The organism is Streptomyces sp. NPDC041108, assembly GCF_055592645.1.
The window spans coordinates 416,217-521,719 of record NZ_JBVIYK010000006.1 but is presented as its reverse complement, the minus strand read 5'-3'; the positions used below and the strand labels follow the sequence as shown (position 1 = coordinate 521,719).

The window sequence follows — 105,503 nt, the reverse complement described above, 5'->3', positions numbered from 1 at the left end:
TCTGGCGTTGATTTTTGGCACGCTGTTGAGTTCTCAAGGAACGGACGCTTCCTTTGTACTCACCCGAGAACTTCTTCTCGAGCTTTCCTCCGGGCAGTTTCCCTTCGGTCTTGCGTTTCCGACTCTATCAGACCGTTTTCCGATCCGATTCCCAGTCGGGAGGTTTGCCTTTCGGCTGTCTTTTGGCCTCTCGGTTTCCCTTGCGGCCTTTCGACATTCACTACGTTAGCCGATTCCCTCGGCAACTCATAATTGAGTTCCGCGGGCTGGGATCAGGGCATGCCTGATTCGCCCCCGCTGAGGGGATGTCGTAGGTAGTGGGTTGGCCGCTCTCGGCTGCTGGCTGATCGCCGTAACCGGTTCAAGCGGCTCGGGCTACGTTACGGACCCCCTGGGGGCGAGTCAAGTTGAGCGTCGGCGAGGGGCATGTGCCCGGCAGGGGTGACCGTCGGGTCACCGGCGATCCAGAACCGCCGGGGGTGGACTCCCCCGTCGCCGGCGGCACCGGTGCGAGGGCCGTTGAGTACCTGGTCAGGACCGACGGGGGTGCCGGTCAGGATGGTTATGGGCGAAGCACCCGATGCACAGGCATCCGTACCGTCGAGGGCCCGGTCCACATCCAGGGCCGTGGCCAGACGAGCGGGTCCTTTGGCCAGTTCTTTGTCATCTCGGGCTGAGATTCGACGTTTACGGGCGAGGTCGACACCCTGGATGATCTCGCCCGCACGCAAGAGAACCCGCTCGCCCGCCCCTCCGGACCGCACGAGGTTCATGCAGTGCCACATGCATGAGTCACTGACCAAGCATGTACGCCGTTGGGCCCGACATCATCGGCAAGGCGACGACAAGCAGTGGCATCGGCAGGTGCGACGCCGGCCTGACCGAGATCCGGGCCGAGCCGGCAGACCTGGCGGCGAAGCGCGTGCGCCTCGACCTGGGCGACGTCGAGTACCTGTGGGAGGAGCTGGACTACGAGGACCCCGACCGCATCGACTACGCGCGGCCCGTCGTCATGCGGGTCTGCGAGCGAGTCGAGCCGCCGCGCGGTCGAGGGGGCCGAGCCTTCAAGGCCGAGCACTGCCGGATCACGTTCCGGACCCCGTCGGGGTGGACCGTGCCCGGTGGGCGCGGACTCTCTTCACAGGGGGACGCCCGAGCCTTCGGGTCTGGACTCGGTCGTGCGGTCGGGAGCGACGGCGGCGACCTGGCCGAGGGGTCGTACACGAAGGAGAAGGGCCCTGTTCAGCTGATGTAGCCGGCCATCCCCCACTGTGACCGAGCGCTCAGCCCGAGGCGCCCTCAAGCGGGAGGCGGTCTCGGAAGTACTGCGACTCCAGCCACTCCTCCTTGACGAAAAGTGGACGTGTGAGGCGCGCTCCACCGACCCGCTGCGAACGCAGAAGAAGCCCGAGATCGGTCAGGGAAAGCGACTCGTCAGGGGTGTAAAGGATCCAGTTCCCATGCTCCGCGGCGTGGTCCAGCAGAAACTGATGACCCTGCACCGGATCGCTCCCTGCCAGCGGGAAGCCGGCCAGGTGGACCTGCGGACCGGTGACCGCATCCAGCGCGACGCATGCGAGCTCGCCCGCGTCGTAGAACGCCTTCACCCCGTCCGGGAAGTCTTCCTGCTCGTACGGACCGCCGACCCGTACCAGAGGCCCGGAGACCAGCAGTGCGTCGGCGACCTCAGCTGGAGACATCCCGAACTTCAGCGGCCCCACGCCTTCTCCGGATCGCAGCTCCCAGCGCTCCCGCTCCCGCTCCACATCTGCGCTCATCCACCCACCCCTACGTCTGACCGACCCACATCTGTGTCTGTTGCTTTGGTTCGCATGCACCAGGCAGGGACGACATCCCGACTCAGCTGCTCACATGCCAACTGGAGTGCTCAGTCACGCCTGGCTCTCGGGCTCAGTCGGTAAGCCGAGACCGTTGGATCACCGGCGAGGTAGAACCGGTGTTGCCAGTCGTGGGCCTTGCTCACTCCTACCCGAGGGCCGACCCGGATGAGCGCGGCAGGCACCGGCTCGCCCTCGGACAACATGACCGAGGTACCCGTCAGGAGGTCTGCGCCGTTGTGCTCTCCCGTGATGCCGAGCGCCTGGCAGAAGTTCCCCGGACCACGGGCAAGACGGGGGCTCTCGACCCCCTCCCCTCGCCGCTCGCGTGCCAGGTCTTCCCCCTCGATGACCCTGCCTGCCCGGACGAGGACAGCTGAGGCGATGCCATCCGTCCCGGTGACGATGTTGGCGCACCAGTGGAGACCGTGGGACCGGTAGACATACAGGTGTCCTGCGGGTCCGAACATGACGGCGTTACGGGGTGTCCGGCCTCGGTAGGCATGGGAAGCTGGGTCTGCCGTACCGGAGTACGCCTCGGTCTCGGTGATGGCGATGCTCACGGTTCCCGCGGGGGTCTTGCAGGTGAGTACGCTCCCGAGCAGCTTGGGGGCGACCTCTTCAGCAGGATGGGCGAGGAGGTCAACGTTCATGCCGGCCGCCTTGACATGCCGTAGGTGAAGTAGACGTACACATGCCCGGGCGGACCGAACATCACGTCGTTGCGGGCTGTGCGGCCCCGATGGACGAGGACGCGCCCCAGGAGGTCCGGCGCCACCTCCGGTACGGGGCGGTCGAAGAACTCGCGGGCCAGGGGCGTACGGTCGGTGCTCGCGATCATGGCGTCCGAGCGTAGTCCAGACGGGTGCGGGCCGATGAGTGGCGAGAGGGCGTCCTCCTTGGAAGGGTGTGGAGCTGGAGGACGCGGAACCGGTCGACGTCGGTTCGCGTTGGTAGGGATCAAGGATCCACGCCATGCCGAGCGATCCACACCACAAGACACAGCAGAACCACACAGATATGCAGGCATTGCCTGACGGGAGGAACAGACATGGGGTTCAAGCGGCTGCTCGCGAGCCTGGGAGCCGGTGGGGCTTCGGTCGAGACGGTGCTGACCGAGGTCAATGTCGTACCGGGCGGCGTCGTCCAGGGTGAGGTGCGGATCCAGGGCGGTTCCGTGGACCAGCAGATCGAGGCGCTGTCCGTCGGTCTGCAGGCCCGGGTCGAGGTGGAGGGCCAGGACGCGGAGTACAAGCAGGACATGGTGTTCACCAAGCAGCGGCTCGGTGGTTCCTTCGAGCTGAAGGCCGGAGCGGTCCACGTGGTCCCGTTCGGGCTGGAGATCCCGTGGGAGACGCCGGTCACGACCATCCAGGGGCAGACCCTGCCGGGCATGAACATCGGTGTGACCACCGAGTTGGAGATCGCGCGCGCGGTCGACTCCGGTGACCTGGACCCGATCAACGTGCACCCGCTGCCGGCGCAGCAGGCCATCCTGGACGCCTTCATCCAGCTGGGCTTCCGCTTCAAGAACGCGGACCTGGAGCGCGGGCACATCCGGGGCACCCGGCAGAAGCTGCCCTTCTACCAGGAGGTCGAGTTCTACCCGCCGCAGCAGTACCACGGTCTGAACCAGGTCGAGTTGAGCTTCGTCGCCGACGACCGCGAGATGGACGTCGTGCTGGAGATGGACAAGAAGCCGGGGCTGTTCAGCGAGGGCAGCGACTCCTTCCGTTCGTTCCGGGTGGGGCTGCACGACTACCAGGGCACGGACTGGGCCGCGTATCTGAACCAGTGGCTGTCGGAGGTCGGCAGCAAGCGCAGCTGGTTCTAGGCTCTGAGCACACCCACCCCGGATCCATCAGGAGGTATTGAGGTGACCGAGCCGAAGAGGCCGCCGCTCCCCCACGATTTCCACCCGGTCGTGCCGTCCTTCACGGTCGCGAGCGAGGACGTCGAGGCGGGTGCGACGCTCAAGGACGCTCAGGTCCACGCGGAGGGGAACACCTCGCCGCAGCTGAGCTGGGAGGGCTTCCCGCCCGAGACCCGGAGTTTCGCCGTGACCTGCTACGACCCGGACGCCCCCACGGGCAGCGGGTTCTGGCACTGGGTGGTGTTCGACATCCCGGCGTCGGTGACGGAGTTGCCGACGGGCGCGGGCTCGGGGAAGTTCGAGGGGCTGCCCGAGGGCGCCGTCCAGGTGCGCAACGACTACGGGACGAAGGACTTCGGTGGGGCCGCGCCGCCGCCCGGGGATCCCGCGCACCGCTATGTGTTCACGGTGTACGCCGTGGATCAGGAGAAGCTCGGTCCGGACTCGGACGCCTCACCCGCCGTCGTCGGCTTCAACCTGCGGTTCCACACCTTGGCTCGTGCTCACCTCATCGGCGAGTACGCCGCTGAGGTGGAAAAGTAGCGAAGCCGGACGTTCATTGAACGTTTGCCCGTCTCTGGTCTTGGAAGTGATCAGAGACGGGCATTTTTTATTGCGTTGTCCATCTCGGCGTGCCCGGCCAGAGTTGATCCAAGCCCGCCGGGGGGTGGGCTGGCACAGGAGGTGGGCTGGGATGCGGGACACGCTGGTACTGAACGCGAGCTTCGAGCCGCTGTCGACGGTGACGCTCAACCGCGCCGTCGTTCTGGTGCTCCAGGCCAAGGCCGTCGTCGAGCAGACCCACCCCGAACTGCGCATGCGCGGAGCCGCGGTCGACATACCGGCGCCCCGGGTGATCAGACTCTGCAGGTATGTCAGGGTGCCGTTCCGAAGACAAGCGCCATGGTCCAGGCGGGGTGTCCTGGTACGGGACAGACACAGGTGCGCGTACTGCGGGAGGCGGGCGACGACCGTGGACCACGTGGTGCCGCGCTCGCGGGGCGGTGGCGACACCTGGCTGAACACGGTCGCCTCGTGCGCCGAGGACAATCACCGCAAGGCCGACCGGACTCCGGAGCAGGCGGGTATGCCGCTGCTGCGGCAGCCGTTCGAGCCGACACCGGCCGACGCCATGCTGCTGTCCCTGGGGCACGACGACTTCGACGCGCTTCCGGCTTGGCTCTCGCAAGGAGCCGCGTAACGCCGTGGTGATCGGTGCGGTTCGCGGGCTGGGGGTCCGTGGTGGCTGATCGCGTGGTTCCCCCTCCCCTCGGGAGCAAGGACACGGGGCCCGCCCTCTTCGCAGAGAGCGGGCCCCGTGTCGTATGTGCTCTAGTCGATCGCCGGCTTCTCGCGGCGTTCGCCGTTGCCGTCCGCGGGCCTCGGGACCGTCGGGCCGCCGCCCAGGTTGCCGAAGTTGCCCATGGCGCCCGAGAGGCCCTTGAGGGCGTCTCCGATCTCGCTGGGGACGATCCAGAGCTTGTTGGCGTCGCCCTCGGCGATCTTCGGGAGCATCTGGAGGTACTGGTAGGACAGGAGCTTCTGGTCCGGGTCGCCGGCGTGGATGGCCTCGAAGACCGTACGGACGGCCTGGGCCTCGCCCTCGGCGCGCAGGGCGGCGGCCTTGGCCTCGCCCTCGGCGCGCAGGATCTGGGACTGCTTCTCACCCTCGGCGGTGAGGATGGCCGCCTGGCGCGTACCTTCGGCGGTGAGGATCGCGGCGCGCTTGTCGCGGTCGGCGCGCATCTGCTTCTCCATCGAGTCCTGGATGGAGGTGGGCGGCTCGATCGCCTTCAGTTCGACGCGGTTGACGCGGATGCCCCACTTGCCGGTGGCCTCGTCGAGGACGCCGCGCAGCGCCGCGTTGATCTCCTCGCGGGAGGTCAGGGTGCGCTCCAGGTCCATGCCACCGATGATGTTGCGCAGTGTGGTGACGGTGAGCTGCTCGATCGCCTGGATGTAGCTGGCGACCTCGTAGGTGGCGGCGCGGGCGTCGGTCACCTGGTAGTAGATGACGGTGTCGATGTTCACGACCAGGTTGTCCTGGGTGATCACCGGCTGGGGCGGGAACGGCACGACCTGTTCGCGCAGGTCGATGCGGTTGCGGATCGAGTCGATGAACGGGACGACGATGTTGAGGCCCGCGTTGAGTGTGCGGGTGTAGCGGCCGAACCGCTCGACGATGGCCGCGCTGGCCTGTGGGATCACCTGGATGGTCTTGATCAGGGCGATGAAGACCAACACCACCAGAATGATCAGGACGATGATGATCGGTTCCATCGTTGCTCCCCGTGCCCTTCTCCGCCGTGGCGCTTCCGGAAGATCTTATGCCTGTTCGGACTGTTGAAGATCTTGCTGGTCGAGTCTGGCAGAACACCGGCTGCCAGGTGGGCCGTTCAGGTCATTGCGTCATCGCCTCGTGACCGCGTCGTGCGAGGTCACATGACGATGGCGGTGGCTCCCTCGATCTCCACGACGTCCACTTCCTGACCCACCTCGTAGGCCTGGCCGGTGTCGAGCGCACGGGCGGACCAGACCTCGCCGGCCAGCTTGATGCGGCCGCCCGAGCCGTCGACCCGTTCCAGGACGACGGCCTGTCTGCCCTTCAACGCGTCGATGCCGGTCGCGAGTTGGGGCCGCTGGGACCGGTGCCGGGCCGCGATGGGCCGTACGACCGCGATGAGCGCGACGGAGACGACCGCGAAGACGAGGACCTGGAGGACGACACCTCCGCCCAGCCCCGCGGTCGCGGCGCCGGCGACCGCGCCCAGGGCGAGCATGCCCAACTCGGGCATCGCGGTCACGACGAGGGCGATCCCGAGCCCGGCCGCGCCGATCAGCCACCACACCCATGCGTCGATGCTGTCCACATCGGCCATGGTAGAACCGCGATCGGGCCGCCGAACAGAGCGCACGGTCAAAGATCACGTACAGAGTGCGTCCAAATCGGTTGCGCCTGGGGCCGGTTGTGGCCCCAGGGCATTCGACTGGCTGGGGATCGGGAGGAGTCGGCGGTCAGGTGAGCGGCAGACCGTGGGCGGTCCAGCGCTCGCCGAGCTGGTCGACGACGAGCGGGAGGCCGAAGCAGAGGGAGAGGTTGCGGGAGGTGAGCTCCAGCTCCAGCGGGCCCGCGGCGAGGACCTTGCCCTGACGGATCATCAGGACGTGGGTGAAGCCGGGCGGGATCTCCTCGACATGGTGCGTGACCATGATCATGGAGGGGGCGATCGGGTCGCGGGCGAGGCGGCCGAGACGGCGTACGAGGTCCTCGCGGCCGCCGAGGTCGAGGCCGGCGGCGGGCTCGTCGAGGAGCAGCAGCTCGGGGTCGGCCATCAGGGCGCGGGCGATGAGGGTGCGCTTGCGCTCGCCCTCGGAGAGGGTGCCGAACTTGCGGTCGACGTAGTCGGTCATGCCGAGGCGGTCGAGGAAGGCGCGGGCGCGCAGCTCGTCGATCTCCTCGTAGTCCTCGTTCCAGGTGGCGGTCATGCCGTACGCGGCGGTCAGCACGGTCTGCAGGACCGTCTGGCGCCGGGGGAGCTTCTCCGCCATGGCGATGCCGGCCATGCCGATGCGGGGGCGCAGTTCGAAGACGTCGACCTTGCCGAGGGTGTCGCCGAGGATCGTGGCGGTGCCCGTGCTGGGGTAGAGGTAGCTGGACGCGATGTTCAGGAGGGTGGTCTTGCCCGCGCCGTTCGGGCCGAGGATGACCCAGCGCTCGCCCTCCTTGACCGACCAGGAGACCTGGTCCACCAGAGCCCGGCCCTCGCGGACCACGGATACGTCCTCCAGCTCCAGAACATCGCTCATGAGCGCGCTGTCTCCCCTTGCAGTGTCGGCCTGTCTCGGCTGTCGCGTACGCCTGTGGTCGGAGCCACCGCCGGGTGGGCGCAGCCCATGGGGAAATCTACGCCACCGGTCGGGCCGTCCATCCCCTCGGTCGGTCCTTAGGGTGGGGGCATGCTCTCGGAACCACGTTCAGGACGTCTCGCCTCATGGGGAAATGCCCTTCTTGCCGGACTTGTCTCGCCGGATGACGCGGTGCTCGCGATCGTCGGGGAGGACGCGGTGCACCGGGTCGAGGGGCTGCCCGGTGAGTCGGGGCCGGTCGGGCTGACGCTCGCGCTGGGGCGCCTGCGGGCGCTCGGGGTGAGCGGACTGCGCATCGCGCTGCCCGCGGCGGGGCATCCGCTGGGGCTGAGCGGGCCGCCGGAGTTCAACAAGAGGGCGCTGGAGGCGGAGGAGGCGGTCGTCTGCCACGGGGGTGCGCTGGGGCTGGTGCCGGAGGTGTACGCGGCCGGGCCCGCCGGTGACGAGCACGTGGAGGTCGTCTGGCACTGCCTGGAGGTGCGGGAGGCTCCGCCGGCCGACGTGCCGTCCCTGGGGGAGGCCGAGCGGGAGTTGGCGGAGGCGTTGCGGGAGGCGACCGCCGTGCTGTCCCGGCTGGACGTCGCGGCGTCCGGGCCGGTGGCCGAGGCGGCGATCGACGCGTACCGCGCGCGGGCCGAGCGGGGCCGGGAGGTGCTGGCGCCCGGGTATCCGCCGCGTGCGGTACGGGTGCTGGAGCTGGCGCAGCGGGTGGGGCTGCTGATCTCCGTGGCGTACGAGAACGGGCACGGTGCGGCCGTGAGCGCGTCCGAGATGGCCTCCCGGAGCGCCGCTCTGCGGCCGGTGGAGCGGACGGCCCGGCGGGCGCAGGTGGCGGCGTACAACGCGTTCGTGGAGGAGCGGGAGCGGGGGCGGTAGCCGGGCGGGGGTGCCCGTGGGGGCCTCGGCTGCGCTTGGCCCGGCGGCTGCAGCCGGGGCGGGCGGGGTTCACCCACCGGCGCTTGCGGGGTGCCCGGTGTCCGAAGGGGCAGTCGAAGGCCCCGCGAACCCGGGAGGCTCGCGGGGCCCTGGTGCGCCGCTCGGCAGAACTCGGTGGTTGGCCGTGACGTTGCCGAACGTCGGGTTGAGCGCCGCGACGAGGTTGGCACTGAGGCCGGTGACCGTGACGGGGACGTCGACGGGGACCTGGACGTCGAGGCCGGAGGCGACGCCCGGGGAGCCCACGGCCGCGCTGTCCGCCGACGAGTCGGCGACGGCCGCGCCGGACGAGGCGCCCGCCGCGAGACCGGCGGCGGTGACGGTCAGGGCGGCCTTCTTGGCGAAGTTCATGAGCTGCGTCCTCCTGCGTCGTACGTGCCGGCCCGCCCGCGGGCCGTGCGCTGATCAACGCCCCGCGATTGCGGGTGGCACGCAGGAGCGGCGCGGACGGCCCGTTCGGCGCATGGGTGCGGCAACCTGACCGGCCCTCCAGGGGTGCCTGGAGGGCCGGTGGTCACTGGTGCTCCGGGGCGGGAACGTCAGTGGTTGACGCCCAGGTTGCCGAAGGCCGGGTTCAGGACGCCGATGACGTTCACGCTGTTGCCGACCACGTTCACGGGGACGTGGACCGGGGCCTGGATGACGTTGCCCGAGACGACACCCGGCGAACCGATGGCCTTGCCGTCGGCGTGCGCCCCGCCGTCGGTGGCGGAGGCCATGCCGGCACCGGCGGCGACGAGGCCACCGGCCACCATCGTGACAGCGGCGGCCTTCTTGAGGTTCTTCACGGTGAGCCCTTCCTTGCGGTCGCTGCGGCGGTCGCACGCAGCACGCACTGAAGAACGGCGGGGCTCCTCCGAGGATGCGCCACTCGGGGGACATACACCCGACAGTATGAATCTCAGCCCGGAGTGGAACCCTCCGTATTGCCGGACGGTCCGATTCCCATCCTGTCCCATTTGTTCTCGTCAGGTCTTGTTCGGTCCTATCCGGCCATACCGTGGCGTACCGCCCACAGTGCGGCCTGCGTACGGTCCGCCAGGTCGAGTTTCATCAGGATGTTCGAGACATGGGTCTTCACCGTCTTCTCGGAGAGGACCAGTGCGCGGGCGATCTCGCGGTTGGAGCGCCCGTCGGCGATCAGGCCGAGCACCTCGCGTTCCCGTTCGGTGAGCGAACCGCCCCTGCCCTGGCCCGAGTTGGCCTCCTCCTGGGACAGCAGCGCGTCGGCGACCTCCGGTTGCAGGAGGATGTGTCCGGCGTGCACCGCGCGGATGGCGCCGGCCAGGGCGTCGGGGTCCACGTCCTTGTAGACGTACCCGGCGGCGCCGGCGCGCAGGGCCGGGACGACCGTGCGCTGCTCGGTGAAGCTGGTGACGATGAGCACGCGCGCGGGGTTGGCGAGTTCGCGGAGCTTGCGCAGGGCCGCGACGCCGTCCATGCCCGGCATCTTGACGTCCATCAGGACGACGTCGGGCCGGAGCTCCTCGGCGCGGGCGACTCCCTCGGCGCCGTCGGCGGCCTCCCCCACGACCTCTATGTCGTCCTGCACCTCCAGGAAGGTGCGCAGGCCGCGTCGGACCACCTGGTGGTCGTCGACCAGCAGCACCTTGATCGTCTCAGCCACCGGGGACCTCCATCTCGATCGTGGTGCCCTTTCCGGGCGCCGATTCCACGGTCAGCCGGCCGCCGACCCCGCTCGCCCGGTCGCGCATGGAGACCAGGCCGAGGTGGCGCCCCGCGCGGCGCACGCCCTGGGTGTCGAAGCCGATGCCGTCGTCCGTGACGCGCAGGACGGCTCCGCCGCCGTGGCGGTCGAGGGTGACGTCCACCCGCTCGGCCTCCGAGTGCCGCAGGGCGTTGTGCAGGGCCTCCTGGGCGACCCGCAGCATGGCCTCCTCCTGGGCGGCGGGCAGCGCGCGGGCGCCGCGGCCGGAGAAGGTGACGCGGGCGCTGTGGGCACGGTCCAGGACGTGGATCTGGGTGCGCAGGGTGGCGGCCAGGCCGTCCTCGTCGAGCCCGGCGGGGCGCAGCTCGACGACGGCGGCGCGCAGCTCGTCGGCGGCCTCGGCGGCGAGGGCGGCGACCTGCTGGAGTTCGCCCTTGGCGCGGGAGGGGTCGCGGTCGACGAGGGCGGCGGCGGCCTGGGCGGTCAGGCGCAGGGAGAACAGCTTCTGGCTGACGGCGTCGTGGAGCTCGTGGGCGAGCCGGGAGCGCTCCTCGGCGATGGTGAGTTCGCGGCTGCGCTCGTAGAGGCGGGCGTTGGTCAGGGCGATCGCGGCGTGCTGGGCGAGGATCGACAAGAGCTCCTCGTCCTCCTCGGTGAAGCCGCAGCCGCCCTCGGGCCTGGGACACCGTTTGTTGGCGAGGAAGAGGGCGCCGATGACCTCGTCGCCGTCGCGGATCGGCAGGCCCAGGAAGTCGATCAGGTCGGGGTGGGCGCTCGGCCAGCCCTCGAAGCGGGGGTCCTCACGGACGTCGGCCAGGCGCTCGGGGGTGGCCTCGTGGAGCATGGCGGCGAGGATGCCGTGCTGGCGCGGGAGGGGGCCGATGGCCTTCCACTGGGCGTCGCTGACCCCGTCGACGACGAACTGGGCGAAGCCGCCGTGGTCGTCGGGGACGCCGAGCGCCGCGTACTCCGCGTCGAGCAGTTCCCGCGCGGAGGCGACGATCGTCTTGAGGACGTCGCGCACCTCCAGGTGCCTGCTCATGGCCAGCAACGCGGCGCTCACCGCGGCGAGGCCGGATCGTGGACCGTGACTCATGACCTCACCGTACCGGCGGGGTCCTGCACCGCGGATCGGACCGCCGCGGGCCTCGTGCGGGGCCTCGGTCCTAGGCCGGGGGCCTAGGACCGTGCCTAGGCCCCGGGGTCGGGCCGGCGGCCTAGGGCGAAGGGCCCCGGCGCTCTGCGGCCCGCGCACGAGGCGGCGGGGCCGGTCCCGTTCCTACGTTGGGATCACCGCCGCCCGGGTCGGGTGGCGGCCGAGGACGAGGGGACGGATGTCATGCCCGTAGCGATCATCACGGGGGCTTCGAAGGGGCTGGGCCGGGCGCTGGGCGCGGCGCTGGCGGAGCGCGGTTGGGATCTGGTGCTGGACGCCAGGACCGCCGGGGCGCTGAAGGAGGCGGCGGCGGAGCTGTCGGCGTACGGGACGCGGGTGGAAGCACTGCCGGGCGACGTCACCGACGCGGGTCACCGGGCCGCGCTGGTGGCGGCGGCCCGGGCACTGGGCGGGGTCGACCTGCTGGTGAACAACGCGAGCGCGCTGGGTGCCGAGCCGCTCGTACGGCTGGAGGAGCTGGCCCTGGACGGGCTGCGGCGGGCCCTGGAGGTCAACGTGGTCGCGGCGCTGGGGATGGTCCAGGAGGCGCTGCCGCTGCTGCGGGCGTCGGGGGCGGGCTCGGTGATCGACGTCAGCTCGGACGCGGCGGCCGAGGCGTACGGGACGTGGGGCGGGTACGGGGCTTCGAAGGCGGCGCTCGACCAGTTGTCGGCGGTGCTGGCCGAGGAGGAGCCGGGGCTTCGGGTGTGGGCCGTCGATCCCGGGGACATGGGCACGGATCTGTACGCGGCGGCCGTGCCGGACGACGACGGTCCGCGGCCGAGCCCGGAGAGTGTGGTCCCGGCGTTTCTGCGGCTGCTGGACGAGCGGCCGGTCAGTGGTCGCTACGGGGCTCCGTCCCTGCTGGAGGGGCGATGACGACGGCGGCGGTACGGGTGCCGGAGGGGCTGCACGCGCGTGTGCCCGCCGAGCAGCGCGGTCCGGGGCTCGACCGGGACGGCGTACGGCTGATGGTCTCGCGGGGCACGGAGGTGTCGCACCACGTGTTCGCGGCGCTGCCGCGGCTGCTGGGTGCGGGGGACCTGCTGGTCGTCAACACCTCGCCGACGCTGGCGGCGGCGGTGGACGGGACGGTCGGGCACGCGCGCGTGGTGGTGCATTTCTCCACGCGGGGCGACGACGGGCGGTGGGCGGTGGAGCTGCGGGATCCGGACGGGCGCGGCACCACGCGCGTGCGCGCCGGCGGTCCGGCGGGGACGCAGGTGCGGCTCCCCCGTGAGGTGCGGCTCGTCCTGGAGGAGCCGCTGAGCGAGCGCGGCGAGCGGCTGTGGTGGGCCAGGGTGTCCCTGCCGTCGTCGGAGTCCCCCGCGTCCTCCGCGTCGCCGGGGTCCTCGGCGGCCTCGGCGGCCGTCGCCGAGGTGCTGCGGGAGCACGGGCGGCCCATCCGGTACTCCTATACGGAGCGGGACCAGCCGTTGTCCGTCTACCAGACGGTGTTCGCGTTGCCGTCGCAGGACGGGGCGGGCAGCGCCGAGATGCCGAGTGCGGGACGGCCGTTCACGGCGCGGATGGTGGCGGAGCTGGTGAGCCGGGGGGTGCAGTTCGCGCCGGTCACGCTGCACACGGGGGTGGCGTCGGCGGAGGCGCACGAGCCGCCGTACCCGGAGCGGTTCACGGTGCCCGAGGCGTCGGCGCGGCTGGTCAACGCGGCGAGGGCGGGTGGCGGGCGGGTGATCGCCGTGGGGACGACGGCGGTGCGGGCCGTGGAGTCGGCCGCCGGGTCCGACGGTGTCGTACGGGCCCGGGACGGCTGGACGGACCTGGTGGTGACGCCGGAGCGCGGGGTGCGGGTGGTGGACGGGCTGCTGACCGGGCTGCACGAGCCGGAGGCGTCGCATCTGCTGATGCTGGAGGCGGTCGCCGGCCGGGCGGCGATCGACCGCGCGTACGAGGCTGCGGTCGAGGGGCGCTACCTGTGGCACGAGTTCGGGGACGTGCACCTCGTCCTGCCGGGGATCCCGCCCGTGGACTGACCTCACGGAGCGCATTGCGGCAGCAACTGCCCGTGAAGTGGGGGCCGGTCCCGTGTGAGCCCGCCCATAGGGTGCGCATCACGTACGAACCTGCCTAGGAGAGGGATAAGGGCGGTTTGAGCGGGAAGGACGCGTTGTTCTGTCCCGTTTTGCCCTTTCCGTTTCAACTAAGCAGCATCGTACGTCACACCTTTGCCACACGATTTTGCGGCCGCTAAGAATTGCTGCTGTCGCTCGACGCCGCGGGTCGCCCCGCGGCGTTTGTGCTGGAACAGCAGTGTCCCCACCCGGCACGAGAGCGATCTCCGCGCTATTCGAAGAGGTCCCTCACTCATGCTCAAGAACGCCAAGAACCCCCGCCACAGTCTCGTGCTGACCAAGACCCACAAGCTCTCGCTCGCCGGTGTGGCCACCTTCGGTGCCGCCGCCCTCGCGTTCTCGCTGGTGCCGGCCGAGGCTCAGACCGCCACGCAGACCGTGTCCGCGGCTCCGGCGGCGTTCAGCCAGAACCCGGCCCAGGCCGCGAAGGCCAGCGTCACCGCCCAGGCCGCCGACGCCGACAAGAAGGCCGCCGCCGCTGCCGCGAAGAAGAAGGCCGACCAGGAGCGCGCCAAGAAGGAGGCCGCGAGCCGGGCCGCCCAGCGCGCCAAGATCGCCAAGGCCGCCGTCAAGTCGTACCCGAACAACCTCGACGGCTGGATCCGCGAGGCGCTCGACATCATGAAGAAGCACAAGATCCCGGGCACCTACCACGGCCTGCACAAGAACATCATGCGGGAGTCCTCGGGCAACCCGAACGCCATCAACGACTGGGACATCAACGCCATCAACGGCGTCCCGTCGATCGGTCTGCTCCAGGTCATCAAGCCGACCTTCGACGCGTACCACGTCCCCGGCACGGCCAAGAGCCAGTACGACCCGGTCGCCAACCTGACGGCCGCCGCGAACTACGCCGCCGACCGCTACGGCTCGATCGACAACGTCAACAGCGCGTACTGAGGCCCGCGCGGGACCTCTGAGAACGTGGAAGGGCGGCACCCGGTGCGGGTGCCGCCCCTCGTTCGTCAGTGTCCGCCGGTCACTTCCGCATGACCTCCGGCTCGTGGCGGCGCAGGAAGCGGGCCACGAGGACTCCGCAGATCACGCCGAGCACGATGAGGGCGATCATGTCGAGGCTGTAGGCGCCGACCGTGTGGTTCCACAGCGGGTCGGTGTCACCCGCCTCCTTGGGCGGGCTGATGTTGTTGAAGTCCAGCGTGGCACCGGCGGCCGCGACCGCCCAGCGCGACGGCATCAGGTACGAGAACTCGTTCACACCGGGGCTGCCGTGCAGGGCGAAGAGGCAGCCGGTGAAGACGACCTGGACGATCGCGAACATCACCAGCAGCGGCATCGTCTTCTCGGCGGTCTTCACCAGCGAGGAGATGACCAGGCCGAACATCATGGACGTGAAGCCGAGCCCCATGATCGGGACGGAGAGTTCGAGCATGACGGCGAACTTGCCCTCGCCGAAGATGAGGGACTCGTCCGGGATCGTCCGGCTGGAGAACCCGATCGCGCCGACCATCGCGCCCTGGAACACCGTGACCGCGCCCAGGACGATCACCTTGGACATCAGGTACGCCGAGCGCGACAGGCCGGTGGCCCGCTCCCGCTCGTAGATCACCCGTTCCTTGATCAGCTCTCGTACGGAGTTGGCGGCGCCCGCGAAGCACGCGCCGACCGCGAGGATCAGCAGCACCGTGGTGGCCGTGCCGTTCGGGACGGGCAGGCCGGTCGCCTTGTTCACCCCCCGCACCAGCAGGTCCTTGTCCGGGTCGATGAGCAGGCTCACCGCGCCGAGCACGGCCGGCAGGATCACGGTCAGCGCCAGGAAGCCCTTGTCGGACGCGATGACGGAGACATAGCGCCGGACCAGGGTGCCGAGCTGCGACATCCAGCCCTGCGGCTTCGGCGGGCGCATCGACTGCGGCGGCGGCATGTGCACCGACTGGGGAGCGACGGCGTCGATGTCCGCGGCGTACATCTGGTAGTGCTGCGAGCCCTTCCAGCGGCCCGCCCAGTCGTAGTCGCGGTAGTTCTCGAAGGCGGAGAAGACGTCGGCCCAGGTCTCGTAGCCGAAGAAGTTCAGCGCCTCCTCGGGCGGACCGAAGTATGCCACCGAGCCGCCCGGGGCCATCACCAGGAGCTTGTCGCAGATCGCCAGCTCGGCCACGGAGTGGGTGACCACCAGCACCGTACGGCCGTCGTCGGCGAGGCCGCGCAGCAGCTGCATGACGTCCCGGTCCATGCCCGGGTCGAGGCCGGAGGTCGGCTCGTCCAGGAAGATCAGCGACGGCTTGGTCAGCAGCTCCAGGGCGACCGAGACGCGCTTGCGCTGGCCGCCGGAGAGCGAGGTGACCTTCTTGTCCTTGTGGATGTCGAGCTTCAGCTCGCGCAGCACCTCGTCGATGCGGGCGTCACGCTCGGCGGCCGTGGTGTCGGCCGGGAAGCGCAGCTTGGCCGCGTACTTGAGGGCCTTCTTGACGGTCAGCTCCTTGTGCAGGATGTCGTCCTGCGGGACCAGACCGATGCGCTGCCGCAGCTCGGCGAACTGCTTGTAGAGGTTCCGGTTGTCGTAGAGGACGTCGCCCTGGTTGGCCGGGCGGTAGCCCGTGAGCGCCTTCAGCAGGGTGGACTTTCCGGAGCCCGAGGGGCCGATGACCGCGATGAGCGACTTCTCCGGGACACCGAAGGAGACGTCCTTCAGGATCTGCTTGCCGCCGTCGACGGTGACCGTCAGATGGCGTGCGGAGAAGGAGACGTCACCGGTGTCGACGAACTCTTCCAGGCGGTCGCCGACGATACGGAACGTCGAGTGGCCGACGCCGACGATGTCGTTCGGGCCGAGAAGGGCCGTACCACCCTTGGCGATCGGCATACCGTTGACGAACGTGCCGTTGTGCGAACCGAGGTCGCGGATCTCGAAGCGCCCGTCGGGCGTCGCGTGGAACTCGGCGTGGTTGCGCGAGACCTGGAGGTCGGAGACGACCAGCTCGTTCTCCAGGGCACGGCCGATGCGCATGACCCGGCCGAGCGACAGGTGGTGGAACGTGGTCGGGCTGCGGTCGCCGTAGACCGGCGGCGCCCCCGCGCCACCACCGGGGCCCTGCTGATGCGGGACCTGTGCCTGCGGCTGCTGCCAGCCCGCCTGCGGAGCCTGCTGCTGCGGGGCCTGCTGACCGGCGTATCCGGCGTTCGCGCCCTGCGCGGCGTACGGCTGCTGGTGGGGCTGCGCCACGGACGCGGCACTGCCGGAGAGGCTGAGTCTCGGGCCGTCGGTGGCGTTGCCCAGATGCACGGCCGAACCGGGGCCGATCTCCAGCTGGTGGATCCGCTGCCCCTGCGCGAAGGTGCCGTTGGTGCTGCCGTGGTCCTCGATCACCCAACCACGGCCGCTGAAGCTGATCGTGGCGTGACGCCAGGACACCCTGGCGTCGTCGAACACGATGTCCCCCTGCGGATCACGTCCGAGGGTATATGCCCTGGACGGATCGAGCGTCCAGGTTTGTCCGTTCAATTCCAGTACGAGTTCCGGCACTCCATGCCCCACTGAGTTGTCCCCCGAATTACCCCTGTTGCAGGGAGTCTAGGGATGTCGAACATCGGGGGGAACTATTTCAGGCTCGGCCCCCTGACCGAAAGTCGGGCCTTGTGAAGAGTGCGTACGGGGGTCGTCGGCCGGTCCCGTTGACGGGGTTGAAACCGGGCCGGAGAGTGGTAATCCCACGCGAGAGGGACATCGGCGGTGCAACGCCGCGATGCGGATCGGGGGGCCCGACCATGAGCGACCGGAATGTCGGCCGGGGCGGCGGGGTGCCGTGGGGGGACGTCCTGTTCTCCGCGATCGCCGCCGTGAGCTGGGCGTTGATCGGAATGGCGGGTACGGCGGCGCTCGGCCTGCATCTGCTGGAGGCCGACACCGCGGGTGAACTCGGCCCCATGACAGCGGCGGTCGTGGCGCTGGGGGCAGGTGGGTCGGTGACCCCGTCCGGCGACGTGTCCGTCTTCGGCCTCGAAGGGGCGCAGGCCACCACCTCCCTCGAGATCACGCCACTGGGTGTCGGGCTGGTGGGAGCACTGCTGCTGGCCTGGTTCTTCCTGCGGTCCCTGCGGGGCGCGGGAGTTGTCGTCACCGCCGGCGAACTCCTCGCGCGGGCGGCCGCGGTGCTCGCACTGTTCGTGGCACTGATGGGCGGGCTGGCCTGGGCCGGGCACGCCGTCGTCACCCTCGACGGTGACCGTCTGGGGCTCGACGGAGCACTGCCGGGCGACGGCGCCCTCGACGACGTGGAGATCCCCGGGCTCGGCGACATCGGGGACATCGGCGGCGGCCTGCTGCCGGACCGGCTGGGCGACCTGGCCGACGCGCAGGCCGAGGTCGGCTTCACCGTCGACGCCGTGCCGACCCTCCTCGGCGGCCTGACCTGGTGCCTCGGCGTACTGCTCGTCGCCCTGCTGGCCTCGCGCCACACCCCGCTGCCGCCCGCCCTGGACGCGCTGCACCGCGTCGTACGGCCCGCCGTGTCCGCCGTGGTCTCCGTGCTGCTGGTGGCGGTCCTGGCCGGGCTCGCGGCGGCGGCGTACGCGGCGACCGGTGACCCGCACCCCCGGCGGATCGCCGGCGCGGCCCTCCTCGGCGCGCCCAACGGCGTCTGGCTGGGCGTCCCCCTCGGCCTCCTCGTCCCCTGGGACGGCAGGGCCACCGGCGCGCTCGCCGCTCTCCTGCCCGACCCGCTCGACGAGCTGCTGCGCATCGACGCGAGCGAACCCGTCACTCTCGGCCGTCTCGCCGAACTGGACGGCAGGGTCTGGCTGTTGGGCCTCGCGGCCGCGCTGATGATGGTGTACGCGGGGGTCCTCACCGCCGTACGTACGCCTTTCGTACGGCGGCCCACTGCCGCCGCTGCCGGTGACGGGCCCGGTGCGGATGTACGAGGCACGGGCTTACTCGGCTTCGTGGGGCTCTGCGCTCTTCGGCTGGGCCTCGCGACGGCGGTGGCGCTGCCGCTGCTCGTACGGCTGACGGAGGTGTCGGTGGACGCCTCGCTGGGTCTGTTCGGCATCGACGCGTTCGACGCGGGCATCGAGCTGCGCGGGCAGGCCGCTGCGGCGCTGGTGCTGGGCGCGCTGTGGGGCGCGGGTGCCGGGGCCGTCGGGGCGCTGCTGGCCTGCGCGACGCGGGCCGCCGGGCTGCGGGCCTCGCCGTGGGCACGCCAGGACGCCGGTGCCGGCCGGGCGGCGGGCTCCGCGGCCGCGGGGGCCGCCTCCTCCTCGGGACCGTACACGCCGGGTATGCCGTACCGGCCGCCCAACCCGGACACCAATCCGTATCTGCGGCTGCCGGACGAGCTGCGGGGGGCGCGGGAGGCGCGAGGGACATGGGAGGCGCCGGGGCGAGGCGGGGGCGCGAGCGGTGCCGGGGGTCAGGGGAGTGCCGGGGACCCGGCGGGCTCCGGGGGCCGGGGCCGTCCCGGCGGTTCGGGGGCGCCGCCGCCCGATGTCTACGGGGCGCCCACGGTGGCGCGGCGCTTCACGCCTCCGCCGCGACGGCCGGGATCAGGGGCAGGATCCGGGCCGGGGTCGGGGTCGGGGTCGGGGCCGAGTGTCTGGCCGGCTCCGCCGCCGCCACCGGAGGAGGGGCCGCCACCTCCGCCGCCACCTCCGCGGGGGCCCCGGGGGCGTTGAGGTACCGGGGGACGGGAGTGATCCGAGAGGGCGCTTCTGGGTGTCGTACACGATCCGGGCGCGCTTCAACCGCCTGTAACCCAGTGTTCTCCGTCCGCTGGGCGGACCTCAGGGGCGAAAGGCCCGGGACGCCGGATACGGTTGGCACATCATGAGCGCTTCGCAGATCTCCTCTGACGTCCCCACTCTCCTCGTCAAGATCTTCGGCAAGGACCGGCCGGGCATCACCGCCGGGCTGTTCGACACCCTCGCCGCGTACTCCGTCGACGTGGTCGACATCGAGCAGGTCGTCACCCGTGGCCGGATCGTGCTGTGCGCGCTCGTGACCGAGCCGCCCTCCGGGCAGGAGGGCGACCTGCGGGCGACCGTCCACAGCTGGGCGGAGTCGATGAAGATGCAGGCGGAGATCATCTCCGGTCTGGGCGACAACCGTCCCCGCGGACTCGGCCGCTCGCACGTCACCGTGCTGGGCCACCCGCTGACCGCCGAGTCCACCGCCCGCATCGCCGCCCGGATCACGGCGACCGGCGGCAACATCGACCGTATCTTCCGGCTAGCCAAGTACCCGGTGACGGCTGTCGAGTTCGCGGTCTCCGGTACGGAGCCGGAGACGCTGCGGACCGCGCTGGTCACCGAGTCGGTGGCGCTGGGCGTGGACGTGGCGGTGGTCGCGGCGGGGCTGCACCGGCGGGCGCAGCGGCTGGTGGTCATGGACGTGGACTCCACCCTCATCCAGGACGAGGTGATCGAGCTCTTCGCCGCGCACGCCGGGTGCGAGAAGGAGGTCGCCGAGGTGACCGAGGCCGCGATGCGCGGCGAGCTGGACTTCGAGCAGTCGCTGCACGCGCGCGTGGCGCTGCTGGAGGGGCTGGACGCCTCGGTGGTGGAGAAGGTGCGCAGCGAGGTGCGGCTCACGCCGGGGGCGCGCACGCTGATCCGCACGCTGAAGCGGCTGGGCTTCCAGGTCGGTGTCGTCTCGGGCGGATTCACCCAGGTCACGGACGACCTCAAGGAGCGGCTGGGGCTCGACTTCGCGCAGGCCAACACCTTGGAGATCGTGGACGGCAAGCTCACCGGCCGGGTGGTCGGGGAGATCGTGGACCGCGCGGGCAAGGCGCGGCTGCTGCGCCGGTTCGCCGCCGAGGCGGGCGTGCCGCTGGCCCAGACCGTGGCGATCGGTGACGGCGCGAACGACCTCGACATGCTCAACGCGGCCGGGCTGGGGGTCGCCTTCAACGCCAAGCCGGTGGTCCGCGAGGCCGCGCACACCGCGGTGAACTTCCCCTTCCTCGACACCGTGCTGTACCTGCTCGGGGTGACCCGCGAAGAGGTCGAGGCGGCGGACACCCACATCGAGTAGCCGGACGTACGCAGGACGGAGGCCCGGCACCGCAGGGGTGCCGGGCCCCGGTCGTGCCGGTGCCGGGTGCCGGTGGGCGCGCGGGGCGGTGTTATTCCGTCGGCGCCCAGTAGTCGGCCAGGGTGGTGACGCCCGGCTCCAGGCTCTTCCAGACGCCCTCGAAGGAGAGCACGGCGAACGCGGCGGCGGGGAATCCGTGGCGGTTCAGGCGCGTGCGGGTGTCGCCCTCGGCGCTGCCCGCGAGAATGTCGGCGAGGCCCTGGATCCCGGGGTTGTGTCCGATCAGGACCACGTTCCGCGTGTCGTCCGGGGTCTCGTTGAGCAGGGCGATCAGCTCGCCGGGCGAGGCCTCGTAGATCCGCTCCTCGTAGACCGTTTTCGGCCGCTCGGGCAGCTCGTGGACGGCCAGCTTCCAGGTCTCGCGGGTCCTGACGGCGGTGGAGCAGAGGGCAAGGTCGAGGGGGATGCCGGAGTCGGCCAGCTTGCGCCCGGCGACGGCGGCGTCCATACGGCCCCGGTCGGCGAGCGGCCGCTCGTGGTCGGAGACCTGTGGCCAGTCGGCCTTCGCATGCCGGAAGAGGACGATCCTGCGGGATTCTGCGACGCTCATGCGTCCCAGCTTCGCACGAAACAGGCCACGGGGCGCAGGGAGTTGAAGTGCCGATACCCGGCACCCGTACCTGTGCTTCCGGAGGGCTGGCCGCTCGTCACCGCGCGTGGCCCGGCAACAGCCGGCGTATGAGCTCCACGAGGTGGGTGATCGCGGGGTCGCCGCCCGCCGCCTGGGCCTGCGCGGGGTTGAGGATCACCAGCAGGAGGGCGACGAAGCCGAGGGCGGGCAGGGCGAGCGCCCACCAGGGAAGCCTGAAGTCGACACCGCCTGCGGGCGCCGGGTGGGGCCGGGTGTGCGTACGGGCCGACATGCCGCCTCCGTGGTCTGCGAGTCCTCGTGGCCCGGTCCTCCGTGGGCCCTCGCGGGTCCCCTGCGGCCACATCTCGACGTTACGGACCGCGGGCGCTCCGGCCCATCAGGTGATCCACCCACTTCACCCTGAGACTCACCCCCTAGGGGACGGGGGGTTAACCCCACCCCGCGGCGGGGTCACGGTGACGCGATGGCCGCGATGATCCCGATGACGACGAAGATGGCGAGGAACGAGCCGAAGACCAGGAGCATCTTCTTCTGGCCGTTCTGGGGGTTCGGGTCGAGCACTGGCATGGCCCCAGTCTCGCACCCCGGGTCCCCGCCCGGGCCGCCGGGGCCGCGTCAGCGGGCCGCCTCGTCCTCGACGACCCGGTCACGGCCCGCGAGGACGCCCGCCGCCATCTGCGGGATCATCAGGGCGGTCATGAGGGCGAGGGGCAGCCCCCAGCCGCCGCTGTGCTGGTAGAGGACGCCGACGAGGAGCGGGCCGGGGATCGAGATGAGGTACCCGGTGCTCTGCGCGAAGGCGGACAGCTGTGCCACCCCCGCACCCGTCCTGGCCCGCATGCCGACCATGGTGAGGGCCAGCGGGAAGGAGCAGTTGGCGATGCCGACCAGTACGGCCCAGGCCCAGGCTCCCCCGGCCGGGGCGGCGTAGAGGCCGGCGTACCCGAGGAGCCCGCAGACTCCCAGCACGACCACGATGGGCCCCTGGTGGGGCAGCCGGGTGGCGAGCCGGGGGATCACGAAGGCCAGCGGTACGCCCATCACCATCGTGACGGCCAGCAGCAGCCCCGCCTCACCGGCCGGGACCCCGGCGTCCCGGAAGATCTGCGCCATCCATCCCATCGTGATGTAGGCGGCGGTGGCCTGGAGCCCGAAGAACACGGCGAGCGCCCGGGCGGTGCGGCTCCGGGTGACGCGGACGGTCCCCTCCGCGCGCGCGGGGGCCCGCCCGGCCGTACGCGTGGAGCGGTCCCGGACGAAGGGCAGCCAGGGCAGCACCGCCGCCGCCGCGAGGCCCGCCCACACCGCGAGCCCGGTCTGCCAACTGCCGCCCAGGGCCGCCGTCATGGGCACGGTGACGGCGGCGGCGGAGGCGGTGCCGAGGGAGAGGGCCATGGAGTAGAGGCCGGTCATGGAGCCGACCCGGTCCGGGAACCAGCGCTTGACGATGACCGGCATCAGGACGTTGCTGACGGCGATGCCCATCAGGGCGAGGGCGCTCGCGGCCACGAAGCCGGCCGTGCCGCCCGCGTACGGCCGCAGCAGCAGACCGCCGGCGATCGCGGCCATGCCGGCGCAGACGACGGCGGCCGGGCCGAAGCGGCGGGCGAGCCGGGGCGCCATGACACCGAAGACGGCGAAGCAGAGCGGCGGCACGGAGGTGAGCAGACCGGCGACGCTTCCGCTCATGCCGAGACCGGCGCGCACCTCTTCGAGGAGGGCGCCGAGGCTGGTGATGGCGGGGCGGAGGTTGAGGGCCGTCAGGACGATGCCGACGACCAGCAGCCGTGCCGTCCACGCGCGCGTACCCCGCGCCGGGCCCCCGGGGGCGGGGCGTGCGGGCGCACCGCGTTCGGACACGGCCCGTCCACATGCCTGCGTCGATACCGCTGCCGCTGCCGTTGTCGATGCCGCTGTCGATGCCGGCGTCAAGGTCTCCTCGCTCACCATGACGCCTATCATAGAATCATAGGATGATTGGTTGTCCATGGGTCGGGCTCCCCCGGTCGGCCCGCGCATGCGAAGGTGTGCCATGCCGCTGAGCCATCCCCGCCGATCGGCGCTGTCCGAGCAGGTCATCGCCGCCCTGCGGAACCAGATCACCTCGGGCGAGTGGCCGGTCGGCTCCCGTATCCCCACCGAGCCCGAACTGGTCGAGCAGCTGGGCGTCGCCCGGAACACGGTCCGCGAGGCCGTACGCGCGCTCGCGCACAACGGGCTGCTCGACATCCGCCAGGGCTCCGGCACCTACGTCGTCGCGACCAGCGAACTCGCGGGCGTGATGCACCGCCGCTTCGCCGGCGCCGACCCCACCCACATCGCCGAGCTGCGCTCCGCCCTGGAGTCGAGCGCCGCCGGGCTCGCCGCCGAGCGGCGCACCGAGAAGGACCTCAAGCAGCTGGACGCGCTCCTCGTGCGCCGGGAGGAGACGTGGGCGTCGGGCGACGCGGAGGCGTTCGTGGCCGCCGACGCGACCTTCCACATGGCGGTCGTGGCCGCCTCCCACAACGACGTCGTCACGACGGTCTACGCGGACCTGGGCGAGGTGCTGCGGGACTGGCTGCGCGGTGACGTGGGCGAGGAGCTGACCCCGGAGACGTACCTGGACCATGCCCGGCTGGTGGACGCCATCCGCGCCGGCGACGCCGGGACAGCGGCGGCGGAGGCGGCCGGCTATCCCTTCCACTGCCGCCCGGGACGGGTCAACCCTCCCCCCGCTGGTGGCTGAACCACACCGAGCGGACTTCCTTCCAGCAGCGCCCGGCGAGCCGCACGGTCTGCGCCGGACCCGCCGCGACCGCGGCGCTGTCGCTGTCGATGTCCCACCAACGCGCGCACTCGATGTGCAGCCGGACGCGGTCGACGGAGGCGTAGGGGTTGTAGCAGTGCGCCATCACCCGGGAGCCGGTGACGGTGCTGCGGCAGGCCGCGCCGAAGGGGTCGGGCCTGTCGGCCGGACGCGCCTCGGACGGGAGGGCGGGGAGGAGAGCCAGGGCGAGGGCGAGGACCGCCGGGGCGATGCTGCGGAAGACGCGCACAAGGGGACCTCCTCAGGCCGAGCGGCTGAGCGGTACAGGTCCAGCGTGCGCGGCGCCGGGCCCCGGCGCCGCGCCGGCTGGGCCGAACGAGTGATCGTCCCCGTGAAGAGGAGTACGGCGAGGGCGCGCACCCGAATGGATGCGCGCCCTTCTGCGGTGCCGGAACCGTCCGCGGCGGCGCTCAGGCGCCGATCGCGTGCAGCCCGCCGTCGACGTGGATGATCTCGCCGGTGGTCTTCGGGAACCAGTCGCTGAGCAGCGCGACGACACCGCGGCCGGCCGGCTCGGGGTCCTTGAGGTCCCACTCCAGCGGCGAACGGTCGTCCCACACGGCGGCCAGCTCGCCGAAGCCCGGGATGGACTTGGCGGCCATGGAGCCGATGGGACCGGCGGAGATGAGGTTGCAGCGGATGTTCTGCTTGCCCAGGTCACGGGCCATGTAGCGGCTGGTGGCCTCCAGGGCGGCCTTGGCCGGGCCCATCCAGTCGTACTGCGGCCAGGCGTACTGCGCGTCGAAGGTGAGGCCGACGACCGACCCACCGTTCTGCATCAGCGGCAGGCAGGCCATGGTCAGCGACTTCAGGGAGTACGCCGAGACGTGCATCGCGGTGGCGACGGACTCGAACGGCGTGTTCAGGAAGTTGCCGCCGAGGGCGTCCTGCGGGGCGAAGCCGATGGAGTGGACGACGCCGTCGAGGCCGCCCAGTTCCTCGCCGACGATGTCGGCCAGCCGGCCGAGGTGCTCGTCGTTGGTGACGTCCAGCTCGATGACCTTGGTGGGCTTGGGGAGCTTCTTGGCGATGCGCTCGGTCAGCGTGGGCCGCGGGAACGCGGTCAGGATGATCTCCGCACCCTGCTCCTGGGCCAGTTTGGCGGTGTGGAAGGCGATAGAGGACTCCATCAGCACACCGGTGATCAGGACGCGCTTGCCTTCGAGGATTCCGCTCATGGTGATCAGTGACCCATTCCCAGTCCGCCGTCTACGGGGATGACGGCTCCAGTGATGTACGAGGCGTCGTCCGAGGCGAGGAACCGCACCGTCGCGGCGATCTCCTCGGGCTGTGCGTAACGGCCGAGCGGCACCTGCTTCACGATGCCCGCGCGCTGCTCGTCGGTGAGCACCTTGGTCATGTCGGTGTCGACGAAACCGGGGGTGACGACGTTGAAGGTGATGTCGCGCGAACCCAGCTCACGGGCGAGGGAGCGCGCGAAGCCGACCAGGGCGGCCTTGGAGGCGGCGTAGTTGGCCTGCCCGGGCGAGCCGTAGAGGCCCACGACCGAGGAGATGAGGACGACGCGCCCCTTCTTGGCCCGCAGCATGCCGCGGTTGGCGCGCTTGACCACGCGGAAGGTGCCCGTGAGGTTGGTGTCGATGACCGAGGTGAAGTCCTCCTCGGACATGCGCATCAGGAGCTGGTCCTTGGTGACGCCGGCGTTGGCGATCAGGACCTGCACGGGGCCGTGCACGGCCTCGATCTCCTTGTAGGCCTGCTCCACCTGCTCGGAGTCGGTGATGTCGCACTTGACCGCCAGGCAGCCCAATTCGGTGAGGGCGGCCGGCGGCTCCCCCGAGCGGTACGTGATGGCAACCTTGTCGCCGGCGTCGGCGAACGCGCGGGCGATGGCGAGGCCGATGCCCCGGTTGCCTCCGGTGACGAGAACCGAGCGGCTCAACGGATCACCCTTTCCTTAGCGGTCGGAACGCCTGCCCACATGCCTGGACGGCAGGCGCCTTCCTCGAAAACCTATCGGTCCGGTCCGCCGGGTGGGCATTCGAGCTGTGACAGTGGCTCGGGGACGGCACTGTGGGGTCCCTACAGAACGCATGGCGTTCGCGAGCGGAAAAATGTGGTCCCCGTGCCCGCGGGCGCGACATGATCGGAACCGACAGGCCACGACAACCGCTCGGCAACAGGGAGACCTCGGTGCCTCATTCCATCGACGAAGCCTTCACGGCACTACCGCTGAGGGCACTGGCCGACGCCGCGCTCGCCCGCGCGCGTGCCCTCGGCGCCGATCACGCGGACTTCCGGTTCGAGCGGGTGCGCAGTGCTTCCTGGCGGCTGCGGGACGCCAAGCCGGCCGGGTCCTCGGACACCACGGACCTCGGGTACGCGGTGCGGGTGGTGCACGGCGGGACCTGGGGGTTCGCCTCCGGGGTGGACCTGACGATGGACGCCGCCGCGAAGGTCGCCTCGCAGGCCGTGGCGATGGCCAAGCTGTCCGCGCAGGTCATCAGGGCCGCCGGGTCCGAGGAGCGGGTGGAGCTGGCCGACGAGCCGGTGCACGCGGAGAAGACCTGGATCTCCTCGTACGGGATCGACCCGTTCACCGTCCCCGACGAGGAGAAGACCGCGCTGCTCACGGAGTGGAGCACGCGCCTGCTGGCGGCCGACGGGGTCGACCACGTGGACGCCTCGCTGCTCACGGTGCACGAGAACAAGTTCTACGCGGACACGTCCGGGACCGTCACCACCCAGCAGCGCGTCCGGCTGCACCCGTCGCTGACCGCGGTGTCGGTCGACGAGTCCAGCGGCGAGTTCGACTCGATGCGGACGCTGGCACCGCCGGTGGGGCGCGGCTGGGAGTACCTCACGGGCACCGGCTGGGACTGGGACGACGAGCTGGCGCGGATCCCGGAGCTGCTCGCCGAGAAGATGCGGGCGCCGAGCGTCGAGTCCGGCGTGTACGACCTGGTCGTCGACCCCTCCAACCTGTGGCTGACCATCCACGAGTCCATCGGGCACGCCACCGAGCTGGACCGCGCGCTCGGCTACGAGGCCGCGTACGCCGGCACGTCCTTCGCCACCTTCGACAAGCTCAACAAGCTGCGTTACGGCTCCGAGCTGATGAACGTCACCGGCGACCGCACCGCCGAGCACGGGCTGGCGACCATCGGGTACGACGACGAGGGCGTGGCGGGCCAGAGCTGGGACCTGGTGAAGGACGGCACCCTCGTCGGGTACCAACTCGACCGCCGGATCGCGAAGCTGACCGGTCTCGGCCGCTCCAACGGCTGCGCCTACGCCGACTCCCCCGGGCATGTCCCCGTGCAGCGCATGGCCAATGTGTCGCTGCGGCCGGACCCGGCCGGGATGTCCACCGAGGACCTGATCGGCGGGGTCGACCGGGGGATCTACGTCGTCGGGGACCGGTCGTGGTCCATCGACATGCAGCGCTACAACTTCCAGTTCACCGGTCAGCGGTTCTTCAGGATCGAGAACGGGCGGATCACCGGGCAGCTGCGGGACGTCGCCTACCAGGCGACGACCACCGACTTCTGGGGTTCCATGGCGGCCGTGGGCGGACCGCAGACGTACGTCCTGGGCGGCGCCTTCAACTGCGGGAAGGCCCAGCCGGGCCAGGTCGCCGCGGTGTCGCACGGCTGTCCTTCGGCCCTCTTCAAGGGCGTCAACATTCTGAACACCACGCAGGAGGCGGGTCGATGAGCGCGCGGAACGACAAGGCGCACAGGCCGCACGAGATCGTCGAGCGGGCGCTCCAGCTGTCGCGGGCCGACGGCTGCGTGGTGATCGCCGACGAGTACTCGACGGCGAACCTGCGCTGGGCGGGCAACGCGCTGACCACGAACGGGGTCACCCGGGGCCGGTCGGTGACCGTGATCGCCACCGTCGACGGCAAGGAGGGCACCGCCTCGGGGGTGGTGTCGCGGTCCGCCGTCACCGCCGGGGAGCTGGAGCCGCTGGTGCGGGCCGCCGAGGCCGCCGCGCGAGGCGCGGGACCTGCAGAGGACGCCCAGCCGCTGGTCACGGACGTGGCGCACTCCCCCGACTTCGGGGACGCGCCCGCCGAGACGTCCTCCGCCGTGTTCGGCGACTTCGCGCCGGCGCTCGGGGAGTCGTTCGCCCGCGCGCGGGCCGGCGGCCGTGAGCTGTACGGCTTCGCCAACCACGAGATGGTGTCGAGCTACCTCGGTACGTCCACGGGGCTGCGCCTGCGGCACGACCAGCCGAACGGCACGCTGGAGCTGAACGCCAAGTCCCCGGACCGCAGGCGCTCGGCCTGGGCGGGGCGCTCCACGCGGGACTTCAAGGACGTCGACCCGGCGGCCCTGGACGCGGAGCTGGCCGTGCGGCTGGGCTGGGCCGAGCGGCGGGTGCCGCTGCCGGCCGGCCGGTACGAGACGCTGCTGCCGCCCACGGCGGTGTCCGACCTGCTGATCTACCAGATGTGGTCGGCGTCGGCGCGGGACGCGGCCGAGGGCCGGACGGTGTTCAGCAAGCCCGGTGGCGGCACGCGGATCGGCGAGCGGCTGACCGAGCTGCCGCTGACCCTGCGCAGCGACCCGAACGAGCCGGGCCTGGAGTCCGCGCCCTTCGTCCTGGCCCACTCCTCCGGCGGCGACAGCTCGGTGTTCGACAACGGCCTGCCGCTGCGGGAGACCGAGTGGATCAGCCGGGGCGAGGTCGCGCACCTGCCGACCACCCGGCACAGCGCGGGCCTGACCGGGCTGCCGGTGGTGCCGACGATCGGCAACCTGATCCTGGACGGCGGTGAGGACCGCTCCCTGGAGGAGATGGTCGCGAACACCCGGCGCGGGCTGCTGCTGACCTGTTTGTGGTACATCCGGGAGGTCGACCCGGCGACGCTGCTGCTGACCGGGCTGACCCGGGACGGGGTCTACCTCGTGGAGAACGGCGAGGTCACGGGCGAGGTCAACAACTTCCGGTTCAACGAGTCGCCGGTGGACCTGCTCGGCCGGGCCACGGAGGCCGGGCGTACCGAGAAGACGCTGCCGCGCGAGTGGAGCGACTACTTCACCAGGGCCGCGATGCCCGCACTGCGGGTGCCGGATTTCAATATGAGTTCTGTCAGCCAGGGCGTATAACCTCGTACCTGATTACGACCCACCCGAGGAGACAAGAGAACCGTGACGGACATCGTCGACGAGCTGAAGTGGCGGGGGCTGTTCTCCCTGTCCACCGACGAGGACGCTTTGCGCAAGGCTCTCGCGGACGGTCCCGTCACGTTCTATTGCGGTTTCGACCCGACCGCGCCGTCCCTGCACGTCGGGCATCTGGTGCAGGTGCTCACCGTGCGCCGGCTCCAGCAGGCCGGGCACCGGCCGCTGGCGCTGGTCGGCGGGGCGACGGGCCTGATCGGCGACCCCCGCCCGACGGCGGAGCGCACGCTGAACGACCCGGAGACGGTCGCGGGCTGGGTCGGCAGGCTGCGTGCCCAGATCGAGCCGTTCCTCTCCTTCGAGGGGGAGAACGCGGCCGTCATGGTCAACAACCTCGACTGGACCGAGGGCCTGTCCGCCATCGAGTTCCTGCGGGACATCGGCAAGCACTTCCGCGTCAACAAGATGCTGGCCAAGGACTCCGTCGCCCGTCGGCTGGAGTCCGACCAGGGCATCAGCTACACCGAGTTCAGCTACCAGATCCTCCAGGGCATGGACTTCCTCCAGCTCTACCGCAGGTACGGCTGCACGCTCCAGCAGGGCGGCAGCGACCAGTGGGGCAACCTCACGGCCGGTCTGGACCTGATCCACCGGATGGAGCCGGGGGTGGAGGCGCACGCGCTGGCCACGCCGCTGATGACCAAGGCGGACGGCACGAAATTCGGCAAGACCGAGGGCGGCGCCGTCTGGCTCGACCCGGAGATGACGTCGCCGTACGCGTTCTACCAGTTCTGGCTGAACGTGGACGACCGGGACATCAGCGGCTACCTGCGGATCCTGTCCTTCAGGTCCCGTGCGGAGCTGGAGGAGCTGGAGCGGCAGACCGAGGAGCGGCCGCAGGCGCGTGCCGCGCAGCGCGCGCTGGCGGAGGAGCTGACGACGCTGGTGCACGGGGCGGAGCAGACGGCCGCCGTGATCGCCGCGTCCCGTGCCCTCTTCGGGCAGGGCGAACTGGCGGAGCTGGACGAGAAGACGCTGGCCGCGGCCCTGTCCGAGCTGCCGCATGCGAAGGTGCCCGAGCTGGCGCCGGTCGTGGATCTCCTCGCGGAGGTCGGTCTGGTGCCGAGCAAGTCCGCGGGGCGGCGGACCGTCAAGGAGGGCGGGGCCTACGTGAACAACGTGAAGGTCACCGCGGAGGACGCGGTCCCCTCCCGGGAGGAGCTGATCCACGGGCGGTGGCTGGTGCTGCGCCGCGGCAAGAAGAACCTGGCCGCGGTCGAGGTGACCGGGGCCTAGGCGCCGCCGTAGGGGCGTGAGGTGTCCGCCGAGTGCCGCTTCGTCGTGGTCGCTCGCGCGGTTCCTCGCGCCCCTTCAGGTCGCCTGGGGCTCAGGTCCGCCGTTGTTTCCTCTTGCCCAGGGTCGCCACATAGGCCATGTCGCCGAAGGCCACGATGACGATCGCGGCGACCAGCTGGAAGATGTGGCGGCTCCAGTCGATGCCGGCGGTCTCCTCGACCCCGAAGCCGCGTGCGATCGCGTTTCCGATGACGGCGCCCAGCATGCCGAAGATCGTCGTCAGCCAGAGCGGGCTGTGCTGCTTGCCCGGGAGGATCGCCTTGGCCAGCAGGCCCAGGATGAATCCCACGATGATCGCCCACAACCAGCCCATGGCTGCCTCCTCGTACGGCTCGACGTGAGCAGTACGCCCAGTGTCGGCCCGCCCGCGATACGCCGCATGTCGGGCCCGGCCGTACGCGCCGCGGCGCATGTGCTCCGCTCCCCGCCGGAGGTGACCCGGTCTCGTAGGCGTCGCAGACGCGGCGTACCGTGGGACGTGTCCGGACCGCGTTCCGTGGGGCGGCGCGGGTGGGCACGGGCCGGGGAGCGTCCGATACAGGCGGGTGGTGGAACGTGATGCGGAAGCAGGGCAACGTCGAGGTCTTCCGGATCACGGGCGCCCGGCAGGGCCTCACCGACGACGTCCGCGCCCGGCAGCGTCGCTACATCATCTCGATGTCCGTCCGTACCCTCGCGGTGATCGCCGCCGCGGTCCTCTGGAACGTCGAACGGCACGTCGCGGTCGTCGCACTGGTGCTCGGCGGGGTGCTGCCCTACGTGGCCGTGGTGATCGCCAACGCGGGACGGGAGAACGCGCCCTCGCTGCCGTCCACGTTCGTCCACGCACCGACGCGTCCGATGATCACACCGCCGCCGGAGTCGGGCGCCGCGCCCTCGGCCGGTTCCGGGGCCGGGGAGCGCTTCGCGGAATCCGTCCCGGAGGACGTCACGGCCGACCCCGCGGGCGGCCGGCACGGCGAGTCGCGCGAGCGACTCTGAGCGCCGGGGGTCCGGGAGAAGCGGAATCCGGCCACCCGCCAAGCTCAAGAAATGCTCAGATCAATCATGTAGTTCCTGTGCCGGGCGGAGGCCTACCCGTGACATACTTCGTACGCGCTCCGCATCCCCCGTCGGAGCGACAGACCGACGCCGGGCAGCTCCCCCCGTGGCTGCTCGGCGTCGCCTTTTCTGCGGCTAGGGTCGGCGTGTGAACATCCTCCACGCCCCCGGTTCCGATCCTTCCTCCCCCATCTGTTCGGCCAAGGGCTGCAGGGCCGACGCGGTCTGGGTGCTCGCCTGGAACAACCCGAAGCTGCACACGCCGGAGCGCCGCAAGACGTGGCTCGCGTGCGACGAGCACCGGGAGCATCTCTCGCAGTTCCTGGGGGTGCGGGGGTTCCTGAAGGACGTCGTCGAGCTGGACGAGTGGGAGGACCCGGCGCCGTAGCGCGCCCGGTCCTTCCGGTCAGCCTCCGATGGCCGACATCGGGCGGTCCGGCTGGACGAAGGACGGGTCGTCCAGGCCCGCTCCCGCCTTCTTGCCCCACATCGCCAGGCGCCAGATCCGGGCGATCTCCTCGTCCGGCGCGCCGGAGCGCAGCGCGGCGCGCAGGTCGGTCTCCTCGCGGGCGAACAGGCAGGTGCGGACCTGGCCGTCGGCGGTGAGGCGGGTGCGGTCGCAGGCCGAGCAGAACGGGCGGGTGACGGAGGCGATGACGCCGACCCGGTGGGGGCCGCCGTCGACCAGCCAGCGTTCCGCCGGGGCCGAGCCGCGTGCGTCCTGGCCCTCGGGGGTGAGGTCGAAGCGGGTGCGCAGGGAGGCGAGGATGTCGCCGGCCGTCACCATGCCGTCGCGCTTCCAGCCGTGCTGGGCGTCCAGGGGCATCTGCTCGATGAAACGCAGCTCGTAGTCGTGCTCGACGGCCCAGGCCAGGAGGTCGGGGGCCTCGTCGTCGTTCAGGCCGGGCATCAGGACCGAGTTGACCTTGACGGGCGTCAGGCCCGCGTCGCGGGCGGCCTCCAGGCCCTCCAGCACGTCCTTGTGGCGGTCCCGGCGGGTGAGGGTCTTGAAGACGTCCGGGCGCAGGGTGTCCAGGGAGACGTTCACCCGGTCCAGGCCGGCCGCCTTCAGGGCGGTCGCCGTGCGCCTGAGGCCGATGCCGTTGGTGGTGAGGGACATCTGGGGGCGGGGGGCGAGGGCCGCCACGCGCTCCACGATGCCGGGCAGGCCGGGGCGCAGCAGCGGCTCACCGCCGGTGAAGCGGACCTCCGTGATTCCCAGGGTGCGCACGGCTATGTCGATGAGGCGGACGATCTCGTCGTCGTCGAGCAGGTCGGGCTTGGCCAGCCACTGCAGGCCCTCCTCGGGCATGCAGTACGTACAGCGCAGATTGCACCGGTCGGTCAGCGAGACCCGCAGGTCGGTGGCCACTCGGCCGTAGGTGTCGATGAGCACGTGGGCCCCCTCCCTCGAAGCGATCACAGTTTCGGCGACACTTGCGAGCCTACGTGACACCGCTGACAACATCACCGGCCGATTGCACGAGATGTGGCGCACGATCGTCGTAGATCCCTACGACCGGACACGGCGCGGGGCCGCCGTAGGGATCTACGACGGCCCCGGGCGGGGTGGGCCGGGTCAGTGGGCGCCGGTGCCCGTGAGGGAGCGGACCTCCAGCTCGGCGTACTTGGCCTCGTCGGGCTTCTCCTTGGACAGGACGGTGCCGAGGAAGCCCATGAGGAAGCCGAACGGGATGGAGATGATGCCCGGGTTCTTCAGCGGGAACCAGTGGAAGTCGACGTCCGGGAACATCGCCTTCGGGTCGCCGGAGACGACGGGTGAGAACAGCACCAGGCCGACGGCGACGATCAGACCGCCGTAGATCGACCACAGCGCGCCCTGGGTGGTGAACCTCTTCCAGAAGAGGCTGTAGAGGATCGTCGGCAGGTTGGCGGAGGCCGCGACCGCGAAGGCGAGCGCGACCAGGCCGGCCACGTTCAGGTCGCGGGCGAGGGCGCCCAGGCCGATGGAGACGATGCCGATGAAGACGGTCGCCCAGCGGGCCGCGCGGACCTCCTCGGCGCCGGACGCCTTGCCCTTGCGGATGACGTTGGCGTAGATGTCGTGCGCGAAGGAGGACGACGAGGCGAGGGTGAGGCCGGCGACCACGGCGAGGATCGTCGCGAAGGCCACCGCCGAGATGGTGGCCAGCAGGATCGCGCCCCAGGCCGAGTCGACACCGCCGAGGTGCAGGGCGAGCAGCGGGGCCGCCGTGTTGCCGGACGGGTTGGAGGCGATGATCTCTTCCTGGGAGATCAGCGCGGCGGCGCCGAAGCCGAGCGCGATGGTCATCAGGTAGAAGCCGCCGATGATGCCGATGGCCCAGTTCACGGACTTCCGGGCGGCCTTGGCGTTGGGCACCGTGTAGAAGCGGATCAGGATGTGCGGCAGGCCGGCGGTGCCGAGGACCAGGGCGATGCCGAGGGAGACGAAGTCCAGCTTGGAGGTGCCGGTCGCGCCGTACTGGAGGCCGGGCTCCAGGAAGGCGGCGCCCTTGCCGCTGTTCTCGGCGGCGGTGCCGAGCAGGTCGGAGATGTTGAAGTTGAACTTCAGCAGCACCAGGAAGGTGATCAGGAGCGTGCCGCCGATCAGCAGGACGGCCTTGACCATCTGGACCCAGGTGGTGCCCTTCATGCCGCCGATGGAGACGTAGACGATCATCAGGAGGCCGACGAGGGCGACGATGAGGATCTTGCCCGCGTCGGAGGTGATGCCGAGGAGCAGGGAGACGAGGACGCCCGCGCCCGCCATCTGGGCCAGCAGGTAGAAGATCGACACGACGATCGTGGAGGTGCCCGCGGCGGTGCGGACGGGGCGCTGGCGCATGCGGTAGGCGAGGACGTCGCCCATGGTGTAGCGGCCGGAGTTGCGCAGCGGCTCGGCGACCAGCAGGAGGGCGACCAGCCAGGCGACCAGGAAGCCGATGGAGTAGAGGAAGCCGTCGTAGCCGAAGAGGGCGATGGCGCCGGCGATGCCGAGGAACGAGGCGGCCGACATGTAGTCGCCGGAGACCGCGAGGCCGTTCTGGAAGGCACTGAACTGGCGTCCGCCCGCGTAGAAGTCGGCGGCGTCCTTGGTCTGGCGGCCGGCCCAGATGGTGATGGCGAGGGTCGCGAGGACGAACAGGCCGAAGAGGGTGATGATGAGCGGCCGGTGCTGGCTGGCCTCGTTGGCCGCGAGGAACGTCTGCTGTGCGGGGCTCATGCGCCGCCCTCCATCCGGGACTTGATCGCCTCGGCCTTGGGGTCGAGCTTCGCGGCGGCGTGCCGCGAGTACCACCAGGCGATGAGGAACGTGGTGACGAACTGGGCGACGCCGAGGACGAAGGCGACGTTGATGTTGCCGAAGAGCTTGGTGCCCATGAAGTCGCCCGCGTAGTTGGAGAGCAGGACGTACAGCAGGTACCAGGCGATGAATCCCACGGTCAGCGGGAAGGCGAACGAGCGGTAGGAGCGGCGCAGTTCGGCGAACTCGGCGCTCTCATGGACCGCGGCGTACTCCTCGGACGAGGGGAGGTGATGCTCGGTCTTCGAGGGGGGCGGTGCGTCGGTTGCCACGGAGTCTCCTCGCGTCTGCGCCGCCGTCGCGACGGCGGACGGTGGCTGCTTCGCCGTCGGGTCGGGGGACGGCTGGGGTACGGACATGGGGCGGGCTCTGTTTCCTTGGGTGAGGGGATGCACGATCGTGCTCGGGCTCCCTGCACAACGTCACGGCGGCGCGGTGGGACCGGTTCAACCGTGTGTGTTTCTTTCGAAAACCGATTCGGAAGCGGTCGGGACGTGCGGTGACTTCGAGGGTTACCCCTCTACTTCGGCCTCCCGCCCGTGAAGTCATTGCTGGCCGGCGACGACCAGGGATAGCTTCGGGCTGCACCACCAACGTCATGTACCTGCCCAGGCACCCGTGTGTCCCGGCCGGTTTCTTTGAAGCTGATGTGGAGATTCCATGGCTCATCTGCGCTCCAGACGACGGCTCGCTCTCGCGGTGCCGGTCGTCCTGTCGCTGACCGCCTCGCTCGGTTTCCTGCCGGGTGTCGCCTCGGCGGCCCCGGTCGCGAAGTCCACCGCCGCGACCGCGGAGGGCCCGAACCTGTCGTACGTCGTGAACACGAAGACGAACAAGCGCACGATAGCCGCGGTCCAGGAGGCGATAGCCGACGCAGGCGGCAAGATCGTGATCACGTACGACGAGATCGGCGTGATCGTGGTCCACTCGACCGACCCGGCGTTCGGTGCGAAGATCCGCGCCGTGCGCGGAGTGCAGTCCGCCGGTGCCACCCGGACCTCGCCGCTGACGCCGGCCGGTACGACGGAAGTGGGTGGCGTCGACTACCTGACGGCCAAGGAGGCCGCGAAGGTGGAGGCCGCCTCGGCCGACATCCCCGGTGCCGAGCCTCTTGAGGCCGACCAGTGGGACCTGCGGGCCATCGGCGCCGACAAGGCCGCGACGATCAACCCGGGCAGCAAGAACGTCACCGTCGCCGTGATCGACACCGGCGTCGACGACACCCACCCGGACCTCGCGCCGAACTTCTCCAAGTCGCAGTCGGCGAACTGCAACGGCGGTGTCGCGGACACCAGTGAGGGCGCCTGGCGTCCCTACACCGCGAACGACTACCACGGCACGCACGTGGCCGGTGAGATCGCCGCGGCCCGCAACGGCGTCGGTGTCGCCGGTGTCGCGCCGGGCGTGAAGGTCTCCGGCATCAACGTGACCGACCGCGTCAGCGGCCTCTTCTACGCGGAGAGCGTCGTCTGCGCGTTCGTCTTCGCCGCCGACCACGGCGTCGAGATCACGAACAACAGCTACTACGTCGACCCGTGGCTCTACAACTGCATGGACGACCCGGACCAGCGGGCCATCGTCGACGCGGTCAACCGGGCCCAGGAGTACGCCACGAAGGAAGGCACGCTGAACCTGGCGTCGGCGGGCAACTCCAACCACGACCTCGCCTCCGACGCGATCGCGGACGCCTCCAGCCCCAACGACACCACTCCGGTCCCGCGCACCATCGACCCGAGCGAGTGCTTCGACGTCCCGACCCAGCTGCCGGGCGTCGTCACGGTCAGCGCGACGGGCGTGAAGAACGAGAAGTCGTACTACTCCACGTACGGCAACGGCGTCGTCGACATCGCCGCGCCGGGCGGCGACGCCCGCTACCAGATCCCGGACACGCCGTCGAAGAACGGCCGCATCCTGTCCACGATGCCGAACGGCGCGTACGGCTTCCTGCAGGGCACCTCGATGGCGTCGCCGCACGCCGCCGGTGTCGCCGCGCTGCTGAAGTCCACGCACCCGGGCGCGAACCCGGGCCGGCTGCAGCGGCTGCTGAAGGCCGAGGCGGACAAGCACGCCTGCCCGACGTCGTACGACCAGAACGGTGACGGCACGCAGGACGCGGTGTGCCAGGGCACCCTCGACCAGAACGGTTTCTACGGGTTCGGCATCGTCAACGCCCTGAAGGCCGTCAAGAAGTAGCGCAACCCTCTCCACGGAAGTCGGGCCGGGCGGTGACACACCGCCCGGCCCTTGCGTTGCGTAGGTTCGGATCATGACTGACATGAACTGGGCATGGGCGGCCCTGGGCGGAGATCCCGCGCTGGCGCCGAGGGTCGCCACCGTCGGGCGGGACGGGGTGCTGGGGGCCCGGCTGCCGGTGCGGGAACTGGCGCGGACCTGCGTCGGGGTGTGCGCGCTGGCGGCGGCCGAGCTGGGGGCGCGGCGGGCCGGGCTCGCGGAGGTCCCCCGGGTGCGGGTGGACGACGGGGCGGTCGGCACCGCCTTCGTGAGCGAGCGTCATCTGCTGATCGACGGACGGGCACCGGTCGCCTTCGCGCCGCTGTCGCGGTTCTGGCCGACGGCGGACGGGTGGGTGCGCACGCACGCCAACTATCCCCACCACCGGGAGCGGTTGCTGTCCGCGCTGGGCGTGCCGGAGACCTCCGCCGACCCGGTCGCCGACGTCGGGGCGGCGCTCGCCGAGCGGGCGTCCCTGGAGGTCGAGGAGACGGTGTACGCGGCCGGGGGCCTGGCGGTCGCCCTGCGGACGGCCGCGCAGTGGGCGGCCCACGAGCAGGCGAGGGCGGTGGCGGCCCGGCCGCTGGTCGAGCACGAGCGGCCGGACACGGCGTCCGCGCGCGTGCTCGCGCCGGTCGGGGACGGGCCGCTGCTGCCCGCGGCCGGACTGCGGGTGCTGGATCTGACCCGGGTCATCGCGGGGCCCGTCGCCGGCCGCGCCCTCGCCCTGCTGGGCGCGGACGTCCTGCGGGTGGACCCGCCGGGGCTGCCGGAGATCCCCGACCAGCACGCCGACACCGGTACCGGGAAACGGTCGGCGCTGCTCGACCTGGGCCGCGCCGCCGACCGGCGCGCCTTCGAGGAGTTGCTGGCCGCGGCGGACGTCGTCCTCACCGGCTACCGGCCGGGCGCGCTCGACCGCTTCGGGCTGTCACCGCAGGCGCTGGTCGCACGGCGGTCCGGCCTGGTCGTGGCACAGCTCTCGGCGTGGGGCGCGTACGGACCGTGGGCCGGGCGGCGGGGGTTCGACAGTCTGGTGCAGGTGGCGACGGGTATCGCGGCGATCGAGGGCACCCGGGAACGGCCGGGCGCGCTGCCGGCGCAGGCGCTCGACCACGGGACGGGGTACCTGCTGGCGGCGGCCGTGCTGCGGGCGCTCACCGAGCGGGCGGAACAGGGGTACGGCCGGATCCTGCGGCTGTCACTCGCGCGGACTGCGGCCTGGCTGACCGGCGGGACCGGACACGTCCCGGACAGGAACGAGAGCGAGGACGAGGGCGAGGGCATGGCGTACGACGGGCCCGGGGCATGGCTCGCCGAACGGGACAGCCCGCTCGGGCGGCTGCGGTACGCGCTGCCTCCGGTGTCCTTCGAGGGCGGGCCCGGCGACTGGGCACGTCCGCCCGGGCCCTGGGGCGCGGACGAACCGCGCTGGACCTGAGTCACCCGGGCCGCTCACCCGTACGTATGGGGGCAATGTCGAACTGCCAGTTGTTTTCAGGCACTTGCATGGTTCTGGTGCGACTGGTGAACTTTTCGGGGTGAGCCTGACGAGTGGGACCGCTGGGTCGACGGAGGCGGGGGCGGACGAGCCCGGGCGGGATGCCGGGCGGGATGCCGGGCGGCGGACGGGGCGGCCCGGAGGCGGCGCCGTCCGGGCGGTCGTCGTGCTCGTCCTGGTGGGTGCGGGCGCGCTGATCCCCCTGCTCGGGCCGCGTGCCGCGCTGGACGGTACGGGTGAGGCCGGCGCGCCCGGCGCCGGGTTCGTCGCGCTGTTGCGGGCGGTGGCGCTGGCGGCGCTGTGTGTACCGGCGGGTGAACTGTTCGTGGGGTGGCTCGCTCGGCGGGTGCCCGGCGAGCGCGGGGCGGCGCCGCGCAGTTGGGCGCCCTGGGCGGCGGGGGCCGGTTTCGCGGCTTCTCTGGGGCTGGCCGCGGTGGTGGCCACGGGCAATCTGGTGCCGGGCTCCCCCGCCGACCTGGACGTGGGCGGCCTCTACGACAGCCGGGACGGCAGACTCGCGCTGCTGGAGGTGAACGCCTTCGCGGCGGCCGGGCTGCTCGCGCTCTCCCGCCGGCCGGCCGCCCAGGCGGTGCCCGTGGCCGCCCTCGTCGTCGCCGAGGCGCTGCGGGCACATCCCCCCGCCGAGGACGGCCCGCTCGTCGGCACCTGCCTGACCCTGGTGCATCTGACCTGCGCGGCGCTGTGGGCGGGCGGCTTGCTCCACGTCCTGCGGACCCTGCGCACGCGCGCGTGGCGCTCGACCCGGGCGGGCACCGCGCTGCTGTGCCTCTACGCGCGCGGGGCCGCCGTGCTGCTCGCCGCCGTCACCGCCACCGGTGTGTGGAGCACCCTGCGCCGGATGCCGCCGGAGACGGTCGGGGACCAGTTGACGCAGACGGCGTACGGGCGCGCCCTGTTGGCCAAGGTGCTTCTGGTGGCCGTCGTGGCCGCCCTCGCCCTGCGGGCCCGGCACCGGCTGCGCCGCACGACCGGAGACGGGCTGGACGCCTGCGCCCCCGCGCGGGCCGAGGTGGCCGTGCTCGGCGCGGTCGTCGCGATGTCGGCCCTGCTGACAGCACTGCCGCTACCGATCCGCTGGTGAGCACGGCTCACGGGCCGGCCGGAGATCACCCCGTCCGGCCCGGGCGGACCGGGACCGTCGGGGAGGTCGGCCGGGTGTCGGCGAGGCGGCCGAGGGCGCCTCGGACCAGGAGGTACTGGGCCGCCAGATAGGTGAGCATGATCCACAGGTCGGGGCGGGGCGGTTGCGGCCAGTCGGCGACGCCGGTCGCGATGAGCATGTCCGACAGCACGAAGAGCGCGCCGCCGAGTCCCGCGACGGGCCCGAGCCGTGTGGCGGCCCACGCCATCGTGGTCAGCAGTGCGCTGTAGCCGGCGACGGGGAGCCGTAGATCCGCCGGCAGACCGGGCCACAGACTCACGACGGCGGCGACCAGGGCGAGGCCGTACCCGACGGCGTGGGCGGGCCGTCCGGGACTGTCGGACCTCCGGAACAGCACGAGGTAGCAGACGTGCCCGGCGGCGAAGGACGCCATCCCGGCGAGGAAGGCGGGCTCGGCGTCGGAGAGGAGCAGGACGTCACCGCCCCAGCCGAACAGCAGGGCCGCGAGCAGCGGCCGGGGCGCGCCGCGCGTGTACGCGTACGCCGCGAGCAGCGGCATCAGCAGCGGTTTGGCGACGGTGTGCCCGGGAGCGAGGCCGAGGGCGAGGGCACCGAGGTCGGCCACGGCGGCGATCCCGAAGGCGACGAGGAGGACGGACGCCCTGTCCGGTCTCACGCGGCGGTCTCCTCGACGGCGGGCGCGCCCTCCCCGGGTGCCGCGCCCTCCCCGGCCGCCGCGGCCCGCTCGGGCGGCCGCGCGGGCTGCCAGCCGGGCCCGCGCAGGACCCGGCCCGCCCGTTCGCCCCAACCGCTCGCCCGCTTCAGGTCCTTGGCGATGGAGACGTACTCGTGGGTGGCGACCCGCAGCGGGTTGTACGTGTCGATGTTCTTCGTCAGCCCGTACACCGGCCGTTCGGTCTCCTCGACGAAGGACCCGAAGAGCCGGTCCCAGACGATGAGGATGCCGCCGAAGTTGCGGTCCAGATAGCCGCCCTGGGAGGCGTGGTGGACCCGGTGGTGCGAGGGCGTGTTGAACACGAACTCGAACGGCCGGGGCAGTTTCCCGATCCGCTCGGTGTGGATCCAGAACTGGTAGACGAGGTTGGCGGAGGAGCAGAACGCGAGCGCGGCCGGGTGCACGCCGAGGGCGATGAGGGGGACGTAGAACGGCCAGACGGTCCAGGTGGTCCAGGGCTGCCGCAGGGCGGTCGTCAGGTTGAACTTCCGGCTGGAGTGGTGGACCACGTGGCAGGCCCACAGGATCCGGATCACGTGGTGGCCGCGGTGCGACCAGTAGTAGAAGAAGTCCTGCGCGAGGAGCATCAGCGGGATCGTCCACCACAGGACGGGGACGCGCAGCGGGGTCACCTCGTGGACGGCCGTGTAGACGGCGAGGATCGGGATCTTCCAGAGGAAGTCGAAGGCGAGGCTCCCGAGCCCCATGCCGACACTGGTCGCGGCGTCCTTCGTCTCGTACCCGGCGGCATCGTCGTCCGGATGGATCCGGACACTGATCACCTCGATCACGGTGAGCAGTACGAAGGCGGGTATGGACCACAGCACGACATCGGGCAGGTTCGGCATGGGGGCACGGTAGATCCGCACGTCGGTGAGGGATAGACGTTGTTACTGACAAGTATTTCCGGTGGCACGCGCTTGCTTCTTGGCGCCCTCCACCAATCCGGACGGGGCGGGGCGGGACTGTCGCTCCGTCACCCGTCCCGCACCGGCGCCGGGTAACAGGCTGTCAGTCGCGGCCCGTATCCTCAGGGACCATGCTCGAAGACCACACGACCGCAGCGCCGCAGGCGCCTTGGCCGGCCGCGTATCCCCAGGGGTACGCGGTCGTCGACGTGGAGACGACCGGTCTGTCCCGGGACGACCGGATAATCTCCGCGGCCGTGTACAGACTGGACGCGCGGGGCGAGGTCGAGGACCACTGGTACACGCTGGTGAATCCGGAGCGCGATCCGGGGCCGGTGTGGATCCACGGGCTGACCAGCGACGTGCTCGAAGGGGCGCCGCTCTTCCCGGAGATCGCGCAGGAGTTCTCCTCCCGGCTCGCGGACCGCGTACTCGTCGCGCACAACGCGGTGTTCGACTGGTCGATGATCGCCCGGGAGTACGCGCGCGCGCAGACCGAGGCGCCCGTGCGGCACCGGCTGTGCACCATCGCGCTGTCGAAGGAGCTGGGCCTGCCGCTGCCCAACCACAAACTGGAGTCGCTGGCGGCGCACTTCGGGGTCGTCCAGCAGCGGGCGCACCACGCGCTGGACGACGCGCGGGTGCTGGCGGAGGCGTTCCGGCCGAGTCTGCGGGTCGCCGCCGCGGGCAACGTACGACTGCCGCTTCACGAGTGCCGGCCGCTGACCGAGTGGCGGGACAGCCCCGCCGCGCCCCGGATCGGGCAGCAGGCGGGCCCCGGCGGCTACGGCGCCCCCCGGCCCACCAGTTGGCGGCCCTCGCGGAAGCGGCCCGCCTGCCCCCACCCCAACCCCGGGCGCTACGAGGACGGCAAACCGCTCAAGCAGGGCATGCGGGTCGCCTTCTCGGGGGACACCTCGGTCGAACGCGACCTGCTGGAGGACCGCGCGATCGAGGCCGGGCTGCACGTGGCGACGAGCCTGTCCCGGGTGACCAGCCTGCTCGTCACCAACGACCCCGACTCGCACACGTCGAAGGTCGTCAAGGCACGGCAGTACGGAACGCCGGTCGTGGACGAGGCGGCGTTCGGGCAGCTGCTCCGCGATGTCGAGCCCGCCGACGGCTGAGCGGCGGGCAGGCCCGTGACGGCGGGCCGTACGGATGGGTGATTGGCGCGCGACTCGCCCGCCACCCGCTCGCCCGCGCGGTGGTGACGGCTCACCCTGTGGCGCATGGCGAGATGCGAAGTTTGCGGCAATGACTACGGAATGACCTTCGAGATCCACGCACAGGGCGCGGTGCACGTCTTCGACTGCTTCTCCTGCGCTATCCACCGTATGGCCCCCATCTGCGAGCACTGCCGGGTGCAGATCATCGGCCAGGGGGTCGACGTCGACGGGCACTGGTACTGCGGCGCCCACTGCGCGCGGGCCGAGGGGAAGGCGGGCATCGTCGACAGAGTCTGACCACGCCCCGCGCGAGCCCTCCGCGGCCCGAGCGGACACCCGCCGGAACACACCCCATGGCCGAGTTGTACGGTCGTGGGGTGTACCGCTTCCTGTTGTCCCGGCAGTGGGTGATCCTCACGCTGCTCTCGCTCGTCCTGATCCCGACCATGGTCAGGCTGGGCATCTGGCAGATGCATCGCTACGAGGAGCGCAGCGCCCGGAATCAGCTCGTCGCCGACGCGCTGGCCGCGAAGCCGGTGCCCGTGGAACGGCTGACCTCGCCCGGCCACACCGTCACCAGTGCCGAGCGCTACCGCACGGTGACCGCGAAGGGCCGCTTCGACACCGACGACGAGGTCGTCGTCCGCCGCCGCGTCAACGCCGACGACGAGGTCGGCTTCCATGTCCTGACCCCCTTCGTGCTCGACGACGGCAGGGTGCTGCTCGTCAACCGGGGCTGGATCCCGGCGAACGGCCCGAGCCAGACCGCGTTCCCCGAGATCCCCGCGCCTGCCGCCGGCGAGGTCACCGTCACCGGGCGGCTGATGCCCGACGAGACGACCGAGGCGAGCGGCATCAAGGACCTCCAGGGCCTGCCGGACCGGCAGATCATGCTGATCGACAGCGAGCGGGAGGCGGACCGCCTCGGCGTCCCCGTGCTCGGCGGCTATCTCGCGCAGACGGCGCCCGAGCCGAAGGGCGACACGCCGGAGCAGCTCGGCAGCCCCGGCGACGAGAACGCCGCGCTGAACTACGCCTACGCCCTGCAGTGGTGGCTCTTCGCCCTCGGTGTCCCGATCGGCTATGTCGTCCTCGTGCGCCGTGAGCGCCGCGACCGCGCGGAGGCCGCGACCGCCGCGGCCGAGGAGAAGGAGACGGCGCCCGCGCCGGCGTAGCCGGGGTCCGGGGCCGGTTCTCAGGTGGGGCCACGGCCTCCGTCCGCTCTCTCCCGCCAGTACGCGAACGTGCGGTCCGGCTCGGGCAGCAGTTCCCACGGGTGGCGTGTCATGTGGCGGCCGAGGCGCCGGAAGACGGGGACGGCCTCCGCGGGGCGGTGGGCGCGGGTCAGGGCGAACGCCAGGATGTTGAGGTCGGTGACGGCTTCGGCGTGGGGTGCGGTGCCGGCGTCGAACCAGCTTCTGAGGGCCAGGTCGATCTCGTGGACGGACCGGGGCTCGTGCCAGTTGCCGCCGCCCGAGCCGAGCGCGTCGAGCGGCGCCGCGTCCTGGCGGTGGGCCATGAGTTCGACGCGGGCCGCCACCGGGAGCAGGGCGAGCGGTGAGCCGTGCGGGGCCCGGGCGGCGGCCTGCCAGGCGAAGTCCATCATGTCGGGGACCGTGCCGTGTCCGCGCGGCGACAGGTAGCGGAGCAGAAGGTGGTGGGCCGTCCGGAGCCAGGGCGCCCGGTCGACGGCCTCGGTCCACACCGGCACCGCGTCCCTGACCGGTACGGCGCACGTGTGCATCAGGGCCAGCAGCGCCAGCCAGGGGCTGGGGTCCTCGGGGCAGGCTTCGGCGGCGCGGAGGCAGGAGTGCTCGGCCCGGCGGACGGCGGCACGGTCGGTGGCGGGGGTGCGGTACGACTCGACGAAGGCGCGCAGGGCGAGGGCGTCGCCGTCCTCCGGGCGGTCGGCCGTCCAGCGTTGCGGGATCGCGGCGGGGAGGTGCCGGGCCAGTACGGCCATGCGGTGTGTCCGGCGGTCCCAGTCGCGGCCCGTGGCCCGCAGGAGGTCGGCCACGGGTTCCCAGGCGGGGCGGGAGCGGCCCGCCCCGAGTCCGTGGAGCTGCGGGGCGGGACGGAGTTCGGTCAGGGTCCTGTGCAGGGGGTCGTCGTCGAGTTCGGGGCGGATCAGCAGGGCGGGTCGGCGTCTCGGCATCACTGGATCCGGGGTCGGAGAGGGGGGCGGGGTGGACGCCCCGGGGTCACTGGCCGCCCGGCGGCTGGGGCCGGGTGGGTGTGGGTCTCGCTCACCGGCGCTCACCGGCGCCTGCCGGGAGGGACGGGGAGCCGTCCCGGCCGCGGGCTGCCCGCGGCCGGGGACGGCTCAGGGGGTGGCCGCGGCTCTCAGCAGCAGCGGCCCTCCGGGTGCTCCTCCCTGCGCCGGGTCCGCAGGGCGTCGTACTCCCTGCGGGTCGGGAGCGGGGCCTTCGGGTGGTGGCGGCGGTGACGGTCGCAGTAGCGGTCGTACTCGGCCTCGCCGGTCAGCTCCCGCAGGTACCAGCGCACCCCGCGCACCCAGTTCCGGACGGTCACCGGCGAGCCCCCACCAGCTCCTTCTCGGAGTCCCCCGCGTCGATGCGCGACGCGACGTACGGGGCCTCGGTGGACGGCAGCGGGACCGGCGAGCGTACGGCGCGGACGCACACCACGGCGCAGTTGACCAGGACGGTGAGGACCAGGATCAGGAAGACCGCCATGATCACGCCGTCGACCGTGTTGTTGGTGACGATCGTGTGCATGTCGTCCATGGTCGTGGCGCCGGGCAGGAGTTCGCCCTTGTCGACGGCCGCCGCGTACTTGTCCCGCAGGGCGAAGAAACCGATCGCGGGGTTGTCCGAGAAGATCTTCTGCCAGCCGGCGGTGAAGGTGACGGCCACGTCCCAGGCCAGCGGGATGCCGGTGACCCAGGCCCAGCGCAGCTTGCCGGACTTGATGAGCACGGTGGTGGTGACGGCGAGGGCGACCGCGGCGAGCAGCTGGTTGGCGATGCCGAAGAGCGGGAAGAGCTGCTTGATCCCGCCGAGGGGGTCGGTGACACCGGCGTGGAGGAAGTAGCCCCAGGCTCCGACGACCAGGGCGCTGGTGATCCAGATGCCCGGCTTCCAGGTGACGCGGCCGATCGGCTTCCAGACGTTGCCGAGCATGTCCTGGAGCATGAAGCGCCCGACGCGGGTGCCGGCGTCCACCGTCGTGAGGATGAACAGGGCCTCGAACATGATCGCGAAGTGGTACCAGAACGCCTTCATCCCGGCGCCGCCGAAGACCCCGGCGAAGATCTCCGACATGCCCACGGCCAGGGTGGGCGCGCCGCCGGAGCGGCCGACGAGGGTCTCCTCCTCGACGGCCTTGGCCGCCGCCGTGAGCTGTTCCGGGGTGATGGTGAAGCCGAGGTTCTTGACCGCCTCGGCGGCGGTGTCGACCGTCGGGCCGAGCAGCGCGGCCGGGGAGTTCATGGCGTAGAAGAGGCCGGGCTCCAGCACACACGCGGCGATCAGGGCCATCACGGCGACGAAGGACTCCGTGAGCATGGAGCCGTAGCCGATCAGCCGGACCTGGGACTCCTTCTGGATCAGCTTCGGGGTGGTGCCGGAGGAGACCAGGGCGTGGAAGCCGGACAGGGCGCCGCAGGCGATGGTGATGAAGAGGAAGGGGAAGAGGGAGCCGGCGAAGACCGGTCCGGCGCCGGTGCGGGCGAACTCGGTGACCGGCTCGGCGCGGAGGTTGGGGGCGGCGATCACGACACCGACGGCCATCAGGACGATGGTGCCGACCTTCATGAAGGTGGAGAGGTAGTCGCGCGGGGCCAGCAGCATCCACACGGGGAGCACGGAGGCGACGAAGCCGTAGCCGACCAGGCAGAAGACCAGGGTCTCGGGGCTCCAGACGAAGTACTCGGCGAGCGAGGAGTCCTGGATCCAGCCGCCGCCGAGGATGGCCAGCAGGAGGAGGGCCACGCCGATGAAGCTGGTCTCCACGACCCGGCCCGGGCGCAGGTAGCGCAGGTAGAAGCCCATGAAGAGGGCGATCGGGATGGTCATGGTGACCGAGAAGGTGCCCCAGGCGGACTCGGCGAGGGCGTTGACGACGACCATCGCGAGGACCGCGAGCAGAATGATCATGATGGCGAAGACACCGATCAGCGCGGCGGCGCCGCCGACCCTGCCGATCTCGTCCCGGGCCATCTGGCCGAGGCTCTTGCCGTCCCGGCGCATCGAGAGGAACAGGACGATCATGTCCTGGACCGCACCGGCGAAGATCACGCCCGCGATGATCCAGATGGTGCCCGGCAGATAGCCCATCTGGGCCGCCAGCACCGGTCCGACCAGCGGGCCCGCGCCGGCGATCGCCGCGAAGTGGTGGCCGAACAGCACCCGCTTGTCGGTCGGGTGGTAGTCGACGCCGTCCTCCAGGCGTTCGGCCGGGGTGGCCCGGGTGTCGTCGGCCTGGAGGACCCGGCGCACGATGAACCGCGAGTAGAAGCGGTAGCCGATCGCGTACGAACCGAGGGCCGCCATGAGCAGCCAGACGGCCGAGATCTCCTCGCCCCGGGACAGCGCGAGCACGGCCCAGCCGATCGCGCCGACGAGGGCCACGGATATCCACAGCGCGATCGATTTCGGCGACATGCGGGATTTCTCCGGGGCCTCGGGACCGGATTCGGGCATGGCTGACACAGACATGGCGGCTCCTGATTTCAACGGGTGTGCGGCAGGGAGAAGCGGGGGCGGGTGCGGCTCAGTGATGTCGGTCGGGGCGCTGCCCGTCCGAGCGGCGCCCCTCCGGGCGGCGGCGGCCGGTCAGCGCGTACGCGGCGAGCAGGCAGAGGCCGCATCCCGGGACCCAGGCGAGCTGGTACCAGTAGAAGAACGGCGTTCCCGCGAGCCGTGGCTCCGCACCGGCGTACCAGGGGACCCAGAGCAGTCCCGCGGCGGGGGCGAGGAGCAGGACGGCGCTCGCGACGCGCCGTAGTCGCTGGTGAGCGTGGTGTGCCGGGGTATGTGCCACGGGCCGTTCTCCTCTCCCGATCGCTGTGGGTCTGTGCAAGAGTTGCCCACCCGACGGATCCGGTTGACAGCGAATTCCAGAAGATTCCCCGAAGATTTCTCGCCGCCGCGTGTCCTCCGAACCGGCCGTCCGCGCAACCAACACGCGAGGGCCGAGGCACACCCGGGAGCCCAGGCACACCAAGGACGGTGACCCATGGCGGACGCAGCCATGACCGCGACGTTCCTCGCCGTGATCGGCGGAGCGTCGCTGCTCGCCGTCACCGCGCGCCGGCTGCGCCCCTCGGACCGGCTGCCGTCGCTGGAGGGGTGGGCGCTGGCCGACCGGAGTCTCGGCCCGGTGTGGACCTGGCTGCTGCTCGGCGGGACGATCTTCACCGCGTACACCTTCACCGCCGTGCCGGGCCTCGCGTACGGCAACGGGGCGCCCGCCTTCTTCGCGGTGCCGTACACGGTGATCGTCTGCCCGCTGGCCTTCGTCCTGCTGACCCGGCTCTGGGAGGTCGCCCGGCGGCACGGCTATGTGACGGCCGGGGACTTCGTGCGCGGCCGGTACGGTTCGGCGCCGCTCGCCCTGGTGGTGGCGCTGACCGGGATCCTCGCGACGATGCCGTATCTGGCGCTGCAACTGCTCGGCATCAGGGCGGTGCTGACGGCCGGGGGCGTCTATCCGAAGGGCGCGGCCGGTGACCTCGTGATGGTGGCGTTGTTCGCGGGGCTCGCGGTGGCGACGTACCGGCACGGGCTGCGGGCGCCCGCGGTGATCTCGGCGCTGAAGGCGGTGGCCGTCTTCGTGTCGCTGACCGCCGTGTGCTGGCTGGTGCTGGAACGGTTCGGCGGTCCGGGCGCGGTCTTCGAGGGGGCCGCCCGGCGGCTCGGCGGCACCGGTGTGGAGGGATCCGCGCTCCTGTTGGCCCCCGAACAGCAGCCCGCCTACGCCACCCTCGCACTCGGCTCGGCGCTGGCCCTGCTGATGTACCCGCACGTCCTGACCGCCGGGTTCGCCGCCGACGGGCCGCGCACGGTCCGCAAGGTCGCCGTGGCGCTGCCCGCCTGGACGGGACTGCTGGCCCTCTTCGGGTTCCTCGGCATCGCGGCGCTCGCGTCCGGGGTCCGGGCGCCGGAGGGCGGCGCGGAGGCGGCCGTACCGATGCTGGTGGACCGGCTGATGCCGGGGCCGCTGGCCGGACTGGTGTTCGGCGCGATCACCGTGGGCGCGCTGGTCCCGGCGGCGGTGATGTCGATCGCGGCCGCCACGGGCTTCGTCCGCAACGTGTACGTCGAGTACTTCCAGCCCACCGCCACGCCCAAGCGCCAGGTGCGCATCGCCAAGGTGGTGTCGCTGACCGCGAAGGTGGGGGCGGTGGCGTTCGTGTTCGGGCTGCGGGACCAGGACGCCATCAACCTCCAGCTCCTCGGCGGGGTGTGGATCCTGCAGATCTTCCCGGCGGTGGCCGTCGGCCTCTTCACCGGACGGCTGCACCCCCGGGCGCTGCTCGCCGGATGGGGCGTGGGCATGCTGACCGGCACGTTCCTGGTGGTGCGCGAGGGCTTCTCGTCCATCGTGCTCCTGGGCGGCGGCACGCTGGAGATCTACGCCGGCCTGCTCGCGCTCCTGCTCAACCTGACCGTCGCCGTCGTCGGCACCACGGTCCTCGAACGGCTCGGTGTCCCGCGCGGCGCCGACGCGACCGACCTACCGTCCCGCCTGACCGTCAGGCGGCGCCCCGAGACGGGAGCGAGCAACCCGTGAGACGCAGACAGCACCTCCGTGTGCCGGTGCCCCCGCCGGCCTCCGCGCCCCTGGCCGCCGCCGGGCAGCCCCGGAGCCAGGTGCCGGCCCCGGCCGAACCCCTGGTGCCGCACCCCGGACAGGTCCCGCACCCCGCCCTGCCGCCGGGCGCCCTCGGCGATCCCGCCGACGTGGAACGGGAGGCGGGCGTCGCCCGGCTGTTCGAGCTGCACTACTCCTCGATGCTGCGGCTCGCGGTGCTGCTGGGCGCCGACGACCCCGAGAACGTGGTGGCCGAGGCGTACTACCAGATCTACCGCAAGTGGCGGCGCCTGCGGGACGCCGAGGCCGCGGAGGCGTATCTGCGGTCGACGGTCTGCAATCTGACCCGGATGCGGATACGGCACCTCCAGGTCGCCCGCAGGCATGTGGAGACACCGGCGGCCGAGGAGCCGGTCGCCTCCGCCGAGAGCACCGCGCTGCTCCACGACGACCAGCGGGTGCTGATCGGCGCGCTCCAGCACCTGCCCGCCCGGCAGCGGGAGGCCCTCGTGCTGCGCCACTGGCTGGGGCTGAAGGAGAGCGAGATCGCGGCCGCGATGGGCATCTCCTGCGGCTCGGTCAAGACCCACACCGCACGCGGCCTCGCCGCCCTGACGCAGGCGATGGAGGCCCGGCGATGAACGACACCACCGGCAACGACACCGGCCGGGACCGCACCGAGCGGGAGCTGGCCGAGGCGCTCGCCGCGCTGGCGGGCGGGGTCCACGCCGCCCCCGACGCCTACCGCACGGCCCGCGGCGACTGGCTCCGCCGCGAACGCCGCCGGCGGCTCGTCCTCGCGGTCCTCGTCCTCCTGGTCTTCGCCCTCGCCACCCTGCTCGGCCTCTGGGTGCTCAACCAGGCCCCCTCCGGCTCGGGGGTGATCTTCTCGGGAGTGGGAGGGACCACGGCGGGGACGGGGCCGGGCTGACGCTCCCCCTCCGGATCCCGCCGGATTGATCACCCCGGGCTACGGGAACCCGCAACCCCGTGCACCCCCGCATCGAGGACTACGCGCTGATCGGCGACCACCAGACGGCTGCGCTGGTGAACCGCCACGGTTCCATCGACTGGCTCTGCCTGCCCCGCTTCGACTCGGCGGCCTGCTTCGCGGCGCTGCTCGGCGACCGGGAGAACGGGCACTGGACGATCGCGCCGCGAGGGGGCGGGACCTGCGCGCGCCGGGCGTACCGGCACGACTCGCTCGTCCTCGACACCGAGTGGGAGACCGACGAGGGCACGGTACGGGTCACCGACCTGATGCCGCAGCGCGACCGCTCCCCCGATGTCGTACGGATCGTGGAGGGGCTGTCGGGCCGGGTGACCATGCGCAGCACGGTGCGCCTGCGCTTCGACTACGGCTCGGCCGTGCCGTGGATGCGCAGGTCGGACGGTCATCGCGTGGCGGTCGCCGGCCCGGACTCGGTGTGGCTGCGCAGCGAACCCGGGGTCCGGTCCTGGAGCGAGGACCGCGCCACGTACGCGGAGTTCACCGTCGAGCCGGGCGAGAAGGTCGCGTTCGTCCTGACCTGGCACCCCTCGCACGAGCCCCGGCCCCGCCTCGTCGACCCGTACGACTCGCTGCGGTCGAGCCTGCACGACTGGCGGGCGTGGGCGGCGCGCTGCCGGTACGACGGCCCGCACCGGGACACCGTGGTCCGTTCCCTGATCACCCTCAAGGCCCTCACGTACGCCCCGACCGGGGGGATCGTCGCGGCCGCCACCACCTCGCTGCCCGAGGAGGTCGGCGGGGTCCGCAACTGGGACTACCGCCACTGCTGGCTGCGCGACTCCACCCTCACCCTCGGCGCGCTGCTGTCCTGCGGCTACCAGGAGGAGGCGGAGGCCTGGCGTGACTGGCTGCTGCGCGCGGCTGCGGGCGACCCGGCCGACCTGCAGATCATGTACGGCCTGGCCGGTGAGCGCCGCATCCCCGAGTACGACCTGCCCTGGCTGTCCGGGTACGAGGACTCGCGTCCGGTCCGGGTCGGCAACGACGCCGTACGGCAGTTGCAGCTGGACGTGTACGGCGAGGTCATGGACTCCGTGTTCGTGTCACGGCGTGCGGGTCTGCCCGACAAGCCGGACATGTGGCGGATGCAGTGCGCGCTGATGGAGTACCTGCGGACGGCCTGGCGCAAGCCGGACGAGGGACTGTGGGAGGTGCGCGGGCCGCGCCGCCACTTCACGCACTCCAAGGTGATGTGCTGGGTGGCCGCCGACCGGGCGGTGCGCACCCTGGAGGACGACCCGACACTGACCGGTGGCGACCTCGAAGGCTGGCGGGCCATGCGCGACGAGATCCACCGCGAGGTCTGCGACCGCGGCTACGACCCCGACCGGGGCACCTTCACCCAGTCGTACGGCTCCCGCGAGCTCGACGCCTCGCTGCTGCTCATCCCCCTCATGGGCTTCCTGCCGCCGGACGACCCCCGGGTCGTCGGGACCGTCGACGCGATCCGTGCGGAGCTGAGCCATGAGGGGCTGGTCCGCCGCTACGGACTCGACCACCGCACGGCCGCGGCCACCTCCGTCGACGGTCTGCCGGGCGGTGAGGGCACGTTCCTCGTGTGTTCGTTCTGGCTGGCGGACGCGCTGCACCTGACCGGCCGCACGGCCGAGGCGCGCGAGCTGTTCGAACGGCTGATGGGGCTGGTCAACGACGTGGGCCTGCTGGCGGAGGAGTACGACCCCGTCGCGGGCCGGCAGCTCGGGAACTTCCCGCAGGCGTTCAGCCACGTCGGTCTGGTGGGTACCGCCCTCGCCCTCTTCGGCGGGCAGGAGGCAGGATAGGGGTCATGGATCTTGGGCTGAAGGACCGTGTCTACATCGTCACCGGAGCGACCCGCGGGCTGGGTCACGCGGTCGCGCGGGAACTCGTCGCCGACGGCGCGAAGGTGGTCCTCACGGGCCGCGAGGAGGAGAGCGCCGGGGCGGCGGCGGCCGCGCTCGGGGCGAACGCGGTGGGTGTCGCCGTGGACAACGCCGACCCCGCGGCCGCCGGGCTGCTGATCGCCGCCGCGCGCGACCGCTTCGGGCGTTTCGACGGCATCCTGGTCAGTGTGGGCGGGCCGGCGCCCGGGTTCGTCGCCGACAACACGGACGAGCAGTGGACCGCCGCGTTCGAGTCGGTGTTCCTCGGGGCCGTCCGTCTGGCGCGGGCCGCGGCCGAGGAGCTGGGCGAGGGCGGTGTCATCGGCTTCGTGCTGTCCGGGTCCGTGCACGAGCCGATTCCGGGGCTGACCATCTCGAACGGGCTGCGGCCCGGGCTCGCCGGGTTCGCCAAGTCGCTCTCCGACGAGCTGGGGCCGAGGGGCATCCGGGTCGTGGGTCTGCTCCCGGCCCGCATCGACACGGACCGGGTGCGCGAGCTGGACGGGATGTCGGCGGATCCGGAGGCGACGCGGGCCGCGCACGAGTCGCGCATCCCGTTGCGGCGGTACGGGCGGCCGGAGGAGTTCGGGCGGACGGGGGCCTTCCTGCTCTCCCCCGCCGCCTCCTATCTGACGGGGATCATGCTGCCGGTGGACGGCGGGATGCGGCACGGGTTCTGACACCCGCGCGCCGCGGGCGGGCCCTCAGCCGACCCGCTCCGCCCGGTGCCGGGCTCCCTGCAGTCTGATCTCCGCGGGGAGTTCGGCCAGTCCCGCCGAGTCCCTGGCGTGGGACAGGGCCTGCGACGTCAGGGTGTGCAGGGCCTCGCCCGGATTCACGTGGGGCCGGAGGAGGAGGCGGATGCGGGCCTCGGGGGCGTGCCGGCGGCCCGTCAGGCGGGTGTGGGCCCGTTCGACGCCGTCCGCCCCGGCCGCCTCGGTGGTCAGGACGCCCTCCAGCGCCCGCCCGCGCAGCAGCGCACCCTCGCCGTCGCCGGTGTCGACGAGCACCTCGGCGAGCCGGTGGCGCCGCAGGACCACCGTCAGCCACCACAGGGCGAGCAGGACGAGTACGGCGAGTACGGCGATGACGGTGGGCCACCACCAGCCGGAGTCGTGCCACCGGGTCCGGTCGGCGTCGCTGAGCAGGACGTCCTCACGGCCGTCGTGCGGCCACCACGAGGGCGGGTCCGCACCGAGTCCCACGGCCAGCACGGCGCCGCCGCCGACTGTCAGCAGGAGCCCGACCAGTCCGAGCAGCACCCGGTTCACGGTCCTCGGCATCGGGCCTCACCCCTTCCGGCCGGGCCGGCGGACATGCACCGACAGCGCGGGCGGCCGGGACAGGCCGAGCCCCCGGATGCCGTCGGCGAGCGTGACGTCCAGGTCGGCCCGTACCTCGTCGAGCTCCCGGAAGTGCGACACCGCGCGGACGTCGACCCGCTTGCGGCCCGCCCGGACGCGTACGGACCGCACACCGGACACCTCCATGGCCCGGTCGCGCAGGGCCAGCGCGGCGGCGCCCCGGTGCAGTCCGGCCCGGACCCGGGGGTGGACGCGCCGCATCGGCAGGACGTCACGCAGCCCGGGGGTCGCGGCGAGCAGCAGCAGCCACAGCCCGAGGAGCACGGCGACCGAGGCACCGGCCAGCACCCAGGGGTCGTCGAGGGGGCGCTCGGCGAGCTCCCTGGCCAGTGAGCGGCGCCATTCCATCGCGGCCCGCCCGGCGCGGACGGCGACGACGTCGTACAGAAGGAGGCCCGCGCCCCCGAGGAGCAGGACGGCGAGGACGCCCGCGGGGATTCTGCGCGCGGACCAGAAGCGCTTCTCGCCCCCGCCCTCGTCGTCGCGGAGGGACGGCGGATCGTACGCGGCGGCCGAGGCGGACTGATCGGCGTCGCGGCCGGCGGCCGTCCCGCCCGTGGCCGCCGCGTCCGTGTCGTCGGTCTTCTCGATGACGGGTAGTCGTCGTGTGGTGCCTTCGGAACGCCGGGGTTCGCTCATCGCGTCCTCCCCTGTGCCACGTCGTGTGCGTGCGCCGGGTGCAGCCGTTCCACCGTGACGGCCACCTCCGACACGTGCATTCCCGTCAACGTCCCTACCCGCTCGATGACATGACGACGCACCGCAGCGCATTGGCCACCGATGTCCGAGGGGTACGGGAGCCCGAGCATCACATGGACGCGCGCGGTCTCGTGGGCGACCAGGACGGTGGCGTTCGGGGGCGCGGAGTCCGGCGCCGGCGCCACCAGTGCCTCGCGCGCCGCCTGCGCGGCGATCTTCGCGACCACCCGGTCGGCGATCCGGATCGCCCCGCGCTCACCGGGGTCGACGGCTCCGCGCTCCGCGGGCCGGCCGCTGTCCACCGGGTTCACCGGCGTCGGTCGTCGCGCGGGCGGAAGAAGTCGCCCAGTTCCAGGTCCCCCTCCAGGAACCGGCCGACGACGAAGCCGACGGCACCCAGCGCGGCGACCAGCAAGAAGGCACCGAAGCCGCCGAAGTACCCGGCGAAGCCCAGCGCCATCCCGGCGATCATGCCGATCATGGCCAAGCTCATCCAGCGCTCCTAGACACTCGCGGACTCCTGACGTACGTGGTGGGCCAGGTGCTCAAGGCGGGGGTCACGCTCACTGCAGCCGGGAATCGGGCTCCTCGTCCTCCTCGTCGGGCAGCTTCACATCGCTGACCGCGATGTTGACCTCGACGACCTCCAGGCCGGTCATCCGCTCGACGGCCGCGACGACGTTCTCGCGCACGTCACGGGCCACGTCACCGATGGACACCCCGTAGTCGACGACGATCTCCAGGTCCAGCGCGGTCTGCACCTCGCCGACCTCGACCTTCACACCCCGGGTCACGGACTTGGCCCCGCCGGGCACCCGGTCCCGCACGGCCCCGAAGGTCCGGGACAGCCCGCTGCCCATGGCATGGACGCCCACGACCTCCCGCGCGGCAAGTCCGGCGATCTTCTCCACGACGCCGTCGGCGATGGTGGTACGCCCCCGGCTCGCCGGATCTCCGCCGCCGCGCCGGGTGGCCCTGCGGCCGGCCTGCGGCGATTCCTTGGCGGCGTCGGGCGCTTCCGTCCGGTTCCGCTCCGTCATGTCAGTCATGCCGTACGTCCCTTCCGGTCAACCCCCTCAACCCACAGTAAGCGCGGTTGCGGCACCGCGCGCCGGGGATGCGGCAGGGTGGAGGAATGACGGCGGACGGTTGGACCGAAGCGGTACGCCGGCAGCTCGGGCCGGGCCGTGTGCTCCCCCTGGGCGGCCCGCGGGACGGAGCGTGGATCACGGAGCGGGCGGCCGAGTCGGTACTGCGCCGCGCGGCCGCCGCGCTGCGGGGGCTCAGTCTCGGCACGCTCCGTATCTCGGTGGCGGACCCCGACGGGCAGGAGGCGGCGGTGCCCCCGCCGCCGAGCGCGCTCCCCTCCGGCCCACTGCGGGTCACGGTGGACTTCGCGGCCCTGGCGGGCCTGGCCGCCGAGCCCTTCCCGGCGACGGCGGCCCGGCTGCGGGGCGTCCTCGCCACCGCAGCCGAGGCGGGGCTCGGCCTGCGGGTGGCGGAGGTGGATCTCCGGCTGACACGCCTGCTGGAGGAGGACGAGCGGGCGGTCCCCCAGCCCCCGGCCCGTCCGGCCGCCGCGCCCGACTCGCCTGCGCCCACCGGCGACGACGAGCAGGCGCGCGCGGCCGCCGCGGGGCTCTCGGTGCCCGGCGTGAGCCGTCTGACCACCGTCCTCGGCGCCTCCGGCACGTCAGGGCCCGTCCTCCCCCGCCGCCATGTGCTCGTGGACCTGAGGGTGACGGAGGAACGACGGACCCTGGACGTGGCACGCGAGGTGAGAGCGGCGGTGGGCGAGGCCCTGCCGGACCATCCGTCGGTGGCGGTGCTCGTCACCGCGGTGACGGGCGGGGCGGCCCTGGTCTGACCACCGTGGGACCACCCCCCGTGGACTGTCCGCCGTGGACCGTCGGCTACTCCGCGATCCCCGCGAGGTCCCGCAGGCGCCGCGCCTGGGCCGCCCGCTCCGCCGCGCGCTGCCGGTCGTAGTCCCGGTCCACCGCTCCCCGCAGCAGCGCCTTCGTCTCGATCACCGCGTCCCGCGGCGCGGCCACCAGTGCTCCGGCCAGATCGCGCACCGTGTCGGCGAGCTGGTCCCCGGGCACCGCGAGGTTCGCGAGCCCGATCCGCTGCGCCTCGTCCGCCTGGACGAAGCGTCCGGTGAGGCAGATCTCCAGCGCGCGGGCGTACCCGACGAGTCCGACCAGGGGGTGCGTGCCCGTGAGGTCGGGCACCAGCCCGAGGCTTGTTTCGAGCATGGCGAACTGCACGTCGTCGGCGACGACGCGCAGATCACAGGCGAGGGCGAGTTGGAAGCCCGCACCGACGGCGTGTCCCTGCACGGCGGCGATGGACACGATGTCGTTGCGCCGCCACCAGGTGAAAGCCTCCTGGTACTCGGCGATGGTCGAGTCGAGCCCGGCGTCGTCACGGCGCGCGAGATCGACGAAGGACGGCTCCCCTTCGATGCCTTCGGGCGTGAACATCTGCCGGTCGAGGCCGGCGGAGAACGATCTGCCCTCGGCACGCAGCACGACCACACGGACGGAGCCCGGCACCGACCGCCCGGCCTCGGTGAGCGCCCGCCACAGAGCGGGGCTCTGCGCGTTGCGCTTGGCCGGGTTGGTCAGCGTCACCGTGGCGATGGCGTCGTCGACGGTGAGCCGTACGCCGTCCTGGTCGAGCAGCGGTTCGAGCGAAGCCATGGGGCGCCTCCGATGAGTGCGGTCAGCCGAGCGATGGAGCATGCTAAGTGACTGCACAGTAACCATCCGGCCGGCCGGGGCTCCCCGCAGGTCCCTCACGGGCCCTGAGGGACGACCGACCGGATGGTCACCATCGAAGCCGATGGACCGCCCGGCGCGTCAGGCCGAGGCGGCTTTCTTGCCCCGCGTCGCGCCGCCACGCCCACGGAGCGTGACGCCCGATTCGCTGAGCATCCGGTGTACGAAGCCATACGAGCGGCCGGTTTCCTCGGCCAGCGCCCGAATGCTCGCACCGGAGTCGTACTTCTTCTTCAGGTCTGCCGCGAGCTTGTCGCGCGCGGCGCCGGTAACCCGGCTGCCCTTCTTCAGAGTCTCGGCCACCCGGTCCTCCTCATGGGAAGTGCGCTCTGGTCTCCTCATGATCACCCCTCCGGGGCGCGATGGCCACCCATTCGGCAAGGTCCGTGGGACAAGGTTGTGACGACAGGAGCGCGTACTCACGAGCGGAAGCTGTGATTCCGCACAGGGTTGTCCGTACACCCGAACGGGTTGTTCCACGAAGTACCAGGTCAGAGACGCACGACGGCCGAGCCCTGCACACACAGGGGCTCGGCCGTGAAATCGATGGAGGACACACCTCGGTACGAGGAGATCTCACACAGATGGTGGATCACGGATGGGCCGAATGATCCAGAGGAAGTTGATCAACCGGCAAGCTCCGCCCATCCGATCGGATGTTCACTCAGGCGAGCGCCACGAGATCCGCGTAGTCCGCGCCCCACAGGTCCTCGACACCGTCCGGCAGCAGGATGATCCGCTCCGGCTGGAGCGCCTCGACCGCTCCCTCGTCGTGGGTGACGAGCACGACCGCGCCCTTGTAGGTGCGCAGCGCGCCGAGGATCTCCTCGCGGCTCGCGGGGTCCAGGTTGTTCGTCGGCTCGTCGAGGAGGAGGACGTTCGCGGACGACACCACCAGGGTGGCGAGCGCCAGACGGGTCTTCTCACCACCGGACAGGACCCCGGCCGGCTTGTCGACGTCGTCGCCGGAGAACAGGAACGAGCCGAGCGTCTTGCGGATCTCGACCAGATCCAGGTCCGGGGAGGCGGAGCGCATGTTCTCCAGGACCGTGCGCTCCGGGTCGAGGGTCTCGTGCTCCTGGGCGTAGTACCCCAGCTTGAGGCCGTGGCCCTCGATCACCTGGCCGGTGTCGGGCTTCTCGACCCCGCCGAGCAGGCGCAGGAGGGTGGTCTTGCCGGCGCCGTTGAGACCGAGGATGACGACCCGGGAGCCCTTGTCGATGGCCAGGTCGACGTCGGTGAAGATCTCCAGCGAGCCGTACGACTTCGACAGGCCCTCGGCGGTGAGCGGGGTCTTGCCGCAGGGCGCGGGCTCGGGGAAGCGCAGCTTGGCGACCTTGTCGGAGACCCGGACCGCGTCGAGGCCCGCGAGGAGCCGGTCGGCGCGCTTGGCCATGTTCTGCGCGGCGACCGTCTTGGTGGCCTTGGCGCGCATCTTGTCGGCCTGCGAGTGCAGCGCGGCGGCCTTCTTCTCGGCGTTCTGCCGCTCGCGCTTGCGGCGCTTCTCGTCGGCCTCGCGCTGCTGCTGGTAGAGCTTCCAGCCCATGTTGTAGACGTCGATCTCGGCGCGGTTGGCGTCCAGGTAGAACACCTTGTTGACGACCGTCTCGACCAGGTCGACGTCGTGGGAGATCACGATGAAGCCGCCGCGGTAGGTCTTCAGGTAGTCCCGCAGCCAGACGATCGAGTCGGCGTCGAGGTGGTTGGTCGGCTCGTCGAGGAGCAGGGTGTCCGCGTCGGAGAACAGGATCCGGGCCAGCTCGATACGGCGGCGCTGACCGCCGGAGAGGGTGTGCAGCGGCTGGCCGAGCACCCGGTCGGGCAGGTTGAGCGCGGCGGCGATGGTGGCGGCCTCGGCCTCGGCGGAGTATCCGCCCTTGGTGAGGAACTCCGTCTCCTGGCGCTCGTACTGCTTCAGGGCCTTCTCCCGGGTCGCGCCCTGGCCGTTGGCGATGCGCTGCTCGTTGTCGCGCATCTTGCGGATCAGCACGTCGAGGCCGCGCGCGGAGAGGATGCGGTCGCGGGCGAGGACGTCGAGGTCGCCGGTGCGGGGGTCCTGCGGGAGGTAGCCGACCTCGCCGGAGCGGGTGATGGTGCCGCCGGCCGGGATGCCCTCGCCGGCCAGGCACTTGGTGAGGGTGGTCTTGCCGGCGCCGTTGCGGCCCACCAGACCGATGCGGTCGCCCTTGGCGATGCGGAAGGTGGCGGACTCGATGAGGACGCGGGCACCGGCGCGCAGCTCGACGGCGGAGGCGGAGATCACGGACAGACTCCAGGGCGGATCGGGGGTGGCGGGTGGGCGGCTGAGGACGTTCCCGCCGTCTAATGCGCGAGGAGAATGGCCATGGGCCGATTCTAACTGGGGGCGGCAAGCGGTTTTCCGCCCGTGTGACAAGGGATCACGTGGTCTCGGTCACCGGCGCGCCGGGCCCCGCCGCGGCCCGTTCGCCGCCGGGGCGTTGTCGGTGGCGGGTGCGAAACTGGGCAGCGGGTCGTATTCCGGACGACGGAGAGGTCGTGATCGGTATGACGGGCAGGAGCGAGGGACGTCCGAGCGTCTATCCGACATTGCTGTACGCGGACGCGAAGGCCGCCATCAGACAGCTCACGGAGGCGCTGGGCTTCACCGAACTGTCGGTCTACGAGGGCGAGGACGGCGTGGTGCAGCACGCCGAGCTGACGCAGGGCAACGGCGCGGTGATGATCGGCTCCAAGGGCAGCGGCAGCGTCTTCGACGGCGCGATGAAGGGCGCGGGGCCCGCCGGGGTGTACATCGTCGTGTCCGCCGACGACCTGGACGCCCACCACCGGCGGGCCGTGGAGCACGGCGTGGAGATCCTGACGCCCCCGACGGACCAGGAGTACGGCTCGCGGGACTACATGGCCCGGGACGCCGAGGGCAATGTGTGGAGCTTCGGCACGTACGCCCCCGAGACGGGCGGCTGACGCGCCTCGGCCGGGCGGCCGACGTGCTCGGCCGCCCGGTCAGCTGCCTCCGGTGTGCACCTGGAAGGCGGCGCGCCGGACGGCCTTGGCGAGGGCCGGGTCGGGGTGGGCGGCGGCGAGGGCGACCAGGACCTGGACGGTGCGGGGGTGGCCGACCGCGCGGACCTCGGCGAGCAGCGCGGGGACCGTGGGCTGCACCGCGGACTCCAGGTGCCGGACGAGGAGCGGGGCCTCGCCGTGGTCGGCGACGGCGGCGGCGGTGTCCACCCAGAGCCAGGTGGACTCCTCGCGGGTGAGGACCTCGTGGGCGTCCTCGGGGTCGGCGCCGTCGTGCTCGGCGAGCCAGAGCAGGGCGTAGGGGCGCAGCGGGGTCTCGTCGGCGACCGTGCGGACGTCGGGCTCGGCGGGGGCGCCGACGACGCGCAGGGCCTCGAAGGCGAGGCCCCGGATGAGGGCGTCCTCGCCGCGCGCGGCGGCGATCAGTTCGGTGACGGCGCCGCCCACGGGACGGGCGGCGAGCCAGGCGCGGTACTCGGCGCGGGCCGCGTTCGGACGGAGCTGGGCGCAGCCTCTGAGCATGTCCTCGGCGGAGACCTCGATGTTCCCTGCGGGGCTCTGCGCGGCGACGCAGATCTGCTCCAGCTTGACCCAGACCGCCCAGCTGCCGAGCGGGGTGAGGGTGGCCTGGGCGTCGCCGTAGGTGAGGGCGCCGACGGAGGCGAGGGCGCGCAGGGACCAGTCGAGGAGCGGGGCGAGGGGGGTGTCCCCGGCGGGCTCGGGGCTCGGCTCGGGATCAGGAGGTGCGGCGCGTGGCGCCTCGTCAGAAGAGTGGTGGTGGGCGACGGGTGGGACGTAGGGGACCTCGCAGCGTTCGGTGCGCAGTTCGGTGACCCGCTGCTCCAGGAGGTCGAGGAGCTGCTCGACGGGGACGGGCCCGGCGGAGAGCTGGAGGAAGGAAAGCACCTGGGGCATGGCCGACACGACCTCGGCCACCGCCGCGGGCTCGCGGTCCTCGGGCTCGGGGTAGGCGATGGACCAGGCGTCGAAGAAAGCGACCCAGCCGCGCAGCACGGCGCTGTCGTCGCGGTGCCAGGCGCGCAGGCGCCACCCGGGGCGCGCGCTGTCGCCGTGCACCTCGACGAGGCCGGCCAGCCGTGCCGTGTCCCAGTCGTGGCGGACCTGATCCGCGGTCAGCCCCAGATCGGCGGCGGCCCGTTCCGCGGTCGCGGCGGAGAGGGTGCCCTTGCCGTCGGGGTTCGCGCCCTCGCGGCCGGGGCGCAGGGCGGTGTCGGCCCAGTGGGCGACGCGGGCCGCGTCCGCCAGGACGGCGCGGGCCATGCGGGCGAGTTCCACGGGCGGTGGTGTGCCCTCCGGGGGCCGGGGGGCCGGTCGGCGGCGCTGGGTCACTGCTGCTCGGGGAGCGGCGGCCAGGGTTCGCGGGCCGACGAGGCGGAGCCTGGAGTCGCGCGGGTTACGGGACGTCACGGGGGCAGTCTTCCGGTTGACGGTCCGAAAACCCAAACGGAATGTCACAGCGGGCGACAGGGGTGGCCAACGCACCGCGTCTCCACGGGCTCCCCCGGGGTCGGCGCGGACGGGGATCGCGTCGGCGCGGCGCTAAGCGGAATGTGGCGTACCTCTCTGTCGCGAGCGGGTTCCGGCGGGGCTCCCGACGACCCCCGGCCGCCTATCCGAGCGGGGTGAGGAAGCGGCGGAGGCTCTCCTCGTACGCCTTCGGGTCGGCGTTCCACATGGCGCCGTGCGGGGCGTGGCGGACCGTGCGGAGGGTGACCCGGTCGGGGCGGAGGGCGGCGAGGCGGCGGGAGGGGGCCCAGGGAGCGACGGTGTCGTCGGGGCCGTGGAAGAGCAGGATCGGCACCCTGATGCCCGACGGCGTGGCGTCGTGACCGGCGGGGGCGGCGCGCAGTCCGGTGCGCCCCTGGGCGGCGCGGACCGCGAGGGGCAGCAGGGCCCCGGGCGTGCGGCGGGCGGTGGCGAGGGCCCGCAGGGTGGCGGTCCAGTCGAGGACCGGTGAGTCCAGGACCAGTCCGGCGACGCGGTCGCGCAGCGCGGAGTGCGCGGCGGCGCGCAGGGCCATCGTGGCGCCGGTGGACCAGCCGTACAGGACGACCCGCTCGGCGCCGTTCCGGACGGCGTGCCTGAGGGCGGCGTCCACGTCGCGCCACTCGGTCTCGCCGAGGTGGTTCAGGCCGTCCGGGGAGCGGGGGGCGCCCGGGTCGCCCCGGTAGGCCGGGGCGAGGACCGGGAAGTGGTGGCGGTGCAGGGCCTCCATGACGTTCAGGGTGTGCTCGCGGGTGGCGCCGAGCCCATGTACGGCGATCACCCAGGTGTCCCGGGCGGCGGGCACGAACCAGGCGGGCAGGGTGCCGAGTTCGCCGGGGATCTCGACGTCGTCGTGGTCGAGGCCGAGCGCGGTGCGGGGGTCGCCGACGTGGAGGCCGGGGGTGAGCCGCACCTTGTCGCCGGGCTCCAGGGTGCCTCGGCTGACACGCTCCAGGCGGCGTACGACCGCGTCCGGGGCGTGCGGGGCGCCGCTCAGCACGCCGCCGACGACCGCGTGGGAGCCGTTGCCGGTGAGGCCGTAGGTGCCGGGGCGCTGGGAGGCGAAGGCCCGGGTCAGCGCGATGCGGCCGGCCGCGGTGGAGTGCACGGTCAGCCGGGGTTCGGTGGGCAGCGGTTCGCCCGGCGGCGCCTTCAGCGCGACATCGCTCGCCAGCCGGCCCGCGGCGACACTGACCGCACCGGCTGCGAACGCGACCCCGAGGGCCGATGCTGCCGCTCTCACTCCACGCACGGCTCCAGTGTCCCGGCGGACCGCGCCGGGGGCCAGTGGGCGTGCGTACGGGGGTGACCGGGATGCGCCGGGCGAATGCGAGAGCCGACCCGGCCCCCCGGAGCCCGGCAGCAGCGGGCAGAAACGGTTGCGCGACGAAAGCGGCCGGAGGAAGCAGCCGGGGCCGGAGGGGTGCGGGTCCGGGGTCCGGTGATCAGCCCGGCTGGCCGTAGCCCTTGAGGCGCTCACCCGTCTCGGCCAGTTGTCCGGGGGTGAGCAGATGCGGGGTGAGGTGAGGGACGGAGGACGCCCTCAGCCAGACCTGGCACATCCATTCGAGCTGGGTCGTGCGGTCGTATGCCTCGTCGAGGCTGTCGCCGTAGGCGATCGTGCCGTGGTTCTGGAGCAGGCAGGCGGTGCGCCCCTTCAGGGCGCGGAGCATGTTCTCGGCCAGCCGCGGGGTGCCGTAGGTCGCGTAGGGGGCGACCCGGACGGGGCCGCCGAGCGCCGCGGACATGTAGTGGATGAGCGGCAGTTCGTCCACGAGGGTGGAGACGGCCGTCGCGTGCACGGCGTGGGTGTGGACGACGGCGCGGGCCTCGGCCGTCGTGTGGATCGCCAGGTGCATGGGGAGTTCGCTGGTCGGACGAAGCGTGCCGAGGACCTGCCGGCCGGTGAGGTCGACGCCCGTGACGTCGTCCGGCCTCAGACGGTCGTACGGCACTCCCGTCGGTGTGACCAGGACGGTGTCCCCCACCCGCACGGACACGTTGCCGGAGGTGCCGACGACCAGACCGTCGGCCACCGTCCGGCGGGCGGTGGCGACGAGTGCGTCCCATGCCCGCGCCACCTCGTCCGGCACACCCCGCCGTCCCGCGCCCCGCGCGCCCTCGTCCGCCTCGTCCACCTCGTCCGCGGTCCGCTCGTCCCGGACACCGCGCCGCTGCTCAGCCATGCGGTGATCCTGGCACCCGCCTCGGGGGCGGGTGGCCCTTCCCGCGGGGTGGCCGGAACTTTTTCCACGGCCGAGCGGGCCGGCCGGACGGAGTTCACCGAGGAGAGCGGGCGGCCGGAAGCGGTGCGAGTAGGCCCCGGACCTCGGCATTCCGCCTGCGTTCGAACCTCGGGGCGCCGCCACGGCGGGCCCGGCACCGCCGCCCGCACACAAACGGAGGGGCGACCGCTCATTCACTACACCCACGCGCCCGCCCCAGTTCATCTTCCGTTCACCCAGGTTGCCTACGGTCCTCATGCCACTGACGTCCGAAAGAAGCCCGGGTAAATGGAAAACTTCTCGCTGATCCTCGCGATCGTGGTCATCACCGCGCTTGCGTTCGATTTTACGAACGGTTTCCACGACACCGCCAACGCGATGGCCACCACCATCTCGACAGGCGCGATGAAGCCCAAGGTCGCGGTGGCCATGTCCGCCGTGCTCAACCTTGTCGGCGCGTTCCTTTCCATCGAGGTCGCCAACACCATCTCCAAGGGGCTCGTCGACGAGTCCGGCATACAGCCAGAGGTCATATTCGCGGCGCTCGTGGGTGCCATCCTCTGGAACCTGTTGACCTGGCTGGTCGGGCTCCCCTCCAGCTCCTCGCACGCCCTGATGGGCGGCCTCATCGGTGCCACGATCGCCTCGGTGGGCGTGGGCGCGGTGCACGGGGACGTGCTCGTCACCAAGGTGCTGATCCCGGCCGTCGCCGCCCCGCTGGTCGCCGGCATCGCGGCGATGCTCGCCACCCGGCTGACGTACAAGCTCGGCGCGCACACCAACGAGAAGGCCAGCGGCAAGGGTTACCGCGCCGGCCAGATCGCCTCGGCCGGTCTGGTCTCGCTGGCCCACGGCACGAACGACGCCCAGAAGACGATGGGCATCATCACGCTGGCCCTGGTGGCCGGTGGCACCCTGGCGCCCGACTCCGACCCGCCGGTGTGGGTCATCGTCTCCGCCGGTACGGCCATCGCGCTCGGTACCTACCTGGGCGGCTGGCGCATCATCCGCACGATGGGCAAGGGCCTGACCGACCTCCAGCCGCAGCAGGGCTTCGCCGCCCAGACCAGCGCGGCCACGGTCATCCTGGCCTCCTCGCACCTCGGCTTCTCGCTCTCCACCACGCACTCGGTCTCGGGTGCGGTGATGGGCGCGGGCCTCGGCCGCAAGGGCGGTGTGGTCCGCTGGTCCACCGCGACCCGGATGTTCGTCGCCTGGGGCCTGACCCTGCCGGCGGCGGCGCTGGTCGCCGCGCTGGCCGAGTGGGTGACGTCCTTCGGCACCTGGGGCACGGCCGTCGTCGCGGTCTTCCTCATCGCCTCCAGCGTGGCGATCTGGCTGGTCTCCCGCCGCGAGGTGATCGACCACACCAACGTGAACGACACCGAGGAACCGCCCGGCGTGGTGACGACGGCGATGGCCGCCGTGACCCCGCCGCCGGTCGGCACCGTGACCGAGGACCTGACGGCGACCATCCCGGCCCCCGCCGCCGAGACCACGGCACCGGCCGGCTCGTCCACGCCGACGCCCGCCGTCTGAGCCCCACGACTCCCTGAGGAAGATCACCACCATGCACATCGACTGGGCAGCTCTCGGCTCCGTCTTCGGAGTCAGCCTCGTGGTCACCGTGGCCCTCGTCGGCCTGTTCACCCTCGGCATCGTCGGCCTCTCCAAGCGGGAGGAGGCGTCGGCCCGGGGCGACTCGGTGGCGGTGGCGACCACGGGCGCGTACGCGTGCTTCGCGCTGTGCGCGGCGGCAGTGGCGTACGGCATCTCCCTGATCATGGCCTGATCAGCCGCTGGTCAGGCCGTGAGACCGGCGGTCCCGCGGCCCTCGGCGGCCGACGGCGACGACTGAACGAGCAACCCCCGTGCGCGTCCCGCGACGCTCACGGGGGTTCTCCACGTATACGGGGGTTCTCCGCCTATACGTGGAGTCTCCGCCTATACCGGGGTTCTCCGCGTACACGGAGCGACGCCCTCGTCGGCGGTGGTACGGCCCGCGCGGCCGGGCCTCCCCCAGCGCCCGGTTCAGGATCTTGAGCCGTTCCCCTGGAAGACGAGCAGCGTGTCACTGTTGCGGCACGGGGCGTTCCACCACACCGGCGCCGGGGAAGGGCACGGAAAGAGCCAATACGGGGGTCTGACGTGATTTCGGCGGTGTGGGGCTGAGCACACCGTTGCGTCGCAGGTCAACGGCAAGTTGACGGGTCTTCCGGGGGCGTGGTGGACTGCCGGGGCCATGTACGACGGCAGGAGAGGAAGCCGGTGCGAGTCCGGCGCGGTCCCGCCACTGTCACCGGGGAAGCGACAGCGAAACGCCTCCCGGGAGCCAGGAACTCTCGCCGTCGGTCTCGTCGAACCAGGGCGTGGACACCCTGAGTGAGGACATATCGCCATGCGCGTCCTGTACGGCTGCCCCGCGGGGCTCGGCGTCCGCCCCCTGCCCGACCCCGTGAACGGCTGAACGGGTGCGTGCCGATCGCGTCTTCGCGTACGGCGCCGCCGCCGGGCTCCTCGGTGATCTGCTGCTCGGCGACCCGCGCCGGGGGCATCCGGTCGCCGCGTTCGGCCGGGCCGCCGGGGCCGTGGAGCGGGTGCTGTGGCGGGACCACCGCGGGTGGGGCGCACTGCACACCGCGGTGTGCGCGGGCGGCGCCGTCGCCCTGGGGGCCGTCGCCTCGGCCGCCGTACGGCCGTCGCGGGCCGCTTCCGTCGGGCTGACCGCCGCCGCCACCTGGGCCGTCGTCGGCGGGACCTCGCTCGGGCGGGAGGCGCGGGCGATCGGACGGTCTCTCGACGCGGGTGATGTCGAGGGCGCGCGGGCTCGGTTGCCCCATCTGTGCGGGCGGGATCCCCAGGCGCTGGACGCGGACGGGATCGCGAGGGCCGTCGTGGAGTCCGTCGCCGAGAACACCTCCGACGCGGTCGTGGGGGCGCTCGTGTGGGGGGCCGTCGGCGGAGTGCCGGGACTGGTGGGGTTCCGGGCCGTCAACACCCTGGACGCCATGGTCGGGCACCGCTCGCCGCGGTACCGGCGCTACGGCTGGGCCTCCGCACGGCTGGACGACGTCGTGGGGTGGCCGGGTGCCCGGCTGACGGCCGTGCTGGCCGCGGCCTGCGGCGGGGACGCCCGGGGCGCCGTACGGACCTGGCGGGCGGACGCGGGGAAGCATCCGAGTCCCAACGCGGGGCCGGTGGAGGCCTCGTTCGCGGGGGCGCTCGGAGTGCGGCTGGGGGGCACGTTGTCGTACGGGGGGCGGGTCGAGCACCGGCCCGTGCTGAATGGGAAGGGGCGCGCCGTCGCCGTGGAGGACATCGAGCGGGCCGTCCGGCTGTCCCGGCGGGTGAGTTGGCTCGCGCTGGGCGTCGGCGCGGGTGCGGCGGTGCTGCGGGGAAGGGTCGTGCGTCGGTGGGGGAGTCAGGGATGAGTGGCGGGTTGCTGGTCGCCGGGACCACCTCCGATGCCGGCAAGAGCGTGGTGACCGCCGGGATCTGCCGGTGGCTCGTGCGGCAGGGCGTCAAGGTCGCGCCCTTCAAGGCGCAGAACATGTCGCTCAACTCCTTCGTGACGAAGGAGGGCGCCGAGATCGGCCGGGCCCAGGCCATGCAGGCGCAGGCCTGCCGGGTGGAGCCCACCGCGCTCATGAACCCGGTGCTGCTCAAGCCCGGGGGCGAGCGCAGCAGCCAGGTCGTGCTGCTGGGGAAGCCCGTGGGCGAGATGAGTGCGCGCGGCTATCACGGCGGGCGGCAACAGCGGCTGCTCGGGACCGTGCTGGACTGTCTCGCCGAGTTGCGGGGCACGTATGACGCGGTGATCTGTGAGGGGGCCGGCTCCCCCGCCGAGATCAATCTCCGGCGGACCGACATCGTCAACATGGGGATCGCCCGGAACGCCGGGCTCCCCGTGCTCGTCGTCGGCGACATCGACCGCGGCGGGGTCTTCGCGTCCTTCTTCGGGACCGTGGCGCTGCTCTCCCCCGAGGACCAGGCGCTCGTCGCCGGGTTCCTCGTCAACAAGTTCCGGGGGGACGTCTCCCTGCTGGAGCCGGGGCTCGACATGCTGCAGGGGCTCACCGGGCGGCGGACGTACGGGGTGCTGCCGTTCCGGCACGGGCTCGGGATCGACGAGGAGGACGGGCTGCGCGTCTCGCTGCGCGGGACGGTCCGGGAGTCGAACGTGGCGCCGCCCGTCGGGGAGGACGTCCTGCGGGTCGCCGTGTGCGCGGTGCCGCTGATGTCCAACTTCACCGACGTGGACGCGCTCGCCGCCGAACCCGGTGTCGTGGTGCGGTTCGTGGACCGGGCCGAGGAACTGGCCGACGCCGACCTCGTCGTCGTGCCGGGGACCCGGGGGACGGTGCGGGCACTGGAGTGGCTGCGCGAGCGCGGGCTCGCCGACGCCCTCGTGCGGCGTGCGGCCGAGGGGCGGCCGGTGCTCGGGATCTGCGGCGGCTTCCAGGTGCTCGGGGAGCACATCGAGGACGACGTCGAGAGCCGGCGGGGGCGGGTGGAGGGGCTAGGAGTCCTTCCCGTCCGGGTGCGGTTCGCCGAGGACAAGACCCTCACACGGCCCGCCGGGGAGGCCCTCGGGGAGCGGGTCGAGGGGTACGAGATCCATCACGGGGTCGCCGAGGTCCTGGGCGGGGAACCCTTCCTGGACGGGTGCCGGGTCGGCCAGACCTGGGGCACGCACTGGCACGGGTCGCTGGAGTCGGACGGATTCCGGCGGGCCTTTCTGCGCGAGGTGGCGGCCGCCTCGGGGCGCCGGTTCGTCCCGGCCCCCGACACGTCCTTCGCGGCGCTGCGCGAGGAGCAGCTGGACCGGCTCGGCGATCTGATCGAGGAGCACGCGGACACGGACGCGCTGTGGCGGCTCGTCGAGTCGGGGGCGCCCACGGGACTGCCGTTCGTGCCGCCGGGGGCTCCGGGGGTGCCCGGATGAGCGCCGGATCGCTGTTGAACGACCGGCCGCGGGTCAACCGCCCACGGCCGGAGGGTGACTTGGAGGGCGACCAGAAGTGAGTGTTCCGTTTCCGTTCACGGCCGTCGTCGGCCAGGACGACCTGCGCCTGGCGCTGCTGCTAAACGCGGTGTCACCGGCGGTCGGCGGTGTGCTGGTGCGCGGCGAGAAGGGCACCGCCAAGAGCACCGCCGTGCGGGCGCTCGCGGCGCTGCTGCCACCGGTGGAGGTCGTCGTCGGGTGCCGGTTCTCGTGCGATCCGGCGAAGCCGGACCCCGCGTGCCCGGACGGGCCGCACGAGCCGGCGTTCGAGACGCGCCCGGCCCGCATGGTCGAGCTGCCCGTCGGCGCCTCCGAGGACCGGCTCGTCGGCGCCCTCGACATCGAACGGGCGCTGTCGGAGGGCGTGAAGGCGTTCGAGCCCGGCCTGCTCGCCGACGCGCACCGGGGCATCCTCTACGTCGACGAGGTCAACCTGCTCCACGACCACCTCGTCGACCTGCTGCTCGACGCGGCCGCGATGGGCGCCTCGTACGTGGAGCGCGAGGGCGTCTCCGTACGGCATGCCGCGCGGTTCCTGCTCGTCGGGACGATGAACCCCGAGGAGGGCGAGCTGCGGCCGCAGTTGCTCGACCGGTTCGGGCTGACCGTGGAGGTCGCGGCCTCGCGGGAGCCGGACCGGCGGGTCGAGGTCGTACGGCGACGGCTCGCGTACGACGACGACCCGGCGGGTTTCGCGGCCCGCTGGGCTGCCGAGGAGGCCGACGTACGGCAACGGGTCGTCGCGGCACGGGAGTTGCTGCCGTCCGTGGTGCTGGGCGACGGGGTGCTGCGGCAGATCGCGGCGACCTGCGCGGCCTTCGAGGTGGACGGGATGCGCGCCGACATCGTGATGGCCCGCACGGCGACCGCGCTGGCCGCCTGGGCCGGGCGGACGGAGGTGCTCGCCGAGGATGTGCGGCAGGCGGCGCTGCTGGCGCTGCCGCACCGGCGGCGGCGGAACCCGTTCGACGCGCCGGGGCTCGACGAGGACAGGCTCGACGAGACGCTGGAGGAGTTCGCGGAGCCGCCGCAGGACCCGCGGGGCCCTCAGGACTCGCAGGACCCTCAGGACTCTCAGGACGACGACGATCCGGATCCCGGGCCCGACGGTCCCGGTGGCGGTGGGCGGCCGCCCGCTCCCGAGTCCGAGGGGCCGCAGGGCGGCGACGGTGGCGCACAGCCCGAGTCCGGCGAGGGCGTGCCGGCGCAGGCCCCGGCCGCCGGGGAGCAGTCGGCCGTACGGGCCGCCGAGCCGTTCCGTACGAAGGTGCTCAGCGTGCCGGGGCTCGGGGAAGGCGCCGCCGGGCGGCGCTCGCGGGCCCGGACCGAGCACGGGCGCACCACCGGGGCACGCAGGCCGCGTGGCACGCTGACCAAGCTGCATCTGGCGGCGACCGTGCAGGCCGCCGCTCCGCATCAGCGGACGCGCGGGCGGTCCGGGCCGGGTCTGGTGGTCCGCCGGGACGATCTGCGGCAGGCGACCCGGGAGGGGCGTGAGGGCAACCTCGTGCTGTTCGTGGTCGACGCCTCCGGGTCGATGGCGGCGCGGCAGCGGATGAGCGCCGTGAAGGGCGCGGTGCTGTCGCTGCTCCTCGACGCCTATCAGCGACGGGACAAGGTGGGTCTGGTGACCTTCCGGGGGTCGGCGGCCGAGGTGGCGCTGCCGCCCACCTCGTCCGTGGACGCGGCGGCGACCCGGCTGGAGTCGCTGCCGACGGGCGGGCGGACACCGCTCGCGGCCGGGCTGCTGAAGGCGCACGACGTGCTGCGGGTGGAGCGGCTGCGCGACCCGGCGCGCCGGCCGCTGGTCGTGGTGGTGACCGACGGCCGGGCGACCGGCGGGCCGGAGCCCGTCGCGCTCGCGGGGCGGGCGGCACGGCTGTTCGCGGCCGAGGGCACCGCGTCCGTGGTCGTCGACTGCGAGTCGGGCCATGTCCGGCTGGGGCTCGCCGGGCAGCTGGCGGGTGAACTGGGCGGTACGGCCGTGACGTTGGACGAGCTGCGGGCGGACTCCATCGCCGGGCTCGTCCGGGATGTGCAGGGCGGTCAGAGGGCTCAGGGCACGCAGGGAACACAGGGGACTTCGAGGAGGGCCGCGTAGATGCCGCAGGGACAGCCGAGTGTCGTGCCGGACGACGGACTGACGACACGTCAGCGCCGCAACCGTCCGCTGGTGTTCGTGCACACGGGAATCGGGAAGGGCAAGTCCACCGCCGCCTTCGGGCTGGCGCTGCGCGCCTGGAACCAGGGGTGGCCGATCGGGGTGTTCCAGTTCGTCAAGTCGGCGAAGTGGAAGGTCGGCGAGGAGAACGCGCTGCGGGTGCTCGGGGCGTCCGGTGAGGGCGGGTCCGTCGACTGGCACAAGATGGGCGAGGGCTGGTCGTGGGTGCAGCGCGACGGGCAGATGGACAACGAGGACAAGGCCCGGGAGGGCTGGGAGCAGGTCAAGCGGGACCTGGCTGCCGAGACGTACAAGCTGTACGTGCTGGACGAGTTCGCGTACCCGCTGCACTGGGGCTGGATCGACACCGACGAGGTCGTCGACGTGCTGCGGAACCGGCCCGGGACCCAGCATGTGGTGATCACGGGGCGGAACGCGCCCGAGAAGCTCGTCGACTTCGCGGACCTCGTGACCGACATGTCGAAGGTCAAGCACCCCATGGACGCGGGCCAGAAGGGCCAGCGGGGCATCGAGTGGTGACGACGTGACCTCCTTCGCCTCGACGGCCTCCGTCCCCCGGCTGGTGATCGCCGCGCCGTCCTCGCGCAGTGGCAAGACCACCGTGGCGACGGGGCTGATGGCCGCGCTCACCGAGCGGGGGCTCGCCGTGTCCCCGCACAAGGTGGGGCCGGACTACATCGACCCCGGCTACCACGCGCTCGCGAGCGGGAGGGTGGGCCGCAACCTCGACGCGTACCTGTGCGGACCGGACCTGGTCGCGCCGCTGTTCGCGCACGGGGCCCACGGATGCGACATCGCCGTCGTCGAGGGCGTGATGGGGATGTACGACGGGGCCTCGGGGCAGGGGGAACTGGCGTCCACCGCGCATGTGGCGAAGCTGCTGCGGGCGCCGGTCGTGCTGGTCGTGGACACCTCCTCGCAGTCGCGGTCCGTGGCGGCGCTGGTGCACGGGTTCGCCTCCTGGGATCCCGAGGTGCGGATCGGGGGCGTGATCCTCAACAAGGTCGCCTCCGACCGGCACGAGGAGCTGCTGCGGGACGCCCTGGAGTCGACCGGGGTACCGGTCCTGGGGGTGCTGCGGCGGGCGCCCCAGGTGGACACGCCGTCCCGGCATCTGGGGCTGGTGCCGGTCGCCGAGCGGCAGGCCGCGGCGGTGGAGGCGGTCGCGGCGATGGCCGCGCAGGTACGGGCGGGGTGCGATCTGGAGGCACTGGTCGCGCTCGCCCGGAGCGCCGGGGCGCTGTCGGGTCCGGCGTGGGAGCCGCCCGTCGTCGGCCCCGTGGGCGGACGGGAGGTGGTCGCCGTGGCCGGCGGGCCCGCGTTCACGTTCTCCTACGCCGAGCACGCCGAACTGCTGACCGCCGCCGGTGCAGAGGTCGTCGTCTTCGATCCGTTGCGCGACGAGCAACTGCCCGAAGGAACACGCGGGTTGGTGATCGGGGGCGGGTTCCCCGAGATGTACGCGGCCGAGCTGTCCGCCAACGAGCCGCTGCGCAAGGCGGTCGCCGAGCTGGCGTTCGGCGGTGCTCCGGTGGCCGCCGAGTGCGCCGGTCTGCTCTACCTGTGCCGGGAGCTGGACGGGCGGCCCATGTGCGGGGTGCTCGACGCGACGGCCCGGATGGACGAGCGGCTGACGCTCGGCTACCGGGACGCCGTGGCCGTCGGCGACAGTGTGCTCGCGCCCGCCGGGACCCGGATGCGCGCCCACGAGTTCCACCGGACGGTCGTCGAGCCGGGGGCCGGGCCGGCGCCCGCCTGGGGAGTACGGACTCCCGGGCCGCGGGTGGAGGGGTTCGTCCAGCAGGGGGTGCACGCGAGCTATCTGCACACCCACTGGGCGGCCGGGCCCGGGGTCGCCGCGCGGTTCGTCGAGAGATGCCGGACGTCATGAGCGCTCGCCCGGCCGGCGCCGCGCCCGGCTCGGCGTCCCGCCCCTCACTCCGCGACGCCCACCACCAGCCAGATGAAGGCCGCCCCGGCGATCGTGCACAGCAGGGTGGAGCGGGCCGGGTGTGCGTGGTGGGCCTCGGGCAGGATCTCGGCGGCGGCGAGATAGAGCAGCGCGCCGCCGAAGAAACCGAGGTAGCAGCCGAGAGGGCCCTCCGGGATCGTGAACAGCAGGGTGGACGCGGCCCCCAGCACCGGGGCCACGGCGTCGGCGAACAGCATCGCGAGCGCCCGGCGACGGGCGTTGCCGTACAGGCTCGTGAGCGTGTAGGTGTTGAAGCCGTCCGCGAAGTCGTGGGCGATCACCGCCAGCGCGACCGCGACGCCCATGCCCTCGCCGACCTGGAAGGCGGCGCCGATCGCGACGCCGTCCATGGCGCTGTGCCCGACCATCGCGGCCGCGGCCGTCAGACCCACCTGGGGCGAACGGCCGTCGTTCTCCAGAGCGCCGTGCGCGGCCTGGCGTGCGGCCAGCAGGCGCTCCACGAGGTGGGCCAGGAGGAATCCGGCGACGAACAGCAGCAGGGCGGCCGGTACGCCGAAGACCTCGTCGCCGGCGGCCGCCAGGGCCTCGGGGAGCAGGTCGAGGCCGACCACGCCCAGCATCAGGCCGCCGGCCAGGCCCAGCACCAGATGACGGCGGTCCGTCACCCGTTGTGCCGTCCAGCCGCCGACCAGCGTCATCAGGAACGCGCCGAGTGCCACGAAGACCGCCATGCGTCCTTGCTACCGGATCAGCGGGGTCTGCCGGCCGCGGCACCCCGAACGAGTGAGGAGCGGGGCGGGCGGGTTCCGGTCGCGGGCCGGCCCGCGCGGTGGAACCTCCTCGCCTTCCCCGTGGGGCGCGGCCGTGGGTGACCACGCGCCCGGCCCCGTCGTCGTAGGGGTGGGCGCCTCCCGGGGCGCGCCGGTGGCGGAGGTCGTCGGCCTGATCGAGGACGTGCTGCGGGAGGCCGGCCTTCCGTCCGGGTCGGTCGCCGTCCTCGCCACGGTGGACACCAAGGCCGGCGAACCCGGCCTCGTCCGCGCCGCGGCGCGGCTCGGCGTGCCCCTCGTGACGTACTCGGCGCGGGAGTTGGCCGCGGTCGAGGTGCCCCATCCCTCCGATCTGCCCCTGGCCGCCCTGGGCACCCCGTCCGTCGCGGAGGCCGCCGCGCTCGCGGGCGGGGGCGAACTCCTCGTGTCCAAGCGGAAGTCGGCCCCGGCGGACGGCCGGCCGGCGAGGGTCACCTGCGCCGTCGCGTCGGCCGGTGCGGGGCGGGACGTCTCGTCGCCGGACGGGGCGGGCGCTCCGGGGAACCCTGGTTGCGCAGGACCCGCCGCCGGTCGGCATGATGATCACCGTGCGCACGACCTCGACCGTGACCGCGACCGGGGCCGTGTCCCCGGGCGTGGCCCGGAGGGACACGATCACGACGACCGCCGCCGCCCCGACCCGACCGCCTCGACGCACCACCCGGCCGCCGCCCGCGCTCCAGATCCAGATCCAGATCCAGCCCCGTCCCCAGCCCCAGCCCCAGCCCCAGCCCCAGCCGTATCCGCATCCGTATCCGCATCCGCATCCGCATCCGCATCCGCATCCGCATCCGCATCCAAGGAGACATCGTGACCACCCCGCCGCCCGCCCTGCTCGTCGCCGGTGATGACCCCCGGGACGAGGCCGGGGCCGAGGCGTTCCGCGGCTTACTGCGCGAACTGGGGCGCCGTCACCCCGGGTTGCCCCTCGGGGGCGGCTTCGCCGGGGCGCCCCGGCCGTCGCTGGGCACGACCGTGGACGAGCTGGTGGAACGGGGGGTACGGCGGTTCGCCGTGGTCCCGCTGACGTCGGAGCGCTCCGCGCGGGCCGACCGGGACATGGCGGCGGCGCTGGCCCTCGCTCAGGAGCGGCACCCGGGGACCGCGTTCACGTGCGGCCGGCCGCCGGGCCCGCACCCGGCCCTGCTGAACCTTCTGGAGCGGCGCGTGGAGGAGGCGCTGGCGTCGGCCGCGCTCCGGACGCCGGGCGACCGGGCCGATGTGACCGTGCTCCTCGTGGGGCACGGTTCCACCGACGCCGGGGCCAACGCCGAGGTGTCCCGGGCGGCCCGGCTGTTGTGGGAGGGGCGCGGATACGGGGGCGTGGAGACGGCGTTCGTGTCGCTGGCCGCGCCGGATGTGCCGAGCGGCCTCGACCGGTGCGTGCGGCTGGGCGCGCGGCGCGTCGTCGTACTGCCGTACTTCCCGCTCGCCGGCGAACCGGCGGACCGGGCGCGGATGCAGACCGAGGGCTGGGCTGCCGCTCGCCCGGAGATCGAGGTACGGTCGGCCGATGTCATCGGACCGGAGCCGGAGCTGCTCGACCTGGTCGTGAAGCGGTACCGGGAGGCGCTGGAGGGCGACCCGCACATGAACCGCGCATCCCGCGAACCCTCCGCCCACGACGCCGCCCCGTCCGGCGCCGGGGACATCACCGGGCTGCCGCGGCAGCCGCGCGTCCAGCCGGACGAGAACGGGCACCACGGCCACGATCATCACCATCGGGGACACGCGAACTCCCATGCACACTGAATCCGGCACCGAGAACGGACACGCCCCGCGGCACACGGGGCACGACCTTCGGCATCACGGCGACGCCGAGGTGCGGGACGACGGCGCGCGACTCGTCGACCTCGCCGTGAACGTCCGGGCCGGCACCCCGCCCGCCTGGCTGCGGGAGCGGATAGCCGGGTCGCTGACGGGGCTCGCCGCCTACCCCGACGGGCGGTCGGCCCGCGAGGCGGTGGCGGCCCGGCACGGGCTGCCGGCGGACCGGGTGCTGCTCACGGCGGGTGCCGCCGAGGCGTTCGTGCTGCTCGCCCGCGCCCTGCGGGTCCGCCGCCCCGTGGTCGTGCACCCGCAGTTCACGGAGCCGGAGGCCGCGCTGCGGGACGCCGGGCACACCGTGGGCCGGGTGCTGCTGCGGGCGTCGGACGGCTTCCGGCTGGACCCGGCGGCCGTGCCCGGGGACGCGGACCTGGTCGTCATCGGCAACCCGACGAACCCGACGTCGGTGCTGCACCCGGCGGAGGCCGTCGCCCGACTGGCCCGGCCGGGGCGGACGTTGGTGGTCGACGAGGCGTTCATGGACGCGGTGCCCGGTGAGCGTGAGGCGCTCGCCGGGCGGACGGACGTGCCCGGCCTCGTCGTCCTGCGCAGCCTCACCAAGACCTGGGGCCTGGCCGGCCTGCGGATCGGCTATGTCCTCGCCGCCCCCGGCACGATCGACGAGCTGCAGCGCGCACAGCCTCTGTGGCCGGTGTCGACGCCCGCCCTCGCGGCGGCCGAGGCGTGCGTGTCGGACCGGGCGCTCGCGGAGGCCGCCGACGCGGCCGGCCGGATCACCGCGGACCGGGACCATCTGGTCGCCGGGCTCCGGGAGTTCGCACCCGACGGGCTCGTCGTGGCCGAGCCCGCCGAGGGCCCCTTCGTCCTGATCCGGCTCCCCCGCGCGACCGCCGTACGACGGCATCTGCGCAGCCTCGGTTACGCCGTCCGGCGCGGCGACACCTTCCCGGGGCTGGACGAGGAGTGGCTGCGCCTGGCGGTCCGCGACCGGGTCACGGTCAACGGTTTCCTCCAGGCGCTGGACCGGGCGATGACCCTGGCGGACCGCTGAGCGGAGGGCTTCAGCCGACCACCCGTCCGTTCAGGACCACCCTCGACGGTGCCGCCAGCACGCGCACGTCCGCGCGGGGGTCCTCCGCGTAGACCACCAGGTCGGCGGGGGCGCCCTCGGTGAGGCCGGGGCGGCCCAGCCATTCACGGGCGGCCCAGGCGGTGGCCGAGAGCGCCTCGACGGGCGGGATGCCGGCGGTGACCAGTTCCGCGACCTCGGCGGCGACCAGGCCGTGGGCGAGGGAGCCGCCGGCGTCCGTGCCGACGTAGACGGGGATGCCGGCGTCGTAGGCGTCGCGGACTGTGTCGTAGCGGCGCTCGTGGAGGCGGCGCATGTGGGCGGACCAGCGCGGGAACTTGGCCTCGCCGCCGTCCGCCATGGAGGGGAACGTGGCGATGTTGACGAGGGTGGGGACGATCGCGACCCCGCGGGCGGCGAAGAGCGGGATCAGGTCCGCGGTCAGCCCCGTCGCGTGCTCGACGCAGTCGATGCCCGCCTCGACGAGGTCCTTCAGGGAGTCCTCCGCGAAGCAGTGGGCGGTGACCCGGGCGCCCAGCAGGTGCGCCTCGGCGATGGCCGCCTCGACGGCCTCCCGGGGCCAGCACGGGGCCAGGTCGCCGACGCCCCGGTCGATCCAGTCCCCCACCAGCTTCACCCAGCCGTCCCCGCGCCGGGCCTCCTGGGCGACGTACGCGACGAGTTCGTCCGGTTCGATCTCGTGGGCGAAGTTCCGGATGTAGCGGCGGGTGCGGGCGATGTGGCGGCCGGCCCGGATGATCTTCGGGAGGTCGTCGCGGTCGTCGATCCAGCGGGTGTCGGAGGGGGAGCCCGCGTCGCGGATCAGCAGGGTGCCGGCCTCGCGGTCGGTCAGCGCCTGCTTCTCGGCGACGTCCTCCGGGACCGGGCCGTGGGGGCCGAGGCCGACATGGCAGTGGGCGTCGACCAGGCCGGGGAGGGCCCAGCCCTCGACGGTACGGATGTCGCCCGCGGCGGGACGGTCGTAGGTGATACGACCGTCCACGATCCAGAGGTCGTCGCGGACCTCCTCCGGGCCGGTGAGGATGCGTCCCTTGACGTGCAGCACCGCGTGATCGCTCATGCACCGCACGATAAGGGTCCTCCGGGGCACCGTTGCGACCGCGGGTACGCCGCTCCGGTCGCACCCTCGCGGCGGTGCCGCACAGGTCACGTCCCCGGGCCGCTCAGGGGGCGGCTCAGGGGGCGCTGTCCTCCTCCTCCACGTTCGCCATCGCCGGGTCGAGGAGGCGGGAGAGGAAGTGGCGGGTGCGCTCGTGCCGCGGGCTGCCGATGACCTGGTCCGGGGTGCCGTCCTCGACGACGATCCCGCCGTCCATGAAGACCACCCGGTCGGCGACCTCCCTCGCGAACGTCATCTCGTGCGTCACGACCATCATGGTCATGCCCTCCCGGGCGAGCATGCGCATCACGGCCAGGACGTCCCCCACCAGCTCCGGGTCCAGCGCCGACGTCGGCTCGTCGAAGAGCATCACCTCGGGGCCCATCGACAGCGAGCGGGCGATCGCGACCCGCTGCTGCTGGCCGCCGGAGAGGGAGGCCGGATAGGCGTCCGCCTTCTCGGACAGGCCCACGCGCTCCAGGTTCTCGGCGGCCACCTTCGCCGCCTTCGCCTTGTCGCGCCCGAGGACCCGGCGCTGCGGCAGCGTGAGGTTCTCGGTCACCGTGAGGTGCGGGAAGAGGTTGAACTGCTGGAAGACCATGCCGATGCGGCGGCGTACGGCGTCGATGTCGACGTCGGGGTCGGTGAGTTCGGTGCCGCCGACGAAGACCTGGCCACCGGTGGGTTCCTCCAGCAGGTTCACGCACCTGAGCAGGGTCGACTTGCCCGATCCCGACGGGCCGATCACGCAGACGACCTCGCCTCGGGCGATCTCCAGGTCGATGCCCTTGAGGACCTCGTTGTCGCCGAACGACTTGTGCAGGGCGCGTACTTCGATCTCGGGCCGGGTCATTTCACGGCCTCCTGGGCCTTCGCCTCCATACGGCGCACGACGAAGCCGAGCGGGATGGTCACCAGCAGGTAGCACAGGCCGGCGACCAGGATCGGCGTGGAGTTGGCGGTGGTGCTGGCGAGGTCCCGGCCGTACTTGGACAGTTCGCGCTCCTCCAGAGTGACACCGAGGAACAGCACGAGCGAGGAGTCCTTGAACAGCAGCACCAGTTCGTTGGTGAGCGGCGGGAGGATGATCCGGAACGCCTGCGGGATGATGATCGAGACCATCGCGCGCGCGGGTGAGAAGCCCAGCGAACGGGCCGCCTCCAGCTGCCCCTTGGGGACCGCCTGGATGCCCGCGCGGATGGTCTCCGCCATGTACGCGGCGGCCACCAGGCCGAGCGCGAGGGCCACCTTGCCGTAGGTGCCGCCGGGGATCTGCGTGCCGGGGAAGGCCAGTGGCACGGCGACACCGATGAAGATGAAGATCAGCAGGGCGGGCAGACCCCGGAAGATCTCGATGTAGACACCGGCGAACCAGCGGTACGGGCCCACCGACGACAGCCGCATCAGCGCGATGACCATGCCGAGGACGAGCCCGAACACGAAGCCGGACAGGGTGTAGAGCACGGTGTTCTTGAGCGCCAGCGTGATGACGTCCGGGAACATCTGCTCGGCGATGTCCCACTGGGCGAACTGGTTCTTCAGCCGGGCCCAGTCGGCGGAGACCGCGAAGGCGATGACGGCGGCGGCGAAGACGACGTACTGCGCGCCCCGGGACAGGGCGCGCTTGCGGCTCCGGCTGAGGCCCTTGCGCTTCGGCTGGAGCGGTGTGCCGGGGTCGGTCACGCTCATGAGGCGGACGGTGCCGCGGAGGCGGCGCCCTCGTCGTACGGGCCGATCCACTGCTCGTACAGCTTCTTGTACGTGCCGTCGGACTTCGCCTTCGCCAGTGCCTCGTCGATCGCGGCGAGGAGCTTGGTGTTGCCCTTCCTGACCGTGAAGCCGTACTGCTCACCGGTGTTGATCTGCTCGGCGACCTCGAAGGCGTCGGCGTTCGCCTTGTCCTTCAACCAGCCCTGGACGACCGGGTAGTCGATGATCACGGCGTCGACCTGCTTGGTGCGCAGGCCGTTGAGGACGGCGTCGGAGGACTCGAAGGAGACGGAGTCGATGCCCTTGCTCTTGGCGTAGTCCTCGCCGGTGGTCTGCGCCTGGGTGCCGACCTTCTTGCCCTTGAGGTCCGCGAAGGAGGCGATGCCGGCCTTCTTGTCGGCGAGGACGGCCTGGGTGGCCTCGAAGTAGGGGTCGGAGAAGTCGACGTTCTTCTTGCGCTCGTCGGTGATCGTCATACCGGCCGCGGCGAGGTCGCACTCGCCGGAGTTGAGGAAGGCACCCGTCTTGAAGTTCTCGAAGGGGGTGTCGAGGATCTCCTGCTTCACGTCCAGGTCCTGGGCGACGAGGTCGATCAGGGACACGTCGAAGCCCTGCACCTTGCCGTCGATCTCCGACTGGAACGGCGGGTACGGCAGGTGCGTGCAGGTCGTGAGCCGGCCGGCCTTCACCAGCTCGACCCCGCCGGCCGCGGTCTTGGTGCCGCCGCTGCCGCCGTCGTCCGAGCCGCAGCCGGCCACGAGCAGCAGACCGGCCGCGGCGGTGGTGGCGGCCAGGGTGCGGGTCCGGCGTCCGAGGACCGAGTTCACGGGGAGACCTCCTGTGGGGGACTTGAGACAATCGATTATAAGGAGATGTTTGACTTTCCCAAACCAATCCGATGGTCACTCAGCTACTTGACCTCGGATGTCGCCGGTGAGGGGCACGAGGGCGCCGTCGGTACCCTCGACACCATCTACCCCGTCGGTGAAGAGAGCACCCCGTGACACACCCGTTTCTGGATCTGGCCCCGCTGAGCGCGGCGCACTTCGCGTCGATCGAGGACCGGGTGGCCCGGCTGCTCTCCACCGCCCAGGACGTCGTGATCACCCAGGGCGAGGCGCTGCTGCCGCTGGAGGGCGCGATCCGCGGGGCCGCCGGGCCCGGCACGACCGCGCTGAACGTGATCACCGGTCCCTACGGGCAGACCTTCGGGAACTGGCTGCGGGACTGCGGGGCGACCGTCATCGACCTGGCCGTCCCCTTCCGCACGGCGGTCACGGCCGCGCGGATCCGGGAGGCCCTCGCCGCGCACCCGGCGATCGACTTCGTCTCACTGGTCCACGCGGAGGCGGCGACCGGCAACACCAACCCCGTGGCGGAGATCGGCGAGGCCGTCCGCGAGCACGGCGCCCTCTTCTACCTGGACGCGGTGGCCTCCGTCGGCGCCGAGCCGGTGCTGCCGGACGCGTGGGGGGTCGACCTGTGCGTCATCGGGGCGCAGAAGGCCATGGGCGGGCCCGCCGGGGTGTCGGCGATCTCCGTGAGCGAGCGGGCGTGGGCGCGGATGGCGGCCAACCCGCGGGCCCCGCGCCGCTCGTACCTCTCCCTGCTGGACTGGAAGGAGCGCTGGATCGACGGCGGCCGCCGCGCGCTCCTGCACGCGCCGGCCCAGCTGGAGATGCTGGCGCTGGAGGCGTGTCTGGAGCGCATCGAGAAGGAAGGGCTCGACGCGGTGATGTCCCGGCACGCGTCGGCCGCCGCGGCGACCCGGGCGGGGGCGCTCGCGCTGGGTGGGGGCCTGGAGCCGTACGTCCACGAGGCGGCCGACGCGGCGCCGGTCGCCACGACCCTGAGGACGCCCGCCGGCGTCGACGCGGCGGAGCTGGTCGCCGAGGCACTCGCCGCGGACCCCGCCCTGCCGCTGGCCGCGGGCGGCGGCGCCTTGGCCTCGGAGATGATCCGCGTGAACCACTACGGCCCCGACGCGACCCCGGAGGTCGTGCACGCGTGCCTCGCGGCGCTGGGAGTGGCACTGACCGGGCGCGGTGGAACGACCGATCCGCGAGCGGCCCGGCGCGCGGCGGCGGAAGCCTGGGCGTAGGCACAGGCGACGGCGTGGTCCCAGGCAAGGGCGTGGTCACGCAGCGGCGTGGCACAGGCGTGGGACGCCCGCCGAAGCCGCTTTCCCGCACTTTCCTTCCCCACACTTTTCCGCAAAAGTAATTCATTGAATTCAGCGGGTAGGGCCCCGTATTCTTCTGCCCGCTGATCTCTTCTCTAAACGCAAAGATTTCGCGAACGCCACGGGGCGCAATTCGAGCAGATTCCGTGAGGGTTACGCACGTGTGACCGACTCCACAGAGCGCCCCTTTCGTCCGGTAATTTCCGGACGAAAGTCATCAGAACCACCTCACCTCGATGGAGCACTCACGCCCGCGTGATAACACGTGAGCGGCGCATACGTAACCCCGCGGGGCGATGCAATTCGAAATTTCGCTGGGTAAATTCAAGCCGTATGACTGCCGCACAAGCAGACCTGCACACCCAGCCTCTGGAAGCCCCTCGGGAAATCGCGGAAGGGATTCGGATCGACCGCCCGGACGTGGCGGACGGCGCGGCGCTGTGGCGCATCGCCGGGGACTCGAAAGCCCTGGACCTGAACTCCTCCTACAGCTATCTGCTGTGGTGCCGGGACTTCGCGGACACCTCCGCCGTGGCGCGGGACGAGTCCGGGGAGCCGGTCGGTTTCGTCACCGGGTACGTGCGGCCCGGACGGCCGGACACCCTGCTGGTGTGGCAGGTGGCCGTCGACGAGGCGCACCGGGGGCTCGGCCTCGCGGGGGCGCTGCTGGACGGGCTCACCGAACGGGTCGCGCGACGGCACCCCCTGACCACCGTCGAGACCACCATCACACCGGGCAACACCGCCTCCGAGCGTCTGTTCGCCGCGTACGCCGCACGTCATGGCGCGGACATCGAGCGCACGGTGCTGTTCGAGACGGCGGACTTCCCGGACGGCCCGCACGCGCCCGAGATGCTCCACCGCATCGGACCCCTCTCCCTCTGAGCCCCACCCGTACTCCCCCCCTCCCCCTCCCCTCACTCCCTCCCCACGCATCGAGGAGCGATTCGACGTGACCATCACCCAGCCCGACCTGAGCGTCTTCGAGACCCTGGAGTCCGAGGTACGCAGCTACTGCCGCGGCTGGCCCACCGTCTTCGACCGCGCGCAGGGCAGCCGGATGTTCGACGAGGACGGCCACACCTACCTGGACTTCTTCGCCGGCGCCGGCTCACTCAACTACGGCCACAACAACCCCGTACTCAAACGCGCGCTCATCGACTATCTGGAACGGGACGGCGTCACCCACGGGCTCGACATGTCGACGACCGCCAAGCGGACGTTCCTGGAGTCCTTCCAGAACCTGGTGCTGCGGCCGCGCGACCTGCCGTACAAGGTGATGTTCCCGGGCCCGACGGGCACCAACGCGGTGGAGTCGGCGCTGAAGCTGGCGCGGAAGGTGAAGGGCCGTGAGTCCGTCGTCTCCTTCACCAACGCCTTCCACGGCATGTCGCTCGGCTCGCTCGCCGTCACCGGCAACGCCTTCAAGCGGGCCGGGGCGGGGATCCCGCTGGTGCACGGCACCCCGATGCCGTTCGACAACTACTTCGACGGCACGGTCGAGGACTTCCTGTGGTTCGAGCGGCTCCTGGAGGACCAGGGCTCCGGGCTCAACAAGCCCGCCGCGGTGATCGTGGAGACCGTGCAGGGCGAGGGCGGCATCAACGTCGCCCGCCCGGAGTGGCTGCGCGCGCTCGCCGAGCTGTGCGAGCGGCAGGACATGCTGCTCATCGTCGACGACATCCAGATGGGCTGCGGTCGTACGGGCGCCTTCTTCTCGTTCGAGGAGTCGGGCATCACCCCCGACATCGTCACCGTCTCCAAGTCCATCAGCGGCTACGGACTGCCGATGTCGCTCTGCCTGTTCAAGCCGGAGCTGGACATCTGGGAGCCGGGCGAGCACAACGGCACGTTCCGCGGCAACAACCCGGCGTTCGTGACGGCGACGGCCGCGCTGGAGACCTACTGGGCCGACGGCTCCGCCATGGAGAAGCAGACCCGCAAGCGCGGTGAGCAGGTCGAGCAGGCGTTCATCTCCATCACGGAGGAGAACCTGGCCGACGTGAAGGAGTACCGGGGCCGCGGCCTGGTGTGGGGCCTGGAGTTCCACGAGAAGGAGCGCGCGGGACGGGTCGCCAAGCGGGCCTTCGAACTCGGGCTGCTGATCGAGACGTCCGGCCCGGAGAGCGAGGTCGTCAAGCTGCTGCCCGCCCTCACCATCACCCCCGAGGAGCTGGACGAGGGCCTGCGCGTCCTCGCCCGCGCCGTACGGGAAACCGCCTGAGCCGTACGGGAAACCATCTGACAAGGCTGAGAAGGAGGCCTGGAACCACCGTGATCGTCCGTTCTTTCAAGGACCTGGAAGGCACCGACCGGCACGTCAAAGCCGCGTCCGGCACGTGGGAGAGCAAACGCATCGTCCTCGCCAGGGAGAAGGTCGGCTTCTCCCTGCACGAGACGGTCCTCTACGCCGGCACGGAGACGTCGATGTGGTACGCGAACCACGTCGAGGCCGTGGTGTGCGTCGAGGGCGAGGCCGAGCTGACCGACGACGAGACCGGGCGGACGTACACGATCACGCCCGGGACCATGTACCTCCTCGACGGGCACGAGCGGCACACGATGCGGATCAAGGAGGACTTCCGCTGTCTCTGTGTGTTCAACCCGCCCGTGACCGGTCGGGAGGACCACGACGAGAACGGCGTCTATCCCCTGCTGACGGAGGAGGGCTGACCACCATGACCACCACGACCACACTCACCGATCTCTACCCGAGCCGCGGCGCCACCGAGGTGTCGGTCCCGCGTCAGGACCCGGTCGTCTGGGGCTCCCCCACCACGCCCGGCCCGGTCTCCCTCGCCGAACTCCAGGCGTACGAGCGCGACGGCTTCCTGCCCGTCGAGCAGCTCATCGCGCCGGACGAGGTCGCCGTGTACCGGCAGGAGCTGGAGCGGCTCGTCGCCGATCCGGCGATCCGCGCCGACGAGCGCTCGATCGTCGAGCCGCAGTCGCAGGAGATCCGCTCGGTCTTCGAGGTGCACCGGATCAGCGAGCTGTTCGCTCAGCTGGTGCGCGACGAGCGGGTCGTCGGACGGGCCCGGCAGATCCTCGGCTCGGACGTCTACGTCCACCAGTCGCGGATCAACGTCAAGCCGGGGTTCGGCGCGTCCGGTTTCTACTGGCACTCCGACTTCGAGACCTGGCACGCCGAGGACGGTCTGCCGAACATGCGGACGGTGTCCGTCTCGATCGCCCTGACCGAGAACCACGACACCAACGGCGGTCTGATGATCATGCCGGGGTCGCACCGCACGTTCCTCGGCTGCGCGGGCGCCACCCCGAAGGACAACTACAAGAAGTCCCTGCAGATGCAGGACGCCGGCACCCCGTCCGACGAGGCGCTGACGGCCATGGCGTCCGAGTACGGCATCAAGCTGTTCACGGGCAAGGCCGGTTCGGCGACCTGGTTCGACTGCAACTGCATGCACGGCTCCGGCGACAACATCACGCCGTTCCCGCGCAGCAACGTCTTCATCGTGTTCAACAGCGTGGAGAACGCTGCGGTCGAGCCGTTCTCGGCGCCGGTACGGCGGCCGGAGTTCATCGGCGCGCGGGACTTCACCCCGGTGCGCTGAGCACCGGGTCCGGGCCCGTGCGGTGACCTCACCGTCACCCGGGCCGGGGGGGGGGGGGGGGGGGGCCGGGGGGGGGGTCCCCCTGGGGGGGTTCCCCCCCCCACCGCCGTTGTGCCGGAGCGCGTGGGAACGGAGGGCTGTTGCCGGGGCTGGACTGCGGGGCAGGGGCCGCTGCCGGGACTGTCGGCCGGGGCTGGCGCCGGGGCCGCTTGCCGGGGGCTGCTCAGGCGCCCGCGAGCTGCTGCTTGACGATGGCGGCGACGCGGCCGCCCTCGGCGAGCCCGGCCACCTTCGGGTTGACGATCTTCATGACCTGGCCCATCGCGCGCGGCCCCTCGGCACCGGCGGCCCGGGCCTCCTCGACGGCCTGGACGACGATCTGCTTCAGCTCCTCGTCGGACAGCTGCTTGGGCAGGTACCCGGCGAGCAGCGCGCCCTCCGCCTTCTCCCGCTCGGCCGACTCGGGGCGACCGCCCTGGGCGAAGGCGTCCGCGGCCTCGCGGCGCTTCTTCGCCTCCTTGGTGATCACCTGGAGCACCTCGTCGTCGGAGAGCTCGCGCTTCTCCTTGCCGGCGACCTCTTCCTTGGTGATCGCGGTGAGGGTCAGCCGGAGCGTCGAGGAGCGGAGCTCGTCGCGCTCCCTGATGGCGGCGTTGAGGTCTTCCTGCAGCTTCGACTTGAGCGTGGTCATGGGGCCGATTGTCGCAGGTGCGGTGCGGAGAGCGCGCCTTGATTTCGCTGGTGTGTGCGGGGTGGGGAAGGCTCGGGCGCCGACTGGGGAGGGCTCGGGTGCCGAGTGGTGACGGCTCGGATGCTGAGTGGTGACGGCTCGGATGCTGTTCGGGGAGGGCTCGGGGGACCGATCGGGGAGGGCTCGGGGACCGGTCGGGCGTCGGTCGGGTGGACAGTCCGGAGTGGGTTGTCCACAGGGGGAGTTGGCGGTCGCGGGTGGAGGGTCGGCGGTTGTCCACAGGCGTGCGCTCGGGGTCGGCGGGGTCTGACACGATGGACACATGCAAGCGCGATACGGAGTACCTCTGGGGATCGCGGCGGTCGGTGCCGCCGGTGTGGTGTATGCGGCGGGTATCGAGGCCCGCTCCTTCCGACTGCGGCGGGTGACGGTGCCGGTGCTGCCACCGGGCATGCGGCCGCTGCGCATACTCCAGGTCTCCGACATCCACATGGTGAGCGGGCAGCGCAAGAAGCAGCGCTGGTTGCGGTCCCTGGCCGGGTTGCGCCCCGACTTCGTGATCAACACCGGCGACAACCTCTCCGACCCCGAGGGCGTCCCCGAGGTGCTGGACTCGCTGGGTCCGCTGATGGAGTTCCCGGGCGCCTACGTCTTCGGCTCCAACGACTACTACGGCCCGACCCTGCGCAACCCCGCCCGCTATCTCCTGGAGAAGGTCCAGGGCCGCCACGGCCTGAACGGCAACAAGCCGGTGGTCGGCGCCGTCCACAACCCGTGGGAGGACCTGCGGGACGGATTCGACGGAGCGGGCTGGCTCAACCTCACCAACACCCGCGGCACGCTGAAGGTCGAGGGCATGTCGGTGGAGCTGACCGGCCTCGACGACCCGCACATCAAGCGGGACCGCTACGCCCGCGTGGCCGGCGGCCCGTCCGACTCCGCCGATCTCTCCCTGGGCGTCGTGCACGCTCCCTATCTCCGCGCCCTCGACGCCTTCACCGCCGACGGCTACCCCCTCGTCCTCGCCGGCCACACGCACGGCGGCCAGCTCTGCATCCCCTTTTACGGCGCCCTCGTCACCAACTGCGACCTCGACACGGACCGTGTGAAGGGCCTCTCCACGCACACGGCCGACGGCCGCACGGCGTACATGCACGTGTCGGCCGGCTGCGGCACGAGCCGCTACACCCCGGTGAGGTTCGCGTGCCCGCCGGAGGCTTCGCTGCTCACGCTGGTGGCGCGGAAGGGGTAGCACAAGGAGTAAAGGGGCAGGGCGAGCCGCGGGCAGGAGGGAGCGCCGGAGCCGCCACGGTTGGGGTGACCCGGCGAGGAAGCGCACCACCTCATACGGATCATCCCGAATGGCCCGTTTCGCGGGGGCGTCCTAGCGTGAGCGCATGACCGCACCGATACCCAGGGACATCCCCGACCTGCCCGCGATCTCGGGCATCCCCGCACCGGTGACATCCGTCGTGCCCGCGGCGGCGGTGGTGACACCGACACGGCGTGCGCCGGCGGCGGCGTACCGCGCCCTGGTCGCACTGGCGGCGGCAGCGGCCGTGGTGATCGAGATGGTGCTGGGCAGCCCACTGCGGGCGTTCAGCCACTTCGCGGTCCAGAGCACGGCCCTGGTGGCGCTGGTCTTCGCCGCCTCGGCCCGCAGCGCGTGGTTCGCCCGCCGCCCCCTGCCGTCCTGGATGACGCTCGGCACGGTCCTCTACGCCGTGATCACGGCCCTGGTCCACCACCTGATCCTCACGAGGGACGCGACGCCCTTCTCCATGACGATGACGTCGACGGGCGCCCCGGCGACCCCCACCGGCTGGCTCGCATGGACGGACGTCGCCTTCCACACCGCGATCCCGCTCGCGGTGGTGGTGGACTGGCTGCTCCTGACCCGCCCGGCACCGCCACGCCTGAGCCACACGGTGGCCTGGCTGCTCTACCCGCTGGCGTTCCTGGCGTTCACACTCGGCCGAGCCGCCCTGGTGACCCCCGACTGGCCGGCCCCGTACCTCTACCCCTTCCTGGACGTCGACCGCCACGGCTTCAAGAGCGTCCTCGGCAACGCCCTGCTCCTGGGCCTCGCCTTCTACGCCCTCGCCCTCCTCCTCGTCGTGGTCGACCACCTCCGCCCCGACCCCGTACACCCCCGCAGGGGCCGCCCGGACCGCCCCGACCGACGCCCCGAAAACCGGATTTCGTCTCCGGCCACCGGTGGGCTAAAGTAAACGACGTCGCCGCGACAAGCAGTGACAATCGGGGTGTAGCGCAGCTTGGCAGCGCGCTTCGTTCGGGACGAAGAGGTCGTGGGTTCAAATCCCGCCACCCCGACAGTGAAACACCAGGTCAGGCCCGGTGCTGAGAGATCAGCACCGGGCCTGCCTCGTTCTCCAAGGGCTCTCTGGAGGAATCCTGGAGAAGATCTTGGAATCTGCCTCCAGATCAGCGCGCTGCTAGCGAGCTTGAGCAGCGCATCCAGAGCAGTCACGGGCGAGCCGAGACTCATGGTCCGGCGCGCGTCCAACGCTTCCTCCCACATCCCGGTGAGTGCGGTCATCAGCGCCTGCCGCATCCCTGGCGTGATGGGGTCCATAGCGCGACTGGACGGAACCGTCCTCATGACCCATGCGCTCGTCCATGAGCTTTGGCGGGGTCCCCGCCTCCCTCATCAGGGTCTTGTGAGTGTGGCGCAAGCCGTGCGGAGTAAGCGCCGGGGCGATCGGCACCCAGCACGTCTCAGCCCGCTTGGAGGCTCCTCGCCCGCGTGCAGGGATGCCAGGCCACGGCTCGGCGACCACAGGCACTGGCCGCTCTTCCTGACTACCTCGCCCGGGATACCGCCCTGTCGCGGCCGGTCGAAAGAGCCACGTGGCGAAACCAGAGCGCCGCCAGTGAGCAGCCAACCAACCGCCGTCTGCCTCACGGACGCGCGGCCTGGACCGCTTCTTGGATGCGATTCAGCTCCCTCTCAGCGTGCGCCCGGACGCTGTTCCAGGCAGCCTCGAAGTCCCGAACCGAGAAGGCCAGGCCGAGTGTCAATCCCCTGGTTCCGTAGAGACTTTGGTTATGCAGTCTGATCCATCTGGCCGTGTCGCTCGCGCGCTTCGGCGATGATTCTTTCGAACTCCTCGGGCGGTAGGCCGCCGGCCGCGCTGTGCCTTCGTCGCGGGTTGTAGAACCCAGTGATCCATGGGGCGATCCTCAGGCGGGCCTCGGTCCGGGTCGCGAATTGTCGGCGGTGGATGTACTCGACCTTGATCAGCGAGTTGAAACTCTCCGCGGTGGCATTGTCCAGCGCGGACCCCACCCGTCCCATGGACTGCACCACGCCCAGGCGGTCACAGAGCTTGTTGTACGCCTCGGACGTGTACTCCCCGCCGCGGTCGCTGTGGAAGATCGTCGCGGCCACGCTCCACCTCTCGGAGTCCACGGTCCGCAGCTACCTCTCCTCCGCGATCGGCAGGACAGGCACCCGCAACCGGATGGAGGCGATGCGGGAGGCGCGGCAGCAGGGGTGGTGGTGACCCTGCTGCCGCGGCGGGGGTCGTGACCCCTGCCGCCGCCCTGCCCGCATCGCTCACCTCACCTCGTGACCTGCGCCTTCTTGTAGTTCGCTCCGTCCGGTCCCAGGCACACGAACCAGTCCTTCGGGGAGCCGTCCACCTCGCGGATCAGGTTCTTGAAGTCGCCGGCCCCCGCAGGGGCCCGTTCCACCCGGGCCTTCGTTCCGTCGTCCCAGGTGCAGGTGACCTCCTGGACGGTCCGGAAGACCTGGCCGATCACCAGGCGCTGCGGGGCGTCGCTGCCCGGGTCGGTGTCCAACGGCCTCGAGTACGCCTCCATTCTGCGCGTGAACTGGCCGTCCTTACTGACTAGTCTCAGGATCACCGTCGACGACTTGCCCACGGTCAGGTGCACGAAGTGCCAGCTCCTGCCTACCAGTTCCGAGGCCTTCTCCAACGCGACCGGCTCGTCCCCGTACAGGGCCATCTCGGCGAGCTGGGCGCGTGCCTTCGCCGTGGTCTTCGGCGCGGTCCAGACGACGGCGTCGACCTTCCACTTCCTGCCGTGGTCCGTGCCCCTGGCCAGAGTCGTCACCCGCCGTTCAGGACTCTGCTTCACCGTCCCCGCCGAGGGCCGCGCGGCCACCTGCCCCGCCCCGTGCCCGCCGCCCGTGCCTCCCGCCAGCGCCAGCGTCGTCCCCGTGGACCCCGCGATCACCGCCGCGGCCGCCGCGGCCACCGCCCAGCGGCGCGTCTTGCGGCGCCTCCCTCCCCGTACCACCGCCTGATAGGGGGCCGCGCGGACCTCCACCTCGTCCGCCGCGTCCGCCAGCAGGAGGGCGATGTCCGTGTGCGCCTCGTCGTACGTCATGTCGTGGTTCGTCTCCCTGTCCCCGCTCATCACTTCCGCCCTCCGCTCGTGAGTGCCTCGGCCAGTCCCGGCAGGGCGCGGAGCTTCGCGATCCCCCTCGCCGTGTTGCTCTTCACCGTGCCGACGCTGCATCCCATGGCCTCCGCGGCCTGCTCCTCGCTCAGGTCCTCCCAGTACCGCAGGACCACCGCCTCCCGCTGGCGCACGGGCAGTGCGGCGAGCACCGTCAGCAGCGCGCCGCGGTCGTCCGCCCGCGCGATGCGGTCGTCGGCGTCGGGCAGCTCGTGGGTGGGGCCCGAGTAGTCCTTCGGCGCCAGGAACTCCTTGAGGCGTCTGCGGTGCCTGCGGGCGTGCGCGTTGATCATCACGCGCCGTACGTACGCGTCGGGGTCGTCGGCCGCGCCGACCCTGCGCCAGGCCACATAGGCCCGTTCGAGCGTCGACTGGACCAGGTCCTCCGCGGCATGCTGCTCCCCCGTGAGCAGGAAAGCCGTGCGCAGCAACCGTGGCCAGCGGCCGACGACGAAGCTCTGGAACTCCGCGTCCCGAGCCTCTTTCCGATCCAACATGGGCACCTCCTAGATGGTTGAAGGAGTCCATGAGGATCGGATTTCGTTGCACCGCCGTGCGGAGGATTTTTTTCGAGCCTCGGGCCCGGAGATTGTGCGGCAGGCCCGCGCGGCCGTGGCCTCACGCCTGCCGCACCGGCACCTTCCGCGGCAGCCACAGCAGATCTGTCAACCCCCTGGTTCCGTAGAGACTTTGGTTATGCGGTCTGATCTTTCTGGCCGTGTCGCTCGCGCGCTTCGGCGATGATTCTTTCGAACTCCTCGGGCGGTAGGCCGCCGGCCGCGCTGTGCCTTCGTCGCGGGTCGTAGAACCCAGTGATCCATGTGGCGATCCTCAGGCGGGCCTCGGTCCGGGTCGCGAATTGTCGGCGGTGGATGTACTCGACCTTGATCAGCGAGTTGAAACTCTCCGCGGCGGCATTGTCCAGCGCGGACCCCACCCGTCCCATGGACTGCACCACGCCCAGGCGGTCACAGAGCTTGTTGTACGCCTCGGACGTGTACTCCGCGCCGCGGTCGCTGTGGAAGATCGTCCCATCCAGGCTGCCGCCACGTGTCACGGCCGCCATCTTCAACGACGCCCCGACCAGGGCCGCGTCGTGATGCTCGCCCATCGCGTAGCCGAGACAGCGCCGCGAGAACGCGTCGATGACCGTAGCCGAGTAGATCTTGTCCTCGCCGGTCTCGATCTCGGTCATGTCGCCGTACCACAGCAGATCCGGAGCGACAGCGGCGAACCGGCGACGCACCGGTCAGGGGCGGCTTTCCGCTTGCCCTGCCCGGTCAGTGACTTCCGCCGACGCGGGGGCTTGCGCCCCTGTAGGCCGGGCTCGGCCATGATCTCGGCGACGGTGTTCACCGACACCTGCCAGCCCTCCTCCCACAAATCCAGCGTGATCCTCGGCGACCCGTACGTCTCGCCCGACGCGCGGAAGAAGTACCTGATCCTTTCATCCAGCTTCACGCGCCTGACCTCACGTTCCGTCGGCTCCGCGGAACGTCGCCGCCATTTGCAGAACCACGCCTCGCTCACCCCGAGCAGGCGACAGGACATCCGATGGGGCCCGTTGTGCTCGGCTCTCTGGCGACCGATGAAGGCGACCAGCGCCTCCGGTTCGTTCTCGGTCACTTCACCCAGAGAGCCATGGCACGCTTGAAGACATCACGCTCCATCTCAACTTCCTTGATCCGCTTGCGGTTCTCCACGCTCTCCCGGCGCAGCCGCACGAGCTCCTCGCGTCCCAGCTCGCCCAGCGTCCCGTCCCCGCCGGCCCTCCGGGCCCGCGCCACCCAGCTGCCCAGGGCGGTCTCCTTGATCCCGAGATCGGCCGCTACCTGCGCGATCGTCTTCCCCGTCTCAGTCACGATCCGCACAGCCCCCTCACGGAACTCGGCATCGTACGACTGTCGCTTCTCCGCCATGACTCTCAACTTCCCCTGCAGTCACAGCCTCAACGCTACGAGGGGAAGGTCAGGGCTACCGGTACGGCAGGCCCGTGGGGACCATCAGCGCGCTCGGCCCGCCTCCGGCCGAAGCCGTAAGCGGGCCGGGTGGAGCGGATGCGTCGTCAGCGGGCGCTGGTGGTGCGGAGGTCGGAGACGCCGTTGAACGCGTCGGCCTTCATGACGAGGTCGGTGGTCGTCGGCGGCGACTCCCCGCCGACGACGCTGTGGGTGACGGCGAGTCCACGGCTTTCGCCGTCACCGGTCACCGTCCTCACCGGACTCGGTGGGGAGCGCTGCGTCCGGCACCGGTCCCTCCCCTCGTGGGGACCGGTGCCGGACGGCGCGGGTGTCGATCCGGGCGTGGGGGCGCGGATCGAGGTAGGGGTGGAGCGGGGGTGTGCGGCATGATGGGACGCCTTTGCGGACGCTATGCCGGGGGCCCCGTGCTCGGTGGCGCGGCTTGGGCTCGATCCTGCCATTCGGGGTCGGCGGGGTGGAGGGACCAGGTGTCCGGTGATGGCGTTTGCACAGGTCAGACACGCAAGGTGAGTTTTCCGGTCCGGATGGTCAGGTAGTGGGGGAAGGTAAGGGGTGGATGCCTTGGGTCATGGCTCAGGGGCACGCACGGCCTTCGCGGAACGTCTCGCGCTGCTGTACAAGGAGGCGGGCAACCCTCCCCTCAAGACTGTTTCCGAGTCGGTCGTCCGGCTTCAGCGGGTCGATGAACGGGGGCGGCCCGTGCGGGTGTCCGTCCAGCGGATCAGTGACTGGCGGCGGGCCAGGAACGTGCCCGCGCAGTTCGCCGCCCTCGCCGCCGTACTGCACGTCCTGATCCCCGAGGCCCGGCGGGCGCGGGCCGTGCCCGTGTCCAAGGGGCTGTACGACATGGCCCAGTGGCAGCGGCTGTGGGAGCGGGCCCTGGCCGATCCCGTCGGCGAGCGTCCGGCCGGTGCGGGGGCCGCGTCCGCCGCAGCCGCGGCCCTGCCCGTGGACGAGCCTCCTCCCGGTGGTGTCTGTCCCTACCGGGGGCTGTCCTCGTACCGGCAGCAGGACGCCCGTTGGTTCTTCGGGCGGGAGCGGAGCACCGGCGCGCTCGTGGAGCAGTTGCGAGCGGCGGAGCGCACGGGTGGCCTGGTCATGCTCGTGGGTGCCTCGGGCGCCGGTAAGTCCTCGCTGCTGCACGCCGGGCTGGTGCCCGCGGTGCGCGGCGGCGCCCTGGACGGTGACGAGGAACGGGTGGACGAGGGGTCGTCGGGGCGGCGGCGGACCGGTGAGGTGCTTCGGCTCGTACCGGGCACCGATCCCGTCGGGGAGCTGATCCGTCGGATACCGGAGTTGGGGCAGGTGGTGTCCGCCGCGTACGAGCCCGGTACGCCGGTGTTCGCCGACGCGGTGCGGGAGGCCGTCGGGGCGTGGGAGGCGCGGAGGCGGGGAGCGGCCGTCGCCGACGGTGCGGGCCCCTCCCCGACCGGAACCAGAACAGGTGCCGGTGCCGGTGCCGGTGCTGACACCCCCACCCCCGCTCCCACCCGGCCCGTTCTGATCGTCGACCAGTTCGAAGAAACCTTCACGCTCTCCGCCGACGAGGCGGACCGGCGGATGTTCGTCCAGTTGCTCGGTGCCGCGTGCACGCCCGGGGAGGCGGGCGGGGTGGCGCCCGTGGCCGTGGTGCTCGGGGTGCGCGCGGACTTCTACGAGCAGTGCCTCGGGTATCCGGAGCTGGCGGACGCGTTGCAGCACCGGCACATGGTGCTGGGTCCGCTGACGGCGACGGAGCTGCGCGAGGCGGTGACGGGGCCGGCCAGGGCCGTGGGGCTGGAGCTCGAACCGGGGCTCGCGGAGCTGATCGTGCGGGAGGTGAGCGCGGACGGTCCGCGCGGGGCGCACGACGCCGGAGTACTGCCACTGCTGTCGCACGCCCTGCTCGTGACGTGGCAGCGGCGGAAGGCGGGGCGGCTGACGCTGGCCGGATACCGGGCGGCCGGCGGTATCCAGGGCGCCGTGGCGGCGACCGCCGAGCGGGCCTGGTCGGAGCTGGACCCGGCGGCCCGGACGGCCGCGCGGTTGCTGTTGCTGCGGCTGGTCCGGCTGCACGAGGACACGCAGGCCACCCGGCGTCGGGGGACGCGGCGGCAGCTCGCGGACGGGTCGGCGGACCCGGCGAAGACCGAGGAGTCGTTGGAGGCGATGGCCCGCGCCCGCCTGCTGACGCTCGACGCCGAGACCGTGGAGATCACCCACGAGGCGCTGTTGCACGCCTGGCCCCGCTTGCGGGGGTGGATCGACGAGGGGCGCAACGACCATCTGTTGCGGCAACGGCTGGAGGAGGACGGCCGGGCCTGGGAGGACGCCGAGCGCGACTCCTCGCTGCTCTACCGGGGCTCGCGGCTCGAACAGGCCCACACCTGGGCGAAGTCCACCGGCGAAGCCGGCAGCGGGGAAACCGGGGGCGCCGGGAAAGCCGGGGGCGCCGCCGACACCTTCCTGACCCGGAGCGCGGTGGAGTTCCTGGCCGCCTCGGTCCGGCTGCGCCGGCGCACGGTCCGGCTCAGGCGGGGTGCCGTGGCCGCGCTGGTGGCGTTCGCCCTGGTGGCCGTCGGCTCGGCGGTGGTCGCGTGGCAGCAGCGCAACGACGCCGTGTTCGAGCAGGTGGTCGCCCAGGCGGATCGCGTCCAGTACTCGGATCCGTCGCTCTCCGCCCAGCTCGACCTGGTGGCGCACAGGCTGCGGGCCGACGACGAGGGCACCGACAACCGGCTCCTCTCGATCGTCAACGCGCCCCTGGCCACCCCGCTCCTCGGCCACGGCGGCGCCGTCTACCTCACCTCGTTCAGCCCCGACGGGTCGTACCTGGCCACCGCCAGCTACGACCGGACCGTACGGCTCTGGGACGTGAGCGATCCGGCGCGCGCCACGCCGCTCGGCAAGCCCCTCACCGGCCACACCAGTTGGGTGAGCAGCGCGGTCTTCGCGCCGGACGGCCGTACGCTCGCCAGCGCCGGCGACGACGGCACCGTCCGGCTGTGGGACCTCACCGATCCGCGTGCTCCGCGGAAGCTGGGTGCCCCTCTGGACGGGCACGACGGCACGATCTTCCTGCTCGCGTTCAGCCCGGACGGCAGGACGCTGGCCTCCGTCGGCGAGGACCGGACGGTACGGCTGTGGGACGTGAGCGATCCGGCGCGCGCGACGGCGCTCGGCGCGCCGCTCACCGGGCACAGCGCTCCGGTACGCGCCGTGGCCTTCGGTCCGGACGGCAAGACGCTGGCGACCGGGGGCGACGACAACACGATCCGGCTCTGGGACGTCACCGATCCGCGCGCTCCCGCCGCCTTCGGCAGGGTGCTCAAGGGCCATACGGGTCTGGTGCACTCGCTGGCCTTCGCTCCCGACGGGCGGACACTGGCCAGCGGCAGTTCGGACAACACGGTCCGGCTCTGGGACGTGGGCGAACCCCGGCGCGCGAGGGCGCTCGGCGCGCCCCTCACCGGACACACCGGCGCCATCTGGTCCGTGGCCTTCAGCCCCGACGGACGGCTGCTCGCGGCCGCCAGCGCGGACAGTACGGCGAGCCTGTGGAGCGTCGCCGACCCCGCGTATCCCTCTCAGGTCGGCGAACCCCTCGCCGGGGCCAGCGGCGAGATGTTCGCGCTCGGGTTCAGTCCGGACGGCCGGACCCTCGCCACCGGGAGCGGGGACAGCAAGGTCCGGCTGTGGTCGGTGCCGACCTCGGACATGGTCGGGCGGAACGGGGTGTTCCGGCCGGACGGGAAGGTGCTGGCCACCGCCGGGCGTGACGGCCGGATCCGGCTGTGGGACGTGGCGGAGCCCGACCGGCCCGTGCTGCTGGGGAAGGCTTTCACCCTGAAGGACGGCGGCAACCGCTCCCTGGCGTTCTCGCCGGACGGCCGCACCCTGTCGATCGTCGCCGGGAACCGGGCGCTGTATCTCTGGGACGTCGGTGACCCGTCGCGTCCGGTGCTGCGCGGCTCGCCCCTCGCGCTGCGGATCCGGTACACCGACGCGCAGGCCTACAGTCCGGACGGGCGGGTGCTGGCCACCTCCTACGGCGACCACGACGTGCAGCTGTGGGACGTCCGCGATCCGTCCCGGGTCGTCCCGCTCGGCAAGCCCCTCACCGGCCACAAGGGATACATCCTCGCCCTCGTCCTCAGCCCGGACGGCCGCACGCTGGCCAGCGGCAGCGCGGACGGCACCATCCGGTTGTGGAACGTGTCCGACCCCGCCCGGTCCACCCGGCTCGGCGGACCGCTCACCGCCCACCGGGGCGCGGTCAGCGATCTCGTCTACAGCCCGGACGGCAGGACACTGGCCAGCGGTGGCGGCGACGACAAGGTCCGACTCTGGGACGTCTCCGACCCTCGCGCGGTGAAGCGGCTGGGCTCCCCGCTCGTCGGACACACCGAGACGGTCGTGTCGCTGACCTACAGCCCGGACGGGCGGACCCTGGCCAGCGGCGGCAACGACAGCACCGTCCACCTCTGGGACGTCGGCAGCCCCGCCGACGCCTCCCCCATCGGCCGGTCGATGAGCCCCAACGCCAGAACCGGCCATTTCCTCTCCTTCAGCCCCGGCGGCCACATGCTCGGGGTGTCCAGCGGTGCCGACACCGTGCGGCTGTGGAATCTGGACGTGGACGACGCCGTACGGCACATCTGCTCGACGACGCGGGGGGTGCTCACCCGGGAGAAGTGGGAGGAGTATCTGCCCCGGCTGTCGTACGAGCCGCCGTGCGGGGGCGGTTGACGCACGTCCGGGCGGACATCCCCTCCCACGTGATACCGATCACAACTCGTCAACCCAGTCGAGCAGTCGGCTCCCGTCCGACGACCAGCCTTGTTAGCCTTGGCCATAGCCCGGTCGCTGGTGCATCCCCCGTCGCCAGCGACCGGGCCCTTTCATGCCCACGACACCTCTGAAGTGTCTCGCGCCTCTCACGCCTCTGACGCGTCTCGCGCCACTCACTCCGTGGACGACGAGGACGCCTCTGCCGCCCCGGATGCCCTGCGCTCTCAGCCGTTCCATGCCTCGTCGTACGGGTCCTGCGGTGCCTTCACCGGCTTGGTGGCGGTGACGGTGAGGTACGGGACGGCGGTGCCGTTCAGGGGGTCCTCGGTCCGCTTCGGGGTGTAGGTGCCGGTGACCTCGATCCAGGTGTCGGGCCGCAGGACGGCCGGCAGTTCGCCGGTGAGGGCGATCTTGACGGGCTGGGCGTCGGCGGCGCAGCAGTTGAGGGCCATACGGACGAGGTAGGGGTGGCCCGAGCCGTCGAGGGCGAGGAACCCGGCGATCCTGAGCGGGCGGCCGGAGAGGGCGCGGCCCTTGTCGTAGACCGCGCGGCCCGCGTAGTCGGCGACGCTCAGCCGGAGCGGACCCTCGGCGGGAAGGGCGGGGTAGCCCCAGGGCTGCTCCTGGAGTGCGCTGCCGGTGCGCATCGCGGTGTAGGACCCGGCGGCGGGCGGGGCGACCAGTACGAGGGCCAGCAGGGGCAGGACGAGCAGCCAGGAGACCCGGGGTTCGTGGTGGCCGTGCTCCTCGTCGCCCTGGCGCCGCGCCCGGCGTTCGTACAGGACCGTGGCGACGGCGGCGGCTATGAGGACGACGCCCGCGCCGATGAGGAGGGGGCGCAGTCCGGCCTTGACGTAGCGGAGGTAGAGGTCGGTGAAGCCCGCGTGCAGGAGGGCGCCGCCGGTGAGGAACAGGATGACGGTCTGGGCCTGACGGTTCACAGGAGCACCGCCCCGACGAGTGCCGACACGAGGATCGCGAGGGCGAAGGTGGCGGGGGCGAAGCGGAGCGCGAAGGCGCGCCCGAAGGTGGCGGTCTGCATGGCGAAGAGTTTCAGGTCGATCATCGGGCCGACGACCAGGAAGGCGAGCCGGGAGGTCAGGGAGAACTGGGTCAGGGAGGCCGCCACGAACGCGTCCGCCTCGGAGCAGATGGAGAGGAGGACGGCCAGTACCGCCAGGGCGAGGATCGCGATCACCGGGTTGTCGGCGGCGGCGTTCAGCCAGCTCGCCGGGACGACCGCCTTGAGGGTGGCCGCCGCGATCGCGCCGACGACCAGGAACCCGCCGGCGTGCATCACGTCGTGCCGGACCGATCCCCAGAAGGCGGCGCCCTTGCTCTGTCCCTCGTAGGACGGCCGCTCGGGCGGGCGCATCCACTCACCGCGGCCCAGCCGTTGCCACAGCCAGCCCATCGTGCAGGCCACCAGCAGGCTCGCCGCGAATCTGGCCAGCACCATCTCGGGGTTGCCGGGGAATGCCACGGCGGTCGCGGTCAGGACGATCGGGTTGATCGCGGGGGCGGAGAGGAGGAAGGCGAGCGCCGCCGCGGGTGTCACGCCCCGGCGCACGAGGGCGCCCGCCACCGGCACCGAGGCACACTCGCACCCCGGCAGGACGACACCGGCCATGCCCGCCGCCGGTACCGCCAGCGCGGGGCGCTTCGGCAGCGCGCGGGCGAAGAACGAGGCCGGCACGAACACCGCGATGGCCGCCGACAGCAGCACTCCGACGACCAGGAACGGCAGGGCCTGAACGACCACCGCCACGAAGACCGTCATCCAGCTCTGCGTCACGGGCGCGGACAGCAGACCGCGGAGCGGGCCCTGCGCCACGACCGCCAGCACCAGCAGCATGGTGAGGACGAGCGGTGGGTCGAGGTGCCGACCGCGCTGGGGGGCTTCTTCCTTGGTTGTGGCCACGGGGGACGGTACCTCCGTAGGGAACGGCTGGACCGGGCGGGGCCGGTTCGGCCCCTTCCTCCCATACGGCGCTGATGACGGGGTTGCTCATGGTCGCCGGGGTGTCGTACCGCACCGAAGACCTCTTTTAGTAATGGGATCCATTTTCATGTAGCGTCCGGTCCGTCACCTGTGAAGCCCGTGGAGGAGGACCCCATGGCCGTGCCCAAGCGGAAGATGTCCCGCAGCAACACCCGTCATCGTCGCGCCCAGTGGAAGGCGAGCACGCCACAGCTCGTGCCGTTCACGGTCGACGGCACCACTCATCTCGTACCGCAGCGGCTGCTGAGGGCGTACGAGCGCGGGCTGCTCCACCCCGAGGGCTAGGGGCGACGGCCATGGCGTACGAACGGCTGCCCGTCACCGTCCTCTCCGGGTTCCTCGGGGCGGGCAAGACCACCCTGCTCAACCATGTCCTCGCCAACCGCGAGGGACTCCGCGTGGCCGTCATCGTCAACGACATGAGCGAGGTCAACATCGACGCCGCCCTCGTGCGCGGCGGCGAGGCGGCGCTGTCGCGCACGGAGGAGCGGCTGGTCGAGATGACCAACGGGTGCATCTGCTGCACCCTGCGCGACGATCTGCTGGAGGAGGTGGACCGGCTGGCGCGCGAGGGGCGTTTCGACTATCTCCTCATCGAGAGTTCGGGGATCTCCGAACCGATGCCCGTCGCCGCGACCTTCGCCTTCGCGCGCGACGACGGGGCCACGCTCGGGGACCTCGCCCGGCTCGACACCATGGTCACCGTGGTCGACGCGGTGAACTTCCTGCCGGAGCTGGCGGGGGGTGACGAGCTGGTGGCCCGGGGGCTCGACCAGTACGAGGACGACGAACGCACCGTGAGCGATCTGCTGATGGACCAGGTGGAGTTCGCCGACGTGATCGTCCTGAACAAGCTCGACCTCGTCGACGGCGCGACCGCCGAGCGGCTCGCGGCGACGCTGGCCCGGCTCAATCCGGCGGCGCGGATCGTGCCGGTCAGCCATGGCCGGGTGCGGGTCTCGGAGGTGCTCGGCACCGGGGTGTTCGACCTCGAACGGGCGCAGCAGGCGCCGGGATGGGTGCGGGAGCTGAACGGGGACCATGTGCCGGAGACCGAGGAGTACGGCATCTCCTCGACCGTCTTCCGGTCCGAACTGCCCTTCCATCCGGCGCGGTTGTGGACCTTCGTGACCGAGGCGCTCGACAGCGGGACCTTCGGGCACGTCCTGCGCTCCAAGGGGTTCTTCACGCTCGCCAGCAGGCCGCGTGTGGTGGGGCTGTGGTCGCAGGCCGGTTCCGTCGCCCGCTTCGAGCCGTCGGCCGCGCGGGACGACTCGGCGCCGGAGGCGGAGGAAGCGCCGTTCGCGCAGGAGACGCCGTTCGCGCAGGAGACGTCGATCGCGCAGGAGGCTCCGTACGCGCAGGAGGCTCCGTACGCGCAGGAGTTGGTGTTCATCGGGACGGGGCTCCGGGCGGAGGCGTTGCGCTCGGCCTTGGCAGGTTGTCTGGTGAGGGCGGGGGAGGTGCCCTCCGCGGCGGGGTTCGAGGATCCGTTCCCCGCCTGGGAGACGCACGGGGTCGTCTGCGCGTGAGTGGGGTAGCTGGTCGGCGGCGGGTGGTCGGGCCGTCCGGTCGGCTGCGGGTGCGTCGGGGCTTGTCGCGCGGTTCCCCGCGCCCCTGAGAAGCAGGGGCTGCGCCCCGTGCTTCTCAGGCCGCCATGCCGCCAGGTCTCCCCACGCCGCGCGCTACGCGCCCGCCACCGCCCGCCTCCCCAGCAGTTCCGCAAGGCCGCGCCTCGTGGCCGCCAGCACCACGCGGTCCTCGGCACGGAGGACGTAGGTGGGCGGCAGGTCCCAGACCAGGCCGGACCCCGCCGCGCCCGGCGTTCGCTCGGTGTCCGGCTCTCCGGGGGCGGCCGTGTCGAGGGCCAGGACGCGCCACGCGCCCGCCCGGAAGGTCTCCGCCACGGTCCTGCCCTCCAGGCGGGGGTGGCCGCGGACCTCGACGGCGGCGAAGAGGAGGACGCGGCGTTCGACGGGGATCGCGCCCAGGATCTGGCGGCCCATCATCGCGCCGGCGAAGGCGGGCGCGGCGAGATGGCTGACGCTGCGGCTGCGGGTGAGAGCGCTGGGGTGGGCGGCGCGCAGGGTGCGGTAGACGGCGGTGGCGAAGTCGTCGTCGTACAGGCGCAGGACGACACGCAGGTCGGGGCGTACGGAACGGGCGTACAGGCCGGCTTCGAGGTTCGTCGTGTCGGAGCTGGTCACGGCGAGGAGAGCGTGCGCGCGGTGGATCTTGGCGGCCTCCAGGACGCCCTCCTGGGTCACGTCGCCGAGGATCACCGGCACCCGCAGGCGCCGGGCCTCCGCCAGGCCGCGCGCCTCCGGGTCGTCCTCCACGCACACGACCGGGATGTGGAGTTCGCGCAGGCGGGCGAGCACACGGGTGCCGATCTTGCCGAGGCCGAGGAGGACGACGTGCCCGGAGAGGCCGCGGGGCGGTTTGCGCAGGGCGGTACCGCTGCGGAAGGTGCCGAGGGCCTCCAGCACGGCGGCCAGCAGCACGGGCAGCAGGAGTAAGCCCATGAGCCCGGACAGGAGTTGCAGGATCTGACGGGAGTCGCTCTGATCGGTCGCCGGGTCGGCGATCCCGAAGAGGTCGAGGAGGGTCGCGTACGTCGCCTGGAGCGGATGCTCGCCGGTGATCACCATCTGCGCGACGGCCAGCGCGAACACGCACCCGATCATCCCCGCGAGCGACCACCGGAGCCGCCGCGAGAGCAGCGAGCCGAAGGCGCCGAGCGGACCGCCGCCCGCCCGGCCGGGCGGCAGCGCGGGTCCCGCGTAGCGAACCGTGTCGAGTACGACTGTTCCGCGTCCGCCCGCCTCCGCCACCGCCCTTTCGTCGGGCAGGAGTTGGGGGCCACGTGAGCCGCTGCCCTCGGAACCCTCCGTCCCGGCGGGGTCGTTGGTGGTCGCTGACAGGAGGGCGAGCGTGCAGAGGCCGCCCGGGCTCTGGCCGCCGCGGCCCGGCGGGCGTTCCACGGCCCGCAGCATCAGCCCGTCCGTCTGCACGACCTTGCTGGTCCCGGCGACGGCGGTCGCGGCCAGCGCGGGCGCGGCGGTGTCGGCGTCGGAGAGGACGGTCGTCGAGGCGCCGAACCCGTCGACCCCGTCGGCCTCACCGTCACCGGCCGCCAACGCCGATGCCTGGTCGAGCAGTTCCTCGATGTACTGCCCCAAGCGGCGGTTGTAGAGCCGCAGGACCAGCCGCAGACGCGGGTTGAGGCGGCGGGCGGTCAGCGCCGCGCGGATGTTGGTCTCGTCGTCGTCGTACACGAGGGCCAGCGCGGCGGCCCGCTCCACCCCGGCCTCGGCGAGCACCGCCTCGGTGGCCTCCCCCGCCTCCAGGACGCGTTCGCCGCCGTCCCGAGTGCGGGCCTCGCCGGTGCGGGCCTCGCCGGTGCGGTCGCCGGCCACCGGGTCGGGGGAGCCCGTGGCCCGGTTGACCGCGGCCGCCATCCGGTCGAGGAACGCGGCGGCGGTCCGGGCGCGTCCGACGACCGGCCGCTGCGCGACCCGTGCCATGGGCGGCACGACGAGCGTCACCTGTTCCCGGTACACGGTCCGCAGTTCCCCGGCGAGCCGGTGCGCCAGCCCGTCGTCCCCGCAGACGACCATGTGGGCGCCGGAGTCGGCGGTCGGCCGGCCGCGCCGGCCCGGGGCGGGTTGCCTGCCCGCGCCGAGCGGGCCCGACGGCGCGCGCTGACCGGGCGGGACGCCCGGACCGGACGGCATACGGGGGCCGGTCGCCGTCGCGGCCGGGCCGGTCGTCGGCGCCGGGTCGGGCGGGTCGGCCCGACCCGTGCGTCCGCCCGAACCCGCCTGTCCGTTCGGCCCGTTACTGCTGTTGTGCTGCGAAGGGGTCCCCACGAGTCAGAAGACTGCCCCATACACCCGACCGGTTTCTCAGTGATCCGGATCACAGTTGGCGGTGTGAGTGCGACGACGGGTGGAAATCCGTACTCAAGAGGGACGGGGTGACGGCGGTGTCCGGATGCGAGGATGGGGCGCCATGACCGCAGGGTGGGGTTCGCGCACGACACGCGCCGCGATGTTCGCGGCCGTCTGCGTGCTGCTCGCCGCCCTGGGCCACGTGATGATGTCGGGCAGTCATGTCCCCTGGCCGGCGATGGCCGTCGGGGCGGTCGTGACCGGTGCCGTCGGCTGGTGCCTGGCCGGACGTGAGCGCGGACTCCCTCTGATCACCTCCGTCGTGGTCGCCGCCCAGACGGCCCTCCACTGGGGCTTCGAACTGTCGCAGCCACCCGTCCCGTCGGCCGCCGACGGCCCCGCGGGCGCGAGGGGTGCCATGGATCCGGTGGGTTCCATGGACGTGATGGGCTCCATGGACCTGATGGGTTCCGCGGGCTCGGCGGACTTCATGGGCATGGGTTCCGCCCACTCGGTCCACACGGTCCCCGCGGGTGCGGCCGGTCACCTGGGTCATGTGGACCACGCCGGCTACCTCCTGGACGGCTCGTCCGCGTCCTCCTCACCCCTCCTGTCCTCGCTCGCGTCCCTGTACGCGTCCTCGTCCGGCATGCTCGCCGCGCATCTGCTGGCCGCGCTGCTGTGCGGGCTGTGGCTGGCGTACGGCGAACGCGCGGCCTTCGGGCTGCTGCGGGCCGTGGCCGGCTGGCTGGCCGCGCCGCTGCGGCTGTCGCTCGCGCTGCACGTCGCCGCGGAGCGGCCACGTCCCCGGGTGCGGCGAGGCCGTGCGGACCGTTCGCCGCGCCGGCTCCTTCTCGTCCACGCGATCACTTCTCGGGGCCCGCCCGCCGGGGCCGCTGTCATCTGACGACAGCCGGTGACCCGAGGCAGCCGACCCGGCTCACGCCTCGGGCTTCGGCCGTACGCCGCCCCCGCGCGTGCCGTACGGCCGCCCTCCCTTCCTCACCGGACCGCCCGGCGCGTTCTCACGGACGCGCACACGTTTTCCGGCACGCTTCCCGAGACGCTTCCGACCGTCAGGCCGTCTTCTCCGTCTTGTTGCGTCTGCACGGTCGTCTGAGTGTCCGCACTGACGTCTCAGCGTCTGCACGGTCGTCCCAGCGTCCGTACGGCCGTCTCCGCGTCCGTAAGGCCGGCTTTCCGTCCGTACGGCTGTGCTGTGTCACCGTGTGCGCCCCGTGCCCGCGTCGGTGGTCCGGATCCCGGATGCCCCGAGAAGGACACCAGGTGATCACCCTTACTCCCCTGCCCGCGTCGAGCCCGTCGGCCCGGTCCACGACCGACGAGTCCATAACCGCCTGGGCGCTGGCCGCCCGCGGTGGGGACCCGGAGGCCGTCGAACGGTTCGTCGGCGCGCTGCACCGTGACGTCCGGCGGTTCGTCGCCCATCTCTGCGCCGACCCCCAGGCGGTGGACGACCTCGCCCAGGACACGTTCCTGCGGGCCCTCGGCAGCCTGCACCGGTTCGAGGGGCGCTGCTCCGCCCGTACGTGGCTGCTGGCCATCGCCCGGCGGGCGGTGACCGACAGCTTCCGGTACGCGGCGGCCCGGCCCCGGCTGTCCGACGTGCCGGACTGGCGGCTGGCCGTCGAGCACGCCCAGCCGCGCGGGCTGCCCGGGTTCGACGACGGTGTGGCGCTGACCGATCTGCTGGGCGCGCTGCCCGCGGAACGGCGTGAGGCGTTCGTCCTCACACAGATGCTCGGACTGTCCTACGAGGACGCGGCGGAGTTGGCCGGGTGCCCCGTCGGCACGGTGCGGTCACGGGTGGCGCGGGCGCGGGCGACGCTCGTGCGGTTGCTGGCGGCGGCGGAGGAGGAGCAGGTGGAGGGACGCGAGGACCAGCGCGTGCCGGTGGCGGCCTGAGGTGGTGGCGTCCGGTCCGCGCCCCCGCCCCGTCCCGGGGCCTGGCCCCCGCCGCCCCGGGGCCTCCCCCACCGCCCCTGTCCGGCACCCCGCGACCCTGACCGGGCGCGGGGTGCCGGGCGGTCTCAGGGGCGTCCTCCCAGGTGGCGCTCGGCGAAGTCCAGCTCCAGACGGAGCTGCTTGATGCGTTCGTCGACGACCAGCGAGCCGTGGCCGGCGTCGTAGCGGTAGACCTCGTGGACGGCGCCCCGGCCGGCCAGCCGGTCGACGTAGTTGTCGATCTGGCGGATGGGGCAGCGGGGGTCGTTGACACCGGCGGAGATGTAGACGGGGGCCTTCACCGCGTCGACGTACGTCAGGGGCGACGACGCCTCGAAGCGCTCGGGGACCTCCTCGGGCGTACCGCCCAGGAGGGTGCGGTCCATGGCCTTGAGCGCCTCCATCTCGTCGTGGTACGCGGTGACGTAGTCCGCGACGGGGACGGCGGCGATGCCGAGGGTCCAGGCGTCCGGCTCGGTGCCGAGGCCGAGGAGGGTGAGGTACCCGCCCCAGGAGCCGCCGGTGAGGACGAGCCGCTCCGGGTCGGCGAAGCCGGAGGTCACCGCCCACTCCCGGACGGCCGCGATGTCCTCCAGCTCGATCAGGCCGACCCGGTGCTTGAGGGCGTCGGTCCAGGCGCGGCCGTAGCCGGTGGAGCCTCGGTAGTTGATACGGATCACCGCGTACCCGTGGTCCAGCCAGGCGGCCGGGCCCGCCGCGAAGGCGTCGCTGTCGTGCCAGGTCGGGCCGCCGTGGATGTCGAAGACGGTCGGGTACGGGCCGGCCCCGGCCGGGCGCTGGACCAGGGCGTGGACCCGGCC

Annotated in this window: 106 protein-coding genes, 1 tRNA gene, 4 pseudogenes and 1 riboswitch (1 of these 112 only partly in view); of the genes and pseudogenes, 53 read left to right on the top strand and 58 right to left on the bottom strand. The window is 72.1% G+C overall.

The features are described from left to right. Nucleotides 1-402: 402 nt before the first annotated feature. Nucleotides 403-785: pseudogene (locus ACZ6BB_RS20585) on the bottom strand (DNA-3-methyladenine glycosylase); the annotation flags it as partial. Nucleotides 786-805: 20 nt separating this feature from the next. Here ACZ6BB_RS20585 and ACZ6BB_RS20580 point away from each other — a divergent pair. Continuing rightward, entirely contained in the window at nucleotides 806-1,255 is a 450-nt protein-coding gene (locus tag ACZ6BB_RS20580) for a hypothetical protein (RefSeq protein WP_471616585.1), read from the top strand. 28 nt (nucleotides 1,256-1,283) lie between these two features. Here ACZ6BB_RS20580 and ACZ6BB_RS20575 read toward each other — a convergent pair whose 3' ends face one another. The 3 genes and pseudogenes from ACZ6BB_RS20575 to ACZ6BB_RS20565 all read right to left on the bottom strand — a co-directional run. Next, nucleotides 1,284-1,778, bottom strand: coding sequence for a hypothetical protein (locus tag ACZ6BB_RS20575; RefSeq protein WP_471616584.1), 495 nt, complete (start codon nucleotides 1,776-1,778; stop codon nucleotides 1,284-1,286). A gap of 110 nt (nucleotides 1,779-1,888) precedes the next feature. Then, on the bottom strand, nucleotides 1,889-2,491 hold the full coding sequence (locus ACZ6BB_RS20570) for a DNA-3-methyladenine glycosylase (RefSeq protein WP_471616600.1): 603 nt from the start codon (nucleotides 2,489-2,491) through the stop codon (nucleotides 1,889-1,891). Between the two features lie 12 nt (nucleotides 2,492-2,503). Beyond that, nucleotides 2,504-2,679: pseudogene (locus ACZ6BB_RS20565) on the bottom strand (DNA-3-methyladenine glycosylase); the annotation flags it as partial. Between the two features lie 210 nt (nucleotides 2,680-2,889). Here ACZ6BB_RS20565 and ACZ6BB_RS20560 point away from each other — a divergent pair. The 3 genes from ACZ6BB_RS20560 (at nucleotide 2,890) to ACZ6BB_RS20550 (ending at nucleotide 4,912) form a co-directional block, all read left to right on the top strand. Next, on the top strand, nucleotides 2,890-3,672 hold the full coding sequence (locus tag ACZ6BB_RS20560) for a sporulation protein (protein ID WP_471616583.1): 783 nt from the start codon (nucleotides 2,890-2,892) through the stop codon (nucleotides 3,670-3,672). A 42-nt stretch (nucleotides 3,673-3,714) separates the two neighbouring features. Beyond that, nucleotides 3,715-4,254 (top strand): YbhB/YbcL family Raf kinase inhibitor-like protein, encoded by a 540-nt coding sequence (locus tag ACZ6BB_RS20555; protein WP_471616582.1) that lies wholly within the window; start codon nucleotides 3,715-3,717, stop codon nucleotides 4,252-4,254. Nucleotides 4,255-4,405: 151 nt separating this feature from the next. After that, nucleotides 4,406-4,912 carry an HNH endonuclease gene (locus tag ACZ6BB_RS20550; protein ID WP_471616581.1) on the top strand — a complete coding sequence of 169 codons (507 nt, stop codon included), beginning with the start codon at nucleotides 4,406-4,408 and terminating at the stop codon, nucleotides 4,910-4,912. Nucleotides 4,913-5,043: 131 nt separating this feature from the next. Here the strand turns inward: ACZ6BB_RS20550 and ACZ6BB_RS20545 are convergent, their stop codons facing one another. The 3 genes from ACZ6BB_RS20545 to ACZ6BB_RS20535 all read right to left on the bottom strand — a co-directional run bounded on the left by ACZ6BB_RS20545 (nucleotide 5,044) and on the right by ACZ6BB_RS20535 (nucleotide 7,518). Further along, entirely contained in the window at nucleotides 5,044-5,991 is a 948-nt protein-coding gene (locus tag ACZ6BB_RS20545; RefSeq protein ID WP_239753134.1) for an SPFH domain-containing protein, read from the bottom strand. A 158-nt stretch (nucleotides 5,992-6,149) separates the two neighbouring features. After that, nucleotides 6,150-6,581 (bottom strand): NfeD family protein, encoded by a 432-nt coding sequence (locus ACZ6BB_RS20540; RefSeq protein WP_471616580.1) that lies wholly within the window; start codon nucleotides 6,579-6,581, stop codon nucleotides 6,150-6,152. Between the two features lie 145 nt (nucleotides 6,582-6,726). Next, nucleotides 6,727-7,518 (bottom strand): ABC transporter ATP-binding protein, encoded by a 792-nt coding sequence (locus tag ACZ6BB_RS20535; protein ID WP_471616579.1) that lies wholly within the window; start codon nucleotides 7,516-7,518, stop codon nucleotides 6,727-6,729. Between the two features lie 150 nt (nucleotides 7,519-7,668). On the opposite strand from ACZ6BB_RS20535, the gene ACZ6BB_RS20530 reads away from it, so the two are divergent. Further along, on the top strand, nucleotides 7,669-8,454 hold the full coding sequence (locus tag ACZ6BB_RS20530) for a hypothetical protein (RefSeq protein WP_471616578.1): 786 nt from the start codon (nucleotides 7,669-7,671) through the stop codon (nucleotides 8,452-8,454). Between the two features lie 69 nt (nucleotides 8,455-8,523). On the opposite strand, the gene ACZ6BB_RS20525 is transcribed toward ACZ6BB_RS20530, so the two are convergent. The 4 genes from ACZ6BB_RS20525 to ACZ6BB_RS20510 form a co-directional block, all read right to left on the bottom strand. Beyond that, complete coding sequence (locus tag ACZ6BB_RS20525; RefSeq protein WP_471616577.1) at nucleotides 8,524-8,865, bottom strand: chaplin family protein; 342 nt, start codon at nucleotides 8,863-8,865, stop codon at nucleotides 8,524-8,526. Nucleotides 8,866-9,053: 188 nt separating this feature from the next. Beyond that, the gene (gene chpE, locus ACZ6BB_RS20520; RefSeq protein ID WP_013004687.1) at nucleotides 9,054-9,302 is read right to left on the bottom strand and encodes a chaplin ChpE; all 249 of its coding nucleotides are present in this window, start codon (nucleotides 9,300-9,302) and stop codon (nucleotides 9,054-9,056) included. A gap of 197 nt (nucleotides 9,303-9,499) precedes the next feature. After that, nucleotides 9,500-10,141 (bottom strand): response regulator, encoded by a 642-nt coding sequence (locus ACZ6BB_RS20515; protein WP_471616576.1) that lies wholly within the window; start codon nucleotides 10,139-10,141, stop codon nucleotides 9,500-9,502. After that, on the bottom strand, nucleotides 10,134-11,279 hold the full coding sequence (locus tag ACZ6BB_RS20510) for a GAF domain-containing sensor histidine kinase (protein WP_471616575.1): 1,146 nt from the start codon (nucleotides 11,277-11,279) through the stop codon (nucleotides 10,134-10,136). The genes ACZ6BB_RS20515 and ACZ6BB_RS20510 overlap by 8 nt, the downstream gene beginning before the upstream one ends. Before the next feature lie 243 nt (nucleotides 11,280-11,522). Between ACZ6BB_RS20510 and ACZ6BB_RS20505 the strand changes: the two genes are divergently transcribed. The 3 genes from ACZ6BB_RS20505 (at nucleotide 11,523) to ACZ6BB_RS20495 (ending at nucleotide 14,332) form a co-directional block, all read left to right on the top strand. Then, nucleotides 11,523-12,218 (top strand): SDR family NAD(P)-dependent oxidoreductase, encoded by a 696-nt coding sequence (locus ACZ6BB_RS20505; protein WP_471616574.1) that lies wholly within the window; start codon nucleotides 11,523-11,525, stop codon nucleotides 12,216-12,218. Continuing rightward, the gene (locus ACZ6BB_RS20500) at nucleotides 12,215-13,333 is read left to right on the top strand and encodes an S-adenosylmethionine:tRNA ribosyltransferase-isomerase (RefSeq protein ID WP_471616573.1); all 1,119 of its coding nucleotides are present in this window, start codon (nucleotides 12,215-12,217) and stop codon (nucleotides 13,331-13,333) included. The genes ACZ6BB_RS20505 and ACZ6BB_RS20500 overlap by 4 nt, the downstream gene beginning before the upstream one ends. A gap of 333 nt (nucleotides 13,334-13,666) precedes the next feature. Then, nucleotides 13,667-14,332 (top strand): transglycosylase SLT domain-containing protein, encoded by a 666-nt coding sequence (locus tag ACZ6BB_RS20495; protein WP_471616572.1) that lies wholly within the window; start codon nucleotides 13,667-13,669, stop codon nucleotides 14,330-14,332. Nucleotides 14,333-14,411: 79 nt separating this feature from the next. Here ACZ6BB_RS20495 and ACZ6BB_RS20490 read toward each other — a convergent pair whose 3' ends face one another. Beyond that, nucleotides 14,412-16,913: an ABC transporter ATP-binding protein/permease gene (locus ACZ6BB_RS20490; RefSeq protein WP_471616571.1), complete on the bottom strand. Its 2,502-nt coding sequence runs from the start codon at nucleotides 16,911-16,913 to the stop codon at nucleotides 14,412-14,414. A 242-nt stretch (nucleotides 16,914-17,155) separates the two neighbouring features. On the opposite strand from ACZ6BB_RS20490, the gene ACZ6BB_RS20485 reads away from it, so the two are divergent. Further along, a complete protein-coding gene (locus ACZ6BB_RS20485) occupies nucleotides 17,156-19,060 on the top strand; it encodes a streptophobe family protein (protein WP_471616570.1) in 1,905 nt (634 codons plus the stop codon). A gap of 151 nt (nucleotides 19,061-19,211) precedes the next feature. Then, nucleotides 19,212-20,420 carry a phosphoserine phosphatase SerB gene (serB, locus tag ACZ6BB_RS20480; RefSeq protein WP_471616569.1) on the top strand — a complete coding sequence of 403 codons (1,209 nt, stop codon included), beginning with the start codon at nucleotides 19,212-19,214 and terminating at the stop codon, nucleotides 20,418-20,420. Nucleotides 20,421-20,511: 91 nt separating this feature from the next. Here the strand turns inward: serB and ACZ6BB_RS20475 are convergent, their stop codons facing one another. The 4 genes from ACZ6BB_RS20475 to ACZ6BB_RS20460 form a co-directional block, all read right to left on the bottom strand. After that, the gene (locus ACZ6BB_RS20475; RefSeq protein ID WP_471616568.1) at nucleotides 20,512-21,030 is read right to left on the bottom strand and encodes a SixA phosphatase family protein; all 519 of its coding nucleotides are present in this window, start codon (nucleotides 21,028-21,030) and stop codon (nucleotides 20,512-20,514) included. Between the two features lie 97 nt (nucleotides 21,031-21,127). Further along, complete coding sequence (locus tag ACZ6BB_RS20470; protein ID WP_471616567.1) at nucleotides 21,128-21,343, bottom strand: hypothetical protein; 216 nt, start codon at nucleotides 21,341-21,343, stop codon at nucleotides 21,128-21,130. A 179-nt stretch (nucleotides 21,344-21,522) separates the two neighbouring features. After that, nucleotides 21,523-21,639 (bottom strand): SGM_5486 family transporter-associated protein, encoded by a 117-nt coding sequence (locus ACZ6BB_RS20465; RefSeq protein ID WP_005477623.1) that lies wholly within the window; start codon nucleotides 21,637-21,639, stop codon nucleotides 21,523-21,525. 48 nt (nucleotides 21,640-21,687) lie between these two features. Continuing rightward, nucleotides 21,688-23,061 carry a CynX/NimT family MFS transporter gene (locus tag ACZ6BB_RS20460; RefSeq protein WP_471616566.1) on the bottom strand — a complete coding sequence of 458 codons (1,374 nt, stop codon included), beginning with the start codon at nucleotides 23,059-23,061 and terminating at the stop codon, nucleotides 21,688-21,690. A 43-nt stretch (nucleotides 23,062-23,104) separates the two neighbouring features. On the opposite strand from ACZ6BB_RS20460, the gene ACZ6BB_RS20455 reads away from it, so the two are divergent. Further along, entirely contained in the window at nucleotides 23,105-23,800 is a 696-nt protein-coding gene (locus ACZ6BB_RS20455; RefSeq protein ID WP_471616565.1) for a FadR/GntR family transcriptional regulator, read from the top strand. On the opposite strand, the gene ACZ6BB_RS20450 is transcribed toward ACZ6BB_RS20455, so the two are convergent. The 3 genes from ACZ6BB_RS20450 to fabG all read right to left on the bottom strand — a co-directional run bounded on the left by ACZ6BB_RS20450 (nucleotide 23,775) and on the right by fabG (nucleotide 25,784). Next, nucleotides 23,775-24,110, bottom strand: a complete 336-nt coding sequence (locus ACZ6BB_RS20450) for a hypothetical protein (protein ID WP_471616564.1) — start codon at nucleotides 24,108-24,110, stop codon at nucleotides 23,775-23,777. The two genes, ACZ6BB_RS20455 and ACZ6BB_RS20450, sit on opposite strands and share 26 nt — an antisense overlap. A gap of 181 nt (nucleotides 24,111-24,291) precedes the next feature. Beyond that, a complete protein-coding gene (gene fabI / locus ACZ6BB_RS20445) occupies nucleotides 24,292-25,059 on the bottom strand; it encodes an enoyl-ACP reductase FabI (protein ID WP_059079452.1) in 768 nt (255 codons plus the stop codon). A 5-nt stretch (nucleotides 25,060-25,064) separates the two neighbouring features. Continuing rightward, nucleotides 25,065-25,784: a 3-oxoacyl-[acyl-carrier-protein] reductase gene (gene fabG, locus ACZ6BB_RS20440; RefSeq protein ID WP_471616563.1), complete on the bottom strand. Its 720-nt coding sequence runs from the start codon at nucleotides 25,782-25,784 to the stop codon at nucleotides 25,065-25,067. 251 nt (nucleotides 25,785-26,035) lie between these two features. Between fabG and ACZ6BB_RS20435 the strand changes: the two genes are divergently transcribed. Genes ACZ6BB_RS20435 through tyrS form a run of 3 tightly spaced genes read left to right on the top strand, consistent with a single transcriptional unit; the run spans nucleotide 26,036 to nucleotide 30,270 of the window. Next, nucleotides 26,036-27,559 carry a TldD/PmbA family protein gene (locus tag ACZ6BB_RS20435; RefSeq protein ID WP_471616562.1) on the top strand — a complete coding sequence of 508 codons (1,524 nt, stop codon included), beginning with the start codon at nucleotides 26,036-26,038 and terminating at the stop codon, nucleotides 27,557-27,559. Then, on the top strand, nucleotides 27,556-28,959 hold the full coding sequence (locus ACZ6BB_RS20430) for a metallopeptidase TldD-related protein (protein WP_471616561.1): 1,404 nt from the start codon (nucleotides 27,556-27,558) through the stop codon (nucleotides 28,957-28,959). Before ACZ6BB_RS20435 ends, ACZ6BB_RS20430 begins: the two co-directional genes overlap by 4 nt. Nucleotides 28,960-29,001: 42 nt before the next feature. Then, a complete protein-coding gene (gene tyrS / locus ACZ6BB_RS20425) occupies nucleotides 29,002-30,270 on the top strand; it encodes a tyrosine--tRNA ligase (protein ID WP_471616560.1) in 1,269 nt (422 codons plus the stop codon). Nucleotides 30,271-30,361: 91 nt separating this feature from the next. On the opposite strand, the gene ACZ6BB_RS20420 is transcribed toward tyrS, so the two are convergent. Continuing rightward, complete coding sequence (locus ACZ6BB_RS20420) at nucleotides 30,362-30,643, bottom strand: GlsB/YeaQ/YmgE family stress response membrane protein (protein ID WP_013004668.1); 282 nt, start codon at nucleotides 30,641-30,643, stop codon at nucleotides 30,362-30,364. A gap of 245 nt (nucleotides 30,644-30,888) precedes the next feature. Here ACZ6BB_RS20420 and ACZ6BB_RS20415 point away from each other — a divergent pair, with 245 nt between their 5' ends. Together ACZ6BB_RS20415 and ACZ6BB_RS20410 are read left to right on the top strand one after the other, a co-directional pair. After that, a complete protein-coding gene (locus ACZ6BB_RS20415; RefSeq protein ID WP_471616559.1) occupies nucleotides 30,889-31,311 on the top strand; it encodes a DUF3099 domain-containing protein in 423 nt (140 codons plus the stop codon). Nucleotides 31,312-31,519: 208 nt separating this feature from the next. Next, nucleotides 31,520-31,759, top strand: a complete 240-nt coding sequence (locus ACZ6BB_RS20410) for a hypothetical protein (protein WP_471616558.1) — start codon at nucleotides 31,520-31,522, stop codon at nucleotides 31,757-31,759. Between the two features lie 18 nt (nucleotides 31,760-31,777). Here ACZ6BB_RS20410 and moaA read toward each other — a convergent pair whose 3' ends face one another. The 3 genes from moaA to ACZ6BB_RS20395 form a co-directional block, all read right to left on the bottom strand. After that, entirely contained in the window at nucleotides 31,778-32,767 is a 990-nt protein-coding gene (moaA, locus tag ACZ6BB_RS20405) for a GTP 3',8-cyclase MoaA (RefSeq protein WP_471616557.1), read from the bottom strand. A gap of 183 nt (nucleotides 32,768-32,950) precedes the next feature. Next, nucleotides 32,951-34,576: a solute symporter family protein gene (locus ACZ6BB_RS20400; RefSeq protein ID WP_471616556.1), complete on the bottom strand. Its 1,626-nt coding sequence runs from the start codon at nucleotides 34,574-34,576 to the stop codon at nucleotides 32,951-32,953. Next, nucleotides 34,573-34,929 (bottom strand): DUF485 domain-containing protein, encoded by a 357-nt coding sequence (locus ACZ6BB_RS20395; protein WP_037728368.1) that lies wholly within the window; start codon nucleotides 34,927-34,929, stop codon nucleotides 34,573-34,575. Before ACZ6BB_RS20395 ends, ACZ6BB_RS20400 begins: the two co-directional genes overlap by 4 nt. A gap of 388 nt (nucleotides 34,930-35,317) precedes the next feature. Here ACZ6BB_RS20395 and ACZ6BB_RS20390 point away from each other — a divergent pair, with 388 nt between their 5' ends. From ACZ6BB_RS20390 to ACZ6BB_RS20380, 3 genes are all read left to right on the top strand, one after another. Further along, on the top strand, nucleotides 35,318-36,850 hold the full coding sequence (locus tag ACZ6BB_RS20390) for a S8 family serine peptidase (RefSeq protein ID WP_471616555.1): 1,533 nt from the start codon (nucleotides 35,318-35,320) through the stop codon (nucleotides 36,848-36,850). Nucleotides 36,851-36,923: 73 nt separating this feature from the next. Further along, complete coding sequence (locus ACZ6BB_RS20385) at nucleotides 36,924-38,330, top strand: CoA transferase (RefSeq protein WP_471616554.1); 1,407 nt, start codon at nucleotides 36,924-36,926, stop codon at nucleotides 38,328-38,330. Nucleotides 38,331-38,556: 226 nt separating this feature from the next. Next, nucleotides 38,557-39,492, top strand: coding sequence for a CopD family protein (locus ACZ6BB_RS20380; RefSeq protein ID WP_471616599.1), 936 nt, complete (start codon nucleotides 38,557-38,559; stop codon nucleotides 39,490-39,492). 25 nt (nucleotides 39,493-39,517) lie between these two features. Here ACZ6BB_RS20380 and ACZ6BB_RS20375 read toward each other — a convergent pair whose 3' ends face one another. Then, nucleotides 39,518-40,189: a lysoplasmalogenase gene (locus ACZ6BB_RS20375; RefSeq protein ID WP_471616553.1), complete on the bottom strand. Its 672-nt coding sequence runs from the start codon at nucleotides 40,187-40,189 to the stop codon at nucleotides 39,518-39,520. Beyond that, on the bottom strand, nucleotides 40,186-41,097 hold the full coding sequence (locus ACZ6BB_RS20370; RefSeq protein WP_471616552.1) for a sterol desaturase family protein: 912 nt from the start codon (nucleotides 41,095-41,097) through the stop codon (nucleotides 40,186-40,188). Before ACZ6BB_RS20370 ends, ACZ6BB_RS20375 begins: the two co-directional genes overlap by 4 nt. Before the next feature lie 191 nt (nucleotides 41,098-41,288). Between ACZ6BB_RS20370 and ACZ6BB_RS20365 the strand changes: the two genes are divergently transcribed. The 3 genes from ACZ6BB_RS20365 to ACZ6BB_RS20355 all read left to right on the top strand — a co-directional run bounded on the left by ACZ6BB_RS20365 (nucleotide 41,289) and on the right by ACZ6BB_RS20355 (nucleotide 43,501). Further along, nucleotides 41,289-42,284 (top strand): DEDDh family exonuclease, encoded by a 996-nt coding sequence (locus ACZ6BB_RS20365; RefSeq protein WP_471616551.1) that lies wholly within the window; start codon nucleotides 41,289-41,291, stop codon nucleotides 42,282-42,284. Nucleotides 42,285-42,389: 105 nt separating this feature from the next. After that, a complete protein-coding gene (locus ACZ6BB_RS20360) occupies nucleotides 42,390-42,623 on the top strand; it encodes a hypothetical protein (RefSeq protein ID WP_319244155.1) in 234 nt (77 codons plus the stop codon). Nucleotides 42,624-42,703: 80 nt separating this feature from the next. Further along, the gene (locus ACZ6BB_RS20355; RefSeq protein WP_471616598.1) at nucleotides 42,704-43,501 is read left to right on the top strand and encodes an SURF1 family cytochrome oxidase biogenesis protein; all 798 of its coding nucleotides are present in this window, start codon (nucleotides 42,704-42,706) and stop codon (nucleotides 43,499-43,501) included. A gap of 20 nt (nucleotides 43,502-43,521) precedes the next feature. On the opposite strand, the gene ACZ6BB_RS20350 is transcribed toward ACZ6BB_RS20355, so the two are convergent. The 4 genes from ACZ6BB_RS20350 to ACZ6BB_RS20335 form a co-directional block, all read right to left on the bottom strand. Beyond that, nucleotides 43,522-44,481, bottom strand: a complete 960-nt coding sequence (locus ACZ6BB_RS20350) for a hypothetical protein (protein ID WP_471616550.1) — start codon at nucleotides 44,479-44,481, stop codon at nucleotides 43,522-43,524. A 188-nt stretch (nucleotides 44,482-44,669) separates the two neighbouring features. Then, nucleotides 44,670-44,858, bottom strand: coding sequence for a YbdD/YjiX family protein (locus tag ACZ6BB_RS20345; protein WP_471616549.1), 189 nt, complete (start codon nucleotides 44,856-44,858; stop codon nucleotides 44,670-44,672). Beyond that, entirely contained in the window at nucleotides 44,855-47,005 is a 2,151-nt protein-coding gene (locus ACZ6BB_RS20340; protein ID WP_471616548.1) for a carbon starvation CstA family protein, read from the bottom strand. Before ACZ6BB_RS20340 ends, ACZ6BB_RS20345 begins: the two co-directional genes overlap by 4 nt. 55 nt (nucleotides 47,006-47,060) lie before the next feature. Continuing rightward, entirely contained in the window at nucleotides 47,061-47,330 is a 270-nt protein-coding gene (locus ACZ6BB_RS20335; RefSeq protein WP_471616547.1) for a DUF3311 domain-containing protein, read from the bottom strand. 195 nt (nucleotides 47,331-47,525) lie between these two features. On the opposite strand from ACZ6BB_RS20335, the gene ACZ6BB_RS20330 reads away from it, so the two are divergent. From ACZ6BB_RS20330 to ACZ6BB_RS20310, 5 genes are read left to right on the top strand one after another with little or no spacing between them, the layout of a single operon-like run. Continuing rightward, nucleotides 47,526-49,082: a sodium:solute symporter family protein gene (locus ACZ6BB_RS20330; RefSeq protein ID WP_471616546.1), complete on the top strand. Its 1,557-nt coding sequence runs from the start codon at nucleotides 47,526-47,528 to the stop codon at nucleotides 49,080-49,082. Then, nucleotides 49,079-49,744 carry a SigE family RNA polymerase sigma factor gene (locus ACZ6BB_RS20325; protein ID WP_471616545.1) on the top strand — a complete coding sequence of 222 codons (666 nt, stop codon included), beginning with the start codon at nucleotides 49,079-49,081 and terminating at the stop codon, nucleotides 49,742-49,744. The genes ACZ6BB_RS20330 and ACZ6BB_RS20325 overlap by 4 nt, the downstream gene beginning before the upstream one ends. Next, the gene (locus ACZ6BB_RS20320) at nucleotides 49,741-50,034 is read left to right on the top strand and encodes a hypothetical protein (protein ID WP_319363818.1); all 294 of its coding nucleotides are present in this window, start codon (nucleotides 49,741-49,743) and stop codon (nucleotides 50,032-50,034) included. The genes ACZ6BB_RS20325 and ACZ6BB_RS20320 overlap by 4 nt, the downstream gene beginning before the upstream one ends. A 59-nt stretch (nucleotides 50,035-50,093) precedes the next feature. Further along, nucleotides 50,094-51,896, top strand: coding sequence for a glycoside hydrolase family 15 protein (locus tag ACZ6BB_RS20315; RefSeq protein ID WP_471616544.1), 1,803 nt, complete (start codon nucleotides 50,094-50,096; stop codon nucleotides 51,894-51,896). 5 nt (nucleotides 51,897-51,901) lie between these two features. Then, nucleotides 51,902-52,657 carry an SDR family oxidoreductase gene (locus ACZ6BB_RS20310; protein WP_471616543.1) on the top strand — a complete coding sequence of 252 codons (756 nt, stop codon included), beginning with the start codon at nucleotides 51,902-51,904 and terminating at the stop codon, nucleotides 52,655-52,657. A 24-nt stretch (nucleotides 52,658-52,681) separates the two neighbouring features. On the opposite strand, the gene amaP is transcribed toward ACZ6BB_RS20310, so the two are convergent. The 5 genes from amaP to ACZ6BB_RS20285 all read right to left on the bottom strand — a co-directional run bounded on the left by amaP (nucleotide 52,682) and on the right by ACZ6BB_RS20285 (nucleotide 55,089). Next, nucleotides 52,682-53,260: an alkaline shock response membrane anchor protein AmaP gene (amaP, locus tag ACZ6BB_RS20305; protein ID WP_471616542.1), complete on the bottom strand. Its 579-nt coding sequence runs from the start codon at nucleotides 53,258-53,260 to the stop codon at nucleotides 52,682-52,684. Between the two features lie 6 nt (nucleotides 53,261-53,266). Beyond that, nucleotides 53,267-53,980: a DUF6286 domain-containing protein gene (locus ACZ6BB_RS20300; protein ID WP_471616541.1), complete on the bottom strand. Its 714-nt coding sequence runs from the start codon at nucleotides 53,978-53,980 to the stop codon at nucleotides 53,267-53,269. Further along, nucleotides 53,977-54,351, bottom strand: coding sequence for an Asp23/Gls24 family envelope stress response protein (locus ACZ6BB_RS20295; RefSeq protein WP_471616540.1), 375 nt, complete (start codon nucleotides 54,349-54,351; stop codon nucleotides 53,977-53,979). The genes ACZ6BB_RS20300 and ACZ6BB_RS20295 overlap by 4 nt, the downstream gene beginning before the upstream one ends. Then, the gene (locus ACZ6BB_RS20290; RefSeq protein ID WP_086755272.1) at nucleotides 54,348-54,533 is read right to left on the bottom strand and encodes a hypothetical protein; all 186 of its coding nucleotides are present in this window, start codon (nucleotides 54,531-54,533) and stop codon (nucleotides 54,348-54,350) included. The genes ACZ6BB_RS20295 and ACZ6BB_RS20290 overlap by 4 nt, the downstream gene beginning before the upstream one ends. A 70-nt stretch (nucleotides 54,534-54,603) precedes the next feature. Continuing rightward, nucleotides 54,604-55,089 (bottom strand): Asp23/Gls24 family envelope stress response protein, encoded by a 486-nt coding sequence (locus ACZ6BB_RS20285; RefSeq protein ID WP_471616539.1) that lies wholly within the window; start codon nucleotides 55,087-55,089, stop codon nucleotides 54,604-54,606. A gap of 86 nt (nucleotides 55,090-55,175) precedes the next feature. On the opposite strand from ACZ6BB_RS20285, the gene ACZ6BB_RS20280 reads away from it, so the two are divergent. Next, nucleotides 55,176-55,907: a nucleopolyhedrovirus P10 family protein gene (locus ACZ6BB_RS20280; protein ID WP_471616538.1), complete on the top strand. Its 732-nt coding sequence runs from the start codon at nucleotides 55,176-55,178 to the stop codon at nucleotides 55,905-55,907. A 46-nt stretch (nucleotides 55,908-55,953) separates the two neighbouring features. Here the strand turns inward: ACZ6BB_RS20280 and ACZ6BB_RS20275 are convergent, their stop codons facing one another. From ACZ6BB_RS20275 to abc-f, 3 genes are all read right to left on the bottom strand, one after another. Continuing rightward, complete coding sequence (locus tag ACZ6BB_RS20275) at nucleotides 55,954-56,745, bottom strand: enoyl-CoA hydratase/isomerase family protein (RefSeq protein WP_471616537.1); 792 nt, start codon at nucleotides 56,743-56,745, stop codon at nucleotides 55,954-55,956. A 159-nt stretch (nucleotides 56,746-56,904) separates the two neighbouring features. Beyond that, a complete protein-coding gene (locus ACZ6BB_RS20270) occupies nucleotides 56,905-57,126 on the bottom strand; it encodes a helix-turn-helix domain-containing protein (protein ID WP_006123601.1) in 222 nt (73 codons plus the stop codon). A 361-nt stretch (nucleotides 57,127-57,487) separates the two neighbouring features. Next, nucleotides 57,488-59,086: a ribosomal protection-like ABC-F family protein gene (gene abc-f, locus ACZ6BB_RS20265; protein ID WP_471616536.1), complete on the bottom strand. Its 1,599-nt coding sequence runs from the start codon at nucleotides 59,084-59,086 to the stop codon at nucleotides 57,488-57,490. Nucleotides 59,087-59,340: 254 nt separating this feature from the next. Here abc-f and ACZ6BB_RS20260 point away from each other — a divergent pair, with 254 nt between their 5' ends. Next, nucleotides 59,341-59,769, top strand: coding sequence for a VOC family protein (locus tag ACZ6BB_RS20260; protein WP_471616535.1), 429 nt, complete (start codon nucleotides 59,341-59,343; stop codon nucleotides 59,767-59,769). 39 nt (nucleotides 59,770-59,808) lie between these two features. On the opposite strand, the gene ACZ6BB_RS20255 is transcribed toward ACZ6BB_RS20260, so the two are convergent. The 3 genes from ACZ6BB_RS20255 to ACZ6BB_RS20245 all read right to left on the bottom strand — a co-directional run bounded on the left by ACZ6BB_RS20255 (nucleotide 59,809) and on the right by ACZ6BB_RS20245 (nucleotide 63,518). Next, nucleotides 59,809-61,107, bottom strand: a complete 1,299-nt coding sequence (locus ACZ6BB_RS20255) for a hypothetical protein (RefSeq protein WP_471616597.1) — start codon at nucleotides 61,105-61,107, stop codon at nucleotides 59,809-59,811. Nucleotides 61,108-61,456: 349 nt separating this feature from the next. Then, nucleotides 61,457-62,584, bottom strand: coding sequence for an alpha/beta hydrolase (locus tag ACZ6BB_RS20250; RefSeq protein WP_471616534.1), 1,128 nt, complete (start codon nucleotides 62,582-62,584; stop codon nucleotides 61,457-61,459). A gap of 193 nt (nucleotides 62,585-62,777) precedes the next feature. Beyond that, the gene (locus ACZ6BB_RS20245) at nucleotides 62,778-63,518 is read right to left on the bottom strand and encodes a class II aldolase/adducin family protein (RefSeq protein WP_471616533.1); all 741 of its coding nucleotides are present in this window, start codon (nucleotides 63,516-63,518) and stop codon (nucleotides 62,778-62,780) included. A 327-nt stretch (nucleotides 63,519-63,845) separates the two neighbouring features. Between ACZ6BB_RS20245 and ACZ6BB_RS20240 the strand changes: the two genes are divergently transcribed. The 7 genes from ACZ6BB_RS20240 to ACZ6BB_RS20210 all read left to right on the top strand — a co-directional run bounded on the left by ACZ6BB_RS20240 (nucleotide 63,846) and on the right by ACZ6BB_RS20210 (nucleotide 72,635). Continuing rightward, nucleotides 63,846-65,096 (top strand): inorganic phosphate transporter, encoded by a 1,251-nt coding sequence (locus ACZ6BB_RS20240; RefSeq protein WP_471616532.1) that lies wholly within the window; start codon nucleotides 63,846-63,848, stop codon nucleotides 65,094-65,096. 31 nt (nucleotides 65,097-65,127) lie between these two features. Further along, entirely contained in the window at nucleotides 65,128-65,349 is a 222-nt protein-coding gene (locus tag ACZ6BB_RS20235) for a hypothetical protein (RefSeq protein WP_471616531.1), read from the top strand. A gap of 418 nt (nucleotides 65,350-65,767) precedes the next feature. Further along, nucleotides 65,768-65,921: riboswitch (cobalamin riboswitch) on the top strand. A 107-nt stretch (nucleotides 65,922-66,028) separates the two neighbouring features. Further along, nucleotides 66,029-66,988 (top strand): cobalamin biosynthesis protein, encoded by a 960-nt coding sequence (locus tag ACZ6BB_RS20230; protein WP_471616530.1) that lies wholly within the window; start codon nucleotides 66,029-66,031, stop codon nucleotides 66,986-66,988. Then, nucleotides 66,985-68,502 carry a cobyric acid synthase gene (locus ACZ6BB_RS20225; RefSeq protein WP_471616529.1) on the top strand — a complete coding sequence of 506 codons (1,518 nt, stop codon included), beginning with the start codon at nucleotides 66,985-66,987 and terminating at the stop codon, nucleotides 68,500-68,502. Before ACZ6BB_RS20230 ends, ACZ6BB_RS20225 begins: the two co-directional genes overlap by 4 nt. Nucleotides 68,503-68,578: 76 nt before the next feature. Beyond that, on the top strand, nucleotides 68,579-70,663 hold the full coding sequence (locus ACZ6BB_RS20220; protein ID WP_471616528.1) for a putative cobaltochelatase: 2,085 nt from the start codon (nucleotides 68,579-68,581) through the stop codon (nucleotides 70,661-70,663). Continuing rightward, the gene (gene cobO, locus ACZ6BB_RS20215) at nucleotides 70,664-71,263 is read left to right on the top strand and encodes a cob(I)yrinic acid a,c-diamide adenosyltransferase (protein ID WP_239753193.1); all 600 of its coding nucleotides are present in this window, start codon (nucleotides 70,664-70,666) and stop codon (nucleotides 71,261-71,263) included. Between the two features lie 4 nt (nucleotides 71,264-71,267). Next, complete coding sequence (locus tag ACZ6BB_RS20210; RefSeq protein ID WP_471616527.1) at nucleotides 71,268-72,635, top strand: cobyrinate a,c-diamide synthase; 1,368 nt, start codon at nucleotides 71,268-71,270, stop codon at nucleotides 72,633-72,635. Nucleotides 72,636-72,679: 44 nt separating this feature from the next. On the opposite strand, the gene ACZ6BB_RS20205 is transcribed toward ACZ6BB_RS20210, so the two are convergent. Further along, complete coding sequence (locus ACZ6BB_RS20205; RefSeq protein ID WP_471616526.1) at nucleotides 72,680-73,408, bottom strand: ZIP family metal transporter; 729 nt, start codon at nucleotides 73,406-73,408, stop codon at nucleotides 72,680-72,682. Here ACZ6BB_RS20205 and ACZ6BB_RS20200 point away from each other — a divergent pair. Genes ACZ6BB_RS20200 through cobC form a run of 3 tightly spaced genes read left to right on the top strand, consistent with a single transcriptional unit; the run spans nucleotide 73,407 to nucleotide 76,325 of the window. After that, the gene (locus tag ACZ6BB_RS20200) at nucleotides 73,407-74,300 is read left to right on the top strand and encodes a cobalamin biosynthesis protein (RefSeq protein WP_471616525.1); all 894 of its coding nucleotides are present in this window, start codon (nucleotides 73,407-73,409) and stop codon (nucleotides 74,298-74,300) included. The genes ACZ6BB_RS20205 and ACZ6BB_RS20200 overlap by 2 nt on opposite strands. Further along, nucleotides 74,297-75,238: a sirohydrochlorin chelatase gene (locus tag ACZ6BB_RS20195; RefSeq protein ID WP_471616524.1), complete on the top strand. Its 942-nt coding sequence runs from the start codon at nucleotides 74,297-74,299 to the stop codon at nucleotides 75,236-75,238. The genes ACZ6BB_RS20200 and ACZ6BB_RS20195 overlap by 4 nt, the downstream gene beginning before the upstream one ends. Continuing rightward, a complete protein-coding gene (cobC, locus tag ACZ6BB_RS20190) occupies nucleotides 75,228-76,325 on the top strand; it encodes an Rv2231c family pyridoxal phosphate-dependent protein CobC (protein WP_471616523.1) in 1,098 nt (365 codons plus the stop codon). The genes ACZ6BB_RS20195 and cobC overlap by 11 nt, the downstream gene beginning before the upstream one ends. Before the next feature lie 10 nt (nucleotides 76,326-76,335). Here cobC and ACZ6BB_RS20185 read toward each other — a convergent pair whose 3' ends face one another. From ACZ6BB_RS20185 to ACZ6BB_RS20170, 4 genes are all read right to left on the bottom strand, one after another. Next, a complete protein-coding gene (locus ACZ6BB_RS20185) occupies nucleotides 76,336-77,424 on the bottom strand; it encodes an amidohydrolase family protein (RefSeq protein WP_471616522.1) in 1,089 nt (362 codons plus the stop codon). 115 nt (nucleotides 77,425-77,539) lie between these two features. Further along, a complete protein-coding gene (locus tag ACZ6BB_RS20180) occupies nucleotides 77,540-78,316 on the bottom strand; it encodes an amino acid ABC transporter ATP-binding protein (protein WP_471616521.1) in 777 nt (258 codons plus the stop codon). After that, nucleotides 78,313-79,152: an amino acid ABC transporter permease gene (locus ACZ6BB_RS20175; RefSeq protein WP_471616520.1), complete on the bottom strand. Its 840-nt coding sequence runs from the start codon at nucleotides 79,150-79,152 to the stop codon at nucleotides 78,313-78,315. Before ACZ6BB_RS20175 ends, ACZ6BB_RS20180 begins: the two co-directional genes overlap by 4 nt. After that, entirely contained in the window at nucleotides 79,149-80,000 is an 852-nt protein-coding gene (locus ACZ6BB_RS20170; RefSeq protein ID WP_471616519.1) for a transporter substrate-binding domain-containing protein, read from the bottom strand. Before ACZ6BB_RS20170 ends, ACZ6BB_RS20175 begins: the two co-directional genes overlap by 4 nt. Nucleotides 80,001-80,173: 173 nt before the next feature. Here ACZ6BB_RS20170 and ACZ6BB_RS20165 point away from each other — a divergent pair, with 173 nt between their 5' ends. From ACZ6BB_RS20165 to thpD, 5 genes are all read left to right on the top strand, one after another. Next, the gene (locus ACZ6BB_RS20165; RefSeq protein ID WP_471616518.1) at nucleotides 80,174-81,274 is read left to right on the top strand and encodes a pyridoxal-phosphate-dependent aminotransferase family protein; all 1,101 of its coding nucleotides are present in this window, start codon (nucleotides 80,174-80,176) and stop codon (nucleotides 81,272-81,274) included. A 414-nt stretch (nucleotides 81,275-81,688) separates the two neighbouring features. Further along, nucleotides 81,689-82,240 carry a diaminobutyrate acetyltransferase gene (gene ectA / locus ACZ6BB_RS20160; protein WP_471616517.1) on the top strand — a complete coding sequence of 184 codons (552 nt, stop codon included), beginning with the start codon at nucleotides 81,689-81,691 and terminating at the stop codon, nucleotides 82,238-82,240. Nucleotides 82,241-82,307: 67 nt separating this feature from the next. After that, on the top strand, nucleotides 82,308-83,579 hold the full coding sequence (gene ectB, locus ACZ6BB_RS20155) for a diaminobutyrate--2-oxoglutarate transaminase (protein ID WP_471616516.1): 1,272 nt from the start codon (nucleotides 82,308-82,310) through the stop codon (nucleotides 83,577-83,579). Between the two features lie 50 nt (nucleotides 83,580-83,629). Next, the gene (locus tag ACZ6BB_RS20150; RefSeq protein ID WP_275459336.1) at nucleotides 83,630-84,028 is read left to right on the top strand and encodes an ectoine synthase; all 399 of its coding nucleotides are present in this window, start codon (nucleotides 83,630-83,632) and stop codon (nucleotides 84,026-84,028) included. 5 nt (nucleotides 84,029-84,033) lie between these two features. Then, on the top strand, nucleotides 84,034-84,930 hold the full coding sequence (gene thpD, locus ACZ6BB_RS20145; protein ID WP_471616515.1) for an ectoine hydroxylase: 897 nt from the start codon (nucleotides 84,034-84,036) through the stop codon (nucleotides 84,928-84,930). A 223-nt stretch (nucleotides 84,931-85,153) separates the two neighbouring features. Here thpD and ACZ6BB_RS20140 read toward each other — a convergent pair whose 3' ends face one another. Continuing rightward, nucleotides 85,154-85,621, bottom strand: coding sequence for a GatB/YqeY domain-containing protein (locus tag ACZ6BB_RS20140; protein ID WP_471616514.1), 468 nt, complete (start codon nucleotides 85,619-85,621; stop codon nucleotides 85,154-85,156). 322 nt (nucleotides 85,622-85,943) lie between these two features. Between ACZ6BB_RS20140 and ACZ6BB_RS20135 the strand changes: the two genes are divergently transcribed. From ACZ6BB_RS20135 to ACZ6BB_RS20125, 3 genes are all read left to right on the top strand, one after another. Beyond that, nucleotides 85,944-86,873: a metallophosphoesterase gene (locus tag ACZ6BB_RS20135; RefSeq protein ID WP_471616513.1), complete on the top strand. Its 930-nt coding sequence runs from the start codon at nucleotides 85,944-85,946 to the stop codon at nucleotides 86,871-86,873. A 145-nt stretch (nucleotides 86,874-87,018) separates the two neighbouring features. Continuing rightward, nucleotides 87,019-87,852, top strand: coding sequence for a Pr6Pr family membrane protein (locus ACZ6BB_RS20130; protein WP_471616512.1), 834 nt, complete (start codon nucleotides 87,019-87,021; stop codon nucleotides 87,850-87,852). Between the two features lie 29 nt (nucleotides 87,853-87,881). Continuing rightward, nucleotides 87,882-87,955: transfer RNA gene (locus ACZ6BB_RS20125), tRNA-Pro, on the top strand. A gap of 130 nt (nucleotides 87,956-88,085) precedes the next feature. Here ACZ6BB_RS20125 and ACZ6BB_RS20120 read toward each other — a convergent pair. Together ACZ6BB_RS20120 and ACZ6BB_RS20115 are read right to left on the bottom strand one after the other, a co-directional pair. Continuing rightward, a pseudogene (locus ACZ6BB_RS20120) lies at nucleotides 88,086-88,551 on the bottom strand (tyrosine-type recombinase/integrase); the annotation flags it as partial. 137 nt (nucleotides 88,552-88,688) lie between these two features. Beyond that, nucleotides 88,689-88,940: an integrase core domain-containing protein gene (locus ACZ6BB_RS20115; protein ID WP_471616596.1), complete on the bottom strand. Its 252-nt coding sequence runs from the start codon at nucleotides 88,938-88,940 to the stop codon at nucleotides 88,689-88,691. Nucleotides 88,941-89,022: 82 nt separating this feature from the next. Between ACZ6BB_RS20115 and ACZ6BB_RS20110 the strand changes: the two are divergent. Beyond that, a pseudogene (locus tag ACZ6BB_RS20110) lies at nucleotides 89,023-89,148 on the top strand (LuxR C-terminal-related transcriptional regulator); the annotation flags it as partial. A 58-nt stretch (nucleotides 89,149-89,206) separates the two neighbouring features. On the opposite strand, the gene ACZ6BB_RS20105 reads toward ACZ6BB_RS20110, so the two are convergent. From ACZ6BB_RS20105 to ACZ6BB_RS20080, 6 genes are all read right to left on the bottom strand, one after another. Beyond that, complete coding sequence (locus ACZ6BB_RS20105) at nucleotides 89,207-90,028, bottom strand: hypothetical protein (protein ID WP_471616511.1); 822 nt, start codon at nucleotides 90,026-90,028, stop codon at nucleotides 89,207-89,209. Then, nucleotides 90,028-90,567, bottom strand: coding sequence for a SigE family RNA polymerase sigma factor (locus ACZ6BB_RS20100; protein ID WP_046916062.1), 540 nt, complete (start codon nucleotides 90,565-90,567; stop codon nucleotides 90,028-90,030). The genes ACZ6BB_RS20105 and ACZ6BB_RS20100 overlap by 1 nt, the downstream gene beginning before the upstream one ends. Before the next feature lie 197 nt (nucleotides 90,568-90,764). Beyond that, nucleotides 90,765-91,265, bottom strand: a complete 501-nt coding sequence (locus ACZ6BB_RS20095) for an IS3 family transposase (RefSeq protein ID WP_471616510.1) — start codon at nucleotides 91,263-91,265, stop codon at nucleotides 90,765-90,767. Continuing rightward, nucleotides 91,262-91,531, bottom strand: a complete 270-nt coding sequence (locus tag ACZ6BB_RS20090) for an IS3 family transposase (RefSeq protein ID WP_471616509.1) — start codon at nucleotides 91,529-91,531, stop codon at nucleotides 91,262-91,264. Before ACZ6BB_RS20090 ends, ACZ6BB_RS20095 begins: the two co-directional genes overlap by 4 nt. 161 nt (nucleotides 91,532-91,692) lie before the next feature. After that, on the bottom strand, nucleotides 91,693-91,989 hold the full coding sequence (locus tag ACZ6BB_RS20085; RefSeq protein WP_471616508.1) for a transposase: 297 nt from the start codon (nucleotides 91,987-91,989) through the stop codon (nucleotides 91,693-91,695). 146 nt (nucleotides 91,990-92,135) lie between these two features. Further along, the gene (locus ACZ6BB_RS20080; protein WP_471616507.1) at nucleotides 92,136-92,279 is read right to left on the bottom strand and encodes a hypothetical protein; all 144 of its coding nucleotides are present in this window, start codon (nucleotides 92,277-92,279) and stop codon (nucleotides 92,136-92,138) included. A gap of 325 nt (nucleotides 92,280-92,604) precedes the next feature. Here ACZ6BB_RS20080 and ACZ6BB_RS20075 point away from each other — a divergent pair, with 325 nt between their 5' ends. After that, nucleotides 92,605-96,780, top strand: a complete 4,176-nt coding sequence (locus ACZ6BB_RS20075) for a WD40 repeat domain-containing protein (RefSeq protein WP_471616506.1) — start codon at nucleotides 92,605-92,607, stop codon at nucleotides 96,778-96,780. Nucleotides 96,781-97,046: 266 nt separating this feature from the next. Here the strand turns inward: ACZ6BB_RS20075 and ACZ6BB_RS20070 are convergent, their stop codons facing one another. After that, entirely contained in the window at nucleotides 97,047-97,763 is a 717-nt protein-coding gene (locus tag ACZ6BB_RS20070) for a TIGR03943 family putative permease subunit (protein ID WP_471616505.1), read from the bottom strand. Further along, nucleotides 97,760-98,743 carry a permease gene (locus tag ACZ6BB_RS20065; RefSeq protein ID WP_471616504.1) on the bottom strand — a complete coding sequence of 328 codons (984 nt, stop codon included), beginning with the start codon at nucleotides 98,741-98,743 and terminating at the stop codon, nucleotides 97,760-97,762. Before ACZ6BB_RS20065 ends, ACZ6BB_RS20070 begins: the two co-directional genes overlap by 4 nt. A 195-nt stretch (nucleotides 98,744-98,938) precedes the next feature. On the opposite strand from ACZ6BB_RS20065, the gene rpmF reads away from it, so the two are divergent. Both rpmF and ACZ6BB_RS20055 read left to right on the top strand, forming a co-directional pair. Beyond that, the gene (gene rpmF / locus ACZ6BB_RS20060; RefSeq protein ID WP_319367533.1) at nucleotides 98,939-99,109 is read left to right on the top strand and encodes a 50S ribosomal protein L32; all 171 of its coding nucleotides are present in this window, start codon (nucleotides 98,939-98,941) and stop codon (nucleotides 99,107-99,109) included. Between the two features lie 11 nt (nucleotides 99,110-99,120). Beyond that, nucleotides 99,121-100,356, top strand: a complete 1,236-nt coding sequence (locus tag ACZ6BB_RS20055) for a GTP-binding protein (protein ID WP_471616503.1) — start codon at nucleotides 99,121-99,123, stop codon at nucleotides 100,354-100,356. Nucleotides 100,357-100,509: 153 nt separating this feature from the next. Here ACZ6BB_RS20055 and ACZ6BB_RS20050 read toward each other — a convergent pair whose 3' ends face one another. After that, nucleotides 100,510-102,444: an NAD-binding protein gene (locus ACZ6BB_RS20050; RefSeq protein WP_471616595.1), complete on the bottom strand. Its 1,935-nt coding sequence runs from the start codon at nucleotides 102,442-102,444 to the stop codon at nucleotides 100,510-100,512. A 394-nt stretch (nucleotides 102,445-102,838) separates the two neighbouring features. On the opposite strand from ACZ6BB_RS20050, the gene ACZ6BB_RS20045 reads away from it, so the two are divergent. Both ACZ6BB_RS20045 and ACZ6BB_RS20040 read left to right on the top strand, forming a co-directional pair. After that, nucleotides 102,839-103,624, top strand: coding sequence for a hypothetical protein (locus ACZ6BB_RS20045; protein ID WP_471616502.1), 786 nt, complete (start codon nucleotides 102,839-102,841; stop codon nucleotides 103,622-103,624). 359 nt (nucleotides 103,625-103,983) lie between these two features. After that, nucleotides 103,984-104,643 (top strand): sigma-70 family RNA polymerase sigma factor, encoded by a 660-nt coding sequence (locus ACZ6BB_RS20040; protein WP_471616501.1) that lies wholly within the window; start codon nucleotides 103,984-103,986, stop codon nucleotides 104,641-104,643. A gap of 125 nt (nucleotides 104,644-104,768) precedes the next feature. Here ACZ6BB_RS20040 and ACZ6BB_RS20035 read toward each other — a convergent pair whose 3' ends face one another. Then, a protein-coding gene (locus ACZ6BB_RS20035) for a S9 family peptidase (RefSeq protein WP_471616500.1) crosses the window boundary here: on the bottom strand, nucleotides 104,769-105,503 show its 3' end. It continues 1,092 nt past the right edge of the window; only the last 735 of its 1,827 coding nucleotides appear in the window; its start codon lies off the right edge, out of view; it ends in the stop codon at nucleotides 104,769-104,771.

Bases quoted from the DNA above. Each gene is read 5' to 3' on its own strand.
- ACZ6BB_RS20580 (WP_471616585.1), top strand. From the start codon at position 806: ATGTACGCCGTTGGGCCCGACATCATCGGCAAGGCGACGACAAGCAGT.
- ACZ6BB_RS20575 (WP_471616584.1), bottom strand. From the start codon at position 1,778: ATGAGCGCAGATGTGGAGCGGGAGCGGGAGCGCTGGGAGCTGCGATCC.
- ACZ6BB_RS20570 (WP_471616600.1), bottom strand. From the start codon at position 2,491: ATGAACGTTGACCTCCTCGCCCATCCTGCTGAAGAGGTCGCCCCCAAG.
- ACZ6BB_RS20560 (WP_471616583.1), top strand. From the start codon at position 2,890: ATGGGGTTCAAGCGGCTGCTCGCGAGCCTGGGAGCCGGTGGGGCTTCG.
- ACZ6BB_RS20550 (WP_471616581.1), top strand. From the start codon at position 4,406: ATGCGGGACACGCTGGTACTGAACGCGAGCTTCGAGCCGCTGTCGACG.
- ACZ6BB_RS20545 (WP_239753134.1), bottom strand. From the start codon at position 5,991: ATGGAACCGATCATCATCGTCCTGATCATTCTGGTGGTGTTGGTCTTC.
- ACZ6BB_RS20535 (WP_471616579.1), bottom strand. From the start codon at position 7,518: ATGAGCGATGTTCTGGAGCTGGAGGACGTATCCGTGGTCCGCGAGGGC.
- ACZ6BB_RS20530 (WP_471616578.1), top strand. From the start codon at position 7,669: ATGCTCTCGGAACCACGTTCAGGACGTCTCGCCTCATGGGGAAATGCC.
- ACZ6BB_RS20525 (WP_471616577.1), bottom strand. From the start codon at position 8,865: ATGAACTTCGCCAAGAAGGCCGCCCTGACCGTCACCGCCGCCGGTCTC.
- ACZ6BB_RS20510 (WP_471616575.1), bottom strand. From the start codon at position 11,279: ATGAGTCACGGTCCACGATCCGGCCTCGCCGCGGTGAGCGCCGCGTTG.
- ACZ6BB_RS20505 (WP_471616574.1), top strand. From the start codon at position 11,523: ATGCCCGTAGCGATCATCACGGGGGCTTCGAAGGGGCTGGGCCGGGCG.
- ACZ6BB_RS20500 (WP_471616573.1), top strand. From the start codon at position 12,215: ATGACGACGGCGGCGGTACGGGTGCCGGAGGGGCTGCACGCGCGTGTG.
- ACZ6BB_RS20495 (WP_471616572.1), top strand. From the start codon at position 13,667: ATGCTCAAGAACGCCAAGAACCCCCGCCACAGTCTCGTGCTGACCAAG.
- ACZ6BB_RS20485 (WP_471616570.1), top strand. From the start codon at position 17,156: ATGAGCGACCGGAATGTCGGCCGGGGCGGCGGGGTGCCGTGGGGGGAC.
- serB (WP_471616569.1), top strand. From the start codon at position 19,212: ATGAGCGCTTCGCAGATCTCCTCTGACGTCCCCACTCTCCTCGTCAAG.
- ACZ6BB_RS20475 (WP_471616568.1), bottom strand. From the start codon at position 21,030: ATGAGCGTCGCAGAATCCCGCAGGATCGTCCTCTTCCGGCATGCGAAG.
- ACZ6BB_RS20470 (WP_471616567.1), bottom strand. From the start codon at position 21,343: ATGTCGGCCCGTACGCACACCCGGCCCCACCCGGCGCCCGCAGGCGGT.
- ACZ6BB_RS20465 (WP_005477623.1), bottom strand. From the start codon at position 21,639: ATGCCAGTGCTCGACCCGAACCCCCAGAACGGCCAGAAGAAGATGCTC.
- ACZ6BB_RS20460 (WP_471616566.1), bottom strand. From the start codon at position 23,061: ATGGACAACCAATCATCCTATGATTCTATGATAGGCGTCATGGTGAGC.
- ACZ6BB_RS20455 (WP_471616565.1), top strand. From the start codon at position 23,105: ATGCCGCTGAGCCATCCCCGCCGATCGGCGCTGTCCGAGCAGGTCATC.
- fabI (WP_059079452.1), bottom strand. From the start codon at position 25,059: ATGAGCGGAATCCTCGAAGGCAAGCGCGTCCTGATCACCGGTGTGCTG.
- ACZ6BB_RS20430 (WP_471616561.1), top strand. From the start codon at position 27,556: ATGAGCGCGCGGAACGACAAGGCGCACAGGCCGCACGAGATCGTCGAG.
- ACZ6BB_RS20420 (WP_013004668.1), bottom strand. From the start codon at position 30,643: ATGGGCTGGTTGTGGGCGATCATCGTGGGATTCATCCTGGGCCTGCTG.
- ACZ6BB_RS20415 (WP_471616559.1), top strand. From the start codon at position 30,889: ATGCGGAAGCAGGGCAACGTCGAGGTCTTCCGGATCACGGGCGCCCGG.
- ACZ6BB_RS20400 (WP_471616556.1), bottom strand. From the start codon at position 34,576: ATGAGCCCCGCACAGCAGACGTTCCTCGCGGCCAACGAGGCCAGCCAG.
- ACZ6BB_RS20390 (WP_471616555.1), top strand. From the start codon at position 35,318: ATGGCTCATCTGCGCTCCAGACGACGGCTCGCTCTCGCGGTGCCGGTC.
- ACZ6BB_RS20385 (WP_471616554.1), top strand. From the start codon at position 36,924: ATGACTGACATGAACTGGGCATGGGCGGCCCTGGGCGGAGATCCCGCG.
- ACZ6BB_RS20370 (WP_471616552.1), bottom strand. From the start codon at position 41,097: ATGCCGAACCTGCCCGATGTCGTGCTGTGGTCCATACCCGCCTTCGTA.
- ACZ6BB_RS20365 (WP_471616551.1), top strand. From the start codon at position 41,289: ATGCTCGAAGACCACACGACCGCAGCGCCGCAGGCGCCTTGGCCGGCC.
- ACZ6BB_RS20360 (WP_319244155.1), top strand. From the start codon at position 42,390: ATGGCGAGATGCGAAGTTTGCGGCAATGACTACGGAATGACCTTCGAG.
- ACZ6BB_RS20350 (WP_471616550.1), bottom strand. From the start codon at position 44,481: ATGCCGAGACGCCGACCCGCCCTGCTGATCCGCCCCGAACTCGACGAC.
- ACZ6BB_RS20340 (WP_471616548.1), bottom strand. From the start codon at position 47,005: ATGTCTGTGTCAGCCATGCCCGAATCCGGTCCCGAGGCCCCGGAGAAA.
- ACZ6BB_RS20330 (WP_471616546.1), top strand. From the start codon at position 47,526: ATGGCGGACGCAGCCATGACCGCGACGTTCCTCGCCGTGATCGGCGGA.
- ACZ6BB_RS20320 (WP_319363818.1), top strand. From the start codon at position 49,741: ATGAACGACACCACCGGCAACGACACCGGCCGGGACCGCACCGAGCGG.
- ACZ6BB_RS20310 (WP_471616543.1), top strand. From the start codon at position 51,902: ATGGATCTTGGGCTGAAGGACCGTGTCTACATCGTCACCGGAGCGACC.
- amaP (WP_471616542.1), bottom strand. From the start codon at position 53,260: ATGCCGAGGACCGTGAACCGGGTGCTGCTCGGACTGGTCGGGCTCCTG.
- ACZ6BB_RS20300 (WP_471616541.1), bottom strand. From the start codon at position 53,980: ATGAGCGAACCCCGGCGTTCCGAAGGCACCACACGACGACTACCCGTC.
- ACZ6BB_RS20290 (WP_086755272.1), bottom strand. From the start codon at position 54,533: ATGAGCTTGGCCATGATCGGCATGATCGCCGGGATGGCGCTGGGCTTC.
- ACZ6BB_RS20285 (WP_471616539.1), bottom strand. From the start codon at position 55,089: ATGACTGACATGACGGAGCGGAACCGGACGGAAGCGCCCGACGCCGCC.
- ACZ6BB_RS20280 (WP_471616538.1), top strand. From the start codon at position 55,176: ATGACGGCGGACGGTTGGACCGAAGCGGTACGCCGGCAGCTCGGGCCG.
- ACZ6BB_RS20275 (WP_471616537.1), bottom strand. From the start codon at position 56,745: ATGGCTTCGCTCGAACCGCTGCTCGACCAGGACGGCGTACGGCTCACC.
- ACZ6BB_RS20255 (WP_471616597.1), bottom strand. From the start codon at position 61,107: ATGGCCCGCGCCGTCCTGGCGGACGCGGCCCGCGTCGCCCACTGGGCC.
- ACZ6BB_RS20245 (WP_471616533.1), bottom strand. From the start codon at position 63,518: ATGGCTGAGCAGCGGCGCGGTGTCCGGGACGAGCGGACCGCGGACGAG.
- ACZ6BB_RS20240 (WP_471616532.1), top strand. From the start codon at position 63,846: ATGGAAAACTTCTCGCTGATCCTCGCGATCGTGGTCATCACCGCGCTT.
- ACZ6BB_RS20235 (WP_471616531.1), top strand. From the start codon at position 65,128: ATGCACATCGACTGGGCAGCTCTCGGCTCCGTCTTCGGAGTCAGCCTC.
- ACZ6BB_RS20225 (WP_471616529.1), top strand. From the start codon at position 66,985: ATGAGTGGCGGGTTGCTGGTCGCCGGGACCACCTCCGATGCCGGCAAG.
- cobO (WP_239753193.1), top strand. From the start codon at position 70,664: ATGCCGCAGGGACAGCCGAGTGTCGTGCCGGACGACGGACTGACGACA.
- ACZ6BB_RS20200 (WP_471616525.1), top strand. From the start codon at position 73,407: ATGCGTCCTTGCTACCGGATCAGCGGGGTCTGCCGGCCGCGGCACCCC.
- ACZ6BB_RS20205 (WP_471616526.1), bottom strand. From the start codon at position 73,408: ATGGCGGTCTTCGTGGCACTCGGCGCGTTCCTGATGACGCTGGTCGGC.
- cobC (WP_471616523.1), top strand. From the start codon at position 75,228: ATGCACACTGAATCCGGCACCGAGAACGGACACGCCCCGCGGCACACG.
- ACZ6BB_RS20185 (WP_471616522.1), bottom strand. From the start codon at position 77,424: ATGAGCGATCACGCGGTGCTGCACGTCAAGGGACGCATCCTCACCGGC.
- ACZ6BB_RS20180 (WP_471616521.1), bottom strand. From the start codon at position 78,316: ATGACCCGGCCCGAGATCGAAGTACGCGCCCTGCACAAGTCGTTCGGC.
- ACZ6BB_RS20175 (WP_471616520.1), bottom strand. From the start codon at position 79,152: ATGAGCGTGACCGACCCCGGCACACCGCTCCAGCCGAAGCGCAAGGGC.
- ectA (WP_471616517.1), top strand. From the start codon at position 81,689: ATGACTGCCGCACAAGCAGACCTGCACACCCAGCCTCTGGAAGCCCCT.
- thpD (WP_471616515.1), top strand. From the start codon at position 84,034: ATGACCACCACGACCACACTCACCGATCTCTACCCGAGCCGCGGCGCC.
- ACZ6BB_RS20140 (WP_471616514.1), bottom strand. From the start codon at position 85,621: ATGACCACGCTCAAGTCGAAGCTGCAGGAAGACCTCAACGCCGCCATC.
- ACZ6BB_RS20135 (WP_471616513.1), top strand. From the start codon at position 85,944: ATGCAAGCGCGATACGGAGTACCTCTGGGGATCGCGGCGGTCGGTGCC.
- ACZ6BB_RS20130 (WP_471616512.1), top strand. From the start codon at position 87,019: ATGACCGCACCGATACCCAGGGACATCCCCGACCTGCCCGCGATCTCG.
- ACZ6BB_RS20115 (WP_471616596.1), bottom strand. From the start codon at position 88,940: ATGGGACGGGTGGGGTCCGCGCTGGACAATGCCACCGCGGAGAGTTTC.
- ACZ6BB_RS20105 (WP_471616511.1), bottom strand. From the start codon at position 90,028: ATGAGCGGGGACAGGGAGACGAACCACGACATGACGTACGACGAGGCG.
- ACZ6BB_RS20100 (WP_046916062.1), bottom strand. From the start codon at position 90,567: ATGTTGGATCGGAAAGAGGCTCGGGACGCGGAGTTCCAGAGCTTCGTC.
- ACZ6BB_RS20095 (WP_471616510.1), bottom strand. From the start codon at position 91,265: ATGACCGAGATCGAGACCGGCGAGGACAAGATCTACTCGGCTACGGTC.
- ACZ6BB_RS20085 (WP_471616508.1), bottom strand. From the start codon at position 91,989: ATGGCGGAGAAGCGACAGTCGTACGATGCCGAGTTCCGTGAGGGGGCT.
- rpmF (WP_319367533.1), top strand. From the start codon at position 98,939: ATGGCCGTGCCCAAGCGGAAGATGTCCCGCAGCAACACCCGTCATCGT.
- ACZ6BB_RS20055 (WP_471616503.1), top strand. From the start codon at position 99,121: ATGGCGTACGAACGGCTGCCCGTCACCGTCCTCTCCGGGTTCCTCGGG.
- ACZ6BB_RS20050 (WP_471616595.1), bottom strand. From the start codon at position 102,444: ATGGTCGTCTGCGGGGACGACGGGCTGGCGCACCGGCTCGCCGGGGAA.
- ACZ6BB_RS20045 (WP_471616502.1), top strand. From the start codon at position 102,839: ATGACCGCAGGGTGGGGTTCGCGCACGACACGCGCCGCGATGTTCGCG.
- ACZ6BB_RS20040 (WP_471616501.1), top strand. From the start codon at position 103,984: ATGCCCCGAGAAGGACACCAGGTGATCACCCTTACTCCCCTGCCCGCG.